At 61.4% G+C, this 111,830-nt stretch carries 108 protein-coding genes and 1 pseudogene; 50 read left to right on the forward strand and 59 right to left on the reverse strand.

The features are described 5' to 3' along the window. The 5 genes and pseudogenes from VJS46_RS12350 to tatC form a co-directional block, all read left to right on the forward strand. Nucleotides 1-202 (forward strand): annotated as a pseudogene (locus VJS46_RS12350) (segregation/condensation protein A); the annotation flags it as partial. Beyond that, nucleotides 199-789 (forward strand): SMC-Scp complex subunit ScpB, encoded by a 591-nt coding sequence (gene scpB, locus VJS46_RS12355; protein ID WP_324060362.1) that lies wholly within the window; start codon nt 199-201, stop codon nt 787-789. The pseudogene VJS46_RS12350 and the gene scpB, both read left to right, overlap by 4 nt. 29 nt (nt 790-818) lie before the next feature. Next, nucleotides 819-1,055, forward strand: coding sequence for a twin-arginine translocase TatA/TatE family subunit (locus VJS46_RS12360; protein ID WP_324060363.1), 237 nt, complete (start codon nt 819-821; stop codon nt 1,053-1,055). Between the two features lie 31 nt (nt 1,056-1,086). Further along, nucleotides 1,087-1,431 (forward strand): Sec-independent protein translocase protein TatB, encoded by a 345-nt coding sequence (gene tatB / locus VJS46_RS12365; protein WP_324060364.1) that lies wholly within the window; start codon nt 1,087-1,089, stop codon nt 1,429-1,431. Further along, nucleotides 1,428-2,204 carry a twin-arginine translocase subunit TatC gene (tatC, locus tag VJS46_RS12370; RefSeq protein ID WP_324060365.1) on the forward strand — a complete coding sequence of 259 codons (777 nt, stop codon included), beginning with the start codon at nt 1,428-1,430 and terminating at the stop codon, nt 2,202-2,204. The genes tatB and tatC overlap by 4 nt, the downstream gene beginning before the upstream one ends. Before the next feature lie 15 nt (nt 2,205-2,219). Here tatC and VJS46_RS12375 read toward each other — a convergent pair whose 3' ends face one another. After that, nucleotides 2,220-2,645, reverse strand: coding sequence for a hypothetical protein (locus VJS46_RS12375; RefSeq protein ID WP_324060366.1), 426 nt, complete (start codon nt 2,643-2,645; stop codon nt 2,220-2,222). Nucleotides 2,646-2,857: 212 nt separating this feature from the next. Between VJS46_RS12375 and VJS46_RS12380 the strand changes: the two genes are divergently transcribed. The 3 genes from VJS46_RS12380 (at nt 2,858) to VJS46_RS12390 (ending at nt 4,894) form a co-directional block, all read left to right on the forward strand. Beyond that, nucleotides 2,858-3,313, forward strand: a complete 456-nt coding sequence (locus VJS46_RS12380; protein WP_324060367.1) for a hypothetical protein — start codon at nt 2,858-2,860, stop codon at nt 3,311-3,313. Then, a complete protein-coding gene (locus VJS46_RS12385) occupies nt 3,313-4,155 on the forward strand; it encodes a ferredoxin--NADP reductase (RefSeq protein ID WP_324060463.1) in 843 nt (280 codons plus the stop codon). Before VJS46_RS12380 ends, VJS46_RS12385 begins: the two co-directional genes overlap by 1 nt. A 70-nt stretch (nt 4,156-4,225) precedes the next feature. Beyond that, the gene (locus VJS46_RS12390; RefSeq protein WP_324060368.1) at nt 4,226-4,894 is read left to right on the forward strand and encodes a TetR/AcrR family transcriptional regulator; all 669 of its coding nucleotides are present in this window, start codon (nt 4,226-4,228) and stop codon (nt 4,892-4,894) included. Here the strand turns inward: VJS46_RS12390 and VJS46_RS12395 are convergent. Beyond that, on the reverse strand, nt 4,835-5,839 hold the full coding sequence (locus tag VJS46_RS12395) for an adenosine deaminase (protein ID WP_324060369.1): 1,005 nt from the start codon (nt 5,837-5,839) through the stop codon (nt 4,835-4,837). The two genes, VJS46_RS12390 and VJS46_RS12395, sit on opposite strands and share 60 nt — an antisense overlap. An 11-nt stretch (nt 5,840-5,850) precedes the next feature. Next, nucleotides 5,851-6,147, reverse strand: a complete 297-nt coding sequence (locus VJS46_RS12400) for a 4a-hydroxytetrahydrobiopterin dehydratase (protein WP_324060370.1) — start codon at nt 6,145-6,147, stop codon at nt 5,851-5,853. Between the two features lie 49 nt (nt 6,148-6,196). On the opposite strand from VJS46_RS12400, the gene ccmA reads away from it, so the two are divergent. Together ccmA and VJS46_RS12410 are read left to right on the forward strand one after the other, a co-directional pair. Next, a complete protein-coding gene (ccmA, locus tag VJS46_RS12405; RefSeq protein ID WP_414708018.1) occupies nt 6,197-6,814 on the forward strand; it encodes a heme ABC exporter ATP-binding protein CcmA in 618 nt (205 codons plus the stop codon). Between the two features lie 11 nt (nt 6,815-6,825). After that, entirely contained in the window at nt 6,826-7,461 is a 636-nt protein-coding gene (locus tag VJS46_RS12410; RefSeq protein WP_324060465.1) for a heme exporter protein CcmB, read from the forward strand. 248 nt (nt 7,462-7,709) lie between these two features. On the opposite strand, the gene VJS46_RS12415 is transcribed toward VJS46_RS12410, so the two are convergent. The 14 genes from VJS46_RS12415 to rimP form a co-directional block, all read right to left on the reverse strand. Further along, nucleotides 7,710-8,351, reverse strand: a complete 642-nt coding sequence (locus VJS46_RS12415) for a PilZ domain-containing protein (protein ID WP_324060371.1) — start codon at nt 8,349-8,351, stop codon at nt 7,710-7,712. A 149-nt stretch (nt 8,352-8,500) separates the two neighbouring features. Continuing rightward, complete coding sequence (ligA, locus tag VJS46_RS12420; protein ID WP_324060372.1) at nt 8,501-10,564, reverse strand: NAD-dependent DNA ligase LigA; 2,064 nt, start codon at nt 10,562-10,564, stop codon at nt 8,501-8,503. A 22-nt stretch (nt 10,565-10,586) separates the two neighbouring features. Further along, entirely contained in the window at nt 10,587-12,251 is a 1,665-nt protein-coding gene (gene recN, locus VJS46_RS12425) for a DNA repair protein RecN (RefSeq protein ID WP_324060373.1), read from the reverse strand. 158 nt (nt 12,252-12,409) lie between these two features. After that, nucleotides 12,410-13,183 carry an outer membrane protein assembly factor BamD gene (locus tag VJS46_RS12430; RefSeq protein WP_324060374.1) on the reverse strand — a complete coding sequence of 258 codons (774 nt, stop codon included), beginning with the start codon at nt 13,181-13,183 and terminating at the stop codon, nt 12,410-12,412. Nucleotides 13,184-13,510: 327 nt separating this feature from the next. Beyond that, a complete protein-coding gene (locus VJS46_RS12435) occupies nt 13,511-14,224 on the reverse strand; it encodes a LuxR family transcriptional regulator (RefSeq protein ID WP_324060375.1) in 714 nt (237 codons plus the stop codon). A 165-nt stretch (nt 14,225-14,389) separates the two neighbouring features. Then, a complete protein-coding gene (gene pnp / locus VJS46_RS12440; protein WP_324060376.1) occupies nt 14,390-16,684 on the reverse strand; it encodes a polyribonucleotide nucleotidyltransferase in 2,295 nt (764 codons plus the stop codon). A gap of 224 nt (nt 16,685-16,908) precedes the next feature. Then, a complete protein-coding gene (gene rpsO / locus VJS46_RS12445) occupies nt 16,909-17,178 on the reverse strand; it encodes a 30S ribosomal protein S15 (protein ID WP_324060377.1) in 270 nt (89 codons plus the stop codon). A gap of 16 nt (nt 17,179-17,194) precedes the next feature. Then, nucleotides 17,195-18,151, reverse strand: a complete 957-nt coding sequence (gene truB / locus VJS46_RS12450; protein ID WP_324060378.1) for a tRNA pseudouridine(55) synthase TruB — start codon at nt 18,149-18,151, stop codon at nt 17,195-17,197. Between the two features lie 8 nt (nt 18,152-18,159). Continuing rightward, the gene (locus tag VJS46_RS12455; protein ID WP_324060379.1) at nt 18,160-18,570 is read right to left on the reverse strand and encodes a DUF6491 family protein; all 411 of its coding nucleotides are present in this window, start codon (nt 18,568-18,570) and stop codon (nt 18,160-18,162) included. A 185-nt stretch (nt 18,571-18,755) separates the two neighbouring features. Continuing rightward, on the reverse strand, nt 18,756-19,151 hold the full coding sequence (gene rbfA / locus VJS46_RS12460; protein ID WP_324060380.1) for a 30S ribosome-binding factor RbfA: 396 nt from the start codon (nt 19,149-19,151) through the stop codon (nt 18,756-18,758). 116 nt (nt 19,152-19,267) lie between these two features. Further along, on the reverse strand, nt 19,268-21,817 hold the full coding sequence (gene infB, locus VJS46_RS12465; RefSeq protein WP_324060381.1) for a translation initiation factor IF-2: 2,550 nt from the start codon (nt 21,815-21,817) through the stop codon (nt 19,268-19,270). A gap of 71 nt (nt 21,818-21,888) precedes the next feature. Continuing rightward, nucleotides 21,889-22,551, reverse strand: coding sequence for a DUF448 domain-containing protein (locus tag VJS46_RS12470; RefSeq protein ID WP_324060382.1), 663 nt, complete (start codon nt 22,549-22,551; stop codon nt 21,889-21,891). A gap of 153 nt (nt 22,552-22,704) precedes the next feature. After that, nucleotides 22,705-24,306: a transcription termination factor NusA gene (gene nusA / locus VJS46_RS12475; protein WP_324060383.1), complete on the reverse strand. Its 1,602-nt coding sequence runs from the start codon at nt 24,304-24,306 to the stop codon at nt 22,705-22,707. Between the two features lie 11 nt (nt 24,307-24,317). Beyond that, nucleotides 24,318-24,839, reverse strand: coding sequence for a ribosome maturation protein RimP (gene rimP / locus VJS46_RS12480; RefSeq protein ID WP_324060384.1), 522 nt, complete (start codon nt 24,837-24,839; stop codon nt 24,318-24,320). A 239-nt stretch (nt 24,840-25,078) separates the two neighbouring features. Between rimP and VJS46_RS12485 the strand changes: the two genes are divergently transcribed. Further along, nucleotides 25,079-26,209, forward strand: coding sequence for a PQQ-dependent sugar dehydrogenase (locus VJS46_RS12485; protein WP_324060385.1), 1,131 nt, complete (start codon nt 25,079-25,081; stop codon nt 26,207-26,209). An 11-nt stretch (nt 26,210-26,220) separates the two neighbouring features. On the opposite strand, the gene VJS46_RS12490 is transcribed toward VJS46_RS12485, so the two are convergent. The 4 genes from VJS46_RS12490 to VJS46_RS12505 all read right to left on the reverse strand — a co-directional run bounded on the left by VJS46_RS12490 (nt 26,221) and on the right by VJS46_RS12505 (nt 33,284). After that, nucleotides 26,221-28,263 carry a tetratricopeptide repeat protein gene (locus tag VJS46_RS12490; RefSeq protein WP_324060386.1) on the reverse strand — a complete coding sequence of 681 codons (2,043 nt, stop codon included), beginning with the start codon at nt 28,261-28,263 and terminating at the stop codon, nt 26,221-26,223. A 151-nt stretch (nt 28,264-28,414) separates the two neighbouring features. Further along, nucleotides 28,415-29,791: a PEP-CTERM-box response regulator transcription factor gene (gene prsR, locus VJS46_RS12495; RefSeq protein WP_324060387.1), complete on the reverse strand. Its 1,377-nt coding sequence runs from the start codon at nt 29,789-29,791 to the stop codon at nt 28,415-28,417. Beyond that, nucleotides 29,791-31,893 (reverse strand): XrtA/PEP-CTERM system histidine kinase PrsK, encoded by a 2,103-nt coding sequence (gene prsK, locus VJS46_RS12500; protein ID WP_324060466.1) that lies wholly within the window; start codon nt 31,891-31,893, stop codon nt 29,791-29,793. The genes prsR and prsK overlap by 1 nt, the downstream gene beginning before the upstream one ends. A gap of 2 nt (nt 31,894-31,895) precedes the next feature. Further along, the gene (locus VJS46_RS12505) at nt 31,896-33,284 is read right to left on the reverse strand and encodes a TIGR03013 family XrtA/PEP-CTERM system glycosyltransferase (protein WP_324060388.1); all 1,389 of its coding nucleotides are present in this window, start codon (nt 33,282-33,284) and stop codon (nt 31,896-31,898) included. A 203-nt stretch (nt 33,285-33,487) separates the two neighbouring features. Here VJS46_RS12505 and VJS46_RS12510 point away from each other — a divergent pair, with 203 nt between their 5' ends. Further along, nucleotides 33,488-33,910: a YciI family protein gene (locus VJS46_RS12510; protein WP_324060389.1), complete on the forward strand. Its 423-nt coding sequence runs from the start codon at nt 33,488-33,490 to the stop codon at nt 33,908-33,910. Between the two features lie 298 nt (nt 33,911-34,208). After that, nucleotides 34,209-34,850 carry a YqaA family protein gene (locus VJS46_RS12515; RefSeq protein WP_324060390.1) on the forward strand — a complete coding sequence of 214 codons (642 nt, stop codon included), beginning with the start codon at nt 34,209-34,211 and terminating at the stop codon, nt 34,848-34,850. Nucleotides 34,851-34,994: 144 nt separating this feature from the next. On the opposite strand, the gene ada is transcribed toward VJS46_RS12515, so the two are convergent. After that, the gene (gene ada, locus VJS46_RS12520) at nt 34,995-36,065 is read right to left on the reverse strand and encodes a bifunctional DNA-binding transcriptional regulator/O6-methylguanine-DNA methyltransferase Ada (RefSeq protein WP_324060391.1); all 1,071 of its coding nucleotides are present in this window, start codon (nt 36,063-36,065) and stop codon (nt 34,995-34,997) included. A gap of 116 nt (nt 36,066-36,181) precedes the next feature. On the opposite strand from ada, the gene VJS46_RS12525 reads away from it, so the two are divergent. The 10 genes from VJS46_RS12525 (at nt 36,182) to VJS46_RS12570 (ending at nt 47,524) form a co-directional block, all read left to right on the forward strand. Continuing rightward, nucleotides 36,182-37,738: a trypsin-like peptidase domain-containing protein gene (locus tag VJS46_RS12525; protein WP_324060392.1), complete on the forward strand. Its 1,557-nt coding sequence runs from the start codon at nt 36,182-36,184 to the stop codon at nt 37,736-37,738. 159 nt (nt 37,739-37,897) lie between these two features. Then, entirely contained in the window at nt 37,898-38,452 is a 555-nt protein-coding gene (locus VJS46_RS12530) for a F0F1 ATP synthase subunit delta (protein ID WP_324060393.1), read from the forward strand. A gap of 2 nt (nt 38,453-38,454) precedes the next feature. Then, entirely contained in the window at nt 38,455-39,984 is a 1,530-nt protein-coding gene (gene atpA, locus VJS46_RS12535; protein ID WP_324060394.1) for a F0F1 ATP synthase subunit alpha, read from the forward strand. Further along, nucleotides 39,984-40,277, forward strand: coding sequence for a putative quinol monooxygenase (locus VJS46_RS12540; protein WP_324060395.1), 294 nt, complete (start codon nt 39,984-39,986; stop codon nt 40,275-40,277). The genes atpA and VJS46_RS12540 overlap by 1 nt, the downstream gene beginning before the upstream one ends. A 1-nt stretch (nt 40,278) precedes the next feature. Further along, entirely contained in the window at nt 40,279-41,154 is an 876-nt protein-coding gene (locus tag VJS46_RS12545; protein WP_324060396.1) for a F0F1 ATP synthase subunit gamma, read from the forward strand. 24 nt (nt 41,155-41,178) lie between these two features. Further along, nucleotides 41,179-42,720: a F0F1 ATP synthase subunit beta gene (atpD, locus tag VJS46_RS12550; RefSeq protein ID WP_324060397.1), complete on the forward strand. Its 1,542-nt coding sequence runs from the start codon at nt 41,179-41,181 to the stop codon at nt 42,718-42,720. 115 nt (nt 42,721-42,835) lie between these two features. Continuing rightward, nucleotides 42,836-43,093 carry an ATP synthase F1 subunit epsilon gene (locus VJS46_RS12555; protein ID WP_324060398.1) on the forward strand — a complete coding sequence of 86 codons (258 nt, stop codon included), beginning with the start codon at nt 42,836-42,838 and terminating at the stop codon, nt 43,091-43,093. Nucleotides 43,094-43,403: 310 nt separating this feature from the next. Beyond that, entirely contained in the window at nt 43,404-44,561 is a 1,158-nt protein-coding gene (locus VJS46_RS12560) for a phosphoserine transaminase (protein WP_324060399.1), read from the forward strand. Between the two features lie 125 nt (nt 44,562-44,686). Further along, nucleotides 44,687-46,267: a phosphoglycerate dehydrogenase gene (gene serA, locus VJS46_RS12565; protein WP_324060400.1), complete on the forward strand. Its 1,581-nt coding sequence runs from the start codon at nt 44,687-44,689 to the stop codon at nt 46,265-46,267. 126 nt (nt 46,268-46,393) lie between these two features. Continuing rightward, the gene (locus tag VJS46_RS12570; RefSeq protein ID WP_324060401.1) at nt 46,394-47,524 is read left to right on the forward strand and encodes an ATP phosphoribosyltransferase regulatory subunit; all 1,131 of its coding nucleotides are present in this window, start codon (nt 46,394-46,396) and stop codon (nt 47,522-47,524) included. Between the two features lie 4 nt (nt 47,525-47,528). Here VJS46_RS12570 and VJS46_RS12575 read toward each other — a convergent pair whose 3' ends face one another. Then, nucleotides 47,529-48,368, reverse strand: a complete 840-nt coding sequence (locus tag VJS46_RS12575) for an alpha/beta hydrolase (RefSeq protein ID WP_324060402.1) — start codon at nt 48,366-48,368, stop codon at nt 47,529-47,531. A gap of 113 nt (nt 48,369-48,481) precedes the next feature. Here VJS46_RS12575 and VJS46_RS12580 point away from each other — a divergent pair, with 113 nt between their 5' ends. Beyond that, nucleotides 48,482-49,771 carry an adenylosuccinate synthase gene (locus tag VJS46_RS12580; protein WP_324060403.1) on the forward strand — a complete coding sequence of 430 codons (1,290 nt, stop codon included), beginning with the start codon at nt 48,482-48,484 and terminating at the stop codon, nt 49,769-49,771. Between the two features lie 56 nt (nt 49,772-49,827). Beyond that, the gene (locus VJS46_RS12585; RefSeq protein ID WP_324060404.1) at nt 49,828-50,574 is read left to right on the forward strand and encodes a class I SAM-dependent methyltransferase; all 747 of its coding nucleotides are present in this window, start codon (nt 49,828-49,830) and stop codon (nt 50,572-50,574) included. Nucleotides 50,575-50,735: 161 nt separating this feature from the next. Here VJS46_RS12585 and VJS46_RS12590 read toward each other — a convergent pair whose 3' ends face one another. The 5 genes from VJS46_RS12590 to VJS46_RS12610 form a co-directional block, all read right to left on the reverse strand. Continuing rightward, entirely contained in the window at nt 50,736-52,079 is a 1,344-nt protein-coding gene (locus tag VJS46_RS12590) for a dicarboxylate/amino acid:cation symporter (protein ID WP_324060405.1), read from the reverse strand. A gap of 139 nt (nt 52,080-52,218) precedes the next feature. Beyond that, the gene (aroC, locus tag VJS46_RS12595; RefSeq protein WP_324060406.1) at nt 52,219-53,286 is read right to left on the reverse strand and encodes a chorismate synthase; all 1,068 of its coding nucleotides are present in this window, start codon (nt 53,284-53,286) and stop codon (nt 52,219-52,221) included. A gap of 74 nt (nt 53,287-53,360) precedes the next feature. Beyond that, nucleotides 53,361-54,170 carry an enoyl-ACP reductase FabI gene (gene fabI, locus VJS46_RS12600; protein WP_324060407.1) on the reverse strand — a complete coding sequence of 270 codons (810 nt, stop codon included), beginning with the start codon at nt 54,168-54,170 and terminating at the stop codon, nt 53,361-53,363. Then, the gene (locus tag VJS46_RS12605; RefSeq protein WP_324060408.1) at nt 54,167-55,138 is read right to left on the reverse strand and encodes a YihY/virulence factor BrkB family protein; all 972 of its coding nucleotides are present in this window, start codon (nt 55,136-55,138) and stop codon (nt 54,167-54,169) included. Before VJS46_RS12605 ends, fabI begins: the two co-directional genes overlap by 4 nt. A 51-nt stretch (nt 55,139-55,189) precedes the next feature. Further along, nucleotides 55,190-56,119 (reverse strand): J domain-containing protein, encoded by a 930-nt coding sequence (locus VJS46_RS12610; RefSeq protein WP_324060409.1) that lies wholly within the window; start codon nt 56,117-56,119, stop codon nt 55,190-55,192. A gap of 202 nt (nt 56,120-56,321) precedes the next feature. Between VJS46_RS12610 and pdxH the strand changes: the two genes are divergently transcribed. Together pdxH and VJS46_RS12620 are read left to right on the forward strand one after the other, a co-directional pair. Continuing rightward, on the forward strand, nt 56,322-56,900 hold the full coding sequence (pdxH, locus tag VJS46_RS12615; protein WP_324060410.1) for a pyridoxamine 5'-phosphate oxidase: 579 nt from the start codon (nt 56,322-56,324) through the stop codon (nt 56,898-56,900). Continuing rightward, entirely contained in the window at nt 56,897-57,883 is a 987-nt protein-coding gene (locus tag VJS46_RS12620) for a cation diffusion facilitator family transporter (protein ID WP_324060411.1), read from the forward strand. Before pdxH ends, VJS46_RS12620 begins: the two co-directional genes overlap by 4 nt. A gap of 179 nt (nt 57,884-58,062) precedes the next feature. Here VJS46_RS12620 and VJS46_RS12625 read toward each other — a convergent pair whose 3' ends face one another. The 11 genes from VJS46_RS12625 to VJS46_RS12675 all read right to left on the reverse strand — a co-directional run bounded on the left by VJS46_RS12625 (nt 58,063) and on the right by VJS46_RS12675 (nt 71,019). Continuing rightward, nucleotides 58,063-58,971, reverse strand: a complete 909-nt coding sequence (locus tag VJS46_RS12625) for an Hsp33 family molecular chaperone HslO (RefSeq protein WP_414708016.1) — start codon at nt 58,969-58,971, stop codon at nt 58,063-58,065. Between the two features lie 102 nt (nt 58,972-59,073). Further along, nucleotides 59,074-60,003, reverse strand: coding sequence for an ornithine carbamoyltransferase (gene argF / locus VJS46_RS12630; RefSeq protein WP_324060412.1), 930 nt, complete (start codon nt 60,001-60,003; stop codon nt 59,074-59,076). A gap of 99 nt (nt 60,004-60,102) precedes the next feature. Then, nucleotides 60,103-61,290 (reverse strand): aspartate aminotransferase family protein, encoded by a 1,188-nt coding sequence (locus tag VJS46_RS12635; protein ID WP_324060413.1) that lies wholly within the window; start codon nt 61,288-61,290, stop codon nt 60,103-60,105. Nucleotides 61,291-61,570: 280 nt separating this feature from the next. After that, on the reverse strand, nt 61,571-62,101 hold the full coding sequence (locus tag VJS46_RS12640; RefSeq protein ID WP_324060414.1) for a phosphoribosyltransferase: 531 nt from the start codon (nt 62,099-62,101) through the stop codon (nt 61,571-61,573). Nucleotides 62,102-62,222: 121 nt separating this feature from the next. Next, on the reverse strand, nt 62,223-64,346 hold the full coding sequence (locus tag VJS46_RS12645; protein ID WP_324060415.1) for a sodium-translocating pyrophosphatase: 2,124 nt from the start codon (nt 64,344-64,346) through the stop codon (nt 62,223-62,225). Nucleotides 64,347-64,473: 127 nt separating this feature from the next. Then, nucleotides 64,474-65,397, reverse strand: coding sequence for a thiamine-phosphate kinase (gene thiL, locus VJS46_RS12650; protein WP_324060416.1), 924 nt, complete (start codon nt 65,395-65,397; stop codon nt 64,474-64,476). A gap of 380 nt (nt 65,398-65,777) precedes the next feature. Next, a complete protein-coding gene (nusB, locus tag VJS46_RS12655) occupies nt 65,778-66,224 on the reverse strand; it encodes a transcription antitermination factor NusB (RefSeq protein ID WP_324060417.1) in 447 nt (148 codons plus the stop codon). A gap of 84 nt (nt 66,225-66,308) precedes the next feature. Then, on the reverse strand, nt 66,309-67,598 hold the full coding sequence (hisD, locus tag VJS46_RS12660) for a histidinol dehydrogenase (protein ID WP_324060418.1): 1,290 nt from the start codon (nt 67,596-67,598) through the stop codon (nt 66,309-66,311). A 90-nt stretch (nt 67,599-67,688) separates the two neighbouring features. Next, nucleotides 67,689-68,351: an ATP phosphoribosyltransferase gene (gene hisG, locus VJS46_RS12665; RefSeq protein ID WP_324060419.1), complete on the reverse strand. Its 663-nt coding sequence runs from the start codon at nt 68,349-68,351 to the stop codon at nt 67,689-67,691. Between the two features lie 56 nt (nt 68,352-68,407). Beyond that, complete coding sequence (locus VJS46_RS12670; RefSeq protein ID WP_324060420.1) at nt 68,408-69,223, reverse strand: ATP-binding protein; 816 nt, start codon at nt 69,221-69,223, stop codon at nt 68,408-68,410. A 56-nt stretch (nt 69,224-69,279) separates the two neighbouring features. Beyond that, on the reverse strand, nt 69,280-71,019 hold the full coding sequence (locus tag VJS46_RS12675) for an acyl-CoA dehydrogenase (protein ID WP_324060421.1): 1,740 nt from the start codon (nt 71,017-71,019) through the stop codon (nt 69,280-69,282). Between the two features lie 65 nt (nt 71,020-71,084). Between VJS46_RS12675 and VJS46_RS12680 the strand changes: the two genes are divergently transcribed. Then, nucleotides 71,085-72,038 (forward strand): L-threonylcarbamoyladenylate synthase, encoded by a 954-nt coding sequence (locus VJS46_RS12680; protein WP_324060422.1) that lies wholly within the window; start codon nt 71,085-71,087, stop codon nt 72,036-72,038. Nucleotides 72,039-72,124: 86 nt separating this feature from the next. Here VJS46_RS12680 and VJS46_RS12685 read toward each other — a convergent pair whose 3' ends face one another. Continuing rightward, complete coding sequence (locus tag VJS46_RS12685; protein WP_324060423.1) at nt 72,125-72,706, reverse strand: TlpA disulfide reductase family protein; 582 nt, start codon at nt 72,704-72,706, stop codon at nt 72,125-72,127. Between the two features lie 19 nt (nt 72,707-72,725). Between VJS46_RS12685 and argH the strand changes: the two genes are divergently transcribed. The 5 genes from argH to VJS46_RS12710 are packed head-to-tail and all read left to right on the forward strand — an operon-like array spanning nt 72,726 to nt 77,095. Next, nucleotides 72,726-74,102: an argininosuccinate lyase gene (gene argH / locus VJS46_RS12690; protein ID WP_324060424.1), complete on the forward strand. Its 1,377-nt coding sequence runs from the start codon at nt 72,726-72,728 to the stop codon at nt 74,100-74,102. Next, nucleotides 74,099-74,440 (forward strand): hypothetical protein, encoded by a 342-nt coding sequence (locus tag VJS46_RS12695; RefSeq protein WP_324060425.1) that lies wholly within the window; start codon nt 74,099-74,101, stop codon nt 74,438-74,440. The genes argH and VJS46_RS12695 overlap by 4 nt, the downstream gene beginning before the upstream one ends. Before the next feature lie 27 nt (nt 74,441-74,467). Next, complete coding sequence (gene lysA / locus VJS46_RS12700) at nt 74,468-75,730, forward strand: diaminopimelate decarboxylase (protein WP_324060426.1); 1,263 nt, start codon at nt 74,468-74,470, stop codon at nt 75,728-75,730. Between the two features lies 1 nt (nt 75,731). Then, nucleotides 75,732-76,526 (forward strand): precorrin-2 dehydrogenase/sirohydrochlorin ferrochelatase family protein, encoded by a 795-nt coding sequence (locus tag VJS46_RS12705; RefSeq protein ID WP_324060427.1) that lies wholly within the window; start codon nt 75,732-75,734, stop codon nt 76,524-76,526. Further along, a complete protein-coding gene (locus VJS46_RS12710; protein ID WP_324060428.1) occupies nt 76,526-77,095 on the forward strand; it encodes a TMEM165/GDT1 family protein in 570 nt (189 codons plus the stop codon). The genes VJS46_RS12705 and VJS46_RS12710 overlap by 1 nt, the downstream gene beginning before the upstream one ends. Here VJS46_RS12710 and VJS46_RS12715 read toward each other — a convergent pair. Together VJS46_RS12715 and VJS46_RS12720 are read right to left on the reverse strand one after the other, a co-directional pair. Next, nucleotides 77,092-77,562, reverse strand: coding sequence for a CYTH domain-containing protein (locus VJS46_RS12715; RefSeq protein ID WP_324060429.1), 471 nt, complete (start codon nt 77,560-77,562; stop codon nt 77,092-77,094). The two genes, VJS46_RS12710 and VJS46_RS12715, sit on opposite strands and share 4 nt — an antisense overlap. A 3-nt stretch (nt 77,563-77,565) precedes the next feature. After that, entirely contained in the window at nt 77,566-78,465 is a 900-nt protein-coding gene (locus VJS46_RS12720; RefSeq protein ID WP_324060430.1) for a CHAD domain-containing protein, read from the reverse strand. Between the two features lie 204 nt (nt 78,466-78,669). Between VJS46_RS12720 and VJS46_RS12725 the strand changes: the two genes are divergently transcribed. After that, on the forward strand, nt 78,670-79,092 hold the full coding sequence (locus VJS46_RS12725; protein ID WP_324060431.1) for a response regulator: 423 nt from the start codon (nt 78,670-78,672) through the stop codon (nt 79,090-79,092). A gap of 25 nt (nt 79,093-79,117) precedes the next feature. Here the strand turns inward: VJS46_RS12725 and VJS46_RS12730 are convergent, their stop codons facing one another. After that, nucleotides 79,118-80,062, reverse strand: coding sequence for an isopenicillin N synthase family dioxygenase (locus VJS46_RS12730; RefSeq protein WP_324060432.1), 945 nt, complete (start codon nt 80,060-80,062; stop codon nt 79,118-79,120). 81 nt (nt 80,063-80,143) lie between these two features. Between VJS46_RS12730 and VJS46_RS12735 the strand changes: the two genes are divergently transcribed. After that, nucleotides 80,144-80,563 (forward strand): EVE domain-containing protein, encoded by a 420-nt coding sequence (locus VJS46_RS12735; RefSeq protein ID WP_324060433.1) that lies wholly within the window; start codon nt 80,144-80,146, stop codon nt 80,561-80,563. 201 nt (nt 80,564-80,764) lie between these two features. Here VJS46_RS12735 and VJS46_RS12740 read toward each other — a convergent pair whose 3' ends face one another. Further along, nucleotides 80,765-81,817 (reverse strand): sigma-54 dependent transcriptional regulator, encoded by a 1,053-nt coding sequence (locus VJS46_RS12740; RefSeq protein ID WP_324060434.1) that lies wholly within the window; start codon nt 81,815-81,817, stop codon nt 80,765-80,767. A 300-nt stretch (nt 81,818-82,117) separates the two neighbouring features. Between VJS46_RS12740 and VJS46_RS12745 the strand changes: the two genes are divergently transcribed. The 7 genes from VJS46_RS12745 to VJS46_RS12775 all read left to right on the forward strand — a co-directional run bounded on the left by VJS46_RS12745 (nt 82,118) and on the right by VJS46_RS12775 (nt 87,747). Beyond that, nucleotides 82,118-83,950 (forward strand): methyl-accepting chemotaxis protein, encoded by a 1,833-nt coding sequence (locus tag VJS46_RS12745; protein WP_324060435.1) that lies wholly within the window; start codon nt 82,118-82,120, stop codon nt 83,948-83,950. A 109-nt stretch (nt 83,951-84,059) separates the two neighbouring features. Then, entirely contained in the window at nt 84,060-84,407 is a 348-nt protein-coding gene (locus tag VJS46_RS12750; RefSeq protein WP_324060436.1) for an energy transducer TonB, read from the forward strand. A gap of 145 nt (nt 84,408-84,552) precedes the next feature. After that, the gene (gene argB / locus VJS46_RS12755; RefSeq protein ID WP_324060437.1) at nt 84,553-85,455 is read left to right on the forward strand and encodes an acetylglutamate kinase; all 903 of its coding nucleotides are present in this window, start codon (nt 84,553-84,555) and stop codon (nt 85,453-85,455) included. 54 nt (nt 85,456-85,509) lie between these two features. Further along, nucleotides 85,510-85,803 carry a YggT family protein gene (locus VJS46_RS12760; RefSeq protein WP_324060438.1) on the forward strand — a complete coding sequence of 98 codons (294 nt, stop codon included), beginning with the start codon at nt 85,510-85,512 and terminating at the stop codon, nt 85,801-85,803. A 3-nt stretch (nt 85,804-85,806) separates the two neighbouring features. Beyond that, nucleotides 85,807-86,124 (forward strand): DUF167 family protein, encoded by a 318-nt coding sequence (locus VJS46_RS12765; RefSeq protein WP_324060439.1) that lies wholly within the window; start codon nt 85,807-85,809, stop codon nt 86,122-86,124. After that, nucleotides 86,121-87,014, forward strand: coding sequence for a bifunctional methylenetetrahydrofolate dehydrogenase/methenyltetrahydrofolate cyclohydrolase FolD (gene folD / locus VJS46_RS12770; RefSeq protein WP_324060440.1), 894 nt, complete (start codon nt 86,121-86,123; stop codon nt 87,012-87,014). The genes VJS46_RS12765 and folD overlap by 4 nt, the downstream gene beginning before the upstream one ends. Nucleotides 87,015-87,123: 109 nt before the next feature. Then, nucleotides 87,124-87,747, forward strand: a complete 624-nt coding sequence (locus tag VJS46_RS12775) for a MarC family protein (RefSeq protein WP_324060468.1) — start codon at nt 87,124-87,126, stop codon at nt 87,745-87,747. 69 nt (nt 87,748-87,816) lie between these two features. Here the strand turns inward: VJS46_RS12775 and VJS46_RS12780 are convergent, their stop codons facing one another. After that, entirely contained in the window at nt 87,817-88,500 is a 684-nt protein-coding gene (locus VJS46_RS12780; RefSeq protein WP_324060441.1) for an OmpA family protein, read from the reverse strand. 143 nt (nt 88,501-88,643) lie between these two features. Between VJS46_RS12780 and VJS46_RS12785 the strand changes: the two genes are divergently transcribed. Further along, nucleotides 88,644-89,936 carry a hemolysin family protein gene (locus VJS46_RS12785; protein WP_324060442.1) on the forward strand — a complete coding sequence of 431 codons (1,293 nt, stop codon included), beginning with the start codon at nt 88,644-88,646 and terminating at the stop codon, nt 89,934-89,936. Between the two features lie 187 nt (nt 89,937-90,123). Here VJS46_RS12785 and rsfS read toward each other — a convergent pair whose 3' ends face one another. From rsfS to VJS46_RS12815, 6 genes are all read right to left on the reverse strand, one after another. Then, entirely contained in the window at nt 90,124-90,516 is a 393-nt protein-coding gene (gene rsfS, locus VJS46_RS12790; RefSeq protein WP_324060443.1) for a ribosome silencing factor, read from the reverse strand. Then, nucleotides 90,501-91,163 carry a nicotinate-nucleotide adenylyltransferase gene (locus VJS46_RS12795; protein WP_324060444.1) on the reverse strand — a complete coding sequence of 221 codons (663 nt, stop codon included), beginning with the start codon at nt 91,161-91,163 and terminating at the stop codon, nt 90,501-90,503. Before VJS46_RS12795 ends, rsfS begins: the two co-directional genes overlap by 16 nt. A gap of 84 nt (nt 91,164-91,247) precedes the next feature. Next, on the reverse strand, nt 91,248-92,060 hold the full coding sequence (locus VJS46_RS12800) for a DUF2189 domain-containing protein (RefSeq protein WP_324060445.1): 813 nt from the start codon (nt 92,058-92,060) through the stop codon (nt 91,248-91,250). A gap of 204 nt (nt 92,061-92,264) precedes the next feature. Then, complete coding sequence (locus VJS46_RS12805) at nt 92,265-93,773, reverse strand: replicative DNA helicase (protein WP_324060446.1); 1,509 nt, start codon at nt 93,771-93,773, stop codon at nt 92,265-92,267. A gap of 115 nt (nt 93,774-93,888) precedes the next feature. Then, nucleotides 93,889-95,940: a glucans biosynthesis glucosyltransferase MdoH gene (mdoH, locus tag VJS46_RS12810; RefSeq protein ID WP_324060447.1), complete on the reverse strand. Its 2,052-nt coding sequence runs from the start codon at nt 95,938-95,940 to the stop codon at nt 93,889-93,891. Beyond that, complete coding sequence (locus VJS46_RS12815; RefSeq protein ID WP_324060448.1) at nt 95,921-97,435, reverse strand: glucan biosynthesis protein; 1,515 nt, start codon at nt 97,433-97,435, stop codon at nt 95,921-95,923. Before VJS46_RS12815 ends, mdoH begins: the two co-directional genes overlap by 20 nt. A 193-nt stretch (nt 97,436-97,628) precedes the next feature. Between VJS46_RS12815 and VJS46_RS12820 the strand changes: the two genes are divergently transcribed. The 5 genes from VJS46_RS12820 to VJS46_RS12840 are packed head-to-tail and all read left to right on the forward strand — an operon-like array spanning nt 97,629 to nt 100,623. Next, nucleotides 97,629-98,111, forward strand: coding sequence for a UPF0262 family protein (locus tag VJS46_RS12820; RefSeq protein ID WP_324060449.1), 483 nt, complete (start codon nt 97,629-97,631; stop codon nt 98,109-98,111). A gap of 39 nt (nt 98,112-98,150) precedes the next feature. After that, nucleotides 98,151-98,807, forward strand: coding sequence for a GH25 family lysozyme (locus VJS46_RS12825; protein WP_324060450.1), 657 nt, complete (start codon nt 98,151-98,153; stop codon nt 98,805-98,807). Continuing rightward, nucleotides 98,804-99,235, forward strand: coding sequence for a cytidine deaminase (gene cdd / locus VJS46_RS12830; protein ID WP_324060451.1), 432 nt, complete (start codon nt 98,804-98,806; stop codon nt 99,233-99,235). Before VJS46_RS12825 ends, cdd begins: the two co-directional genes overlap by 4 nt. Further along, nucleotides 99,236-99,790: a dCTP deaminase gene (gene dcd, locus VJS46_RS12835; RefSeq protein ID WP_324060452.1), complete on the forward strand. Its 555-nt coding sequence runs from the start codon at nt 99,236-99,238 to the stop codon at nt 99,788-99,790. 14 nt (nt 99,791-99,804) lie between these two features. Beyond that, a complete protein-coding gene (locus VJS46_RS12840) occupies nt 99,805-100,623 on the forward strand; it encodes a metallophosphoesterase (RefSeq protein ID WP_324060453.1) in 819 nt (272 codons plus the stop codon). A gap of 354 nt (nt 100,624-100,977) precedes the next feature. On the opposite strand, the gene xth is transcribed toward VJS46_RS12840, so the two are convergent. The 8 genes from xth to VJS46_RS12880 all read right to left on the reverse strand — a co-directional run bounded on the left by xth (nt 100,978) and on the right by VJS46_RS12880 (nt 109,305). Beyond that, the gene (gene xth, locus VJS46_RS12845; protein ID WP_324060454.1) at nt 100,978-101,748 is read right to left on the reverse strand and encodes an exodeoxyribonuclease III; all 771 of its coding nucleotides are present in this window, start codon (nt 101,746-101,748) and stop codon (nt 100,978-100,980) included. A 54-nt stretch (nt 101,749-101,802) separates the two neighbouring features. Beyond that, nucleotides 101,803-102,129 carry an iron-sulfur cluster insertion protein ErpA gene (gene erpA / locus VJS46_RS12850; protein ID WP_324060455.1) on the reverse strand — a complete coding sequence of 109 codons (327 nt, stop codon included), beginning with the start codon at nt 102,127-102,129 and terminating at the stop codon, nt 101,803-101,805. Nucleotides 102,130-102,375: 246 nt separating this feature from the next. Further along, nucleotides 102,376-103,104 carry a M23 family metallopeptidase gene (locus tag VJS46_RS12855; protein ID WP_414708017.1) on the reverse strand — a complete coding sequence of 243 codons (729 nt, stop codon included), beginning with the start codon at nt 103,102-103,104 and terminating at the stop codon, nt 102,376-102,378. A gap of 123 nt (nt 103,105-103,227) precedes the next feature. Further along, nucleotides 103,228-104,034, reverse strand: coding sequence for a ferritin-like domain-containing protein (locus tag VJS46_RS12860; protein WP_324060456.1), 807 nt, complete (start codon nt 104,032-104,034; stop codon nt 103,228-103,230). Beyond that, nucleotides 104,027-104,491: a thioredoxin-dependent thiol peroxidase gene (bcp, locus tag VJS46_RS12865; protein WP_324060457.1), complete on the reverse strand. Its 465-nt coding sequence runs from the start codon at nt 104,489-104,491 to the stop codon at nt 104,027-104,029. The genes VJS46_RS12860 and bcp overlap by 8 nt, the downstream gene beginning before the upstream one ends. Beyond that, nucleotides 104,481-107,180 carry a bifunctional [glutamine synthetase] adenylyltransferase/[glutamine synthetase]-adenylyl-L-tyrosine phosphorylase gene (locus tag VJS46_RS12870; RefSeq protein ID WP_324060458.1) on the reverse strand — a complete coding sequence of 900 codons (2,700 nt, stop codon included), beginning with the start codon at nt 107,178-107,180 and terminating at the stop codon, nt 104,481-104,483. The genes bcp and VJS46_RS12870 overlap by 11 nt, the downstream gene beginning before the upstream one ends. A 337-nt stretch (nt 107,181-107,517) precedes the next feature. Continuing rightward, on the reverse strand, nt 107,518-108,168 hold the full coding sequence (locus tag VJS46_RS12875) for a sigma-70 family RNA polymerase sigma factor (protein ID WP_324060459.1): 651 nt from the start codon (nt 108,166-108,168) through the stop codon (nt 107,518-107,520). 339 nt (nt 108,169-108,507) lie between these two features. Continuing rightward, entirely contained in the window at nt 108,508-109,305 is a 798-nt protein-coding gene (locus VJS46_RS12880) for a response regulator (RefSeq protein WP_324060460.1), read from the reverse strand. 321 nt (nt 109,306-109,626) lie between these two features. On the opposite strand from VJS46_RS12880, the gene VJS46_RS12885 reads away from it, so the two are divergent. Then, nucleotides 109,627-109,827 carry a NepR family anti-sigma factor gene (locus VJS46_RS12885; protein ID WP_324060461.1) on the forward strand — a complete coding sequence of 67 codons (201 nt, stop codon included), beginning with the start codon at nt 109,627-109,629 and terminating at the stop codon, nt 109,825-109,827. A 52-nt stretch (nt 109,828-109,879) separates the two neighbouring features. After that, the gene (locus VJS46_RS12890) at nt 109,880-111,442 is read left to right on the forward strand and encodes a sensor histidine kinase (RefSeq protein WP_324060462.1); all 1,563 of its coding nucleotides are present in this window, start codon (nt 109,880-109,882) and stop codon (nt 111,440-111,442) included. The last annotated feature ends 388 nt before the right edge of the window (nt 111,443-111,830 follow it).

Here is a 111,830-nt window from a genome sequence, read left to right on the forward strand (position 1 = left end):
GATCGGCGTGCAACTTGATTGGGCAAGCCTCGAAAGCTTCCTGCCGGACGGCGCGAGCCCGGCGCTGCGGCGCTCCGCCCTCGCCAGCAGTTTCGTCGCGGCCCTGGAGCTTGCACGGCAGGGAAAGCTCGACATTCGCCAGGAGGGCATATTCCAACCGATTTTCCTGCGAACGGCCAGCGCACCGGGTATAGCACCATGACCCCGCCCGATGATTTCGTCCGCGCCGTGGAGGCCACTCTCTTTGCCTCCGACAAGCCGCTGACGGTTGGCGAGATCAGGCAATATGTGGGACAGGAAGGCAATGTTTCCGCAGCGCTGGACCGGCTGGCATTCGACTATGCGGAGCGCGGCTTCCAACTGGTGGAACGGGGCGGTCGCTGGCATTTCCAGACCGCGCCCGACCTTGCCCATATCCTCCGCCGGGAAAAGGAGGAAGCGCGCAAGCTTTCCCGCGCAGGTATGGAAACGCTGGCGATCATCGCCTATCATGAACCGGTCAGCCGCGCCGAGATAGAGGCCATACGCGGCGTGCAGGTGGCCAAGGGTACGCTTGACGTATTGATGGAGGCCGGCTGGATTCGTCCAGCGGGGCGGCGCGAGGTGCCGGGCCGACCGCTGATTTATGCGACCACGAGCGAATTTCTGTCACATTTCGGCCTTAGCAGCCGCCGTGACCTTCCGGGCATCGACGATTTGAGAGCGGCCGGTTTGCTCGACCCCATCGATCTGGCGATCGAGGGGTTGGCCGGGCAATCGCCGCTGGAAAAGGACGAGGAAGACGCCTAGATAGGTGGCTCATACTAGGAGAATTTGAAATGGGTGGCCTTAGCATCTGGCATTGGCTGGTTGTTGGTATCGTGATCTTGCTGCTGTTCGGAAAGGGCCGCTTTTCCGATATGATGGGTGACGTCGCAAAGGGTCTGAAGAGCTTCAAAAAGGGCTTGGCGGACGATGAGGACAGCAACTCGGCCAAGCCGGCGAGCCGCATCGAATCCCAGCCGGCCGCTGAAAAGCAGGCGCAGCAGGTCGCTGAAGAGCAGAAGCACGGCTAACGCCCAGCTCTGACCCGGACAACAGCACCAGATGTTCGATATCGGCTCAACCGAGCTTTTGCTTATCGCAATCGTGGCCATCGTCGTCATCGGCCCGAAGGATTTGCCGCGCGCGCTCTACAAGGTTGGTCAGGTCGTCGGCAAGGCGCGCGGTATGGCCCGTCATTTCCGCACAGGCATCGACGCCATGATTCGCGAGGCGGAGATGGAGGAGCTTGAAAAGAAATGGGCCGCCGAGAATGAGCGGATCATGAAGCAGTTTCCATCAGCGGATCTGGCGGACGAACCGGCCAAGCCACTGCCCGCCGCAGCCTCCGCCAATGCGAGTGAAACCGGCTCGCCGGCTGCGCCAGCCAAGGACAGCAGCGCCGCATGAAAGACATAGACGACACGCGCGCGCCGTTGCTCGAACATTTACTGGAACTGCGGCGGCGGCTGATGTGGTGCATCGGCGCGCTGATTGTTTCCTTTGGCGTCTGCTTCTATTTTTCCGAACAGATTTTCGGCTTTCTGGTCCGTCCCCTGTCTGAAGCCTTTGGCCAAGGTCATGGACGCCTTGTCTACACGAAGCTCTATGAGGCCTTTTTCGTACAGGTGAAGGTGGCTCTCTTCGCCGCGTTTTTCGTTTCCTTTCCCATCATTGCCAATCAGCTTTGGGCCTTTGTAGCGCCGGGGCTGTATGCGAAGGAGAAAAAGGCGTTCCTGCCCTTCCTTGTTGCAACGCCCGTCCTGTTCACCATGGGCGCAGCGCTTGCCTATTATGTGGTGATGCCGACAGCCTTTCATTTCTTCCTCAGCTTTGAAGGCCAAAGTGGCGGGCTGGACGTCGAAGCACTGCCGAGCACTGACAGCTATTTGTCGCTGGTGATGCAGTTCATCCTGGCCTTCGGGATCAGCTTCCTGATGCCTGTTCTGCTCATGCTGCTGAACCGTGCCGGCATTGTTACGCGGCAGCAGCTATTGGGGGTCCGCCGCTATATGATCGTGCTGGCGTTCGTTGCTGCAGCCGTGCTGACGCCGCCTGACGTGGTATCGCAGCTCATGCTCGCGATCCCGCTGATCCTGCTTTACGAGATCACCTTGGTCACCATCTGGTTCACCGATCGCCGGGAGCAGAAGAAGGGCGAAGACATCGCGGTGCCCGAATAGCGCCCCGCAATACATTCACCCTCCACCTTCAGCGACGCGCTGGACATAGCTGCCGATGAAGGCATTGCCCGCAGTGTAGATTCGATCCCGCGCTTCGGCGGGCAGCATATCGCGCAGCAGATCGTCGAATGTCTGCCGATCATCCTGGCCGCAGGCCGTCAGGAGATCCAGAACCATCATTTCGTCATAGCTCAGCTTCGGACAGCAGGGCGAATTGACATAGACCGGCTCCGGCCAGCTTGCCCCAACTTCCTCCACCAAAGCCAAAAAATGCCGGGCCGCGCCCTCGGATCCCAGCCGGTTGGCAAGCTCCGCACGCGGATCCCGCCCGAGCTTGCTGAAAACCACTGCGATGCGAGTGGCAAATGTGATCCGGGCTTGGGCCGCAGGCATGCAGCGGATGTCGGGGGTTTGTGCCATCAGGTCCAGATTGAACGGCATGCGTTACTCCTTTGTCCTCCCATTTTTGGAAAGGACACCGCCGGCCGGAGGAACCGGCGGTGCCAGTCATCACGTGCATCCGGGAGGAGTGCGGGACCGGGTAGATGCACGCTGCTTGACGATCCCGTGGGATCAGCTATGTTAGCTATTGATAATTACTCGCAATATCAAGCTAAAATTCTACAGTTCAAGAGAATCAGGAGAACCGCTCGATGTATAATCTCCTCGACCGGCCGGTGAGCATATTACCGGAAGGCAGCCGCTTCCTGCTTTGGGCCATGCGCGCCTGGGTCACCGTCCGGCGCAAAGGAGCCTGCCCGCCCGCCGGGCTTGCCCCGGCCTTCCTAAAAATGTCGGCCATTGACGCCCTGCCGCATTTCCACATTGTGATGAGCACGCTTAGCTGCGACGCCCGCGAGGAGCTGGACTTCCACTGCCTGCACAATCACACGATCAATGAGACGGAAGCCGTGTTGCTGCGCCTGTGGAGCGACATGGCGGCAGGCGACGAGTGCGCCGCGATTGCGGTCATCGAAATGCTGCTGAAGGATGAGGCAGTAACAGCCTTTTTCTCGGCCACCCGCGCCGCCTTGCACGGACTTTCGGGAGCGGGCCTGACGCCGCTTGTGCCAGCATTCCCTCAATCCATCGCGAGAGGACAAGCATGATGAGCAACCGCAATCTTGCCGCAAGGATCGCTCCCAATGCGGCCTATCATATCGAGCGTGTCAATTGGGTGCGGCATTGGAACGAGCATCTGTTCAGCTTTGCCCTCACAAGGCCCCCTTCGCTTCGGTTCCGGTCGGGAGAATTTGTGATGCTGGGGCTGCCCACCATGATCTCAAGCCAAATGGAATCAAACAAGGATTCCGGCAGGCCGCTTCTTCGCGCCTATTCGATAGCGAGCCCTGCCTATGCCGATGAGGTGGAGTTCCTGTCCATCAAGGTTCCGCAAGGACCGCTTACGTCCAGGCTGCAGCAAATTCGACCCGGCGATGAGGTCTATCTGGCGCGCAAGACAACCGGAACGCTGGTCACCGATGCTCTGACGCCGGGGAAACGGCTGTTCCTGCTTGCCACCGGAACCGGGCTTGCCCCCTTCCTGTCGATCATCCGCGATCCTGACGTTTACGACCGCTTCGCGCAAGTGGTGGTGGTCCACAGCGTGCGCCGGGTAAGCGACCTTGCTTATCGCGACGAACTGACTGGCTTGCTGGCCGGCGACCCTTTGGTGCAGGATCAGGCTTTGGTGCAACTCAGCTATATCCCCACCGTCACCCGGGAGCCCTTCCCCACCCAGAAGAGGATCACCGCGCTGATGCAGGAGCCTGAAATGTTCCGCACGACTGCCGGAGAGAAGCGGCTCAATCCTTCCCATGACCGCGTCATGCTCTGCGGCAGCATGCACATGATAAGGGATTGCCAGACCATATTGGAGCGGCTGGGCTTCCAGGAGGGATCAAACGCAAAGCCGGGCGACTATGTGATTGAGAAGGCTTTTGCCGGCTGAAGAGTCAGGAGTCCCCCAAGTCCAGCATTCCCTGTCCACAAAGGCCGCATTATGCAATATGATCATGGAAATGAGCAGAAGAGAAGCGCGGAAATATGAGCGGCGGGCCTGCATCCTGGAAGTGGCCCGCCAATCTTTTTTCGAGCGCGGCTATGCGGCAACGACGATGTCGGACATCGCCGCCACATTGGGCGGGTCCAAGGGAACATTGTGGAGCTATTTCCCGTCAAAGCAGGATCTGTTCTCGGCAGTGCTGGAGGACGCCACCGCCAAGTTCAAGCAGGAACTCCTCGAAGTCCTGGAATTGCACGAAGATGTGCATTCGACGCTCGCCCGCCTTTGCCTGCAATTCGTCCGAAAGCTCAGCGACCCTTCTGCGATTCAATTGCATCGCCTGATCAACGGTGAAGGCGGACGTTTCCCGGAACTTGGCCGGATTTTTTTCGAACGCCTGAAGGCCGTCAAATGCCTGATCGCCGACTATCTGGACCAATGCGTGGAAGAAGGATCGATCCGGAGAGTCGAAACGAGCATTGCGGCGGATCATCTCATGGGCCTCTGCATGACCGGATGCCATCAAAAGCTTCTTCTAAATGTCATCGGGCTGCCGACACCGGAAGAAACGGCGGCTGAAGCGGCCTACGCAGTGGACGCTTTCATACGGGCCTATGGCCGCGCTTCAGTCAACAGCATCGACAGCAGCCAGATGCCGGACAATCTCCTCCTGGGGAAGGAATGAGCCAAGAAAGCTGTTGCGGGCCAAAGTCTGGAAATCCCGGCGGCCCAACTTCCCCGTCTCTGCCAGGGCACGGAAATTGTCATTCACATAGCCGCCGAAATAGGCCGGATCATCGGAATTGACCGTGGCGCGAAGACCGAGTTCCAACATCCTGCCGATCGGATGTTTGCCGATGTCGTCCACGACGCAAAGCTTCAGATTGGATAGCGGACATACGGTCAGGGTCATCGCTTGCCGCGCCAGCCGAGCCACCAGCAGCGGATCTTCAAGTGAACGGTTGCCATGATCGAGCCGGTCGATGTTCAGCAGATCAAGCGCCTCCCAAATATATTCGGGCGGCCCTTCTTCCCCTGCATGCGCGACGCGCAGCAATCCGGCATCGCCCGCCGCCTCGAAGACACGCGCAAATTTCCGGGGCGGATGGCCGACCTCGGATGAATCCAGTCCCACGGCCGCGATTCGGCCGAAATAGGGCTCGGCTTCGCGAAACGTAGCAAAGGCGTCCTCTTCGTCCAGATGACGAAGAAAGCAGAGGATCAGTTTGGAGGTGAGACCATATTTCGCCTCTGCCCGATCCATTGCATCGAGCAGCCCGTCCGCCACGACGCCGAAGGGGATACCCCTCGCCGTGTGCGTCTGCGGATCGAAGAAGATTTCCGCATGAACGACATTGTCCGCTGCCGCCCGCTCAAAATAGGCAAGCGCCAGGTCACGGAAATCTTCCTCCGTCCGCAGGACATTGGCCCCCTGATAATAGATATCCAGGAAGTCCTGAAGATTGGAGAAGCTGTAGGCCGCCCGGACTTCCTCCACGCTTGCAAAGGGAATGTCGACCTTGTTTCGCCGGGCAAGTTCAAACATCTGCTCCGGTTCCAGACTGCCCTCGATGTGCAGGTGCAGTTCGGCCTTGGGCAAGGCAAGCGCGAAGGCAGTCAGATCGTCCATAATGCTAATCCTTATGCTCGGCTGACCAGCGCATCAATCTTGCGCGCAAGGTCGAAATCCCGCTGGGACAGCCCCCCGGCATCATGTGTGGTGAGCAAAATGTCGACCCGATTATAGACGTTGAACCATTCGGGATGATGATCCGCCTTTTCCGCGAGCAGCGCCACCTTCGCCATGAAACCGAACGCAGCCGTGAAATCATCGAAGCGGAAGCTGCGCTTGATCCCGTCGCGGTCGAGATCATGGGTCCAATCCGGCAGGGCCACCAGCGCTGCGTCCCGTTCTTCATCCGTCAGCTTTGTCACCATGAGCCGTCTCCCTTCTGGACATTTAATGCCGCGCGCTTATGGCTTTGGCATGACGCGGACCGGGGCAGATGTGGGCATGATGGGCAAGGGTGCAAGCCTTTGTTTCAATACCGTCACTTGCCTGCGCGGCGAACGGCTGCTGTTCGAAGGCATGAGCTTCACGCTTGCTCCCGGAGAGGCTGCCCTTGTCGCGGGACCGAACGGCACTGGCAAGTCCAGCCTGATTCGGCTGGCTGCCGGATTGCTGCAGCCCGCCGCCGGCCGCATCGAGCGGGCTGGGCGCATGGCCATGAGCGATGAAAATCTGGCCCTCGACATGCACAAGCCATTGGGGCGGGCCCTTTCCTTCTGGGCGCGCGTCGACGGCAATGACGGCGCTGCGGTGGATGAGGCCCTGGCCGCCTTGTCACTGGGGCATTTGGCGCAGGTCCCGGTGCGGATGCTTTCCACCGGTCAGCGCAAGCGGGCGATGCTGGCGCGGGTGCTTGCCAGCAAGGCACCCATCTGGCTGTTGGATGAGCCCGCAAATGGCCTGGATACCGCTTCCCAGGAATTGCTGGGCGCAGTCATGCAGATTCACCTTGCGGCGGGCGGCACGATATTGGCTGCTTCCCATCAGCCCCTGCCACTCCTTTTCACTCAGCATATAGCCTTGGGGGCAGAGTGAACGGACCCTTCATGATCCTCCTCATGCGGGATACCGGCTTTGCCTATCGCAGTGGCGGCGCCTGGCTGCCAGTGGCATTCCTCCTGCTGGTCGCCACACTTTTCCCGTTTGCCGTGGGCCCCGATGCCGCCCTACTGGCGCGCACTGGGGGCGGAGTGGTCTGGATCGCGGCGCTGCTGGCGGCCTTATTGCCCGTGGACCGGCTGATTCTGCCAGACCGCGACAGTGGGCTGCTGGATCAGTTGGTGCTCCGCGGCCTTGCGGATGAAGTCATTGCCATAGCCAAGCTGCTCGCGCATTGGCTCAGCTTCGGCCCCCCGCTCATGCTCGCTGCCTTGCCCGCCGCTGCCCTTCTCAACATGGAGGGTTCAACGCTTTTGCGGCTGGAAATTGGCCTGGCGCTCGGCACCCCTGCGCTTGCCGCGCTCGGTCTAATGGTCTGCGCTCTTACCGCCGGGTTGCGGAGCAGCGGCGCTCTGGCGGGCCTGCTGGCGCTGCCGCTTGCCGTGCCGCTGTTGATTTTCGGAGCCGGATCGCTCGAAGCGGGAAGCGGTGCGGCCATCAAGTTCCTGGCCGCAACGTCCCTGCTGCTGGTCGGGATGGCTCCCATTGCCGCCGGCGCTGCGTTGAGGGCAAGCCGGGAATAGCGAGGCCAATCTCGGCTAGAGCGGCGAGCGTAGGATCTCCGTTCAGGCGGAGCTTGTTGAAGCCCTTCAAAGGAATTGCCTCTAAGGCAGCGGGGTCCCCGTAATCCCCAGGGCACTGGTCGTCCCTGCGCAGGCAGGGACCCCGCTGCCCTGGAGCGAGGGCCTTGACCCGGCGGGTACACCGCCAGTGGCATCGCTCAGCAACCGTGTTGCAGATTTAGGACTCTTCGCTCCAACTCCGACGCACTTCAGAACACATTTGCCGCACCATCGGCATTGAGCTGCGCGCTCAGCCATTCGACCAGCAGGTCAAAGGAAATCGGCCTGACAAAGGACAGTCCCGCCCGCCCATTCTTCTGCCAGCGAATCAGGCTCTTGCGATCCTCCAGCCCACCGATGGAAACGACCACCTCGTTACCCGCCGCGATGGGTTCGGGCAGCGTGACTTTCACGCCGCCCTGGGAAAGATCGCAAAGGTCGACCGAATAGGTCCGGTCGCCGATCTTGATATTGGCCTGGCCATAAACCTCGATACGCGGCGGGCGGGTGCGCAAACCATTCCGGTCCACGGAGGCTGACTTCAGCATTTCATCGACGTTGACGGACTCGAGGAAACGTATGCCGACGCAGCCGTCCCGCATCCAGACGATCTCGCCCTGGAGCTGCTGGCCTGATCTTATTTCCAGGCTGATCTGCTCGCCCACCTCATGCGTGGAATAGATGTTCGCCATCACGCCGCCGGTTGATATATTCCGGATCAGGCAGAGCTCCTGTCCCTTTTCCCCGGTCATTTTCGCGACCCAACGGACGGTCACCACCTGCCTGTCGGACCGGCGATGCTCTTCGCTCGTATCCGAGTCTTGCAGAGTCTGGTGGTTTATCATTGACATTTTGGTCCGTACCTCACTGTGAAGGCATGCGCCCCTTTTTTTGGCCCCACAGTGCTACACATGGCCGAAAACCGTAAAATATGAGTAAAATTTCAACTAGATACGCGCCCCGGAACGGATCGCTCCCTTCCCAAAGGGCATGAACCGATCTAAAGAGACGATTCCGAAACGATTTTCCCCCATTCAGCCTCGTCAATGACGGGAATTCCAAGCTCCGCCGCCTTCTTGAGCTTGGAACCGGCCCCCGGTCCTGCGACGACCAGATCCGTATTGGCGGACACGGATCCCGCGGCCTTTGCCCCCAAAGCCTCGGCCTGGGCTTTGGCTTCATCGCGGCTCATGGTTTCGAGCTTGCCGGTGAACACCACCGTCTTGCCGGTAAGAGCTGACTCCCGCACATTGGAAATATAAGGCTGCGGGCGGATTTCGTGCAGCAGGTCATCCCAGACCGCCCGGTTATGCGGCTCATGGAAGAAATCAGCCAGCGCCTCTGCCACAGCCAGGCCGATGCCGTCGATGCACGTGATCTCGTTCCGGGCGCCTTCGTTGTCATGCGCCGCCATTGCCACCTCAGCCAGCCGTGCCACCGTGCCGAAGGTCTTCATCAGGTCGCGAGCCGTCACCGATCCCACATGACGGATACCGAGCCCAAAGAGGAACCGCGCAGCGTCAGGTTCTCTTCGGGCTTCAATTGCCGACAGCAGATTATCCACTGACTTCTGTTGCCAGCCTTCTCGGCCGAGCAAGGCGTCCCGCCGCCCGTGCAGGCGGAATATGTCGGCGGGACTTTCCAGCCAGCCCAGTTCGAAAAACTCCTGGATGCTCTTTTCCCCCAGCCCATCAATGTCCATCGCTGAACGGCTGACAAAATGAATGAGCCGCTGCACCCGCTGCGCCCGGCAGATAAGGCCCCCGGTACAGCGATAATCGACTTCGCCCTCTTCCCGGACGGCTTCCGATCCGCAATCGGGGCAATGACCGCCAAAGCGCCATGTCCCGCCCGGTTCGCCCCGGGTGAGATTGTCCACCACCTGCGGAATCACATCGCCGGCCCGCTGGACAACAATCCTGTCGCCCTCACGCAAACCCAGGCGTTCGATCTCGTCCATATTGTGCAGGGTCACATTGGATACCACGACGCCGCCCACGGTAACGGGCTGCAGCCGCCCGATCGGTGTTATCTTGCCGGTGCGGCCTGTGTTGGTGTCGATCCGAAGCAGCGTGGTTTGCGCCTTTTCGGCGGGAAATTTGTGCGCCAGCGCCCAGCGCGGCGCCTTGGCGACAAAGCCCAGCCGCGCCTGCCAGTCCAGCCGGTCGACCTTGTAAACCACGCCATCAATGTCGTAGGGCAGGTCCGCGCGCAGCCTTTCGATGGCGCGATAATGGTCCAGCAATGCTTCCAATGTTTCGAAGCGCTGAAGATGTTCGGACACCGGCACACCCCAGCTTTCTATGGTGCGCATGACTTCGGTCTGCGTCGCGCCCGGAACCTGACTGGCAACGCCCCAGCCATGGGCCAGAAAGCGGAGCGGCCTTGCAGCCGTGACGGCGGCATCCAATTGCCTGAGAGAGCCGGCGGCGGCATTGCGCGGATTGGCAAAGACCTTGCCGCCGCTTGCCGCCTGCCGCTCGTTCAATGCAACGAAGTCGGCCTTGGCCATATAGACCTCGCCCCGCACCTCGAACAGCTCCGGTGCGGTGGGAGGCAGTTCTTGCGGGATGTCGCTGATGGTGCGCGCATTGGCCGTCACATCCTCGCCCACCAGCCCGTCGCCCCTTGTCGCGGCGCGCACAAGCTTTCGTCCCTCATAACGGATGGAGAGGGAGAGGCCGTCAATCTTGTCCTCCGCCGTCATCGCCACCGGCGATCCTTCCGGCAGGTTCAGATAGCGCCTGATGCGCCCTGTGAACTCCGCAATATCCTCATCTGAAAAGCCGTTATCGAGCGAATAGAGCCGCTGCTCATGCATTACCTTGCTGAGCGGGGAGCTTTCGACCATTGCGCCCACCTGGCGCGACGGACTATCCTCCCTGACGAGGTGCGGAAACTGGGCCTCCAGTTCAGCGTTGCGGCGGACGAGCGCATCATAGTCGGCATCGCTGATCTCAGGCGAATCCTCAGTGTGATAAAGCCGGTTATGCCGTGCAATGGCCTTGGCAAGGCGCATCAGTTCATTGGCGGCGGCGGCTTCGGTGATGGGCCCGGAGGTCATGCGTTATGTCGTCCAATCATCATCACACCCCCTCCAGCAACCGGTCCGCCTGCGCTCTCGCCTCTTCCGTAATGGCAGCGCCGGAAAGCATGCGGGCGATCTCCTCGCGCCTGTCCCCATCGCCCAGCGCATGAACGCCCGTACGGGTGACGGCGCCGTCGCTGGCCTTTGCGATCAGCATATGGGTACGGCCGCGTGCCGCCACCTGCGGCGAGTGAGTGACGACCAGAAGCTGGTTCTTCTGCGACAGCCGTGCCAGGCGTTCGCCAATGGCAGAGGCCACGGCCCCGCCGACACCACGGTCGATCTCATCGAAGATCATCGTGTCTGCCCCGCCCTCTTCGGCGAGCGCGACCTTGAGCGCCAGGATGAAGCGCGAAAGCTCTCCGCCAGACGCGATCTTGATGAGCGGCGCAAAGGGCGCTCCGGGATTGGTGGAGATTTCAAATTCCACGCGGTCCGCACCCCCGCTCCCCCACTGTCCTTCGGGAAGCGGCTCCACGACCGTGCGGAAACGGGCTGCATCCAGCTTGAGCGGCGCAAGTTCCGCTGCGACCGCATGGTCAAGCCTGGCCGCAGCCTCCCGCCGCTCTGCGCTCAACTTTTCCGCCGCCGCCTTGTAAGCCGAAGCCTTGGCGGCAAGCTCTGCTTCAAGCTGATGCAAACCTTCCGCGCCCGCGTCCATGCGGGCGAGCTTACCGGCCATTTCCTTGTAGAGCGCGCCCAATTGGTCCGGCTCCACCCGATGCTTGCGCGCCAGAGCGCGCAAGTCAAACAGGCGCGTTTCGATCGCTTCCAGCCGGTCTGGATCGTAGCTCAGAGCCTCGCCTGCCGCAGCAAGCTTTTCTTCAGCCTCGCTCGCTTCGATGACCGCGCGGTCGAGGCTCGCGAGCGCCTCAGCAAGCAGGTCATGCTCCCCGGCCATTCTGTCGAGCCGCCGCGCCGCCTGCCTCAGTTGCGCAAGTCCGCCTTCGGAGCCCAGCAGCAATTCGCCAACGGTTGTTAACTCGTCGGCAAGCCGGGCGCCCTTCTGCATGTCGGATCGCTCGGTGGCGAGCGCCTCCTCCTCGCCCTCCTGCGGATCGAATGCCGCCAATTCGGCGATGCTGTGCTGCAGATAGTCACGGTCGCGCGCAGCGTTCTCCACCTCTTCGCGGGCCTTGGCCAAGGCGGCTTCGGCGGTCCGCCATACCTCATGAGCGGCTGCCACAGCGCCGCTGTCGCATCTGCCAAATGCATCGAGCAGGGCCCGGTGACCACGCGGATTTAGCAGTCCGCGATCATCATGCTGGCCGTGGATTTCAATAAGACAGCCGCCAATTTCCCTCAGCAGTCCGGCTGAGCATGGCTGGTCATTGATAAAGCCCCGGCTCCCGCCATCCGCGCGCAGCGTGCGCCGAATGATAAGCGGTTCGCCAGGCACAAGCTCAATGCCATTTTCGGCAACTATGCTTCGAAGTGGATGGCCGGCATCGGGCTCGGCGAAGGTGGCGGTAACGCTTGCCCTCTCCTCCCCCTGCCGCACCAGTCCCGTGTCGGCCCGCGCGCCCAATGCAAGTCCCAGCGAGTCCAGAAGGATGGATTTGCCCGCTCCGGTCTCTCCGGTCAGCACGCCCAGACCAGGGCCGAATTCAAGATCCAGCGCCTCGATGAGCACGACATTGCGGATGGAAAGGGCGGTCAGCATGGAAGCGCTCTTATCCCTCAATTGTCATTCCCGCGAAAGCGGGAACCCAACCCGGCTCGATCACCAAGGTAGAGCCAAGAGAAAAAATGGGTTCCCGCTTTCGCGGGAATGACGATCGGGAAACACCGCTATAAGGCGTCGCCACCAAGCAGCGGGCATCAGGCTCCGCGCGCATGTTCCTGGATAAGGTCATAGGCGCGCCTGTACCATTTGCTGCCCGGATAATTGGCGCCGAGTACCGCCGCCGCCTTCTTGGCTTCTGCGGGAATGCCGAGGGCCAGATAGCTTTCGGTAAGACGCATCAGGGCTTCTGGCGTATGCGTCGTGGTCTGATATTTGTCGATCACCGTACGGAACCGGATCGTGGCCGCCAGCCATTGGGCGCGGCGTTCATAGAAGCGGCCGATCTCCATTTCCTTGCCCGCAAGATGATCGTTCACCAGATCGACCTTCAGCCGCGCATCGGCGGCATAGCGGCTGGTGGGATAACGGCGGATGAGTTCGCCAAGGGCGCCCAGCGCCTGCTCGGTGATCTTCTGGTCGCGGGTGACGTCGGCGATCTGCTCATAATAGCAAAGGCCGATCAGATAATAAGCGTAGGGCGCGTCCTTGTTGCCTGGGTGGATGGACAGGAAGCGCTGAGCCGACTGGATCGACTGCGTATAGTCCCGGCCCATATAATAGCTGAACGCGCTCATAAGCTGCGCCCGCCGTGCCCAGGGCGAATAGGGATGCTGCCGCTCCACTTCATCGAACAGGGCGGCGGCCATTTTGAATTGCCCCCTGTCCAGCCGGTATTTGGCCGCATTGTAAAGGGTGCTGACGTCGCGGGCGACATAGTTGGTGTCGGCCTTGTTCTTGCTGGTGGCGCATCCGGCGAGAAGGGCGAGGGTCAGACCGGCGACGAGCGGCTTAACGAGAGTCTTGTGCATGGGGACGGGTCATAGCCCACCGTTTCGCCCCCGCCAAGCAATTGTGTAAGCACCGCGAAACAGGGTGCCTCCATGATGTTGGGGAGCCCGGACCTGCCGGAAATACAAATGCGGGACAGTCCTCCTCTTTGGATGAACCGCCCCGCACTCGTGCGACCCGAAAGCTCTTGCCGGCAATAATGCGCCGGGTGTGGTAGTCCCCTGCTATGCAGTGAAACGCCCTCTTCCGGTCATCTTGGGCCCCATTCAGATGGCGCCTCAGACGATTGAGAGCCTGTCTAGCGTGAACTATGTTTCATGTACATGTAACGTAATTGGGTGATGCAGCTAATCCAGCGTGATCATGCCCTTGCTGATCCCGGCAAGCGCTGCCGACACGCGATCGCAGACATTCAGCTTGTGATATATCCTGCGCAAATGGGTATCCACCGTGTTGGCGCTTACGCCCAGAATTTCGGCAATAACGCTATTGCTCTTGCCACGCGCAACCCATCTTAGCACCTCCTTTTCCCTTTTTGAGAGCGGGACGGATGACGTCTCCTCCGGCGGCACTAATTCGCAAGAGCGCTGATGCAAATATTGGCAGACCACGCGATATTCGGCGAGTTGGACGGCAGGAAGGTCCAGCCCACCGTCAGGGCGCGCAAAGGCAACATAGCCGTTCCTGTTTCCATATCCGAACACCGGAACGATCAGGCCGTCCAGGGGAACGCCATGACGTTCGATTTCCGCCTTGAAGGCCTTTTCCTCGGGCGAAAGGTTGCGCCTTTCCTCTATATCCCGCCAGCGGAAGGGCGCTGGCAGAAAAGCCGCCATGGACCGGACCGGATCCGCCTCCCACAGGCCCGCTTCATATCGTTCCAGCCAATCGTCGGGAAAAGTTGGCAGCACGCCCCATATTCGGCCGGGAGCAACGCTTCCGGCAGCGAATTGCACATAGGTAATCAGAAAAATACCATGCGCCTTCATGTGCCGAACGAAGGCATCCCATAGGTCGGCCGCGCTCGCGGCGATTGTAGCGTCCTTCAGGAACTGCTCCATTCAGCAATCCATCCTCTCCTCGCGTGTAGACATATTGCAGCAGTATAGCATGGGGCTCTGCGATTTGAATCAAACCTGGCCACGACGTAACGTCCAATTTGTATCGGGGCGGCACAAAAAAGGGGCTCCGGAGAGCCCCTTTTCCGTGCTGCAGGCGTCGCCCGCTCAATCCTCCTGGGTGATGAAGCTGGGCAGTCCGGCGTCGCCGCCATCATCGCCCTTGCCGCCTCTTTCACCCCGGTCACGACGAGGCCCGCGGCTACGGTCGCCACGTCCACCTTCGCGTCCGCCGCGATCACCGCGAGGACCACGATCGCCCCGCTCCCCGCGCTCGCGCGGTTCGCGAGCCGGACGGGTGTCCTCCAGCTCTTCGCCCGTTTCCTGGTCGACGACGCGCATCGACAGGCGGACCTTGCCGCGATTGTCGATCTCGAGCACCTTGACCTTGACCTCCTGCCCTTCGGACAGGACATCGGCCACCTTCTCGACGCGCTCGTTCCTGATCTCGGAAACGTGGACGAGGCCGTCCTTGCCGCCCATGAAATTCACGAAGGCGCCGAAGTCGACGAGGTTCACGACCTTGCCATTATAGATCTTGCCGACTTCCGGCTCCTCGACAATGCCAAGGATCCATGCTTTTGCGGCTTCGATCTGCTTCAGGTCGGACGAGCTGATCTTGATGACGCCGTCATCGTCGATATCGACCTTGGCGCCGGTCTCCGCGACGATCTCGCGAATGACCTTGCCGCCGGTGCCGATGACGTCGCGGATCTTCGACTTGTCGATCTGCATCGTCTCGATCCGGGGCGCATGGGCCGACAGTTCGGTGCGGACCTCGCCCAGAGCCTTGGCCATTTCGCCCAGGATGTGCGCACGGCCATCCTTCGCCTGCGCCAGCGCCTGGCGCATGATGCCTTCAGTGATGCCGGCCACCTTGATGTCCATCTGAAGGCTGGTGATGCCCTCGCTGGTGCCGGCCACCTTGAAGTCCATGTCGCCAAGGTGATCCTCATCGCCCAGGATATCCGAAAGGACGGTGAACTCATCGCCTTCCAGGATAAGGCCCATGGCGATGCCCGACACCGGACGCTTCAGCGGAACGCCCGCGTCCATCATGGACAGGCAGCCTCCGCAGACCGTCGCCATCGACGACGAGCCATTGGATTCGGTGATGTCGGACAGCACGCGAATGGTGTAGGGGAACTCGTCATGCGTCGGCAGCACAGGGTGCAGCGCGCGCCATGCAAGCTTGCCATGCCCCACCTCGCGGCGGCCGGGAGCGCCGAAACGTCCAACTTCGCCAACCGAATAGGGCGGGAAGTTGTAATGCAGCATGAAGCGCTCATAGGAGAGCCCCGTCAAACCATCGATCATCTGCTCGGCGTCCTTGGTGCCGAGCGTGGTGGTGCAGATCGCCTGCGTCTCGCCACGAGTGAAAAGCGCCGAACCATGGGTGCGCGGCAGGAAGCCGACCATGGATTCGATCGGCCGGATCTGCGTCGTCGACCGGCCGTCGATGCGCTGACCCTCCTTCAGGATGGCGTGGCGCACGATTTCGGACTCAAGCTTCTTCATGAGCTTGATCGCGACCATCTGCGTCTGCGGATCCTGGTCGGCGAAAGCGGCCTTGGCCTTTTCGCGGGCCGCGTTCAGCGCTTCCGAACGGGCCGACTTGCTGGTCAGCTTATAGGCTGCCGCAATATCCGCACCGATCAAATCCTTGAGCTTCGCCTTCATATCGGCGGCGTCATCCTGAACCGACAGTTCCCAAGGTTCCTTCGCGGCCTTTTCGGCGAGCTTGATGATCGCGTCGATGACCTTCCGGGATTCGGCGTGAGCGAACATGACGGCGCCCAGCATGACCTCTTCCGAAAGCTCCTTGGCTTCGGATTCGACCATCATCACCGCATTTTGTGTACCGGCAACGACCAGGTCGAGTTCGCCAGTGGCCACCTCGTCCAGCGACGGATTGAGCTGATATTCGCCATCCTTGTAACCAACGCGGGCGGCGCCGATCGGGCCCATGAAGGGAACGCCCGAAAGGGTGAGCGCAGCGGAAGCCGCAACCATGGCAACAATGTCGGGCTCGGTTTCACCATCGAAGGAAAGAACCTGCGCGATGACATTGATTTCGTTATAGAAACCTTCCGGGAACAGCGGACGAACCGGACGGTCGATCAGGCGGGAAACCAGCGTTTCCTTTTCCGTCGCGCCCCGTTCGCGCTTGAAGAAGCCGCCCGGAATGCGTCCGGCGGCCGAGAATTTTTCCTGATAGTGAACGGTAAGGGGGAAGAAGTCCTGCCCTTCCTTCACCGACTTGGCAGCGGTAACTGCGCACAGCACCACGGTTTCGCCATAGGTGGCCAGCACAGCGCCGTCCGCCTGACGGGCAATACGACCCGTTTCGAGTGTAAGGGTTTTTCCGCCCCACTCGATTTCTACTTTCTTTACATCAAACATGGATTTTCCTTCCTACCGCCTGCCCTATGCAGACGGTGGCCTATGATTGGACCTTCTGGTCCTTTGCGGGGAGAAGCTCCCCTTTTCCGTTCGGGCTGAGCCGGTCGAGGCGACAAGCTCGGGACGAACGGTCATTGGGGACATTCCCCAATCGCGCCGACGTGCCGGATTGCCCGACAGCGCGTCCATTCAAAAAGAAACGGCCCCGTGCAGGGGCCGTCCCGTTACTTGCGAAGACCCAGCTTCGCGATCAGTTCTGCGTAGCGGCTCTCGTCCTTCTTGCGAAGATAGTCGAGAAGGCTGCGGCGCTTGTTCACCAGCATCAGCAGGCCACGGCGGCTATGATTGTCCTTGTGGTGATCCTTGAAATGCCCGGTCAGGTTGTTGATCCGTTCAGTGAGGATCGCAACCTGCACTTCGGGCGAACCGGTGTCGCCATTGGCGCGGGCATGTTCGTTGATCAGTTCCTGCTTGCGCTCTGCGGTAATCGACATCGTCTTCCTTTCAAAATTAGAGGTTGAACCCGCGAACGACCCGGACGTTTCCGTCCGAAACCTCCACCAGCGCGACCGGATTCTCGCCCAGCCTTGCACAATGAAGTCCGTCATTAGCGGCTATCCCGCCCAAGACCTGACCCTGACGGATCAGCCTTGCCTGGTCGGGGGAGAGATCAAGAGCCGGGATGTCGTCCAGCCCTGCCTCAAGCGGCAAGATTATGTCTTCAAGGGAGCGGCCTTTAGAGCATTCCCGCATTTTGTCCAGTGAAATCGCCTGATTGAGCGCAAAGGGCCCTGCCTTGGTGCGGCGCAGCATCGTCACATGGCCGACCGTGCCAAGCGCAAGCGCAATGTCGCGGGCAAGCGAGCGGATATAGGTACCCTTTGACACATGGGCGGTAAGCGTGACCTCTCCCACTCCGTCGTCCCTACGAAGGCAGGGATCCAGCTTTTCTTCATCCGGCGTCCAAGCAGCGGGGTCCCTGCCTCCGCAGGGACGACCACCAAGGGTAAGGCTATGAACAACCACCGCCCGCACCTTCATCTCGACCTCTGCCCCCGCCCGCGCAAGGTCATAGGCACGCTGCCCATCCACCTTGATGGCCGAAAAGGCAGGGGGGACTTGCTCGATTGGGCCGGTAAAGCGCTGCAGCACCGCTTCCACCTCGCCGATCGAAGGCCGATGAGCGGACGTCGCCATCACCACGCCCTCCGCGTCCAGCGTATCGGTCTGCTCGCCAAATCGGATGGTGAATTCATAAATTTTCGACGCGTCGAGCATGCGGCCGCACAATTTGGTCGCTTCGCCCAGCGCAATCGGAAGGACGCCCGTCGCCAGCGGATCAAGCGTGCCGCCATGGCCGACCTTCACCTTGCCAAAACCGCCATCCCGCAGCGCACGTTTCACCGCTGCGACAGCCTGCGTCGATCCAAGCGCCAGCGGCTTGTCCAATATGATCCACCCGTTCACGGGCGGGGTCAGTAGCCCGAACGGCCCGGCTTGTCAGCGTTTTGTTTTGCCCGCTTCGCCTTCGCCGGAGGCGCGCCGCTCTTCACCATCGTCTGAATGGGGCAAGGCCGGCCGCGAACGATGACCGTCCCGAAATGATCAAGCGTGTCCAGACCCTGCGTTTTGAAACCGATCGTCTCGACATAGGGTAAATCGGTGCAGGAGGACATCAGCTTGGCATGATACCATTGCCCATGCACATCCTGGATATAGAGATCGCGGGTGCCGATGGCACGCCAATCACGGATCGAACCTGAATTTACGAAGGGTATCGATGCTTCCTGGGCGGGTGGCTGCGGCGGCGGAGCGCCTCGGCTTTCACCTGCGAATATGGCTGCGGCAACAACGATGCCGGCGGCTATCGCTTCCTTGTAGGACATCTTCCGGCTCCTGTCCTTTGCAGAGCCCCTGTCGAAAATGAATGTGGGAACGGACAGCGGCGGATCAATGGCCGCTACACTTTGTTACAATTTTGGCCGGCTGCTGGAGTGAGGCGGGACATAAGCTTCCTCCCCGGCACGGGGAGGAACTTCATGTCAGCAAAGACCCAGAACAAACCCCAATACTATTCCCCACTCCCAAGGTCCCGCGCCACCTTCGGATCGCGCAGCAACCGGTCGATATGTCCGCCCTCCTCGAAGCTCTCATCGATCAGGAATTTGAGCTTCGCAGCATATTTCATCTTCACCCGTCGCGCGACTTCGCGCTGAAGATAGGCGGTATTGGTCCGCAGTGCCTTCAGCACCGCCTCCTCATCGGTCCCGAGCAGCGGCTTCACAAAGGCAGTGGCGTGGCGAAGATCGGGCGACATGCGCACCTCGGTGACAGAGACCATGTGCTTTGCCAGCACATCATCATGCACTTCGCCGCGCATCAGGATTTCGGAAAGGACGTGGCGCACCTGTTCGCCCACGCGCAGCACGCGGACGGAGGGGCCATCGATGGATTTGGCTGGAGACATATTCTCCCTCTCCCCTTCAGGGGAGAGGGTCGGGGAGAGGGGCAGTATTCCTAGTCCCGCTCTTCCCCATCCCCCTCTCCCTAACCCTCTCCCCTGAAGGAGAGAGGGGATTTTGCTCAAAGCGTCCGCGCGCGTTCCTCGACTTCGAACGTCTCCAGATAATCGCCCGGCTTGATGTCGGTGTGTCCCAGGAAGGTCACGCCGCATTCAAGACCCGCGCGCACCTCGGCCACATCGTCCTTGAACCGCCGCAGCGATGCGATTTCGCCATTGTAGATGATGACGTCGTCGCGGGTGATGCGGGCCTTGAGCGCCTTGCGGATGAAGCCTTCGGTGACGAGCAGACCCGCCGCCTTGCCATGCTTGCCAGCCGAAAACACTTCCTTGACCTCGGCGCGGCCGACCACGGTTTCGATGCGTTCGGGCGCCAGTTCGCCCGCCATCTCGCCCTTGATCTCCTCAAGCAGGTCATAGATGACGTCGAAATATTTCAAGCGAACCTTGTCCCGCTCGGCGAGAGTCCGGGCCTTCGCATTGGGCCGCACATTAAAGCCGATCAGCGGCGCATTCGACGCAGCCGCCAGCGTGACGTCGGACTCCGTGATCGCGCCCACGCCGCTATGCAGCACGCGCACCTTGATCTCGTCGGTCGACGCCTTGGTCAATGAACTGACGATCGCTTCCACCGAACCCTGCACGTCGCCCTTCACGACGATGGGATATTCGATGACCTTGTCGTTCAATGCCGAGAACATATGCTCGAAGCTCGTCGGGGCAGCCGTCGTCCGCTTGCGGTTGATCTGCTCCTGGCGATAGGCCGCAACCTCACGGGCGCGCGCTTCATTCTCGACGACGGTCAGCGTGTCGCCGGCCTGGGGAACGCCGGACAGGCCAAGCACCTCGACGGGCACCGAAGGCCCTGCGTCCTTCACATTCTTGCCTTTGTCGTCGATCATCGCGCGGACCTTGCCGCTCTCCGCGCCGACGACGAAGATGTCGCCGACATTGAGCTTGCCGCGCCTCACCAGGATCGTCGCCACAGGACCACGGCCCTTGTCGAGCTTTGCCTCGATGACCGTACCTTCGGCGGCACGGTCGGGATTGGCCTTCAGCTCCATGATCTCGGCCTGCAGCATGATCTTTTCGATAAGGTCATCAAGGCCGATCTTCTTGAGCGCGGACACCTCCACGTCCTGAACCTCGCCGCCCATATCCTCGACGATGATCTCATGCTCCAGCAGGCGCTCGCGCACCTTCTGGGGATTGGCATTGTCCTTGTCGACCTTGTTGATCGCCACGATCATCGGCACGCCTGCAGCCTTGGTATGATTGATGGCCTCGATCGTCTGGGGCATCAGCCCGTCATCGGCCGCCACCACCAGAACCACGATGTCGGTGACATTCGCGCCGCGCGCACGCATTTCGGTAAAGGCCTCATGGCCCGGCGTATCAAGGAAGGTGATGACATGGCCATCCTTGGTCTTCACCTGATAGGCACCAATATGCTGCGTGATGCCGCCTGCTTCGCCAGCCACCACGTCCGTGCCGCGCAGCGCGTCGAGCAGAGAGGTCTTGCCATGGTCCACATGGCCCATGATGGTGACGACGGGAGGACGGTCCTTCAGCGACTCTGCGGCGTCGACGTCGGTCGCCGTGTCGATATCGACGTCGGATTCGGACACACGCTGGATGCGGTGGCCGAATTCCTCCACCAGCAGCTCGGCCGTATCCTGGTCGATCGTCTGATTGACGGTCACCATGGTGCCCATCTTGAACAGGGCCTTCACCAGATCGGCGCCCTTTTCCGCCATTCGGTTGGCGAGTTCCTGCACCGTGATCGCCTCGGGCACCACCACGTCGCGGACCTGCTTCGCCTGGGGCTCGCGCATGCCGCCCATCATGTGGCGCTTTTCCTTTTCGCGGGCGCGCTTCAGCGCCGCAAGGGAACGTGCGCGAGCACCGCCGTCGCCATCATTGAGCGCGCGGTTGACCGTCAGCTTGCCTGACTGGCGGCGATCATGATCACCCTTCGTGCGGGCGGGCTTTGGTTCGGGCCGCTTGATCGGGGCCACAGGAGTGAATTTCCGCGGCGGCGGCGGACGGTCGCCCGCCTCTTCGGCCTTGGCCGCAGCCTCCGGCTCCGCCTTTTCGGGCGCCGCCTGCTGAGGAGCCGGTTCCTCGACCTTCTCGACCGGAGCCGCGGCCTTTGCGGTCTGTGCCTCGGCCGCCTTGCGCGCAGCTTCTTCCTCGGCAAGGCGCTTTTCCTCGGCCTTGCGGCGTTCTTCCTCGCTGGCCTGCTGCTTGGCGGCTTCCTCGCGGCGGCGGGCTTCCTCAAGCGCCGTCATGCGGGCTTCTTCCGCCTCGCGCAGCAGCTTCGCCTGCAGCTCCTGGCGGGTCATAAGGCTGTCGGGCGCCGAAGGACGCGGGGGCGGAGGCGCTGGCCGCGGCGCGGGAGCAGGAGCCTGCTGCACGGGCGCAGGAGCAGGTGCGGGCGCCGCTTCAGCTTCGCCAGGCTTGCCGATGAGACGGCGACGCTTCACCTCGACCACAACCGTATTCTTGCGGCCATGGCTGAAGCTCTGCTGCACCTGTCCCGCCTCGACCGTCCGCTTCAGGCCCAAAGGCTTGCGGCCCAGTTTCGGCTTGTCCGTATCGCTTTCACTCATCGACTAAACCAGTTCCTTCGATCAATATTTCTTGGCACGGAGCAAATCCCCGCGCCCATTTCTTCGCTCACTCAATCCACTGCAATATCGGGCGCCGCCTGAGTCACAGGCACTGCGATTTGCGTCCCGTTAGCGCATCCCAGGAAGACTTGCCAGCGGCCAAGTATTTCGCCGACGCGATCCGCCGCCTTTTTGTCGGTGATGGCGATGTGGACTACATTCTCCCGGCCCAATGCCATAGATAGGGGCGCGCGGTCCACAGGCAAGACTATGCCGGAATGGTCGGTTCCTTCCAGGCCTTCTCCGACACGCCAGGCCTGGTCGAGTTTCCGTTTGCCGTCCGCACCCGCGTCCGCGGCATGGAGCAGCATGCGGACTTGCCCCCGCCGGGCGGCTACGTCGATCTTTTCCGATCCTGTCAGTACCATGCTCGCCCGCGCCTCAAGCCCCAGCCGGTCGAGCGCCGCCTGCTGCAGGGCGTCCTCAATCCGGCCGGCAAGATCGGACGGAATGGCAAAATCGGACGTCTTGAAGGCGCGCGCCAACGCACCCTTCAGCTTGCCCTTTTCAAGCGCCTTCTGAAATGCCGCCCGGTCAACGCCGATCCAGGCGCCCCTGCCGGGCGCACGTGCGCGAACGTCGGGCGCGACCTGCCCGTCAGGCCCGAGCGCCAGCCGGATCAGCCCTTCCCGGGCTTCGCGTTCGCCTGAAAGGATGCAGCGGCGAGTGTTCATGAGCCCCTCCGTTTCACGGGAGGAGTTTGGGGGTGCGGGCCATTGCTGCCAAGCCATGGCTGGCAAAGCCGATAAGTGGGCGTTACAAGCCCCACCCCAACCCCTCCCCTGAAGGAGAGGGGCTTTGCAGCGCTTACCTCAACGCCTGCCGACTCATTGGGAAGTATCCGCAACCGCGTCCTCCCCATTGCCTTCATCGTCGAACCAGTGAGCGCGAGCGGCCATGATGACCTCGTTCCCCTGTTCCTCGGAAAGGCCATATTCGGCCAGGATTCCACCCTTGTCCTCGCTGCCCTCCTTGCCGCGGCGGCGGTTGTCGGCCCGCTTCTTGGCGATCAGCTCGTCAGTGGCAAGGTCCGCCAGGTCATCAAGCGTCTTGATCCCTGCCTTGCCCAGCGTGACCAGCATCGCTTCGGTAAGATGGGGTATTTCGGCCAGGGCATCCTCGACGCCCAGCCCGCGGCGCTCTTCACGAGCGGCAGCCTCGCGGCGTTCCAGCGCCTCGAGCGCGCGGCTCTGAAGCTCTTCCGCCAGTTCCTCGTCAAAGCCCTCAATGGAGGCCAGTTCCTCGGGGCCGACATAGGCAACTTCTTCAAGCTCGGAGAAACCTTCGGCCACCAGCAACTGCGAAAGGGTCTCGTCCACGTCCAGTTCGTTCTGGAACATTTCGGACCGTTCGACGAATTCCTTCTGCCGCTTCTCGCTGGCATCGGCCTCGGTCATGATGTCGATGGCCTTGCCGGTGAGCTGGCTCGCAAGACGGACATTCTGCCCACGGCGGCCGATGGCGAGCGAAAGCTGATCGTCGGGCACCACCACTTCGATGCGGCCTTCATCCTCGTCGATAACGACGCGGCTGACGGTCGCGGGCTGCAGTGCGTTCACGACAAAGGTTGCCGTATCCTCGCTCCAGGGAATGATGTCGATCTTCTCGCCCTGCATTTCCTGAACGACGGCCTGAACGCGGCTGCCCTTCATGCCGACGCAGGCACCGACCGGATCGATGCTGCTGTCATGGCTGATGACGCCTATCTTGGCGCGGCTGCCCGGATCGCGCGCTGCCGCCTTGATCTCGATGATGCCGTCATAGATTTCGGGCACCTCCTGCGCGAACAGCTTCTTCATGAACTCGGGATGGGCGCGAGACAGGAAGATCTGCGGCCCGCGGTTCTCCCGGCGGACATTGAGGATGATGGAGCGCACCCGGTCGCCGACGCGCACGACCTCGCGGGGAATCTGCTGGTCGCGGCGGATGACGCCTTCGGCGCGGCCGAGGTTCACGACGATATGGCCGAACTCAACGCTTTTCACCACGCCAGTGATGATCTCGCCGACCCGGTCCTTGAACTCCTCATGTTGCCGCTCACGCTCGGCATCGCGAACCTTTTGGAAGATCACCTGCTTTGCCGACTGGGCGTCGATACGGCCCAGGTCGATGGGGGGCAGCGGATCGACGATGAAGTCGCCGACCTTCGCGCCCGCCTGAAGCTTTTGCGCGGCCTTCACATCGACCTGCTTGAAATAATCCTCCACCCGCTCAACGACTTCCACGACGCGCCACAACCGAAGGTCGCCGCTGTCGGGGTCCAGCTTGGCGCGGATGTCGTTCTCGGCGCCATAGCGGGCGCGGGCGGCGCGCTGAATGGCGTCCTCCATCGCCTCGATGACGATCGCCTTGTCGATCATCTTTTCCGACGCGACGCTGTTGGCGATGGCGAGCAGCTCGGCCTTGTTGGCGGAAATGGCGGTGGCCATGGCTGTAGTCCTTATCCTTCCGTTTGAATGTCGTCCGCGCCTTCCGTGGAAAGCGGCATTGTAGCATTTATGAGCGCATCGGTCAGCACGAGCTTGGCGCTATGGATATTGGCAAAATCCAACACCACCCGGCCAAGCTTCGGATCATCCAGCAGCACCGCCGGACCTTCGGTCCCGGCGAGCTTCGCCTTGAACTGCTTGCGCCCTTCGACGGATTCGGTGACATTCACCCGTGCCTCATGCCCAGCCCAGTCGGCAAAGTCGGGCAGCCGGGTCAACGGCCGGTCGATGCCGGGCGAACTCACCTCCAACCGGTATGCCTCCTCTATGGGGTCGGTTTCATCCAGGCGGTCCGACAGGCGCCGCGACAGGGCCGCGCAATCGTCGATGGTAAGCTGCCGCGTATCCGGCCGCTCGGCCATCACCTGGAGCGTCAGGTCATCTCCGCCGAACAGCTTCACCCGCACGAGCGCGAATCCCAGGGCCTTAACCTCCGGTTCGATCAGCTCGGTCAACGCGGCGATATCCGCCATTCCTGCTCCAGTTCAACACATGCGCCTTTTCCGCCGGCCCCTTCCGGCGCCAGCCCCAACATGTTTGACGATGTCGAGAGATGTTGTGGCCTATAGCCTTAACTTCAACATACCGCAAGTCTTGTGCAGCACCATGATGGGCGAAGCTTGCAACAAAGTGGGGGCTTTTCGATTATTGCAAAAAAACGGCAGCCGAAACTCAACACCGGCCATTTGCAAACATCTGGAATCATGATCGCATGCCAAAATCTCCCCTCCTGCTTACCCTTCCCCTGATCCTCCTCGCCTGCAGCAACGGCGCGGAGGAAAGAAGGAGCACAAGCAACCCGCAGCACCCCTTTGCGATGGAAAGCTTCGGGACGTTTGACGAACCCTGGGCGATGAGCTTCTTGCCCGACGGGCGGCTGCTGGTCACGGAAAAGAGGGGGGCGCTGAAGATCTTCTCGCCCTCCAGCGGCGCCACCGTCGACGTTGCTGGCGTTCCAGAAGTGGTGGATCAGGGGCAAGGGGGCTTTGGGGACGTGGTCCTTGGCCCCGGCTATGTTAGCGACAGGACGATTTATCTCAGTTGGGTGGAAGCGGGAGACAATGGCACTTCAGGCGCGGTCGTGGCGCGGGCGAAGCTGATGGAGGCTCAAGGGAAAGCCCGGCTGGACGGCCTTCAGGTCGTCTGGCGGCAGAGACCCAAAGTCCAAGGCGACGGCCATTTCTCGCAGCGCATCGTCTTTTCGCCCGACGGCCAATATATGTTCATCGGGTCAGGCGAACGGCAGCAATTCACCCCCGCGCAGGACATGAAGGCCAATCTAGGCAAGATCGTCCGCCTGCGGCCCGACGGCTCGGTGCCACCGGACAATCCCTTTGCCGCAAGGGGCGGCGTTACGGCACAGATATGGTCCCTTGGGCACCGCAACATATTGGGTCTTGCCTTCGACGCGGATGGCCGCTTGTGGGAACAGGAAATGGGGCCCAGAGGCGGGGACGAGGTCAACCTTGTCAAAAAGGGCGCCAATTACGGCTATCCCATTGTCTCCAATGGAGATCATTATAGCGGCAAGCCCATACCCGATCACCCGGCCCGCCCGGAATTTGAAGCACCGAAGGTCTGGTGGAATCCCGCCATCTCTCCGGCCGGCCTGATGATTTATTCGGGCAACCTCTTTCCGCAATGGAAAGGATCGCTCTTTCTCGGCGCGCTATCCGGCGAGGCGCTTGTCCGTGTGGCGCTGGATGGCGAGAAGGCCCGCAAGGCCGATCAATGGCAAATGGACAACCGGATCAGGGAAGTCGAACAAGGCCCCGACGGAGCCATTTGGCTGCTCGAAGACGGCTCCGGCGGCCGGTTGCTGAAACTGACGCCGGGAGAGTGAGGTTACCGCCTTCACAACCCCCTCAACAACGCCTTCGCCCGGCCACTCTGCGAAAACTCCTCCGTTCCCGCCGCAATCAGCAGCGCTCTTCGCGCCTGGCCTTTCATCCCCGCACGGGCATAAACTTGGCCCAGATGCAGGTTCAGCAAGGGATGCTGCGGCGAGATCGCCACTGCCTTTTCAAGCAGGTCGATGCTGGCGCGGCTCGGCCCCTCCATCTTGAAGCGCACCCAGCCATAGACGTCGCTTGTGACGGGGCTCGACGGCTGCAGGGCATAGGCCCGCCGCGCGAGCGACAGGGCCATGGCCTTCTGCCCTTTTTCCAGTCTGGCCCAGGCAAGAGTGGCCAGCAGCAACGGATCCTCGTTGCCGATCCGGCGCCGCAGCGCTTCGAGCAGCGTGATGGCTTCGTCCCAATTTCCGGCCTCCAGATGCGCCGAAGCCGCAATCCGGTTGGCGTCTATGCTGAGCGGGTTCTGGCTGAGATAGAGGTTGAGCACCTCCGTCGCCCCCTGCGTCTTGCCCGCACGCTGATAGGCATCGACCAGACGCAGGGCGGTGGGCTCATCGAAAACCAGATTGGCGGCTTTTCGATAGGCTCCGATCGCCTCATCATATTTTCCCGCAGCGGACAAGGCGTCGCCCTGGAGCAAATAGGCAGCCGGGACATTTGCGTTGGTTTCCGCGAGCTTCGCGGCGCTGGCAATGGCGGTCTCTGCCTCTCCAGCCTCCAGCAGCGCACGAATATAAGGGATGACGGCAGGCCCGGAACCGGGCGCCCTCATTGCTTCTCCCGCCCTCAGTACCGGGTTGCCAGCCCCGGCAAAGACCTTTGCATCGCCCCTGACAGGAAGCGCCGCCCGATCGAGCAGTTCCACCGCCAGCGCCTTATCGCCCAGCGCCTCATTAACCCTGGCGGCAAGCGTCAGGCTGTAGCTGTCGGCGTCGCCCCGTTCGATCAGGGGCTGCATTGTCTGGGCCGCGGCGACATAGGCTCCGGCGCGATATTGGGCAGCCCCCAGCAATTGCCGCGCGGTCATATTGAACGGCTGGCGTTCGATCAGCCGCTCGAAGCGCTGAGCCGCCAGCATATGATTGCCATTCTCGAATTGCAGCACGCCGGACAGCAGCATGACGGCGGGAATATCATCGAGCGCCCCTTGCGTCCGCTGCAACAGCTTGCGCGCAAGGGCATAATTCCCCGCCCGCGCCGCCATCGCCGCCTGCATATAATAGGCCCTTGGATTGCCGGGCTCCAGCGACAGCGCCTTGCGGGTCAGCGCCAGCATCCGCTTCGCCCGCCCAAGCTCAGCCACCGTGGCCGCATATTCGAGCAGAACCGGCACATTATTGGGATCGAGCGCGAGCGCCTTGCGGAACCAGGGAATGGCAGCGCGCAGTCCATATTGGTCCCGCACCAGCGTGCCTCTCAGCAGGATCGCATCGGCATTGCGGGGATTGAACCGCGCCGCCTTGTCAGCGGCCACAAGCGCGCCGCCCCTGTCGCCCAGCGCCAGACGGAAACGCGCAAAGTCGGCCCAGCCCCGGCTTCCCCCCGGCGCCAGCTTCAGCATCCGCCCGAATGCCTCACCCGCCAGGTCCATTTCACCCAAGGCCTGATAAGCGCGCCCCTTCACGCGCTCGGTCTCTGCCCGGTAACGCGGATCGGCATCGCCAGCCTGGGCTTCGTGCAAGGCCTCTTCGGCCCGCCCCTGCAGCAGCAGCGCCTGCGCCATCAGATGCCGGGTGAGCGGCATCGCCACGCCCAATTCCCGGGCGCGCCCGATCTCCGCCCCCGCCGTCAGTCCGTCGCCCAGCGCCAGCGCCGCCTGAGCCTGCATCAGCCTGGCGCTGCCCCATTGCGGATCGGCCTTCACCGCATTCAAAAAATCGATCCGCGCCGTCCGCGCATCGCCCCTCCGAAGCGCCGCAGCACCCCTGTCATAGGCCGAACGCGCATCCTCCTTGCCGCCAGCCAGCAAGGCATAGGCCGGAAGGCTGAGCGAAAGGCACAGGAGAATGCCGGAAATCCAATATTTCGGGCGAAGGTTCATTGAATGAAAACGCCGCTTTGAACGCCTGCACGTGAACAAAACCCGTCATCCCCGCGAAGGCCGGGATCCATCTCCCGACCCACCCTTTTGAATTGAGGCAGGGAGGTGGATTCCCGCCGTCGCGGGAATGACGGAAACTGGCGAACGCCCTTCACCCCTGCATCTCATACTGCTTCAACAGGTCATACAGCGTTGGCCGGCTGATCCCCAGCATCTTGGCCGCGCCTGAAATATTGCCCTGCGTGCGTGCAATCGCCCGGCGGATGGCTTTGCGGTCCGCCATCTCCCGCACGGTCTTCAGATTGATAACGTCCGGCTCGTCCTTCCCCATGCCGTCAAGGTCAAGGTCGCCCGCCGTTACCAGCTTGCCCTCCGACATGATGACGGCGCGCTTCATCCGGTTCTCCAGCTCGCGCACATTACCGGGCCAGGCCCAGGCATCGATCGCCGCCAGCGCGTCGGGCGCAAGTCCCTTCACCTGCGGGTTCATGTCATTGGCAAAGCGCGTCAGGAAATGCCTGGCCAGCAGCACCGCGTCTCCCGGCCGCTCGGCCAATGCAGGAATGCGGATCACGATCTCCGCCAACCGGTAATAAAGGTCCTCGCGGAAACTGCCATTGGCGATCATCGCCTCCAGATTCTGGTGCGTTGCGCACACGACGCGCGTATCCACCGGTATGGGCCGCCGCCCGCCGACCCGCTCGATCACCCGCTCCTGCAGGAACCGCAGCAGCTTCACTTGCAGCGGCAGCGGTATGTCGCCCACCTCGTCCAGGAACAGCGTGCCGCCATTTGCCTGCTCGATCTTGCCTTCCGTCGTCTTCACCGCCCCGGTAAAGGCGCCCTTCTCATGACCGAACAGTTCCGATTCCAGCAGCGTTTCGGGAATCGCCGCGCAGTTGATCGCGATAAAGGCGCCATTCCTGCGGCTCGAGCTGTCATGCACGCCCCGCGCCAGCAGCTCCTTGCCGGTGCCGCTCGCGCCCAGCAGCATCACCGACACATCGGCATTGGCGACGCGCTCTATGGTTCGCGCCACCTTCAGCATTTCCGGGGCCCCCGTTATCATCCGCCCCAGCACACGATTATCGTCAGAGGCCGTCTCGGCAAGCCGGGCATTCTCCTTCTCCAGCGCGTGCACATGAAAGGCGCGTGATACGATGAGGCCCAGCTCATCTATGTCCACCGGCTTCTGGTAGAAATCATAGGCCCCGCCCGCGATTGCCCGCAGCGCGCTTTCCCGTGCCCCATGGCCCGTCGCGACAATGACCTTGGTGTCGGGTTTCAGCGCCAATATCTCGCCAAGCGTCGCGAAGCCCTCGCTGGTCCCATCAGGATCTGGCGGCAGGCCGAGGTCCAGCGTCACCACGTCCGGCTCCTCGGCGCGCAGCAGGTCGATGGCCTCGGCGCGGCTGCCCGCCCCCAGCACCTCATAATCCTCATAGGCCCAGCGAAGCTGCCGCTGCAGCCCCAGATCATCCTCGACGATCAGCAATTTGGGCAATGTCTTCTGACGGCTATCGCTCATCAGGCGACCCTTTCTTTCCTGTCGGTTTCAACTTCTGCGTCCTGCATCGCGACGGACAGGATCAGCGTAAAACGGCTGCCCTCCCCTTCGCGGCTTTCCACTTCGATCCGCCCGTTCATGGCGGCAGCAAGCGTCCGCGCTTCATAGGCGCCGATGCCAAAGCCCCCCTCCTTGCTGGAGGAAAATGGCTTGAAGAGCTGGGTGCGAATGAACTCCGCGCTCATCCCGCATCCCCGGTCAATGATCTCGATTTCAACATGCACGCCCCTTTGGCTGAGGCGCACGATCACCGGCTCATCCGCGGGGCTGGCATCAATGGCGTTCTGGACGAGATGGCCCAATATCTGCTCCAGCCGCACGGGGTCGGCAAAGGCGCAAGCCGTGACTTCTCCGGTTAAAATCACGGGATGCTGGCGGCACTTGGCCGTAGTCACCGCCTGCACGAGCGGCCGGAGCGCCACCGCCCTCGACTCCTCATGACGGGCCCGGTTATGCTGCGACAGGCGGGCCAGCATGTCGTTCATCTTGCCCACCGAATCCTGCAGTGTCGCGATCATGTCCGCCCGGAATTGGGGATTATCGGCATGACGCTGCGCATTGCGGGCGACAAGGCTAAGCTGGCTCACCAGATTCTTGATGTCATGCATGATGAAGGCGAAGCGGCGGTTGAACTCCTCGAACCGCTGCGCTTCCGACAGCGCCTCCTGCCCCTGTGCCTCGGAAATATAGCTCGCCACCTGCCGCCCCACGACGCGGAGCATGTCGAGGTCTTCCCAATCGAGGTGCCGGTCGACCAGCGGCCGGGCCAGCAGCACCGCGCCGGCCAGCCGTTCGAAATGGATAAGCGGCACCAGCGCCCAGGCCCGGCTTTCCGCGACCATCCAGGGCGGCAGGGACACATGCTCCTTGGAAACGCCCGTCCGCTCCTGATCGAGCTCGATGATCCAGCCGCTTTCCTCCAGCTCCGTCACCTGGGCAGCGCTCATGGCCAGGGCCGGCACTTCGGCATCCCGCCAGTTCCATCGCGCCTGCACGCTGAAACCCCCGCTCTCGCAGGGCAATAGCAACAGCCCCGCCGGAGACTCGGTGATGTCCGCGATCGCCTTCACCGCCCTTTCATAAAATGGAGCAGCGCCTTTCCCCGGACGGCCGATCGTATTGGTGAACCGCATCCATTCGTTGCGATAGTCATAGCGGTGCTGGAAGAAATGCTTGGCGATCTTCACCTTGAACCAGGCGCGAAACTGGCTGGAAGGCAATAGCACCAGTGCCGCCACGGACATGCCGAATACGAAGCTGATCTGCATCAGCCGCGCATATTCCCCGCCAAAGATCTGGGCCATGGTGACGATCAGCACCATGGAGATCAAATAGGCTCCAATTGCGACCAGCGAGAGCGACTGGAAAGTAATCGTGCGCGATAGCCGCAGCTTCCAGTCCGCATTGCGATGTGCGCCCAGCGCAAAGACCGGCGCAAGCAGGGCCATCGCGACACCGCGCATCGCGTAAAGCTCGCCCGCATCGCCCCGGGTCAGGTAGGAAAAGGTGTAGAGATTAAGGTCATAGGTCCACATGGCGGCCAGTGCCGCCAGCGGCAGCCTTATGCCCCATCGCGCTTCCGGCGCGGACATGAGGTAGAGGTTGTGGACAAGCACGAGCGAGCCCACGGCCGCCATCATGCGCAGCGCCTGTGACACGAAGAATATGCCCTGCAGCACCTGCGGGCTTGTCTCGGGCGCAACGATGCGCGTCAGGACCTCGATGGCCCATTGGACGGCGAGCACGCCGCCCAGCACGATATAGATTGCCGTTACGGCGGCCGAATGTTCGCTTTTCCGGCCTTCACCCCGGCGCAAAAGAATGAACATGAACAACAGCCAGCCCATGTTCCGCAACGTCTCGGCCATGGAGGTAAGCACGCTCACCAGGCCGGTCATTGATGCCGCTAGCGCCCAGAATACCGTCAGCACCAGCGCCATGACCATCAGATGCTGCTGCAAGGCCGGGTCCTTGCGGCGCGACTCCCAAATGGAAAGCGCGGCGAACAGCGCCGCCGCCACCGCATGGCCCCATTGTGCAAGGAAGGCGAGCAGCGGCCCCATGGTCAGCGCGCGCCCTCCGGCCACAGCACCACGCGCAGCGTCTGCAACAGGATCAGAAGGTCAAGGAAAGGCGTGTAATTCTTTGCGTAATATAGGTCATATTCCAGCTTGTGCCGGGCATCCTCGATCGATGCGCCATAGGGATAGTTGATCTGCGCCCAGCCAGTGATCCCCGGCTTCACCATATGCCGTTCGGCATAATAGGGCATGTGCTTTTCCAGATCCTCGACAAATTGCCTCCGCTCGGGGCGCGGACCCACAAAGCTCATCTCGCCTTTGAGGACGCTCCAGGCCTGCGGCAGCTCGTCGATGCGCAGCTTGCGAAGGATATGGCCAACGCGTGTGACGCGCGGATCATTCTCCGCCGCCCATATGGCTTTGCCGCCCGATTCGGCGTCCTGCCGCATCGAGCGGAGCTTGATGATCTCGAACTCCTCGCCGTAAAGACCAACGCGCTTCTGCCGGAAAAAGGCGGGCCCCTTGCTCTCCAGCTTCACCATGATCGCGGCGAGCAGGACGACCGGCGCGGTCAGCACCAGCAGCAGGAAGCTCGCAGCAATGTCGAACAGCCGCTTGGCGATGCTGGAAAGCCGCCGGCCAGCAGAAAAGCCGTCCGAAAAGATGAACCAACTGGGATTGACGCTGTCGAGATCGACCCGCCCCGTCTCCCGCTCCAGAAAGCTGGACAGGTCGTTGACGTGCACGCCGGTGGTCTTGATCCGTAACAGGTCGTTGAGGGGCAGCGCATTGCGCCGCTCCTCCAGAGCCAGCACCACTTCGCTCGCGCCGAGACGGACCACGAAATCCGCAAGATTATGAATCGCGCTGCGGTAGATCGCCTCTTGAATGACCTTCTCGCCGTCCTTCATCGCGATATAGCCGACGACCGAGAAACCGCTGCCGCGCCGCTCGGCCAGTTGCCTGATCCGGTCAGCCCGGCTGCCGGCGCCGAGGACAATCAGCCGGCGTTTGAACGCCTGGCCGCCGATCATCTGTCCAATGAGTATTCGCATGCCGATCAGCAGCAGAAAGGAAAAGACCATGGCGTAAAGCGAATTGGACCGCCAAAGCGTCATCCCCGGCTGCACAAAGGCCAGCACGGAGAGAAAAATAACGCCCAGCGAAATCGCCACGAGCAGCCGCGCCGTCGCAAAACGCAGCGATTGCAGCGCCTCTGTCCCATAGACGCCTACGGCAATCATTGCGGTCTGCAATGCCAGGGCGAAGCTCAGCAACGGCACATGGCGGCTCGCCATGGGCTCGACCTCCATGCCGATCTGCTGCGCCCGATACACCCAGCCGAGTTCCGCCGCACTGAGCAGCAGCAGAAAGTCCAGCACGCCGAGCAGCAGCACCGCATGTGCTATATAATGTTTGAACAATCGGATCATGCGCGAGCCGTTTCCAGCATTTCCCCCTTCACAACCCGAACGGCTTACAGAGAAAGTGTAAACAAATTCGACAACAGCCATTGTCGCCCATATTGACAAAGAATATCTGGACGGACCGGCATCCGCTTTTTGATGCGGCCACTCGCCATCGGTCCTATGAATGCAGAAGCGGGAGCGGCGCTCGAATCAGAGGAGACTGAACGATGCGCGTTATGGTTCTGGTCAAGGCGACAAAAGACAGCGAAGCGGGCACCATGCCTTCGGCCGAGCTGCTTGAGGCCATGGGAAAATTCAACGAGGAGCTGGCGGATGCCGGCATCATGATCCTCGGCGAGGGCCTGCATCCCTCCTCAAAGGGCAAGCGTGTAGCCTTTGACGGTCCCAATCGTACCGTCATCGACGGCCCTTTCTCGCAGACCAATGAGTTGGTCGCCGGCTTCTGGATCTGGCAGGTCAAAGACTTGGCAGAAGCCGTCGAATGGGCAAAACGCTGTCCCAATCCCATGCCGGGCCCAAGCGAACTCGAAATCCGTCCGATCTTTGAAGCCGAGGATTTTGGCGACCTCATGACACCGGACCTTTTGGCGCAGGAAGAGCGGATCAGGGACAAGACCGCGGGGAATTGAAGCAATTGCGCCAATGCCACTTTGGCGTGACTTTGCGTAAATATTTCCGCGTCGTCCCTGCCCTTCGACTGCCCGCAGGGCGGGCGCTCAGGTCAGGGACCCCGCTTCCCCGCCCCTGCTAAAGAAAAGCTGGATCCCTACCTGCGCAGGGATGACGGGCGGGGAATGGACTCTATGAAAGGTTCGCCTCCGGGGAAGCACTGCTCAGCGTGAACGGCTTCACCTTAACAATCCCAAACAGACAAACACCGCCGCCGCCGCTTGTCCCACCCCCAATTAACCTCTAAGTCCGCACCCCATGCTGAGACGCCTATACGACTGGACCCTTGAGAAGGCAGGCCACAGGCACGCCGAACGCTGGCTTTTCGGGGTCAGCTTTGTGGAAAGCAGCTTTTTCCCCATTCCGCCCCATCCGCTGCTCGGCCTCATGTGCCTTGCCCAGCCGGACAAGGCGCTCCGCTTCGGCATCATCTGCACGCTGGCGTCGGTGCTGGGGGGGCTCTTCGGCTATGCCATCGGCTATCTGCTCTACGATACCGTCGGACAGGCCATGCTGACAGCTCTCGGCCTTGCCAAGGATTTCCCCAAGGCCGCCTGTTATCTGCGCGAATATGGCGCGGAGATCATCCTGATCAAAGGCGCGACGCCCATCCCATTCAAGCTCATCACCATCACCGCAGGCTTTATCGGGCTCAGCCTGTTCACCTTCATCTGGGCGAGCACCGTCTCCCGCGCCGCGCAATTCCTGCTCGTCGGCTTCCTGTTCTGGAAATATGGCAGGCCGATCAAGGCATTCCTTGAAAAATATCTGACGCTGATGAGCGCGGCCTTCCTGGTCCTCGTGGTCGGCGGTTTTTTCCTCGCCAGCGCCCTCAGCAACGGCCATTCCGACAGCGACCAGTGCAGCAAGGCGACCACCGTGGCCCGGCCTATCGCTTGAACCGGATTGTATTAGGTCGAGATTAGACGTCCTACCTGGCTTTATTTCCGTCGTCCCTGCGCAGGTAGGGACCCCGCTTCTCTTTAGCATGGCCAAAGAACAGCGGGGCCAATTTCAGGAAAATATCCTTAAAAATCAAATTCATTAAGTGTCAGCCTTGTCAAGTTGACCGTCCACCATTTCCCGGCTGAGCAGCGCCCTCTTCCGCTCCGTCCCATAAGCATATCCGCCAAGTCCGCCATCGCTGCGAACCGCCCTGTGGCAGGGGATGACGACGGCAATCTGGTTGTCCCCACAAGCGGAACCCGCCGCCCGGACAGCGCCCGGTCTGCCGGTCGCCGCGGCGATCTCGGCATAGGTTCGCGTTTCACCGGGCGGAATCGAACGGAGCGCCTGCCAGACCGCCTGTTGAAAGGCCGTTCCCCGCACGTCCACGGGCAGGCTGTCGGCCGGTCCGCCCTCATCGACGAGCGCCACTACGCATCTGGCAAGTTCGGTGAACGCTGGATCGGCCTCGCGAATGTCGGCCCTGGGAAAGCGGTTGCGCAAGGCAGCTTCATCTTCATCGAAGCTCACCCGGCAGAGCCCCTTGCCGGTCGCCGCGATCAGCATCGGGCCAAGGCGGCTTTCCGCCACCGTCCAACGGATGATTGTCCCTTCGCCGCCCTTCCTCCAGGCCGAGGGCGTCATCCCCAGCCGCTCGGCAGCATCCGCATAGGCGCGGCTCGGCGCAGCATAGCCGGCATCATAGATCGCATCCGTGACGCGCCCGCCGTCGGCCAGCGCCTGTTCCAACCGCTCAATCCGCAGCCGTCGCGCATAGGCGGCAGGGGTCACGCCCGTTTCCCGCTTGAACAGCCGGTGGAAATGATGGGGCGCATAGCCCACCTCTGCAGCGAGCGCTTCCAATGGCAGCACTTCTTCCGCCGAACCGATCAATTCCAGCGCCCGTCCTACCGCCCGCCGGTCCCGCCCCACTTCGTCGGGACGGCAGCGCAGGCAAGGCCGGTAACCTGCTGCCCGCGCAGCCTCCCCATCGGCAAAGAACTCGACATTCTCCCGCATGGGATGGCGCGCCGGGCAGCTCGGCTTGCAATAGATGCCCGTCGTCCTAACGGCGCCCACAAAGCGGCCGTCAAAGCTGCGGTCGCGCTGCTCAAAGGCCTTCCAGGCCCGCTCCGGATCAAGCCGGTCGATGATGGATAGATCGTTCATGATCTTGCTTTTAAGGCTTTAGCACTGATCCGCCTTCCCGTCTCTTGCGTTCAAAAGCCGGACAAGCCGCGATTGTCCGTTTACATCTTGCAACGAACGCATATTTTGCGCCGCATATGACGAAACTGCTCCGCCTTTTGTGCGCCATTGCCGGTCTTGTAGCGATGCCTTCGCTTCCGGCCCTGGCGGATACCCAGGATGTTGCCGCCGCAGCGCGCGGCGTGGTCCGGGTCATCCTGGTCGCTACCGATGGCGACAGCGCCTATTTTGTCGGCCATGGCAGCGGCGTAGCCGTGGCGCCGGACAAGATCCTGACCAACGCCCATGTCGTCGAACTCACCCGGGAAGAAAAATCGATCGTCATCGGCGTTATCCCTTCGGAGGGCCGCCGCAGCTATGGCGGCCGCGTGATCGCCTTTTCACCGGGCAATGACCTTGCACTCATTCAGCTCGATAATGGCCGCATCCCGCCCAACACCTTCTATTCGGGCGCGGTTTCCGACGGGCAGCCGGTGGTGGCGATCGGCTATCCGGGGACCGTCGACCGTGCCCAGGGCCTCAACCTCCAGGACATGATCGAGCCGCTGAGCCCGGTCAAATCCAGCGGCACCGTGTCAGGCGGCAGGAGCTCGCGGCAGTTCGATACGATCCTCCATACCGCACCCATGGCCAGCGGCAACAGCGGCGGCCCGTTGATCGATCTGTGCGGCCGGGTGCTTGGTATCAACAGCTTCGGCTCGCTCTCAGAAGGCACTGACGCGGAGTTCGGTTTTGCCATATCCAATCGGGAGGTCGCCTCTTTCCTTCGTCAGGCGGGGGTTCCCTTCGCCCGCACCAACGTCCCCTGCAAGTCGCCGGAACAGGCTCAGGAAGAGGAAAGCCGCCGGATTGCCGAGGAACAGGCCAGGCTGGCGTCGGAGCAGCGCGCCGCTGAGGACGCTGAACGGTCAGCCATGCTCTCGGCCCGTGACAAGGCCGAGCAACAAATCATCAGCGAGCGCGAAAATTACATGGCCATCGCCGCGATGCTGCTAGCACTGGCGGTGCTCGGCGCGGGCGGCTCAGTGCTCAAGCTCAATCAAGGCAAGCGCAGGCCAGGCGTGATTCTGGGCTCGGGCGCAGCTATCCTGCTCCTCGGCGCGATCGTGATCTTCATCGCCCGCCCCAGCTTCAGCAGCATTGACGACCGGGCAAAGCTCCTGTTGCCCGCCAACCACCACCGCAACGCCGATGCCTACCGCGCGGTCGGCAACAATATCTGCCGAATCGATGAGTCTCGCAGCCGCATAACCGTTTCGGACGTCAGCGACGTCAGCTTCAACTGGAGCGCCAATGGCTGCGTCAACCGCCGCACGCAGTTCGGCCAATATGGCACGAAATGGAGCCGGAGCTTCGTCGTTGAGGGCGACGCGACCGTTGATCTGCGCAGCTTTGACCCGGCAACCGGCACCTACACCGTCGAACGCTATCTTCCCGATGCCGCCACGCTGGAAAAGGCGCAGGAAATCCGCGGCCGCATTACCGCTGATCAGTGCACGCGCGATCCTTCGGTCTTGACGGGACTCGCCACCATGGAAAATGAAATGCGCGCCATTCTGCCGGGCCGCCCCAATGAACGGCTGGTCTATCACTGCCGCAAGGCCCCCGCCCCTCCGGCCACCGGATCGCCCTGACATTTTGCTCAATTTTGGCGGCGATCAAATCCTTGCCAAATGTTTGCCCAGCCCATCTTGCATAGCTGGCACTCCCCTGCTAACCGGCGCCCACATCAAATGGGGGGCGCCTCACCGCCTCCCCTTCTGTCATGACCGGCACTGGAGGATTTAGGGCGCGTGGACATTTCCGGCGGTATTCAGGCAAGCCTGGCGGGACGCTATGCACTCGCTCTGTTTGAGCTTGCCCGCGACAGCAAGCAGCTCGATTCGGTGGGGCAAAGCCTTGCCAAGGTAAAGGCGGCGCTTGAACAGTCCGAGGACTTCCGGGCGCTCACGACGAGCCCGCTCGTCAACCGCGATGCCGCAGCCGCCGCGATCAAGGCGGTGGGCGAATCGCTCATGGTCGATCCGCTGACGCAGAATTTCCTGGGCGTGCTCGCCGATAATCGCCGTTTGGCCCAGATCGGCGGCATCATCCGGGCGTTCACGCTGCTCGTCTCGAATCACAAGGGCGAGACGACGGCGGAAGTTACCTCCGCACACCCGCTCAATGACGATCAGGTGGCCGCTCTGGCCGCCCAGCTCAGAACCCGCGTCGGCCGCGACGTTGCCATCGAACTCAAGGTCGATCCCGAAATTCTCGGTGGCCTCAAGGTCAAGCTTGGCAGCCAACTGATCGACTCCTCCATCCGCACAAGACTCAACACCCTCGCGCAGGCGATGAAAGGCTGAACATGGATATCCGCGCCGCAGAAATCTCGAAGGTCATCAAGGACCAGATCGCCAATTTCGGTACTCAGGCCCAGGTTTCGGAAATCGGAACCGTGCTCAACGTCGGTGACGGTATTGCCCGCATCCACGGCCTCGACAATGTGCAGGCCGGTGAGATGGTGGAGTTCGCCAATGGCGTGCAGGGCATGGCGCTCAACCTTGAAGCCGACAATGTCGGCGTCGTGATCTTCGGCTCGGACGCTGAGATCAAGGAAGGCGACACCGTCAAGCGCACCGGCACCATCGTGGACGTTCCGGTCGGCAAGGGCCTGCTCGGCCGCGTGGTTGACGGCCTTGGCAACCCGATCGACGGCAAAGGCCCGATCCAGTACACCGAGCGCAAGCGCGTGGAAGTCAAGGCTCCGGGCATCATCCCCCGGAAGTCGGTGCATGAGCCGGTGCAGACCGGGCTCAAGGCCATCGACGCCCTGGTTCCGATCGGCCGTGGCCAGCGCGAGCTGATCATCGGCGACCGTCAGACCGGCAAGACCGCCGTCGCCATCGACACCTTCATCAACCAGAAGACCGTCAACCAGGGTTCGGACGAGAGCAAGAAGCTCTACTGCATCTATGTCGCCGTCGGCCAGAAGCGCTCGACCGTCGCGCAGATCGTCCGCCAACTCGAGGAAAATGGCGCGATGGAATATTCCATCGTCGTCGCCGCGACCGCTTCGGAGCCTGCTCCGCTGCAGTATCTGGCGCCCTATACCGGCGTCACCATGGGCGAATTCTTCCGCGACAACGGCATGCACGCCGTGATCGTTTATGACGATCTTTCCAAGCAGGCCGTGGCCTATCGCCAGATGTCGCTCCTGCTCCGCCGTCCTCCGGGCCGCGAAGCCTATCCCGGCGACGTGTTCTATCTTCACAGCCGCCTCCTCGAGCGCGCGGCGAAGATGAACGACTCCAATGGCGCCGGTTCGCTCACCGCCCTGCCGATCATCGAAACCCAGGCGGGCGACGTGTCGGCTTATATTCCGACCAACGTGATTTCGATCACCGACGGCCAAATCTTCCTTGAAACCGACCTGTTCTTCGCGGGCATCCGTCCGGCGATCAACGTCGGCCTGTCGGTGAGCCGCGTGGGTTCCGCCGCGCAGACCAAGGCGATGAAGAAGGTGTCCGGCTCGATCAAGCTGGAACTGGCACAGTACCGCGAAATGGCGGCTTTCGCCCAGTTCGGTTCGGATCTCGACGCTTCGACGCAGAAGCTGCTCAATCGTGGTGCCCGCCTTACTGAGCTGCTGAAGCAGGCCCAGTTCTCGCCGATGCCTTTCGAAGAGCAGACCGCGTCTATCTTCGCCGGCACCAACGGCTATCTGGACGGCATCCCGGTCGGCGACGTCACCCGCTATGAAGCACAGATGTTGAGCTATCTGCGCAGCGATCATGCGGGCGTGCTGACCGCGATCCGCGACGCCAAGGACCTGACCGACGACGCCAAGAAGGGCCTGGTCGCCGCTCTGGACGCGTTCGGAAAGACGTTTGCGTAATGAGCTATACGGTGTTCGCCACTATTCCGGTTAAGCCCGAACATCTGGACGATGCTCGGGAAGCCGTTGCGGCCATCGTGGCGCAAACGCGCGCGGAGCCGGGTTGCGAGCATTTCGAGCCCTATCGGGCGGCTGACGGATCGTCGAATCTATACATCTTCGAACGTTGGGCAAACCGCTCTGCGTTCGATTTCCACCATGCGCAGGATTACACTCAAGCTGTGTTCGAAAAATACAAAGTCTGGCTTCGCGAAGCCCCTGCGTTGGTAGAAGTGACGGAACTGAAGGACTGACATGGCTAGCCTCAAGGAACTCAAGGGCCGGATCGGGTCGGTGAAATCGACCCAGAAGATCACCAAGGCCAAGCAGATGGTCGCAGCGGCCAAGCTGCGCAAGGCGCAGGCGGCGGCGGAATCCGCGCGGCCCTATGCCTCACGGCTTGAGGCGGTGATGGCGAGCCTCGCCTCCAAAGTAACGGTGAGCGCGTCGAGCCCGAAGCTGCTCGCGGGAACCGGCAGCGATCAGGTCCACCTGCTCGTCGTCTGCAACTCCGATCGCGGCCTTGCCGGCGCGTTCAACTCCAACATCGTCAAGGCTGCCCGCATCAAGGCCGAAGAGCTGATCGCGGAAGGCAAGACGGTCAAATTCTTCCTGGTCGGCCGCAAGGGCCGCGCGGTCATCAACCGTCTCTTCCCCAAGCAGACCATTGCGCAGTTCGACACCACCGGCATCCGCGATGTCGGCTATGACGAAGCGCAGGAAATCGCTGCTCAGGTGATGGAGCTGTTCGAGAAGGGCAAGTTCGACGTCGCCCATCTCTTCTACTCGAAGTTCCGCTCCGCGCTGCTGCAGGAACCGACGGTTCGCCAGATCATCCCGGTCGCCATCCCCGCCGCCGCGGGCGAAGCCAGCTCGGCCGCGGTCGAATATGAGCCGGACGAAGAGGAAATCCTCTCGGCCCTGCTGCCGCGCAACGTCACCATCCAGATCTTCGGCGCACTGCTGGAAAATGCGGCGTCTGAACAGGGCGCTTCGATGACCGCCATGGACAATGCGACGCGCAATGCGGGCGACCTCATCAACAAGCTCACCATCCAGTATAACCGCTCGCGTCAGGCGGCGATCACCACCGAACTCGTTGAAATCATTTCAGGCGCGGAAGCGCTTTAAGGAATCGTAGGCAAGGAAACGAACATGGCAACCGAAGCACCCAAGGCGAAAGCACCCAGGAAGCCGGCCGCGAAGAAGGCCGTTGCGGAAGCCGCAGCGCCCGCAGCGACGCTGACCGCCTCCACCGGCACCAACAATGTCGGCCAGATCAGCCAGGTTATCGGCGCCGTCGTCGACGTGACCTTCCCGGATCGCCTGCCCTCCATTCTGGCCGCGCTGGAAACCAGCAATAACGGCCAGCGTCTTGTGCTCGAGGTTGCGCAGCATCTGGGTGAAAACACCGTCCGCACCATCGCCATGGACTCGACCGACGGCCTGACCCGTGGCCAGGAAGTCGTCGACACCGGCGCGCAGATCTCCGTGCCCGTCGGTCCCAAGACGCTCGGCCGCATCCTGAACGTCGTCGGTGAGCCGATCGACGAGCGTGGCCCCGTCGGCACCGAACTTCGCGCGCCGATCCACGCCAAGGCTCCCGAGTTCGTCGACCAGTCGACCGAAGCCAGCATCCTCGTCACCGGCATCAAGGTCATCGACCTTCTCGCCCCCTATGCAAAGGGCGGCAAGATCGGCCTGTTCGGCGGTGCGGGCGTGGGCAAGACCGTGCTCATCCAGGAACTCATCAACAACATCGCGAAGGGCCATGGCGGCACCTCCGTGTTCGCGGGCGTGGGTGAGCGGACCCGTGAGGGCAACGACCTTTACCACGAATTCCTCGACGCCGGCGTTATCGCCAAGGACGCCGACGGCAACGCGATCTCCGAAGGCTCCAAGGTGGCCCTGGTCTATGGCCAGATGAACGAACCGCCGGGCGCCCGCGCTCGCGTTGCTCTGTCGGGCCTCACCATCGCCGAATATTTCCGCGACCAGGAAGGCCAGGACGTGCTCTTCTTCGTGGACAACATCTTCCGTTTCACTCAGGCAGGTTCGGAAGTGTCCGCGCTTCTCGGCCGTATTCCTTCGGCCGTGGGCTATCAGCCGACGCTTGCCACCGACATGGGTGCGCTGCAGGAGCGCATCACCTCCACCAACAAGGGCTCGATCACCTCGGTGCAGGCGATTTACGTGCCTGCTGACGACTTGACCGACCCGGCGCCGGCCACGTCCTTCGCGCACCTTGACGCCACGACCGTGCTTAACCGCGCCATTTCCGAGCTGGGCATCTATCCGGCGGTTGACCCGCTCGACTCGACCAGCCGCGTTCTGGAGCCGCGGGTCGTTGGCCAGGAGCATTATGAAACCGCCCGTGCGGTGCAGTCGACGCTGCAGAAGTACAAGTCGCTGCAGGACATCATCGCCATTCTGGGCATGGACGAGCTTTCCGAAGAGGACAAGCTGACCGTCGCCCGCGCGCGCAAGATCCAGCGCTTCCTGTCGCAGCCCTTCCACGTCGCCGAAGTCTTCACCGGCATCCCCGGCAAGTTCGTGGCTGTCGAGGACACCATCAAGTCGTTCAAGGCCGTGGTCGAGGGCGAATATGACCATCTGCCCGAAGCAGCCTTCTACATGGTCGGCGGCATCAACGAAGCGATCGAAAAGGCCGCAAAGCTGGCTGCCGAAGCGGCGTAATCACCCTCCCCCTCCCCTTCAGGGGAGGGGGCCGGGGGGTGGGGCCTATCAGAACGGCCGCGCCCTCCCCCACCCCAACCCCTCCCCTGAAGGGGAGGGGCTAGGAAATAGTAAAATGGCCCTGCATTTCGAACTCGTAACCCCGGCAAAACTCGTCCGCTCAGACGAAGTCTATATGGTCGTCGTCCCCGGCGCAGAGGGCGACTTCGGCGTGCTGGAGGGCCATGCTCCCTTCATGTCCACGATCCGCGACGGCGCGGTCCAGGTCTTCGCGAGCGCCAACGCCGCGCCGGAGACGATCATGATCGAAGGCGGCTTTGCGGAAGTGAACGAAAAGGGCCTGACGGTCCTCGCCGAAAAAATCGACGAGTAAGAGTCGTCACGCCCTCTCCAGAGGGAGAGGGATACGCAGACTTGGGCCGACGCAGTCGGTCCTAGTCGAAGTTGGGAGAGGGGTTCCGCGCCCCTTGTTAAGGCACAACCCCTCACCAACTCCGGCTAGGCTGCACGCAGCCAAGCCTTCTTATCCTCTCCCCATGGGAGAGGGAAATTGGCCACTCCTTTCGCCATATCGATCATAGCCCCCACCACCCCGCTTGACTTTCCCCTGCCCGCCTTTATGAGCGTCAGCGGGCCACGCTGCCCCAACGCAGCGCGTGCTCTCTGTGAGGAGAGATACAGATATGACTGACGTTACCCGCGCCGCGGAAGCCGCTTTGCTTCCCGCAAAACCCACCACAAAGCCTGCCCGCCCGTTTTTCTCGTCGGGTCCGTGCGCCAAGCCTCCGGGCTGGTCCGCCGAAAAGCTCGCCAGCGAATCGCTGGGCCGTTCGCACCGTTCGAAGCTCGGCAAGACTCGGCTGCAATATTGCATCGACCTGATGCGCGAGTTGCTCCGCCTGCCCGAAACGCACCGCATCGGCATCGTGCCGGGCTCCGACACGGGCGCCTTTGAAATGGCGATGTGGACGATGCTGGGCGCCCGCCCGGTCACCACGCTCGCATGGGAAAGCTTTGGCGAAGGCTGGGTGACGGACGTCGCCAAGCAGCTCAAGCTCGATCCCACCGTCATTCGTGCCGACTATGGCCAGCTTCCCGACCTGAACGCGGTGGATTGGTCGAACGACGTGCTGTTCACTTGGAACGGCACCACATCGGGCGTGCGCGTGCCCAATGCCGACTGGATTCCCGACAATCGCGAGGGCCTGTCCTTCGCCGACGCGACCAGCGCGGTGTTCGCCTATGAGATCGACTGGACCAAGATCGACGTCGCCACTTTCTCCTGGCAGAAAGTGCTGGGCGGCGAAGGTGCGCATGGCGTGCTGATCCTTGGCCCTCGCGCAGTCGAACGGCTGGAAACCTATACGCCCGCATGGCCGCTTCCAAAGGTGTTCCGCCTCATCTCCAAGGGCAAGCTCGCCGAGGGCGTGTTCAAGGGCGAGACCATCAACACTCCGTCGATGTTGGCCGTAGAGGACGCGATTTTCGCCCTTGAGTGGGGCAAGTCACTTGGTGGCCCCGATGGCCTCATCGCCCGCAGCGACGCCAATGCAGCCGCACTGGACAAGATCGTTGCCGAGCGCGACTGGCTCGGCCATCTCGCCACGGATCCCGCCACGCGGTCGAAGACCAGCGTCTGCCTGACGGTTCAGGGCGCTGACGAAGCCTTTATTAAGAGCTTCGCCGCGCTGCTGGAGAAGGAAGGCGCAGCTTATGACATCGCGGGCTATCGCGATGCCCCTGCTGGCCTGCGCATCTGGTGCGGCGCGACGGTTGATGCAGCCGACATCGAGGCGCTCGGCCCCTGGCTCGACTGGGCCTGGGCGGCGTCACGCGGCTAATAGCCCTCTCCCCTTCAAGGGAGAGGGTTGGGAGAGGGGCCTGTAAGCCGGTTCCTGCCCGACCCTCCTTCCCCTCTCCCCGGCCCTCTCCCCTGAAGGGGAGAGGGAGAGATAAGGAAACTTAAATGCCCAAAGTTCTCATTTCCGACCAGATGGATCCCAAGGCCGCCGAAATCTTTCGTGCGCGCGGAGTCGAGGTTGACGAAATTACCGGTCTTTCCAAGGACGAGCTGATCAAGATCATCGGCCAATATGACGGCCTCGCCATCCGTTCGGCGACCAAGGTCACCAAGGAAGTGCTCGATGCCGCGACCAATCTGAAGGTCGTTGGCCGGGCAGGCATTGGCGTCGACAATGTCGACATTCCCTATGCCTCGTCCAAGGGCGTCGTTGTCATGAACACGCCCTTTGGGAACTCTATCACCACTGCCGAACATGCCATTGCGCTGATGTTCGCCCTCGCCCGCCAGCTACCCGAAGCCGACGCCTCCACACAGGCGGGCAAATGGGAAAAGAACCGCTTCATGGGCGTGGAACTCACCTCCAAGACCTTGGGCCTGATCGGCGCCGGCAATATCGGTTCGATCGTCGCCGACCGCGCGCTTGGCCTGAAGATGAAGGTCGTCGCCTACGACCCCTTCCTGACGCCCGAGCGCGCGATCGAAATGGGCGTGGAGAAGGTGACGCTGGACGAACTGCTCGCCCGGGCCGATTTCATCACGCTTCACACGCCGCTGACCGAACAGACCCGCAATATTCTGTCGCGCGAAAATCTTGCCAAGACCAAGGAGGGCGTGCGGATCATCAACTGCGCGCGCGGCGGTCTGATCGATGAAGCCGCACTCAAGGAAGGGCTCGACAGCGGCCATATTGCAGGCGCGGCGCTTGACGTGTTCGTGACCGAGCCCGCCAAGGAAAGCCCGCTCTTCGGCACCTCCAATTTCGTCTCCACCCCCCATCTTGGTGCGTCGACAAGCGAGGCGCAGGTCAATGTGGCGATCCAGGTGGCCGAACAACTCGCCGACTATCTGGTCTCCGGCGGCGTCACGAACGCGCTCAACATGCCGAGCCTGTCAGCCGAGGAAGCCCCGAAGCTGCGCCCCTATATGGAACTTGCGGAAAAGCTTGGCGCGCTGGTAGGCCAGCTTGAAGGCGAGGACATCAAGGGCCTTTCCATCGAAACCGAAGGCCATGCCGCTGAACTCAACCAGAAGCCGATCGTGGCGGCGGTACTGGCCGGGCTGATGCGCGTCTATTCCGACACCGTGAACATGGTGAACGCTCCCTATCTCGCCAAGGAGCGTGGCCTTGACGTGCGCGAAGTCCGTCATGACCGCGAAGGCGACTATCAGACGCTGCTCCGCGTCACCGTTACCACCGCCAAGGGCGAGCATTCGGTGGCCGGAACGCTCTTCGGCCACAAGGCGCCGCGCCTCGTTGAACTGTTCGGCATCAAGGTGGAAGCTGATCTTAAAGGCACGATGCTCTACATCGTCAATGAGGACGTGCCGGGCTTCATCGGCCGTGTCGGCACGACGCTCGGAACGGCGCAGGTCAATATCGGCACCTTCCACCTTGGCCGCCGCAACATGGGCGGAGAAGCGATCCTGTTGCTGTCGGTCGATCAGGATGTGCCGGAACCCGTCATGTGGGAAATCTGCCGTCTGGAAGGCGTGAAGACGGTAAAGCAGCTCCGATTCCTCTGAACCAGGAAAAGGCGATATTGTCGTCATTCCCGCGAACGCAGGAATGACGGACTTGCAAGCAGCCGAAATGCCGGTCCGCTAATCCGCACTGGATTGGCGGACCGTTTTCGCTAAAGGGAGGGAGACATGACCAAGATTCCACCAGGCTTGCTCCCTGAAGGGCTGAGCGACCGTCTGCCTCCCGAGGCGGAGGCGGCGGCGCAGCTTGTGCGGCATGTGCTCGATACCGTTTCGAGCCATGGCTATCAGCGGGTCATGCCGCCACTCGCGGAGTTCGAGCAGAACCTGGTCTCCCGCCTGCAATCCGCCCGCGCGCAGGATCTTTTGCGCGTGGTCGATCCGCTTTCGCAGCGGATGATGGCGCTCCGCCCCGACATGACCGCGCAAGTCGGCCGCATCGCCGCCACCCGCCTCGCCAATGCAGCCCGGCCGCTGCGGCTCTGCTATGGTGGTCCGGTCATCAAGCTCCGTGCCAACCAGCTCCGGCCGGAACGGGAAATGATGCAGGTCGGCGCAGAGCTGATCGGCACGGACAGCGTGGCGGCAGCCGTCGAGATCGTCACCGTCGCCATCGAGGCTCTGCAGGTGGCGGGCCTTTCGGGCATAACCGTCGACTTCACCCTGCCCGACCTGATCGACACATTGGCGGCTCAGGAATTCCCGCTGACGGCGGATGAAATCCCCGCCGTCCGCGCCGCCCTGGACGCAAAGGATGCGGGCGCGCTTGTGGGCCTGGGCTCCGGTCCCGCCACCTATCTTCCCCTCATCGAGGCGACGGGCCCCTTTCACGCCGCGATGGACAAGCTGGACGCTCTGGACGCGGTCGGCGCGCTCAAGAGCCGGACGGAAGCCCTGCGCGCCATCGCCAAGCCGATCAGCTGGGACATCACTCTGACGCTGGACCCGACTGAGCGCCACGGCTTCGAATATCAGACCTGGTTCGGCTTCTCCCTGTTCGCCGAGGGCTTTGTCGGGGAAGTCGGCCGCGGCGGGACCTATATGATCACGCACCCCGACGGCCAGGAAGAACCCGCCATCGGCTTTTCGCTCTATCCCGATCCCTTGATCGACGCCGGCTTTGCCCGCGAGGAAAGCATGCGGCTGTTCCTGCCGCTTGGCCATGACGCGTCCAAGGCGGCTGAATTGCGCAGGGAAGGATGGCGGACCGTCGCTGCCCTTTCGGCCAGTGACAACGGCGCCGCGCTGGGCTGTACCCATGTCCTTCAGGGTCAGCGGCCGGTACCGCTCAAGGGCTGAAACCCTACGGCACCGCCGTGGCCAGGAATTGATCCACCAGTTCCGTCGCCCTGTCCCCCTCATCGCCCAAATGGCGGTTGAGCCGCATATGATCGCTGTTCGGGATCATGTCGATCGTCACCTTGGTCCCGGCCTTTCGCAGCAGCGCCGCCAATCCCCTGGATTGTGCGATGGTGCTCGGATTGTTCACATGCAGGAGGAGGAAAGGCCCGGCATTGGGCCTGGCCGCGTGACTCACCGGCGAAAGCCGCATCTGCCTTGCCACATCCCCGCCAAAGGCAATGCTCCGCAAACGCTGCATGTCCGCATTGCCGACACCAAGCTGGGAAGGCACATGATAGGCGGCACCGTCCAGAAGCACGACGCCAGCAATCGCCTTCATCGATAGCCCTGCATTCTTCAGATAAACAGGATCAGTAGCGACCAGCGCCGCCAGATGCGCACCCGCACTATGACCCATCAGGATGATCCTGCCCTTGTTTATACCAAGCGGGCGGGACTGAGCGCGCAGCCATGCGATCGCGCTTGCCACATCAGCCACCTGCTGCTCCACCGTGGCCTGCGGAACCAGGCGATAGTTCATCGAGGCAAAGGCATAGCCCATCTGTCCATAATGCGCGGCCTTCTGAAGCGCATCATGCTCCTTGTCACCCTGGGACCAGCCCCCGCCATGGATATAGAGAATGACCGGCGCGCTTTTGCCCCGTCCTCGCCAGAGGTCCAGCTTTTGACTGGCGTCCGCGCCATATTCATATTCCTGGGCCGGCGGCTCCTTCTCCTCCCATGCCGCGGGCACTGCCGCCGCCAGGGAAAAGATGATCGGAGCGAGGAGTCGCACGGGCATGGCTCCATTTTCAGGCCTGAAACCTTATTTAGCAAAGGCAAACTGAACGGTGGCTTGCCTCCCGGAGCGAAGACGCTAAAGACGGCCCTGTTTGCCGCAAAGGATTCCTGAAATTGGCCAATGTTACGGTTATCGGCGCCCAGTGGGGCGATGAGGGCAAGGGCAAGATTGTCGACTGGCTGGCGGAACGCGCCGACTGCGTCGTTCGCTTCCAGGGTGGCCATAATGCCGGGCACACGCTGGTGGTCGGCAACAACACCTATAAGCTGGCGCTGCTGCCATCCGGCGTGGTGCGTGGCACCCTTTCGGTCATCGGCAACGGGGTCGTATTCGATCCCTGGCATTTCCGTGACGAAGTGCAGAAGATCGCCGGCCAGGGAATCACGATTACACCGGAGGTTCTGCATGTCGCCGAGACCGCGCCACTGATCCTGCCGATCCACCGCGATCTGGACGCGATGCGGGAGGATGCGAGCGGCGCTGGCAAGATCGGGACGACCCGCCGGGGCATCGGTCCCGCTTATGAGGACAAGGTCGGCCGTCGCGCGATCCGCATCTGCGACCTTGCTCATCTCCAAGACCTCGGACCGCAACTGGATCGTCTGTGCGCGCACCATGATGCCCTGCGCGCCGGGTTCGGCGAACCGCCGGTCGACCGCGAAGCGCTGATGGAACAGCTCAAGGACATTGCCGATTTCGTCCTGCCCTATGCCAAGCCGGTCTGGGTGACCCTCAATGAGGCGCGCAAGCGGGGCGACCGTATCCTGTTCGAAGGCGCCCAGGGCGTCCTGCTGGATGTCGATCACGGCACCTATCCGTTCGTGACCTCCTCCAACACGGTGGCGGGCACCGCATCCTCGGGCTCCGGGCTTGGACCGCGCGGCGTGGGTTTCGTGCTCGGCATCGTCAAAGCCTATACCACGCGCGTCGGATCGGGCCCTTTCCCGACCGAACAGGACAATGAGATTGGGGAACTGCTCGGCACGCGGGGCCATGAATTTGGGGTCAACACAGGCCGCAAGCGCCGGTGCGGCTGGTTCGATGCCGTTCTGGTGCGCCAGTCGGCGGCAGTCAGCGGCATCACTGGCATCGCCCTTACCAAGCTCGATATCCTGGACGGGATGAAGGAGATCAAGATCTGCACCGGCTACAAGCTGGACGGAAAGGTCTATGACTATCTGCCCCCGCATCCCAATGATCAGGCACGGGTGGAACCGATTTACGAAAGCATCGAAGGCTGGAACGAAACCACCGCGGGCGCGCGGAGCTGGGCGGAACTTCCCGCGCAGGCGATAAAATATATCCGCCGCATCGAGGAACTGATCCAGTGTCCGGTGACTTTGGTGTCCACTTCTCCGCAGCGGGACGACACCATATTGGTACATGATCCGTTCGCCGATTAAGGTAAGTTGCTGGATTTCTTCTTGCCCGAAATGGAGTTTCATCCCATCTCTGGCGCATGACATCCAGAGAAGCCACCAGCCTATTACCGCGCAACATGGTGGAGGAAGCCAACCCTATTCCGAGAGCGGTGGCGGACTGGCTTCATGTCCTGGCCTTCGGAGCAATAGGATGGCCGTGGCTTTTGCGCAGCCTGTCGGGGGGACGGAAAAAGGACAAGGCCGCCCTGCTGGAACGGCTGGACCTGCCAAAGGACGCATTGCCGCACCTTGGTAGCTGGAAGGCCGACACGGCGCTGCTGCGGCTGATCGTTGACGTTATCGAAACCCGTCAGCCCAGGAATGTAGTCGAGCTCGGTTCGGGAGCATCCAGTCTGGTAACCGCCCGCGCCCTGCAACTTTTCGGCGGCGGCTCCTTGCATAGCTATGACCAGCATGGGGATTTCGTCGAAGCGACGAAAGACTGGCTTGGCGAGCACAGCCTCACCGCCGATATGCATCATGCGCCGCTCGTCCCCTCCCCCGGCGATTGGCCGGGCTATTGGTATCAGCTCTCGGCTCTGCCGGAAGCCATCGACATGCTGATCATCGACGGTCCGCCCTGGTCGGTTCACCCCTTTGTCCGCGGCGCCGCGGAAGTCCTGTTCTACCGGATCGCGCCCGGCGGCGTCATCCTGCTGGACGATGCAGCCCGCCCCGGCGAGCGGGTGGTGGCCCGGCGCTGGCGGCGTAAATGGCCCAATTTCTCCTTCGATCTGGTGAAAGACGGGACCAAGGGCACGTTGGTCGGCCGCCGTCTTTATTAATGATTATCGCAAAAATGCGCTAAGATTTTCGTCATTCCCACGAAGCCGGCAATCCATTTTCCGGCGTAAAATCAAGCGGACGGCCCAGGAGATGGATCCCCGCCTGCGCGGGGATGACGGTAAAAGGTCTTTCGCAACGGCCTCTTTGACGTCACCGTACCCTAAACCTCCGGCAGCCGCGCCATCCTTTCTCCATCAGAAATGGGCGGTGCGGGATGTTCGTCCTTTTCCCCCGCCGCGATCACCGTGGCAGCCACAAGGTCACCAGTGACGTTCAGCGTCGTGCGGCACATGTCCAGGAAACGGTCCACACCCAGCACCAGCCCGATCCCCTCTGGCGGGACGCCAACCATGCCCAGGATCAGCGCCACCACGGGCAATGATCCTGCAGGCACGCCCGCTGTGCCGATCCCGCCCAAAATGCAGACCAGCATCACCATCAGTTGCTGGCCCGCCGTCAGATCGACACCAAAGAACTGCGCCAGAAAGATGACGGTGACGCCCTCGAACATGGCCGTGCCGTTCTGATTGGCGGTAGCGCCAATGGTCAGCACAAAGCGCGACACTTTCGGGGGCAGCTTCAACTGCGTGTCAGCGACGCGGAGCGAAGTCGGAAGGGTGGCATTGGACGAGGCCGTGGCAAAGGCCATGACAACTGCCTCCTGCACCTCCTTGAAGAAAGCCAGGGGCGATTTCTTCGCCAGCACCACCAGCAAGGCCGAGAACACCAGAAACATCTGGATGCCAAGCGCCAGCAGCACGACGCCCACATAGGCCGAAAGCCGCACCAGCAGGTCCCAGCCGAACAGCGCGGCCAGATTGAACATGAAACAGGCGATGGCGAGCGGCGCCATGCGGATGACGATCCCGATCAGCCGCATCGCAATTTCAAAGACGCCCTCGATCATATCCTTGAGCGCACGGCTGTTGGGCGTCTGCACCAGCACCAGCCCGATCCCGAAGAAAAGAGCGAAGAACATGACCGCCAATATGTCATTGGCACTCATAGCCGCGACGACATTGGACGGCACGATGTTGACCAGCGCCTCGATGCCGGTCGGGCTTTCTCCCGAACGCTCAAGGATCGCCTTTGCGCCGTCCCCCGCATTGGCGAGCAGTTGCCGCGCTATAGCCGGATCGACGCCCTGGCCCGGCTGCAGAAGATTGACGGCGAGCAGGCTGACCGCCACGGCGATGCTGGACACGACCAGGGTGTAGATCAGTGTCCGGATGCCCACTCGCCGCAAGGACCGGATTTCTCCCATCTCCGCTATCCCGATCACCAGCGCGGAAAAGAGCAGCGGGATCACAAGCATGAACAGCAGGCGCAGGAAGATCTGGCCAATAGGTTCAGTCACATAGGTGGTGACCGTGCCAACCCATTCTGCATCCCTGGCGCCTATATGGACGATCAGTCCCAGGACCAGCCCGGTAAGGAAACCGATCAGCATTTGCCATTGCAGGGAAATGCCCTTTTTGTCTGTTGCTGAGGTGCTGGCGGCCATCAACGCATCTCCCCTTCATCCGCCACGCTCCTGCGGAAGCAGGACCTTCGTGAAGCTTCCAGAATATCGTCATCCCCGCTTTCGCGGGAATGACCTTTCCACTTATGCAAAGATGCCTCGAGGGCAGCAGCGCCACTCCTTACCCGCACTGTGCCCGGTGGAGCAGCTTCTGATCGGCCAACACAAGCGCCATCATGGCTTCGACAACCGGCACGCCGCGTATCCCGACACAGGGGTCATGACGGCCCTTCGTCCTGATCTCGCTTTCCTGCCCTTCGCGGCTGATGGTTTCGACTGGAATGAGGATCGAGCTGGTGGGCTTGAACGCCACCCGCACTTTGACGGGCTGGCCCGTGGAAATACCCCCGGCGATTCCCCCCGCATGGTTGGCGGCAAAGACCGGTCCATTTTCGCCCGGCCTCATCGGATCGGCATTTTCCTCGCCCCGCAGACGCGCCGCGGCAAAGCCATCGCCAATCTCAACGCCTTTTACGGCGTTGATGCTCATGCAGGCAGCGGCAAGTTCGCTGTCCAGCTTGGCATAAAGCGGGGCGCCCCAGCCTGCGGGCACGCCGGTCGCCATACATTCCACGACTGCGCCCAGCGACGAACCATCCTTCCGCGCCGCATCGACCAGCTTTTCCCAGCGGGCGGCGGCCTTCGCGTCCGGGCAGAAAAAGGGATTGTTCCCGATCTCTGCCTCATCGAAATTCGCAAAATCAATGGGATCGCCGCCAATCTCGGTAACATAGCCGAGGATCTGCACTTCCGGGATCACCAGCCGCGCCACGGCACCTGCGGCCACGCGGCTTGCGGTTTCCCGCGCGCTTGAACGGCCGCCGCCGCGATAGTCGCGGAAACCATATTTGGCGTCATAGGCATAATCGGCATGGCCGGGGCGATAGGCTTTGGCGACTTCGGAATAGTCCTTGGAGCGCTGGTCCACATTCTCAATCATCAGGCTGATCGGCGTTCCGGTGGTCTTCCCTTCGAATACCCCCGAAAGGATACGCACCTGATCCGGCTCCTGCCGCTGCGTGGTGAAGCGCGATGTGCCGGGCCGGCGCTTGTCGAGCCAGGGCTGAATGTCGGTTTCGCTCAGCGCCAGACCCGGAGGGCAGCCGTCCACGACCGCGCCGATGGCGGGGCCATGGCTCTCTCCCCAGGTGGAAAAGCGAAAAACGCGGCCGAAGATGTTAAAGGACATTCATTATCCCGTTCGTGTCGAGCGAAGTCGAGACACGTCCCTCGACTATGCTAGGGACGAACGGACTTCGGATTTCATTTTTCCAGCGCGATGTCCGGTGCATCCTCTGCCTTCATGCCGACGACATTGTAGCCCGCATCGACATGGTGGATCTCACCCGTAACGCCGCTTGCGAGGTCGGACAGCAGGTAGAGCCCGGCGCCCCCAACATCCTCAATGGTGACATTGCGGCGCAGCGGGGAATTATACTCGTTCCATTTCATGATGTAGCGGAAATCGCCGATGCCCGATGCCGCCAGCGTCTTGATGGGGCCCGCTGAAACGGCGTTCACCCTTATCTTCTCCGGCCCAAGGTCCACCGCGAGATATTTGACGGAGGTTTCCAGTGCGGCCTTGGCGACGCCCATCACATTATAGTGAGGAATGACTTTTTCAGCGCCATAATAGCTCAAGGTCAGCAGGCTTCCGCCCTCCGGCATCATTGCCCTTGCCCGCTTCGCCACAGCGACGAAGCTGTAGGCGGAGATGTTCATGGTCAGCAGGAAATTTTCGAGGCTGGTGTCCACATATTTGCCGCGCAGCTCGTTCTTGTCGGAAAAGCCGATGGCGTGCACCACGAAATCGATCGTCGGCCAGCGCTCGGCAATCGTGTCGAAAGCGCGATCCAGCGCCCCCATGTCGGATACATCGCATTCCACCAGGAAATCGTCGGACCCGAGTTCGGCGGCCAGCGGACGCACGCGCTTTTCCAATGCCTCCCCCTGGTAGGAGAAAGCGAGCTGCGCGCCTTGCGCGGCCAATTGCCGCGAAATTCCCCAGGCCAGCGACTTGTCATTGGCCAAGCCCATGATCAGACCGCGCTTACCCGCCATCAAGCCCGTCATTCCGTCGAAACCTCCCGATCTTTCGCCTGTGCCATCGCTGCTTCTGCCTCCGCCTCCTCCTGCGGAAATTCGGCAAGGGCCGCGTTTAGCTCCGCGCCAATTACCACGCCCAGCCCAATGACAAAGAAAAAAATGAGCACAATCATCACGCCCGCAAGACTGCCATAGGTGAGGTCATAACCGCCAAGCAGCGAAAGCGTTGGCGGCAGCAGCATTGTCGTCCCATACCACCAGACTGCGGTCAGCACGGCTCCGGGCCATTTCGGGAACTGCTTGGGTTTGTACGCCCGCGGAGTGAGCGAGAGGAACAGGAAATAGAGCGCCCCGCCCACCACCAGCATGGGGAGCAGCTTGGTCGCCGTGACGATCGCAATGGCCTGGTCCGCGAAGGGGAACAGTGTCCGCATGATTTGTTCGACACCGACCAGCATCACTTGAATGCTGAAGGCGAACATGACCGCGAACACGGAAAGCACAGTGATGCCGATGGCCCCCAGACGGTATTCCCAAAATGCCCGGCCGCCTTTGGTGCCATAGGCCCGCCGCAATATGTCGCGCAGCGTTTCGATCAGGCTGCCCGTCGTCCACAGGCCGACAATGGCGCCGAACCAGAGGAGATTGCCGGTGCGGGCCGTCAGCGCTTCGATGATCGGGGGACGCAGCACATCAGCGACGCTCGGCGGGACGGTTTGCAGGAAGGCGCCGACGCTGGCCATACCGTCCGCCGTCCGGCCGAATATCTTGGCGATCGCGACGGCGACTATGAAAAAGGGAAATACCGTCATCAAGGAAAGGTAGGCGAGGTTTCCGGCATGAATGAAGCCGTCATTATAGACGCCGACCGCCACCCGTTTCAGCACTTCGAAGGGATAGGAGCCGGGTCTGGGAATGGCCTTCCTCACCCGCATCCGCACTTCTTGCAACCGCTTCCGGCGGGCTTCGGGCGATTGCGGGGAGGAATTGGCCATCAGGATGTCCCGCCTAAAGCTATCATTTTCCTGCAAAAGCAGGAGCGAGGTTCAAACCCCCAAACTCGCGCGCACGTTGCGCGGGTCCCTCCAGCCTTCAAGAAAAGTTTTGAGCCGCGCATCGTCGGCGGGCACATCCACGATCAGCGTGACAAGCTGGTCGCCGCGGACACCTTGACGATCATGAAACCCCTTGCCCTTCAGGCGCAGCGTCTTTCCTGACGAACTGCCGCCCGGAACGCCCAGCATCACGGGGCCGTCCACCGTTGGCACCTTCACCTTGCCGCCATGAACCGCCTCATCCAGCGTGATCGGCAGGTCAAGCCGCACATTATGGCCTTCCCGCTTGAAGAAGGGGTGTGGCCGCACCTCAATGGTGATGATCGCATCACCCGCGCCTGCTGGGCCCGGCTGTCCCTTGCCCGACAGCCGCATCTGTGTGCCGTCCTCCACTCCGTTGGGGAGCTTCAGATCAATGGTCTTGCCGTCCTGCAGGGTGATGCGCTGCGGAGCGAGCTTTGCCGCATCGACGAAATCCACGGCCAGCCGATAAGCTACATTGGCACCCTTCTGTGGCGGAGCCTGCCGCCCGAAGCCGGCAAAGCCGCCACCCCCGCGGCGGCCACCGCCGAAAAGACCCTCAAAGATGTCGCCGAAGTCCGCGCCATCCGTATTGAACTCGAAATTGCCTCCGCCCGGACCGGACGAAGACCGGAAGCCGCCGCCGCGCCCGCCGCCAAAGCCGAAGGGTGCAGTGGGATTGCCATCCGCGTCGATCTCTCCCCGATCGAACTGGGCCCGCTTGTCCTTGTCGGTCAGCAGGTCATAGGCATGGGTGACAGAGGCGAATTTCTCCGCAGCGTTGGGGTTGTCCGCGTTGCGATCGGGATGCAGCTCCTTGGCGAGCTTGCGATAGGCCTTCTTGATATCGGCCTCGCTCGCATTCCGCGCCACCCCCAATGTCGTGTATGGATCAGCCATTTATTGCCTTTATGCGTAGGAATATTTCGTTCGGGAACCATTTGGCAATCTGGACGCCTCCCTTCAACCCGTTCCGGCTGAGCCTGTCCAAGCCCGCTTCTCCTTTGCATCAGCATAGGAACAAAAAAAGCCCTTCGACAAGCCAAGGGCAAAGAGTCTAGAGAGATTATGCCTTTTTCTTCAGCATTCTTATATAGAGACGATGACGAACGACCCCTTCGCCCTTTTCGATAGCTGGTATGACGAAGCTCGCCTGAGCGAGATAAACGACAGCAACGCCATGGCGCTTGCCACAGCGGATGCGCAAGGGCGGTCATCCGTGCGCATGGTGCTCCTGAAGGGACACGGCCCCGCCGGCTTTGTCTTCTATACCAATTATGAGGGGCGCAAGGCCGCCGACCTCTTCGCCAATCCTTATGCGGCCCTGCTGTTCCACTGGAAATCGTTGCGGCGGCAGGTCCGTATCGAAGGGCCGGTGGAAACGGTGAGCCCGGAGGAAGGCGACGCCTATTTCGCCACGCGCAGCCGGGATTCGCAGTTGGGGGCCTGGGCCTCCGATCAGTCACGCCCGTTGGAGAGCCGCGAAACCTTCGAGCGGCGCTATGAAGAAGTGCGGGCGCGTTTTGAAGGCCGGGCCGTCCCTCGCCCGCCCCACTGGTCCGGTTTCCGCGTCATCCCGGAACGAATCGAATTCTGGCGCGATCGCGAACATCGCCTTCATGAGCGGCATCTTTTCGTCCGCGAGGGAGATGGCTGGGTGGAAAGCCTGCTTTATCCATGACCGCGCCGGAGGCAGTCGCGCCGCATGATCCGCACGCCCTGCACGGCGGCCTCACGTCACGGGCAGCGCTCGCCAGCGTAGCCGTTGCCCTGTTTCTACTTTCGCTGAAAGGCTATGCTGCCTGGTCGACGGGATCAGTGGCAATGCTGGGTTCGCTGGCCGACACGGGCCTTGATCTGGTGGCCAGCCTGATCACTCTGTTCGGAGTCCGTTTCGCTGCCCAGCCCGCCGACCGGCTGCATCGCTTCGGCCATGGCAAGGCAGAGGCTCTGGTCGCTCTCTTTCAGGTCACGCTGATCATCGTCGCCGCCTTTGGCATAGCTCTTCGCGCGGTCGAGCGTCTTGGCGGCGGTGAAGCCACGGTCAATGCGGAATATGGCATCGGCGTATCGCTGATCGCCATTGCGGCGACGCTCGGCCTCCTCGCCTATCAGCGCCATGTGATCCGCCAGACCCATTCAGTCGCGATCGGCACGGATCATCTCCACTACCAGTCGGACCTGTTTCTCAATCTTTCAGTGATCGCCGCGCTGGCCATGGACCAGTATCTCGGCCTAACTGGTGCCGACGCGCTCTTCGGCATTGGCATCGCATTATGGCTCGCCTGGAGCGCCTTCCGCGCGTCCAATACTGCCGTCGATCAACTGATGGACAAGGAATGGCCATTGGAGCGGCGCCAGCGCTTCATTCAGGTGGCGGGCCGCCATCCTTTGGTGGTGGGCATCCACGATCTTCGCACCCGCACCAGCGGCATGCACGACTTCGCTCAATTTCATATCTGGGTAAGTCCTTCCATGACCATTCGTGAGGCTCATCGCGTCATGGACGAAATAGAGGCACGGCTCCGCCCTGAATTTCCCGGCGTGGAGATACTGATCCACCCTGATCCTGAAGGGCATATCGATGGCCGGGGCGACCCCTTGCAGGCGAAAGATGCCGCCATCCTGGTCCAGCAGGAACAAAGGGCGGAACAGGGGAAGTGAGGCGCCGATAGAGTGATTTCGAAGCAGGTGGAATCACCTGCTGACTCGGAAATCACGAAAAACAAGGTTTCTCCAGAAACCCGCTCGTCCCGAGCGCAGTCGAGGGACGCTGGACCAGCGCAAGCGTGTCTCGACTTCGCTCGACAGGAACGGAATGATTCAGGTGGGAAGCGCTCCGCTCAATTCCGCAAGCTGTGCGCGTTCACCTCGAAAATCCGCGAACAAAAAGCGCAGTCCACATTGATCATGCCACCCTCATCCGCCATTTCCCCGCGCTGATCGGCGGGGAACCGTCCGATCACGTCGCGGATATGCTCGATGTTGCAGCGGCAGCCCCGCTGCAACGATACAGGTGTCAGCACACGAACCTCATCCTCCTCATGGAAGAGGCGCCAGACAAGATCTTCCAGCGGCAAGCCGCCATCGGTCAGTTCATCGTCGCTGACAGTTGCCGCCAGGGCATGGACATGCTCCCATTCGGGGTGATCCATGCGCACATGCAGGCGCTCCCTGCCCTCTTCGCCCTCCGGCAGATGCTGGAGAAGAAGGCCGGCCGCAATGCACCCTTCGCCCGGATCGTGCCGCACGGCGATGCGCACGAAACTCGGTATCTGCTCGGACTGGCTGAAATAATGCTCCGCCGCCGCCGCAAGCGAAGCCCCTTCCAGCGGAACGATCCCCTGATAACGTTCCCCGGACACCGCCTGATCGAAAGTAATGGCCAGATAGCCTTTGCCGAACAGGGCGAACAGCGTCGGATCGGACGGCTGCTCGGCAAGGCGGTCCTCGTCGAACTTCACATAGCCGCGAAGTTCGCCTGCCTTATAGTCGCAGACAAGAAGCTCGACGACGCCATTTTCGGTCTGGGCCTGAATGGTAAGCTGCCCGCCCGCATCCTTGAGCGTGGTGCCAAGCAGCGCTGTGAGCGCCAGCGCCTCGCCAAGCAATCTTTCAATCACTGGTGGATAGGCATGCGCCGAGAGCACCTGGTCCATCACCGGGCCCAGCCTCACAAGCCGTCCCCGCGCATGGCGGGATGTGATGGTGAAGCCAAGGGCGCGGTCAAGATCGGGGGATAACAAGTTCAACTCCGTTCGTCCCGAGCGCAGCCAGGGACGTCAATGCAGGACAGCGTGTCGTGTCTTCGTTCAACGCGAATGGGGATGGAGATAGGGTGCGTCAGCGAAATCTCAACCAAGCTGTCCCATCGCCCAGAGCAGAACGGACTTCTGCGCATGCAGGCGATTTTCCGCTTCGTCCCAGATCACCGACTGCGGGCCGTCGATCACGGCATCCGTTACCTCTTCCCCACGATGAGCGGGCAGGCAATGGAGGAATTTTGCGTCGGGCTTGGCGAGCGCCATCAATTCTTCGGTCACCTGATAGGGCATCATGGCCTTCAGCTTTTCCTCGGCATGTGCCTGCCCCATCGAAATCCAGGTGTCCGTAACCACGATATCGGCGCCGCGCACCGCCTCTTGCGGGTCCTGGATCATATGCACATTGGCCCCCATCTTCACGGCCTCAGCAGCGAAGAAGGGATTGGGCTCATAGCCTTCGGGACAGGCGACGCGAACATTGAACCTCATCAGTCCCGCCGCCTCGATGACCGAGTGGAGGACGTTGTTGCCGTCCCCAAGCCATGCCCATTCCGACCCCGGCAGCGCCTTGCCATGTTCAATGACGGTCAGAAGATCGGCCATGATCTGACAGGGATGCGACAGGTCGGTGAGGCCATTGATGACCGGGACAGAAGCGTGCTGCGCCAATTCCTCGATCTTCTGATGATCGTCCGTGCGGATCATGATGGCATCGACATAGCGGGATAGGACGCGCGCCGTATCTGCGATGGTCTCGCCCCGCCCCAACTGCATGGAGCCGCCCTCCATGACAATGCTGGTGCCGCCGAGTTGCCGGATCGCCATGTCGAAGGAGACACGGGTGCGCGTCGAGTTCTTCTCGAAGATCATGCCCAGCACATGTCCGGCGAGCGGCTCATCGGCGTCCGCTGCGCCCTTTGGCCAATCCTTGCGCTTTGCCTTCCGGTCCAGCGCATCGTTCAGCATGGCGGCAATGGCGTCGCCGCCCGCGTCGGAAAGATTCAGGAAATGTCTTGTCATCTGCGATTTCCTACCGGCCGTTCGAGCCGGACCAGTCGAAGCCCTTGTCTTCTGGAGAAGAGACATGCTTCGACCGGCCCGGCATGAACGGATGGACAATCAAGAGGCCGGAACCTCAAAATCCTTCGCCCCCGCCGAAAGCTTCTCGATGCATTCGGCGATATGGCTCTCATCAATGATCAGCGGCGGCAGGATGCGCACGACATTGTCGCCGCCCGCCACCGTCAGCAGACCGTGCTTGTCACGCAAATGAGCGACGAAGGCGCGGCTGTCGGTTTTCATCCTGATGCCAAGCATCAGGCCCATTCCCCGCACGCTTTCGAACAGCTCGTCATGATTGGGGATCAGTTGCTCCAGGCTGGCGCGCAGGCGCTCGCCCATTTTCTGCACATGTTCCTTGAAGCTAGGCTCCAGGATCACATCAAGCACCGTGTTTCCCACCGCCATGGCGAGCGGGTTGCCGCCATAGGTGGAACCATGGGTGCCAAAGACCATGCCCTTGGCGGCATTCTCCGTGGCAAGGCATGCGCCGAGCGGAAAGCCGCCGCCGATGCCCTTGGCGATGGCCATGATATCGGGCAGCACGCCATATTGCTCATAAGCGAAGAAGGTGCCGGTGCGCATGACACCGCATTGCACCTCGTCGAAAATGAGCAGCAGGTCCTTTTCATCGCAAACCTGGCGCAATCCCTTGAGGAAGTCGGTCGTGGCCGGCAGGATCCCGCCTTCGCCCTGCACCGGTTCCAGCAGGAAGCCCGCAGTCTGGCCGTCCACAGCAGCCAGCGCGGCTTCGAGATCGTTGAACTTCACCACCTGAAAGCCGGGCAAAAGCGGCTCAAAGCCGTCGCGCATCTTGGGCTGATCGGTCGCCGAAATGGTGCCGAGCGTCCGCCCGTGAAAGGCGTTGGAGAAGGTGATGAGCTTGTACTTCTGCGGATTGCCGCTCGCATAATGGTAGCGGCGCGCGGTCTTGATCGCGCATTCCAGCGCCTCCGCCCCGCTGTTCGTGAAGAACACCGTGTCGGCGAAGGTGGTGTCCACCAGCCGCTGCGCGAGCTTTTCCCCTAATGGCATGCCATAGAGATTGGAGGTGTGCATCAGCGTCGCCGCCTGGTCCTGAATGGTTTTCACCAGTTGCGGATGACCATGGCCCAAAATGTTGACCGCAATGCCGCTGGCAAAATCCAGATAGCGCTCGCCGCGCTCGCCGATCAGATGGCAGCCCTCGCCTCGCACCGGACGCACATCGCACCGGGGGTAAACAGGCATGAGCGGCGTGATCGACATGAGCCTTCCCTTTCTTGGGGCTGAGCGTTTGAAACAAAGCAAAAAAGGCGGTCCCGCGAGGACCGCCCATGTTGCGCCGCTCATATACAGGGATGGCGGGAGGGGGTCAATTAGGACTATCCCCCCTGCCCCCTGCGGAAGGGGGCCGCGAACGGCCTAGCTGTTGGAGCGATTGCTGCCGTTCAATAAACCGCCCGTTGTCCCTCCGCAAAACCGTCCGTCGTCCCTGCGCAGGCAGGGACCCCGCTTCTCTTTTTGGCGCAATGGGAATTATCGCACCTCAAGCCAACCGCTCGGGCACCTCATTGGCTTCGCCGATCAGCGTTTCCGCTGCGGCCATGGCTTCCCAGGGAAAAACGAACCAGCGTTTGTCACTGCCGCGATCGATTTCCCGCGACCAATAATCCACCTTCGCGCGCGAGCGGCTGTTGTTGATGAGCACGGCATAGCGGATGCTGCCGGCGTCCGCGCCAAATCCTTCGAGCATGTTCCGGATGTAAAGCAGCGTCGATCCGCTGTCGTTGATATCGTCCACGAAGAGCAGCCGGTTGCCATTGGTGGCGAGACGCGCCAGCCTTTCCAGCAGTTCATCGGCAAAGTCCGCGACCTTGGCGCTATGGTCGACCGACAGCATCGGCACCTTCATGCCATGGGAGATGAAGACCGCGGGGGCCAGGCCGCCCCGGCCTATCCCGACCACGAAACCGGGCTGCCAGCGATCATCGCGCACCGCCGCAATGATCCCGTGAACGTCGTTCAGGAAATCCTCATAGCTGATGTAGCTGAGGTCGGGATGCAGGCTCTGGGTCAACTCGGTTCTCCCAAGCGTGCGAGACGGACGGGGAACTATTTAGCCTGTGTGACGGCCTGCCGCAATGGATGGAGAACGTGCCCAGTGCAGGGCCCAGGCCCCGCACCGGGCGGAAGTTCATTCACATGGTCCCATGGGCGAGCGCCGCGAGCAGGAGCAGCGCCACGATATTGGTGATTTTGATCATCGGATTGACCGCCGGACCCGCGGTGTCCTTGTAGGGATCGCCCACAGTGTCGCCGGTGACAGCGGCCTTATGGGCGTCCGATCCCTTGCCGCCGTGATTGCCATCCTCAATGAATTTCTTCGCATTGTCCCATGCCCCGCCGCCGCTGGTCATGGAGATGGCGACAAACAGGCCGGAGACGATCACCCCCAGGAGCAGTGCGCCAAGGGCGGCGAAGCCATTGGCCGGTCCCGCCACTGCGGCGATCACGAAATAAACCACGATAGGGGTGAATACCGGCAGCAACGACGGCAGGATCATCTCCCGGATTGCGGCCTTGGTGACCAGGTCGACCGTGCGGCCATAATTGGGGCGGCTGGTGCCTGCCATGATCCCCGGATTGTCGCGGAACTGCGAGCGGACTTCCTCCACCACCGCTCCGGCAGCGCGGCCGACCGCCGTCATGCCGAGCGCGCCGAACAGATAGGGCAGCAACGCCCCGAGAAGCAGGCCAACGATGACGAACGGATTCGACAGGCTGAAATCAACCGGCTCGGTAAGACCCAGATCAGTGCTGAAGAATTGCAGGTCCTCCGTATAGGCGCCGAAAAGCACCAGCGCAGCAAGCCCGGCCGAGCCGATGGCATAGCCCTTGGTGACCGCCTTCGTCGTGTTGCCTACTGCATCCAGCGCATCGGTACGGGTGCGGACATCATCCTCCAGCCCCGCCATTTCTGCGATGCCGCCTGCATTGTCAGTGACCGGACCATAGGCGTCCAGCGCCACCACCATGCCAGCGAGCGCCAGCATCGCCGTTGCAGCAAATGCAATGCCGATGAGGCCGGCGAGCGAATAGCTGATGACGATCCCGACGCAGATGACGAGTGTCGGGAGCGCCGTGGATTCGAGCGAAACCGCGAGGCCCTGGATCACATTCGTGCCATGGCCGGTCACCGAAGCCTGAGCGATGGACCGCACGGGCCGGAAATTGGTGCCCGTATAATATTCCGTGATCCAGACGATAAGGCCGGTGACACCCAGGCCCACCATCATCGACCAGAACAGGTCCATGCCGGTAAAGCCGCCCTCGCCGCCCAGATCGCTGCCGATCGGCGCATCAAGATCACCCAGCGTGCGCCAGGTGACATAATAAAGCGCCGGAATGGAAAGGATCGCTGTCGTCAGAAAGCCCTTGTAAAGCGCGCCCATGATCGACTGGCTCGAGCCCAGCCGCACGAAATAGGTGCCGATGATCGAGGTGATGATACACACGCCGCCCACCACCAGCGGCAGGCTCATAAGCTGGGTCAGCTCGGCAACGCCGGTGTCGACCAGCAGCGCCGTCAGCACCATAGTAGCGCCAACCGTCACCACATAGGTTTCAAAAAGGTCGGCGGCCATGCCGGCGCAATCGCCGACATTGTCGCCAACATTGTCCGCAATCACTGCGGGATTGCGGGGATCGTCCTCGGGAATACCGGCTTCCACCTTGCCGACCAGGTCAGCGCCCACGTCCGCCGCCTTGGTGAAGATGCCGCCGCCAAGCCGGGCGAAGATCGAAATCAGCGATCCGCCAAAGGCCAGAGCCACAAGCGCATCGATGACCGTGCGATCCTTGACCGTAAGGCCAGCCGGGCCGATCAGATACCAGAAGAAGACCGAAATCGCGAGCAAGGCGAGCCCGGCGACCAGCAGCCCCGTGACCGCGCCAGCCCGGAAAGCGACCGTCAGACCGCTTTGCAGTGTCACCCGTGCGGCCTCCGCCGTGCGCACATTGGCGCGAACCGAAATGTTCATGCCGATATAGCCCGCCGCGCCTGAAAGGACCGCGCCTATGACAAAGCCCAGGGCCGATACCGCCCCAAGAAAGTAAAAGATGGCGATTGCAACCACCACGCCGACAATGGCGATCGTCCTGTATTGACGCCCCAGATAGGCCTTTGCCCCTTCCTGAATGGCGCCTGCTATTTCCTGCATTTTTTCATTGCCCGGCGAGGCGTTCAGCACTTGCCGGCTGGTAAAAAGCCCGTAGAGCACGGCCAGCAGGCCGCACCCTATGGCGATTGTCGCAATCGTCATATCAGTTCCCTCTCCCTGTTGTTACGATCCGGAACGCCGGGAAAACGCCCGGAATGACAGCGGGGAACGTATAGGTCAGGGGAATAAGGTCAAGCTGCTAATAATATTGCTGCAATTTATGCAAGCGTCAGCCGTGCAGATAGCCAAGCCGCGATGGCAGCGGAACCAAAGTCCTGCCATTCAAAAGACTTAGCCCCTGCCCTTCCGCAAATCGGCCTATAATGGTCACGGGCAGCGGCAGGGGGGTTCCAGGCGGGACCGCTAAAAGAAGCTGATAATCATCGCCCGCGGTGGCCGCCGCGGTGCGAAGCTGCAGATCATCCTGACCACTGGACAGAAGCGCTTGAGAGAGCGGCAGCCGGTCCAGCGATATCTCGACAGCCACGGCACTGGCGGCGGCCATGCGAGCCGCGTCTATCAGCACGCCGTCCGAGACATCCATCATTGCACGTACCAGCGGCGCCAATAGCTGCCCCTCCTGCACCAGCGGCTGCGGCCGGCGATAGGCCCGCAGACAATTGGGTGGGCTCTTTTCGCCGCGTTTTGCGAGTTCCAGCCCAAGACCGGCGTCCCCGACCGTGCCGGTTACGCACAGGATATCGCCCGCCTTCGCGCCGCTGCGCGACGGAACGCCGCAGTCAGGCCCCTTGCCGATTGCCGTCAGGGTAAAGACGCCGGGCGCTCCCTCCGGCATCGCGACCGTATCCCCCCCGATGAGGGGCATGCCATAAAGGTCGAGCGCTTCCTTCAGGCCCAGGAGAAAGCGCCGGTCCCAGTCGTCATCGCCGGTAAGTGCATAGTTCATGAGGCAGGCGAGCGGCTGCGCGCCTTTGGCGGCGAGATCGGAAAGATTGACGGCCGCCAGCTTCCAGCCAATGTCCTCCGGCGGATCGGCGGGAAGGAAATGAACGCCCGCGACAATGGTATCGCTCGTAAGAACGAGAGCAGCGCCGCCAATCTCAAGAACCGCAGCGTCGTCCTGAAGGCCCCGGGCGGCATCATGCGTCGCAAGGGCGCGGAGAGCTTCGATGAAGACGGTTTCAGTGGTCATGCAATCTGCCTAGCACGGGCAATGCCGTGGCGGCTATCGGTCCTTCGAGAGAGAGAGAGAGAGAGAATAGCCGTCGTCCCTGCGCAGGCAGGGACCCCGCTTTCTTCAACAACGCTGCCAAAAAGCAGCGGGGTCCCTGCCTGCGGCCGAAAGCCGCAGTTTATCCTGAGCGCCCCGCCCTGCGGGCAGTCGAAGGGCAGGGACGACGGAAAAAATGGCACAATTGCTCACCAGCCCCATGGCGTGTTGAGATTCAGGTCAGGCCGAGGCGAAAATGATGGATTTCGAGAACCGGCGCGCAGCGTACTTCAGTAGGTGAGCACCGGAAGCGCAGAAAGCCGCCATTTGCAGCCCGGCATCACCTGAATCTCAACACGCCCTCAGCGTCTTACCTCTTTCGCGATCGCGTCCAGCAACCCATTCACAAAGCCGCTTTCCCGCTTGTCGTAGAAGGCCTTGGCGACATCGACATATTCGCTGATGACGGTGCCGGTAGGCACATCGATCCGCGACATCAGCTCGTAGGTGCCAGCCCGCAATATCTGGAGCATCGGCTTATCCAGGCGCGCCATGGCCCAGTCCTTGGAAAGCCGCCCCTCTATGAGGGTATCGATCTCCCCCCGGCGCTTGTCGACACCGGCGACGACGTCGTCAAAGAAACTGCGCTCGGCGTCCACATAGGTCACATCCTCAATGGTCTTGCCCAGGCGGTGCTGGTGGAATTCGTGCAGCAGGACGGGCAGCGGCGTGCCCTCCATATCCTTTTGGTAAAGCGCCTGCACGGCTGCCAGCCTGGCTGCAGAGCGGGATTTGGAGCGTTCTTTCATCGGTGATTCATTGTCCGTTGGGGCCGAGCCTGTCGAAGCCCTTGTTCAATAGATAAGCACTTTGGCAAGCACAGTGCGAACGGGTTATTTCAATCTTTTCGCCACCGAAGACGCGTGGGCCGGAAGCCCCTCCGCCTTCGCCAGCGCGACAGCGGCAGGTCCGATGACTTCGATCGCCGCTTCGTCCAACGCCAGGAAGCTGGTCCGCTTCATGAAGTCCAGCACTGAAAGCCCGGAGGAAAAGCGCGCACGGCGGCCCGTCGGCAACACATGGTTGGGGCCCGCAACATAGTCCCCCACCGCTTCAGGCGTCATGCGGCCCATGAACACGGAGCCCGCGTGCCGCACCTGGTCGAAGAGCGGCTCGGGGTCGTCAACCGCCAGTTCCAGATGCTCCGGCGCCAGGCGATCCACCAGAGGAAGAGCCTCTTCCAGATCCTTCACCAATATGATGGCGCCATTCGCGTCCCAGCTTGCACGGGCCACAGCGCTGGTCGAAAGCTGCGGAATCTGCCGCTCGACCGCCGCCGCCACTGCATCGGCGAAGGCCGCATCATCAGTGAACAGGATGGATTGGCTGGTGGGATCATGTTCCGACTGGCTGAGCAGATCGGCAGCGGTCCATTCGGGATCGTTCTTCCCATCGGCCACCACGACGATTTCGGAAGGACCAGCGACCATGTCGATGCCAACAACACCATAGAGCTGGCGCTTGGCTTCAGCCACCCAGGCATTGCCTGGACCGGTAATGACATCGACCGGCCTGATACGGCCAGTGCCATAGGCAAGGGCAGCCACCGCCTGCGCCCCGCCCACACGCCAGATTTCCTCGATCCCGGCAATCTCGGCAGCGGCCAGGACGAGCGGATTGACCTCGCCCCGGGGCGTCGGCGTCACCATTGCGATACGCTCGACCCCCGCAACCTTGGCGGGGATGGCGTTCATCAGCAGCGAACTCGGATAAGCCGCGCGGCCACCCGGCACATAAAGGCCCGCCGCATCGACGGCCCGCCAGCGGGCGCCCAGGCGAACCCCTGCCCCATCGGTGCTGTCGCTATCCTGCGGCTTCTGCTTCTCATGATAGGCGGCGATACGCTCGGCCGCGAGTTCCAGAGCGGTGCGGAGCTCGCTGGAAAGTCCTGCAAGCGCAGTCTTCCGTTCAGCCGCCGTCACGGCCCAGCCGGTAACATTCAGGTCGTGGTGGTCGAACCGGTGGGTATAATCGGCGAGCGCGGCGTCCCCCTCGTCACGAACACGCCTCAAAATGGCCGAGACGTCGCGCGAAACATCCTCGTCAGCTTCGCGCCGGGCATTGACCAGCACGGTGAAGGCTTCGGCAAAACCCGCGTCGCGGGTGGACAGGCGGAGGGTCATATGTTCGCCCTCCCCCTCTTCGGTCGTCCCTGCGCAGGCAGGGACGACCGAAGAGAAGGGAACTGGCTTCCGCAGGAGCGCGCTTCCGCATCAAGCCGCATCGCGCGTCTCCACAGCCTTGCGGAAAGCCTCCACCAGCGGCACCAGTTCGCCCGAGCGCATCTTGAAGGCGGCGCGGTTGACGACAAGACGGGCCGAAATCTGCATGATGATGCTCGTTTCCACCAGGCCATTGGCCTTGAGCGTCGCGCCAGACGAGACAAGATCGACAATGCGCCGCGAAAGTCCGAGCGAAGGGGCAAGCTCCATCGCGCCGTTCAGCTTCACGCATTCCGCCTGAATGCCCTGCCGTTCGAAATGGCGGCGGGTGAGGCTGGGATATTTGGTGGCGACGCGCACATGGCTCATGGCGCGTTCGTCCTCGGCTGCCAGATCCTTGGGTTCGGCGACCGACAGCCGGCAATGGCCGATATCCAGGTCGACGGGGGCATAAAGCTCGGAATAGTTGAACTCCTCCACCACATCGGAGCCCACTATCCCGATCTGGGCCGCCCCATGGGCGACAAAGGTCGCCACATCGAAGGCGCGCACGCGGATGATGGAGATATTCTTTTGATTGGTGGCGAATTGGAGCGCGCGGCTATGCTTGTTGTGAAAGTCCGCCTCCGGCTCAATCCCGACACGCGCGAGCAGGGGCAACGCCTCGTCGAGGATGCGCCCCTTGGGGATGGCAATGATCAGCGGCTTTGTCATGATGGTGGCGCTTTACTTGCGGGCGGGGAAAAGGGCAACAAGCTGCATCGCCCTCCCTAAATTCGGAGTCCTGCCCTTCCGGCAAGCTCCACCACATATTGCCAGGCGACACGCCCGGAACGGCTGCCCCGCACCGTCGCCCACTGAACCGCCTCCTGCGCGTCGAACGGCAGGCCATAATACGCCGCATAGCCGGAAACGATCGCGAGATAGGCGTCCTGATCGATATTGTGGAAACCAAGGCTGAGGCCAAAGCGGTCGGACAGCGCCATCTTGTCGTCGACCACGTCCCGCTTGTTGATGGGATCGTCCTGCTCGCCCATGTTGCGGGGGACGATATGGCGGCGGTTGGACGTGACATACAGCCGTACATTGTCGAGCCGGGCCGTCGCCGAACCTTGCAGCAGCGAGCGGAAAGCGCGCGCGTCGCCACCCACATCATCAAAGCCAAGATCGTCGATAAACAGGATAAACGGCCGCGACGTTCCCCTGAGGATCGAAAACAGGTCAGGCAGGCTCTTGAGCCGGTCGGTCGCGAACTGGACAAGCGCGATGTCCTGTCCTTCCGCCTGCAACTTGCCGACGACGGAAGACACGCTCGCCGACTTGCCCGTCCCGCGAGCGCCCCAGAGCAGTACGTCATGGGCGGCATGGCCCAACGCGAGCCGGCGGCTGTTTTCCAGCAATTGCACCTTTTGCGCGTCGATGCCGGTCAGCAGATCATAGGCTATGGGGGCAAAGGCCGGAACCGGCTGAATGAGGCTTCCATCCCACAGATAAGCGGGAAAAGCCGAAAGGTCGGCGGGCGCAGGTAACGGAGGCGCAAGGCGATCCAGCGCTTCGGCAATGCGGGAAAGAAGCTTGTCGGTCATGGATGGCGGTTTAGCAGATGGCAAAGCTGATGCTAGAGGGCCAGGCGCCGCACAGGTCAGCGCGACGCCAACTCCTCGCCGCTCAGCTCGTAAAGCAGTCCGGCCCCCGCCATGGCCTGCGCCTTCAGCCCCAGCGCCTCGGGCACGATCTGCTCCCCATAATAGCGGGCCGTCACCTGCTTGGCCTTCAGGAACCCTGGATCACCCTCCCCCCGCGCCAGCATGCCAGCAGCAATCCTCCCCTGCCGTTCCATCAGCCAGCCGCAGACCGCAACCGAAACCATTGTAAGGAACGGATAGCTCCCCGCGAGCCGGTCGTTGACCGGCGCATTCAGCATCCAGCCCGCCACATCCTTGATCGCATCGCAAAGCGCCAACAGACCTTCCCCAGCGCTCTCGCCGCGAATGTCGGCAAGCAGGCTATTCAATGCCTCTCCGCCGTCGCCCGTCAGCTTGCGTCCAACAAGGTCCGCCGCCTGAATGCCGTTGGTGCCTTCATAGATGGGAGCGATCCGTACATCCCGGTAATGCTGAGCCGCTCCCGTTTCTTCGATAAAGCCCATGCCGCCGTGGACCTGCACGCCAAGCGACGCCACTTCGCAGCCAAGATCGGTGCCATGAGCTTTCGCCAGCGGCGTGATCAGGTCCAGGCGTTTTCTCGCTCCGGCCGCCCCAAGATGCGCCCGGTCCACTTGCCCGGCCGCATAATAAACCAGCGCCCGGGCCGCCTGCGTTTGGGCCTTCATCCGCAGCAGCATGCGCCTGACGTCTGGATGCTCAATGATGGCGGCGGGACCTGCGGAACTCCCGTCTGCCAGCGCCGACTGGATTCGCTCGGCGGCATAGGCCAGCGCCTGTTGCGTCGCGCGCTCGGCGATCTGGACACCTTGATTCCCGACATTGAGGCGAGCCTGGTTCATCATCGTGAACATCGCCTTCATGCCCCTCATTTCTTCCCCTACCAGTTCGCCGATGCAATCGTCATGATCGCCATAGGACATGACGCAGGTGGGAGAGGCATGGATGCCCATCTTATGTTCAATGGAGGCGCAATGGAGATCATTGAGCGCCCCAAGGCTGCCATCGTCCTTCACACGATATTTGGGGACCAGGAAGAGCGAAATGCCCTTGGTGCCTACTGGCGCTCCGGGGGTTCGGGCGAGCACCAGATGGACAATATTGTCCGTCAGGTCATGTTCGCCGAAGGTGATGAAGATCTTCTGCCCCTTTATCCGATAAGTGCCATCGCCAAGCGGCGTCGCCATGGTTCGGAGCGCCCCCACATCCGATCCCGCCTGCGCCTCAGTGAGGTTCATCGTACCCGTCCATTCGCCGCTCACCAGCTTTGGCAGCCATTTGGCCTGCTGCTGCGCCGAACCATGCGCCATCAGCGCCTCGATCGCGCCGGGTGTCAGCATGTTGACCAGCGAAAAGGCCAGGTTTGCGCTGCCCAGATCCTCCATCACCAGCGAAAATAGCGAGAATGGCAGCCCCTGCCCGCCAAAGGCCTCCGGCCCATTGATGCTGCCCCAGCCATTGGCGACAAAGGCGCGATAGGCTTCGCGAAATCCGGCGGGCAGGGCAACCTTCCCGTCCCTCCATTTGGCGCCTTCCTGGTCGCCAATGCGATTCAAGGGAGCATATTCGCCTTCCGCGAACTGCGCGATCCCTTCGACGATGGCGTCCACCATCTCCGGGGTGGCGGCGGCGAACGCATTGTGGCTGGCAAGCTCTGCGATACCGGTCACATGATCAAGGACGAAACACTGCTCAGGGATAGGGGCCTTATAGTCCATGGCTGGTGTCCTCTTGATGCTTTTGCGCTTTCACGCTTGATTCCAGACAGCTATAGCGCCGGGCTGTGAGCAGCGCAAAACCGCCCTTCCAGACCAAAATCCTCCTCCATGGCAGGGCCGCGCTCGAACAAGCTGCAGCGTTGATCCGGGAGGGGCAGGCAGTGGCCGTGCCCACCGAAACGGTTTACGGACTGGCCGCAGACGCCACCAGCCCTGAAGCGGTTGCCCGCATTTATGCGGCGAAGGGAAGGCCGAGCTTCAATCCCCTGATCGTTCATATCGCGAGCATGGACATGGCCCGGCGGATCGCCCGCTTCTCACCACTAGCGGAGGAATTGGCCGGACGCTTCTGGCCGGGCCCCCTTACGCTCGTGCTGCCCTTGCAGGAAGAGAGCGGGATCGCCTCGCTGGTGACCGCAGGTCTTCCGACCATCGCCCTGCGTTATCCGCACCATGGAGCGATGCAGGCGCTGATTCGGGAAAGCGGCCGCCCCCTTGCCGCGCCTTCGGCCAATGCCAGCGGTGCGATCAGCCCGAGGCGCGCGGAACATGTGATGGCGAGCCTTGGCGGGCGGATTCCCCTGATATTGGATGCAGGTCCAACCGAGCATGGCCTGGAATCGACCATTGTCGCGCCGGAGACGGATTTGATCAGGCTCCTAAGGCCAGGCCCTGTAACAGCGGAGATGCTGACCCGGATAATGAAGTGCCCGGTGATTGGCCCCCAAGGGGACAAGATAGAAGCGCCAGGCCAGCTTCTCAGCCATTACGCTCCTTCAAAGCGGGTGCGGCTCAATGCAAAAACGGCGCGCAAGGGCGAGTATCTGATCGGCTTTGGCGACATGCCATGCGACTATAATCTCAGTGAAACGGGCAAGCTGGAAGAGGCGGCAGCGCGGCTCTTCGACGCCTTGCATCTGGCGGACGCCAGCACGGCCAAGGCCATTGCCGTGGCCCCGGTACCGGAAGAAGGATTGGGCGTGGCGATCAACGATCGGCTGAAACGGGCTGCGGCTTAAGGTCCATCAATTCTCCGTCGTCGCTGCGCAGGCAGGGACGACGGGTAAATATCAAAACCAAAAGACCTGTTCTGACGCCCGCCCCCCTACATCGCCCCGGCAATCAGCCCAGCCGCTTCCTTGCCGCGCCAGTCCATGGCGCCCAGCACCCGTACCACTTCCTTGCCCTCCGCATCGTAAATCACCGTCGTCGGCAGCAGGCCGGACCCATAATGGAAACCGAACTGATTTTCCGGGTCGAGATAGGGCTGCAATGCAGTGAATTTGCGCTGTTTGAAGAAGGGATCGACCTTTTCCCGGCCGGTGGTGTCCTGTGAGATCACGACCACCTGCAACTTCCCGTTGCGCTCCACCGCCAGCGCATCGAGGGCGGGCATTTCGATGACGCAAGGTCCGCACCAAGTCGCCCAGAGATTGACCAGCAAGGGCTTGCCCGCAAAGTCCGCCAGCGTCACATCCTGGCCATCCGGTCCCTCAAAGCTGAAGCCTGGCGCTGCCTCCCCCGCATGACTTTTGTCGATCCTGAAATTGAAGCCCGGTTCAGTCCCCTGTCCCTTTTCGCCGATTTGAGCGGCATTCTCTTGCTCCTTGCCGCCCGATTGCCTATCGCAGGCCACGAGCGCGAAGGACAGGGTCGAAAGCAGGAGACAGGCAATTACGGATCGCACGACGGCAGGCTCCAACAGCATGTGGGGCGGGCGCTTCGCTGAGGGCCCGGCTTCGGTGATGCGCGAGATAAATGCCTCCATCCCATTCGACAAGCGTTTGTGGCGTCAGGATATCGCCGGATCGAAGGCGCATGTCGCCATGCTCGGCAAACAGGGCATTGTCTCGACGGAGGATGCCGCGACCATCACCAAGGGTCTCGACCAGATCGCCGTCGAATATGAGGCGGACGGCGTTCCCGAGAATCTGGACCTTGAAGACATCCATATGCATGTCGAATCCCGGCTGGCCGAGATCATCGGCCCTGTGGCGGGACGGCTGCATACCGCACGCTCGCGCAATGATCAGGTAGCGACCGATTTCCGCCTTTGGGTGCGCGATGCCATGGATATGGTCGATGCTGGCCTCAAGGCGCTGCAAGTTGCACTGGTCACCCGCGCCGAGCAGGAAAGTGCGAGCGTCATGCCGGGCTTCACCCATCTTCAGTCCGCCCAGCCAGTGACGCTCGGCCATCATCTGATGGCTTATTACGAGATGATCGGCCGCGACAGGTCCCGCTTCGCCGACGCGCGGGCGCGGATGAATCGCTGCCCCCTGGGTAGCGCGGCGCTGGCCGGAACGGGCTTTCCGCTGGACCGGCATGCGACAGCGGCGGCGCTTGGCTTTGACGGCCCGACGGACAACAGCCTGGACAGCGTATCCGACCGTGATTTCGCGCTCGATTACCTCATGGCCGCCACTCAATGCAGCCTTCACCTTTCGCGTCTTGCTGAAGAGTTCATCATCTGGGCAAGCCAGCCCTTTGGCTTTGTCTCGCTGCCCGACGCTTATTCGACGGGCAGTTCGATCATGCCCCAGAAACGCAACCCCGACGCCGCGGAACTGGTGCGCGGCCATGCGGGGCGGATTGCCGGCTGCATGAACGCCCTCGTCATCACGATGAAGGGCTTGCCGCTTGCCTATTCCAAGGACATGCAGGACGACAAGCCACCGCTGTTCGAGGCGCACGACCTGCTCGGCCTTTCCATAGCGGCCATGACGGGCATGGTGGAAAAGGTGACTTTCCGCACAGACCGGATGCGGGCGCTTGCCGAAAGCGGTTTTGCCACCGCCACCGACCTTGCCGATTGGCTGGTGCGGGAGGGCGGCATACCCTTTCGCGAGGCGCACCATATTACCGGACGCGCCGTCAAATTGGCCGAAGCCGAGGGCAAGCCGCTGGCCGAGCTTCCGCTCGAAAAGCTGCGGGCCATTGATGCGCGTATCGATGCGCGGATATTCGATGTGCTGACCGTTGATGCATCCGTGGCGAGCCGCCGCAGCCATGGCGGCACCTCGCCCGAGCGCGTGGCTGAACAGGTGGCCGCTGCGAGGGCGGCATTGGGGACAGGGAAATGAACAATCGTCATTATCCGTTCGCCCTGAGCCTGTCGAAGGGCTTCATTGCTCTTTTTGAGAGGAGGAACGGGCTTCGACAAGCTCAGCCCAAACGGAAACTGAGCTGGTTGCCTATCCCATTGCTGGCCCTCGCCCTCGCCGCCTGCGGCAGCCGCACTGCCCTCACTCCGCCGGAGGGCAAGAGCCTGCCGCCCAAGCCGCTGGCTGCGCAGGAAACGCCCACGCCGGAGGAACTGATGACGTCTTCGCCCCAGTCCCGGCCGGGACGAAGCGATGAGCTATTGAAGCAATCGAAGAAACGCGAGCAGGACGAATTCGACCTGCCGCCGCCGGGCTGATCCGGCGCTATTTTCACTGGAATCCCGATGGACCATTTTCAATATCAAGACGGCCTGATGCATGTCGAGCAGGTGCCGATGTCCGCCATTGCCGAGGCGGTCGGCACGCCTGTCTATATCTATTCCACGGCGACGCTCGAACGGCATGTTTGCGTATTCCGGGAAGCCCTGGATCCCCTGCCGGATCCGCTGGTGGCCTTTGCTGTAAAGGCCAATCCCAATGGCGCGGTCTTGGCTACGCTGGCGCGGCTCGGCCTCGGCGCCGACGTGGTTTCGGGAGGCGAATTGCGCCGGGCCGTGGCCGCAGGCATGAACCCGGCCAAGGTGGTTTTTTCGGGTGTCGGCAAGACCGCCGAGGAAATGCGTCTGGCTCTGGAGCTTGGTATTTTCCAGTTCAATCTGGAAAGCGAACCGGAGGCAGAGATGCTCTCCGAAATAGCTCTGTCCATGGGCAAGGTGGCGCCCGTCGCCTACCGGATCAACCCGGATGTGGACGCAGGGACGCACGAGAAAATCTCCACGGGCAAGTCGGAGAACAAGTTCGGCATTCCCTATGACCGGGCGATCGCCAGCTATGACCGGGCAGCGCAACTGGCGGGGCTCGATGTGCAGGGCGTGGCGGTCCATATCGGCAGCCAGTTGACCGATCTCGACCCGCTCGAGGCCGCTTTCAAAAAGGTGGGCGCGCTGATCGAGGCGCTGCGCGATGAGGGGCACAATGTCCGCACGGCGGATCTGGGCGGCGGTCTCGGCGTACCCTATGATCCTGCCCTTCCCATTCCTCCCAGCCCCGCGGCCTATGGCGAAATGGTCAAGCGGGTGACGGCGGCCTGGAATGTGCGCCTCGTCTTCGAACCTGGCCGGGTCATCGTCGGCAATGCAGGCGCGCTGCTCTCGCAAGTCATCCGCATAAAGCAGGGTGCAACCCAGCCCTTCGTCATTGTGGACGCTGCCATGAACGATCTGCTCCGGCCCAGCTTGTATGATGCCTGGCATGACATCCGGGCGGTAAAGCCCCGCGGCAAGCGTGCGGAGGCGACGGTGGTGGGGCCTGTCTGCGAAACCGGCGACACATTCGCGCGAAACCGTGACATGGACTCAGTCCAGGCCGGAGACCTTGTCGCCTTCATGACCGCCGGAGCCTATGGCGCAACGATGGCGAACACCTATAACAGCCGCGCACTGACACCTGAAGTGCTGGTCTCCGGCGACAAATGGGCAGTGGTCAGGAAGCGCCCTCCGATCGAAGCGCTGATCGAGGGCGACGACATTCCCGATTGGGCGAAATGATATGCACAGCCTTCCGCTGTTCCTTCGCCTCAAGGACCGGCCCGTCATCCTGCTGGGCGAAGGCGAAACAGCGAAGGCCAAGGCCCGCCTCCTGAAACGTGCGGGCGCGCGGATCGTTGGCGAGGCAAGCGAAGCGCAACTGGCCATTGTGGCAATCAGCGACGAGGTTGAAGCGCTGGCGGCAATTCACAGGCTCAAGGCGCGCGGCATGCTCGTCAATGCCGTCGACCGTCCGGACCAGTGCGACTTCATTCTGCCCGCCATCGTCGACCGCGATCCCGTGCTGATCGCCATTGGCACTGGCGGCGCTTCAGCGGGCCTTGCGAAGACCATCCGGCAGCGGCTGGAAGCCTTGCTGCCGCCGGGGCTCGGTTCATTGGCCCAGGGGCTCGCAAAGGCGCGCGCTGCCATGAAAACGCGCTGGCCCGATGCAGCGCAAAGGCGCCGCGCTATCGATTTTGCGCTAAGCGAAGGCGGACCGCTCGATCCATTGGCGCCAAGCGAACTGGATGCCGTGGAACGATGGCTCAACCAGGAGCAGCCAGATACTACCGATCAGTTGATTGAGATCGAACTCTCCTCACCCGATCCCGACGATCTCACATTACGCGCCGCCAGACTCCTCGGCATGGCCGATACGATTTACCACTTGCCCGGCACCCCGGCCGTCATTCTTGACCGGGCACGCGCCGACGCCGCCCGGATCGAGGTGACGGCCCCGCCCTCTCATTCGCCCCCCGGCCTGTCGCTTTTTCTGATCTGGCGGAATTGCGAGGCGAGCGCTAACGGGCGCTGATGGACGCATTCCTTACTTCCACCTTCATTGTCGCGCTTGCCGAAATGGGCGACAAGACTCAGCTTCTCGCGATCCTGCTGGCCAGTCGCTTCCGCAAGCCCATGCCCATCGCTCTTGGCATCCTGGCCGCGACGCTCGCCAATCATTTCCTGGCGGCGCTGGCGGGGCAGCAGATTGCCAGCCTGCTGGATAGCCCTGCGTTCCGCTATGCTGTCGCTGCGGGCTTCATCGCCATGGCCGCCTGGACGCTGATCCCTGACAAGATGGACGATTATAAGGCAAAACCTGCCCGCTTCGGCGCCTTTCTGACAACGCTGATCGCCTTCTTTCTTGTCGAGATCGGCGACAAGACACAGATCGCCACCATAGCCCTTGGCGCCCAGTTCGGTACTGTGGGCTGGGTCACCATCGGCACGACTTTGGGCATGATGATCGCCAATGTTCCGGCGGTGCTTCTGGGCGAAGCATTGGTGAAGCGCGTGCCGATGCGTGCGATGCACCTTGCCGCCGCCGCGCTGTTTCTGGGACTGGGCCTCTGGATGATCGCGGAGCTTCAGGGCTGGGTTTAAGGCTGATCGCTCAGGCCGTTTAGCGCAAGCGTGACATTGTAATAGTCGGAATCGCCAGTAACCTCCCGGCCCACCCAATCGGGGAGCGGTACCTGGTCATCCGCGCCTTTGAGTTCCACTTCCGCCAGCACCAGACCGGCAAGCCCGCCGCCAAAGCAGTCCACTTCCCAGACCAGATCGCCGCACCGTATCTTCTTCCGGGTCTTTTCGATCAGATTTCCGGTTCGAAGGTCCAACATGGCCCGCGCATCACCCGCCGGGATCGCATATTCATATTCCTGCCGTTCGACGCATGTGCTGCGATCCTTGACCGTCAGCAGCGCCGATTTGCCGTCGATGATCCGGACACGCACCTGCGCCATTTCGCCAATGGCGATATAACCTTGGACGATCTGCTTTTCTTCCCCAGGCTCATCGCGCCAGCCGTCGCCGCTTAGCAGAAATTTTCTTTCAACTTCCTGTCCCACGGGTCATTCTTCCCCGCGCCATAATTGCCAATAATTTTCCCAGCGCCGCGCCAGTGCTTTCGGCCGCTCCGCAAGCAGCCGGGCACCGCTATGGAAAGACGCATCCGCAATATTCTCCTGAAGCTCGTGCGCCAGCCCGGAAATATGGCGGACAGCTTCGGCACCGCCATAATCGTGAGGGCGCTCCGCCAGCCGATGCTGCAACACCGCCATGTCGTGATGTTCCCCCAGAAGGTCGGCAAGCTCGGACAGGGCGGAGATGTGCACTTGCATCATCTCGGGCCAGATTTCGCGGAACAGCCGCGCTTGATAGGCATGATATTTAACGCGCTTGCGCCACTCATGCATGGCGTCCGGTGTAGGGTCGCGCCGGGCTTGCGCCATGGCGCCACGGGCGCGCTTCAGCATTTGGCAAAGGCCACCGGCAAAAGCCGCAAAGCCGTCGCCCTCAATGATCCACATCTGCGCCCGCTCCCGGGCCTGAACCATGCCGTTCCGGAAATCGGCGAGCCTGCCATCAAGGCCGCTGGACGTCCGCTCTTCCTTGTCCACGACCAGCCGTTCACGCAGGCCAAGCATGATGTCCGGGTCTGCATCCTTGCCGAAATGCTGGGCGATCCTGTCACAGCTATGGATCAGCACATCCTGGTCGCGAACACCGCTCAACATGCGGGCCAGGTCGCGAAAAGCGGCATTTTCCCGTGCATGATTGGACAGGCCCGGCCGCACCAGTTGGATAAGCGCCCGCAACTTCTTGCAGCGTTTCCTCACCTGGTGGACGATCTGCTCCGGCGTCAGTTCTTTGCCGTCAATCTCCGCCAGGGCAGCGTCGATCTGGCCGAGCGCCACCCGCCGGACCGCTACTTGCGCGGTCTTGTCACTTTTCTTGAAGTGAAAGGACATATCCGTCCTGTGGCCGTCCATCGCTCGTACCCCACGCCGATGCTGGTCGGGCCGCGACCATAGCATTGCAAATCGCCATTGGGGAGTCGCATTGGATGGGCTGCTTTCGAGGGCTTTGAAGACCGAATTAAAACAAACCCGCTCTTCGCCGTTTGCATGGAGAGACAGCATGCCCCGTCTGGGGTGGACCACGAAGAGGCTGACATGAAACGCACACGCATACTGGTAGTGGATGATTCCGTGACCATCCGGGCGATGATCGAAAGCGTCCTTGAGCAGGATCACCGGTTTGAAATTGTAGGCATCGCATCCAACGCCGAAAGAGCTGAACGGCTGATTGCCATCACCAATCCCGACGTCATCACGCTCGACATCAAGATGCCGGGAATGGACGGGCTGCAACTGCTTGACCGGATCATGGCGAGGAAACGCCGCCCGGTCATCATGCTGTCCAGCCTGACCGTGCGCGGCGAAAGGATCCGGGCCGAATGCCTGGAAAGAGGCGCTGCCGCATGCTTCAACAAGTCCCATATCTTCAGCGACGCCAAGGGCCTGATCCGCATGATCCATCTGGCCGCAACGGGCAGAGCTATTCGTGAGGAAGTGGCGGAACCGGCACTCGTCTGACCGGCGGAACGCAAGCACGGATCGTCTATTGGAGAAGGCCGATTTCCCGGAGCCGCTCCATAAGATAGGCATCAGCCATAATGGGTTCGGGATAGCGGTTCGGATGCGCCTCATCGACGCAATCCGGGAGCGTCCCGATCAGGAAATCCGGCCTTAAATGCAGGAAGAAGGGCATTGAATAGCGCGAATGGCCGCGCCTTTCCGGCGGCGGGTTGCAAACCCGGTGCGTAGTGGACGGCAAGCGGTGATTGGTCAGGCGCTGCAGCATGTCGCCAACATTTACCACCAGCGCCCCCTCCGGCGGATTGACGGGGAGCCAACGCCCTTCCCGGTCGAGCAATTCGAGGCCCGCCTCCTCTGCTCCCAGAAGCAGGGTGATCAAATTGATATCCTCATGCGCGCCCGCCCGGATTCCCGGCGCGTCCGCCGGCACTGGCGGATAATGAAGCAGCCGCAAAATGCTGTTGCCGTCCCGCACGGCATCGTCGAACCAGTCGCCCGGCAATCCCAGGTGAAGGGCGATCGCCGAAAGCAACATGCCGCCGACGCGGTCGAACTCGGCAAAAAGCCTTTGGAAGCATGGCTTGAAAGGCGCAATTTCGGCGGGCCACACATTTGCCGGCATCCGATCCGCAAAGGGATGGTCTTCCGGCAGGTCCCGCCCGACATGCCAAAACTCCTTCAGGTCATTTTCGGCCGCGTCTTTCGCTATTTCGGTGCGGTAAGGCGTATAGCCGCGCTGTCCCGCGCCACCCTGAATATGGTACTGGCGCTTGACGGCTTCTGGCAGCGCGAAGAAAGCCTTCGCCAGCGCCCAGCCCTGCTCCACCAGGCCCGAATCCAAGCCATGATCTTGCACCATGGCAAAGCCGAATCGCTCGAACGAGCTACCCAGCGCCTGCGCAAAGGCAGGGCTGCTTCCCCCGGACATGGACAGCACTGGGACCTGTTCGAGAATCGTGGACGGCATATGGGCTCCCTTTGCCAACCCCTATCCTGTTAAACGATAAGCCGATAGATTGTCGCCGCCATCGAAAAGGAGACAAGCGCCATGAGCGGACGGCAATATTGGCTGATGAAATCCGAACCCGATTGCTTTTCCTGGGAAGACCTTGTCGCGCAGGGCAAGGCGGAATGGGATGGCGTCCGGAATTTTCAGGCGGCCAGCAATATGAAGGCCATGAAAAGGGGCGATCTAGCTCTTTTCTACCATAGCCAGACCGGGCTCGAAGCCGTCGGCATCATGGAGGTGGTGGAGGAAGCCAAGCCCGACAGCACCGATGAAAGCGGACGCTGGGTGGCGGTGCATGTCGCTCCGAAAAAGAAACTCGCGCGCGGTGTTTCGCTCAAGGAAATGAAGGCAGATCCTGCCCTCGCCGAAATGAAAATGCTGCGGCAGGGCCGGCTCTCCGTCGCTCCGCTGACCCCTGACGAATATGACCGCATCGTGGAGATGTCGGAGGGGGGTTGAGCTGGGGCTTGGCGACCTCGAAAATCTGGAAATGCCAATTTCGGAGTGATTGATGGAAGAAAAACATAGCCGTCGTCCCTGCGAGGCAGGAGCCCCGGTGTTCTTCAGCATGGTAAGGAATAGCGGGTCCCTGCCTTCGCAGGGACGACGGCGATCCGTTCAGAGGAGATGCCCTTTTCCAACCCGAACCGCTCGCCGCAGTCAGGCCGCCCGCAACTCCTTCTGCACCTCCAGCCGCTTCATCTTCTCGATGAAGGTGGTCCGCTGCATGGAGAGCAAACGGGCCGCATCGGCGATCACGCCCTCTGCCTTGGCGAGCGCCGCCTCGATATATCGCCTTTCAATCTCGGCCAGATGCTGCTTCAGGTCAAAACCGGCCTCGCCGATTTCACAAGAGACAGTCGCCGCGCCACTGCGTGACGGCTCCGTCACCGCCTGTGTCGTGGGTGCATTGCTGTTGCGCCTGCGGAAGAGCGTATCGACTTGATCCGCGTTGATCTGCATATTGGGAAACAGGACGATCGCCCGCTCCACCACATTGCGGAGTTCCCGGACATTGCCCCGCCATTCATGCGTCAAGAGGCGCGCCATGGCCCCTGGAGTGAAGCCCAGAACCGTGTCGGCCGCGCACATCTTGCGCAGGAAGAATTTGATCAGTGGCGCAATATCTTCGGGGCGCTCCTTCAACGGCGGGAGCTGGATAGGGAAGACGCCAAGCCGGTAAAACAAATCCTCCCGGAACTGTCCCCGTTCGATCTGTTCTTCCAGATTTTGGTGCGTAGCCGAAATAATTCTGGCGTCCACATCAATCGGGCCTGAGCCGCCCACCCGCTCAATCTGGCGCGTTTCCAGGACACGAAGCAGCTTGACCTGCATGTCGGCAGGCATGTCACCGATCTCGTCAAGGAAGAGCGTACCCCTGTGAGCATCCTCGAACCGGCCCCGCCGCTGCGCAATGGCGCCGGTGAAGCTGCCCTTTTCATGACCAAAAAGCTCGGATTCCAGCAAATCGCGCGGAATGGCGCCACAATTGACAGCGACGAACCGCTGCTTGTGCCGCTGGCTTTCATGATGAAGCGCGGTAGCGACAATTTCCTTGCCGCTGCCCGAAGGCCCCGTGATCATAACCGACACATCGGAGGATGCCACTTGCCTGATCAGTTCCCTGATCCTGCAAATTGCTTCACTTTCACCGATCACAATATGATCCAGTGGCGCGCCTGCCACTGCATCCAGTTTCCAAGCTATTGTCATGCGAAGATTTGTTGCCCCCCGAATATTCGCATTGAATACCACCCCACGCGAATATTCATCGCGTAAGTTCCCAAAAAAATCCCTAATTGCAATAACTTTCTCGGCGTTCACCTTTTTGAACGAAAGAAAAGTGTGCTTCAAAGCTCATTGACTTTGGTTATTAGTATATTCGAAAATGATGATCTACCGATCTGATAACGATCGGCCGGACCGCTCAGCCTCGACCGCTTTTTATCATTTAATTCCCGTCGCCTCCGTCCGTTCTACCGCCAGGAGAAAAGGGCAAGAGGGGCTTTCCCAATGAAAAATCTAAGCATATCCGCCAAGATGATACTGGCCTTTGCCGGTCTTCTGGCGATGATCGCCGGAACAGGCGTTTTCGCGGTCATCAAGATAGCGGAAGTGAATGAGTTGTCGGCGCAGATGCGCACCCGTTGGCTTCCGGCCACGCAACTCATCGGCGATCTGCATGCCTATACGTCCCAATATCGCATTGCGCAGAGCGGCGTTGTGATGGCCAGCGATCCGGGCAGCATGCGCAAGGCGGAGATTCAGCTGAAGAACGCCAGCACTGCCATTTCGGGCCTGCTCACTGATTACAAGCCGCATGTGGCGACGCCTGAGCAAAAGGCTCTCTATGCCAATCTGAACGTCAACTGGGCTGAATATAGCAAGCTTACCGACCGGATGCTCGCCATGTCCAACAGCGGAGACGCCGTGGGTGCCACCGGCCTGTTCAAGGGCGAGGCGCTCGACATGTTTTACATGGTGGAGGACGATATCCTCCAGTTGGTCGACCTCAATGTGAAGGGCGGCGACGCTAATTCGGCGGAAAGCGACACAATCTTCAAAAAGTCACGGACCATGATTCTTGCTTCGCTGGGCGGGGCGTTGATTCTTTCATTCCTGCTCAGCATGCTGATGATGCGCGTGATTGCGCAGCCGCTGAAGCGGATGAGCCAGGTGATCTCTCGCGTCGTCGACGGCGATCTGAATGTCGACGTTCCAGGTAGGGAGCGGAGCGATGAGATCGGCCAGCTTGCAAAGGCGCTGGACAGCTTCAAGGCCCTGTTCGCGGCCGACAAGGAGCGCGCTGAAGCCGAGCAGGAGCGCAACCGCCAGACCCAGGCAACCATCGACGCAATCGGCGCCGGCCTCTCGGCCTTGGCCCAGGGCGACCTTACGTGCCAGGTCTCCGACGATGCCACAGGTCCGCTTGCCAAGCTCCATGTGGACTTCAACGAGGCTGTAAGCCACCTGCTCGCAACGCTGAGCGAAATTGTCGAGGGCTGCAACACCATCCGCATCGGCACCAATGAGATTGCCCAGGCGTCCGACGACCTCTCTCGCCGTACCGAGCGTCAGGCTGAATCCCTCGCCCGCACCTCGACGACGCTGGAACAGTTCACCGCCTCGGTCAAGCTCGCCGCCGACAATGCCCGGCTGACCAGCGAACGCGTGGCTAATGCCCGCAAGTCCGCTGAACAGGTGGACGCAACGGCCAAGCATGCCATCGAGGCCATGCGCCATATCGAAGCGTCCAGCAACGAAATGAACGCCATCATTTCCACGATCGACGCCCTGGCCTTCCAGACCAACCTGCTGGCGCTCAATGCAGGGGTCGAGGCTGCCAGGGCGGGCGACGCAGGCGCGGGCTTCGGCGTGGTCGCTGCGGAGGTCCGGCTGCTGGCACAAGGCTCTGCAGAGGCTGCGGCGAAAATCCGGGAGCTGGTCGCCACCTCCGGCGCCCAGGTCGCCAACGGCGTGGCGCTCGTCGAAAATTCCGGCGAAGCGCTGAAGCAGATTGTTGCGGAAGTGACACATGTCTCCGGCCTGATGGAGGAGATCGCGACGGCTGCCGAGCAGCAGGCGAGCGGCCTTCATGAGATCAGCGCCACCGTCGCTTCGATGGATACGGTGACGCAGCAAAATGCCGCGATGGTGGAGGAAAGCACCGCCGGCGCCCGCAACCTGTCCGCCGAGACCGAACGGTTGTTCGAGCAGCTTTCCTTCTTCGAACTGGGCCGCTCATCCGAGCAGCCTCAGCCAAAACCGGCGGCGAGAGCAGCCATGCCGGTGCAACATGGAAACCTGGCGCTCAAGACGCAGGAAGACGAATGGGAGGATTTCTGAAGAACCAAGCCGGATTAACCAACGTCACATAACCCATCTTAATTACACGAAAACTAGAGCTCTCCGTCAAAGGGAAACGGGGACATCAAAAAGGAAGACGAGGTCACGAATGTCCAAGAAAATCTTTGCCAGCCTGATTGCTGCCGCCGGAATTGCCGCCATTTCCACCCCCGCATTTGCGCAGAGCGCCGATTGGCAGCGCACCGTTGCCAAGCTCGTGGCTTCCAAGCAGACTTATCCTCGCGCTGCCCAGATGCGCGGTGATGAAGGCACGGCGAAGGTCAAGCTGACCGTCAGCGCTGACGGATCGGTCGCCAATGTCGAACTGGTCGCGCCCTCGGGCTCCTCGGTTCTGGACCGCGAGGCGCTGGCGCTCCCCGCAAAGGTCGGCAAATTCCCCGCTCCTGCCGGCGGTCCCGCGTCGGTCGTACTGCCGCTGACCTGGAAACTGATGTAAGTTTTTCCGCTTCCGACGGAACATGGAAACGCGCCCTGGAAACGGGGCGCGTTTTCCTTTTTGCTGAACGCACCCGATTACCTGCTCCGAGAGCGTAGCAAACATCCCCACTTGCCATTGGGCGTGACCACGATAGGGAGGCGAAATGACCCAGAAACATGCACCAGACTCTGCCCTGCTTGCGAAGGCGGAAACGCTGACCGAGGCGCTGCCCTATATGCAGCGCTATGCCGGCAAGACCTTCGTGGTCAAATATGGCGGCCATGCCATGGGAGACCCGGAACTGGCGCGCGACTTTGCCGAAGATGTCGTGCTGCTTAAGGCGGTGGGGATCAATCCGGTCGTCGTCCATGGCGGCGGACCGCAGATCGGCGCGATGCTGAAGCAACTCGATGTCGAATCGGAATTCATCGACGGCCTGCGCGTGACCGATCGCGAGACCGCACGGGTGGCGGAAATGGTGCTCTCGGGCGCCATCAACAAGGAACTGGTCAGCTGGATCGGTCAGGCCGGCGGCCGTGCGGTGGGCATTTCCGGCAAGGATGGAGGTTTTGTCACCGCTACCAAGGTCCGCAGGACGCAGAAGGACCCGGACAGCAATATCGAACGAATTGTCGACCTGGGCTTCGTGGGCGAGCCGAGCCATGTCGATCGCAGCCTGCTCGACACAATCAGCTCGGCGGGCATGATCCCGGTGGTCGCGCCGATCGGGATTGGCGAGGACGGACACACGTACAACATCAACGCCGACACCATGGCGGGGGCGGTGGCCGCAGCGATGGGCGCATCCCGCCTCTTCCTTCTGACCGATGTGCCAGGCGTTCTCGACAAGAAGGGCAATCTTCTGACGGATCTTTGCCCCAGCGATATTGGCGCGCTTCGCGAGGACGGCACCATCTCGGGCGGCATGATCCCCAAGCTTGAAACCTGCGTGCAAGCGGTGGAGAGCGGCGTCGACGCGGCAGTGATCCTGGACGGACGCGTTCCCCATGCAATGCTGCTGGAAGTCTTCACCAGGCGCGGCGCAGGTACGCTGGTGCGCGTTTGACAACCGCCTTACCCGTACAATACAGCCGGTCCAGGCCCTGAAGCGGAGAAATCGATGCTGGTCGCGATAATTCAGATCATAAATATCCTGCTCAACGTCATCTGGTGGATCATCATCATTCAGGCCATTCTGTCCTGGCTGATCGCGTTCAACGTCATCAATACCTATAATGATTTCGTCCGGAACGTGCTCTATGCCCTCGACAAGATAACAGCGCCCATCTACCGCCCCATCCGGCGGATCATGCCCGATCTGGGCGCGCTCGATCTTTCACCATTGGTGGTCCTGCTTGCGATCTACATTCTTCAGCAGGTCATATTGCCGCAAATCTACTATTCCGTGGCTTGAGCCTTGTCCGTCCCCTGGCGGCGTGATGGCGCGGACCTGATTCTGTCGATCCGGTTGACGCCGCGTTCCTCCAGGGATGGGATGGGCGGCGTCTGGCAAGACGCACGGGGCGCCGCCTGGCTAAGCGCGAATGTCCGGGCGGTTCCGGAGAAAGGAAAGGCCAATGCCGCCCTCCTCAAGCTGCTTGCAAAAGAATTGAACCTTCCGGTGTCGGCGATTTCGCTGGAAACGGGCGACACATCACGGCTAAAGCGGGTCCGCATCGCGGTCGAGGTCGATCCGCTTATAGCCAGACTCCAGCATTTGACAGGTGGAACATGAAAGTGGGACGCATCATTGACGGAAAGGCTTTTGCCGCGCGCTTGCGGGAAAAGGTCGCAACTGGCGTGGAAAGCTTCGCGAGGCAAACGGGCCGCAAGCCCGGCCTTGCCGTGGTCCTGGTCGGTGAAGATCCAGCGAGCAGCGTATATGTCCGCAGCAAGGGCAAGGCGACCGCAGCCGCGGGGATGGAAAGCTTCGAATTCAAGCGCCCCGCCACGATCAGCCAGGACGAACTGCTCGAGCTCGTGGACGAGTTGAACGGCGACGATCGCGTCGACGGGATATTGGTGCAATTGCCCTTGCCGGGGCATATCGACGACAAGGCCGTCATTGCGGCCATTGATCCCGCCAAGGATGTGGACGGCTTCCATGTCGTCAATTCCGGGAAGCTGGCCATTGGTGAAGAGGCACTCGTCCCCTGCACGCCGCTCGGCTGCCTCATGTTGCTGAAGGATGAACTTGGCGACCTTGACGGTTTGGAGGCTGTGGTGGTCGGCCGCTCCAATATCGTGGGAAAGCCCATGGCGCAGCTCCTGCTCAAGGAAAACTGCACGGTCACCCTGGCGCACAGCCGCACCCGCGACCTCGCTTCGGTGGTCCACCGCGCCGACATCGTGGTGGCGGCCGTTGGCCGGCCGGAGATGATCAAAGGCGACTGGATCAAGCCCGACGCGGTTGTCATTGACGTCGGCATCAATCGGGTCACCGACCCAGAAGAAGGAAAAACCAGCCTTGTCGGCGATGTCGCCACATCCGAGGCCCTAAGCCATGTTCGCGCCATCACCCCCGTCCCTGGCGGCGTGGGCCCGATGACGATTGCCGTCCTTTTGCGCAATACATTGGTCGCGGCCTCGCAGCGCGCAGGGCTGCCGGCGCCTGAAGGGGTGTGAAGGGATATTGGGAAGGGTGAAGTTCCTCCGCCCCTGCCAAGGCAGGAGCGACGACCATCTTTCTTGCCCTTTTTACCAACACGACCACTCCGCATGAGGAGAAATCAAGCTGCTTGAGCTCTTCATCTCTGCCTTCGTCACCTTCTTCGTAGTGATCGACCCGCCGGGCTGCGCGCCCATTTATGCCAGCCTGACGAGCGGTGCGTCACCGGCTCAGCGCCGGACAATGGCCTTGCGTGCCGCGGGCATCGCCACAGTCATTTTGCTCGCCTTCGCGCTCATTGGCGAAGACCTGCTCCGGACGTTGGGGATAAGTCTCAACAGCTTCCGGATCGCTGGTGGCGTCATGCTGTTCCTGATCGCCCTCGATATGGTGTTCGAGAAACGCACCCAGCGAAGGGAAGATCGCGCGCAGAGGATCATCGACACGCCCGAGGTGGAGGATGTTTCCATCTTTCCCATGGCCATGCCGATGATTGCGGGTCCGGGCTCCATCGCCAGCGTGATGCTGATGATGGCGCGCAGCGAGGGCATTCAGGAAACATTGGTGGTGCTGGCCGCGATGGCCTGCGTGCTGCTCCTGATGCTTTTGTCCCTCCTGGCGGCCGGGCCGCTGATGCGTGTCCTGGGACAGAAGATCGAAGCAGTGATCACCCGGCTGCTGGGCGTACTGCTCGCAGCGCTTGCCACCCAGTTCGTGATCGACGGCGTGAAGGTGAGCTTTGGCTTGTAGCGCCGCCAATTGCCTATGGTTCTGTAAGGGTTTTCCCCCTCCCCGCCAAAGGGGAGGGAGAAAAGAGGTTCAGGAAGCCGCGACGTCGCCTTGCGTCACTGGCACGATCTTTATCTCGACACGGCGGTTCTGGGCCTTGCCATCGGCTGTCGCGTTGCTGGCGATCGGCTGGACCTCACCAAAGCCGCGCGTCGCCATGCGTGCCGACTGGACACCCTGCAGGCCAAGATAATTTGCCACCGATTGGGCACGGCGCTCGCTAAGGCCCTGATTATAGGTATCCGATCCATCGCTGTCAGTGTGGCCATATACGTCGATATAGGTGCTGGGATAATCTTTCAGCACCTTCGCGACATCGTTCAGCACTGGCTGGAACTGCGGCTGGACGTCGGCACGGTCATAGGCAAAGGTGATGCCTGACGGCATGCGCAGCATGAGATTATCGCCTTCACGGATCACGTCCACGCCGGTTCCAGCCGTTTCCTCGCGCAATTTCTTTTCCTGCGCATCCATATAAGCGCCAATGCCCGCGCCAGCGACGGCGCCAATGCCGGCGCCCACGATCTTTTCGGTACGATCCCGCTTGCCGCCAATCAGATCGCCCAGGAAATAACCGCCGACAGCGCCAGCGACCCCGCCGATTGCGGCACGGGAAATGCGCTTGTTGCCGGTCTCCGGATTGGTGGTGCAGGCACCAGTCAGCACTATCGCGCCGAGGGCCGCCGCACCTAAGATCTTGTGACGAATAAGCATTCTATGCTCCTTTTTCAGCGTTCCCTTTTTTGGAGGGACGTGCAGGCAACGGTCCTGCAAAGCCGTTAGTTCCACATCCGAATTGAATGGAGGATGAGAGGCTTGTTGTGAAATTGAAAGAAAATCGCCAATAAGGCCCGATCATGACCCCATTTCCGTGGATCGACGTTGCGATCATCCTGGCGCTGATCGCGCTCAACGGCCTCTTCGCCATGTCGGAGCTTGCCATCGTATCGGCCCGCAGGCCACGGCTTCAGTCGCTGGAGAAAACAGGGAAAAGGGGCGCAAGGACAGCACTGGATCTCGCCGCCGATCCGGGCAGGTTCCTTTCCACCGTGCAGATCGGCATCACCCTCATCGGCATCCTCGCCGGTGCCTATTCCGGCGCCAGCCTTGGCCGTCCGGTCGCCGAACGCCTAGCATTGCTAGGCCTCGAACCCGACACCGCCCAGACCGTAGGCTTTGCGCTGGTCATCACGCTTGTCACCTATTTCTCGCTCATCGTCGGCGAGCTCGTGCCAAAGCAGTTCGCGCTCCGTGCGCCTGAACGGATCGCCGTGGTCATGGCCGCTCCCATGCTTTGGCTCGCACGGATCACCGCCCCGCTGGTGTGGATTCTGGACGGCAGCAGCGCACTCATTTTCCGCCTGCTTGGCATGAACCGCGAATCACGAAGCCATGTGACGGCGGAGGAACTTCACCTCATCGTAGCCGAGGCGAGCAAGGTCGGTGTCATCGAGGAAAGCGAGCGAGCGATTATTTCCGGCGTGGTTCGTCTCGCCGACCGGCCAGTCCGCGAAGTCATGACTCCGCGTACCGAAGTCGACTGGATAGACGCCGATGCCGACGCCCAGGCAATCCGCTCAAGGCTGCTGGAAAGCCCTCATACCAGGCTTCCGGTCGCAGAAGGTTCGGTAGAGGATATCATCGGCGTGGTGCAAGCCCGCGACATCGTCTCCGCGCAATTCCGTGGGGAGAATCTCGACCTGCGGCAATTGATGCGCCGCGCAGAGGTGGTACCGGACCAGCTCGACGCAATGGACGCGCTCGATCATCTTCGGAAGGCCGAGGTGCCGATGCTGCTGGTCCATGACGAATATGGTCATTTTGAGGGGATCGTAACACCCACCGATCTCCTCACCGCGATCGCGGGCGAATTCGCATCCGATCAGGATATCGGTTCTGACCCTGCGTTGGTGGAACGGGAGGACGGCAGCATGCTGGTCTCAGGCCAGATGCCCGCTGACGCCCTTGCCGAGCGCCTCGGCATCACCCTGCCTGAGCATCGGGACTATGCAACCGTCGCGGGCCATGCCCTGTGGGTGCTCAAACATTTGCCGCAGGTCGGAGAATATTTCCACGATCAGGGCTGGCGCTTCGAGATTGTCGACATGGACGGCCGCAAGATCGACAAACTGTTGGTGAGCGAGGAATAACCGTTCCTGGTGAACGGGGAATACCCGTCGTCCCTGCGAAAGCAGGGACCCCGATTCTTCAACCGGCGCAGTCCCCAAGGATAGCGGTTCCCGCCTGCGCAGGAACGACAGAGAGCGCACAAACGCCACTCTCCCCCAAAAAGCCTGCGACCAAGCGCTCCCGCCCCAGGCGGGAGCACCCTTGAACTTACCGTGCCTCAACCAGGGCGGGCGTATCCGAAAACCCCCACATGCGCTCCAGATTATAAAAGCTGCGCACTTCCGGGCGGAAGAGGTGGACAATCACGTCGCCCGCGTCGATCAGCACCCAGTCAGCCGCCGGCAAGCCCTCGATACGGACATTGCGGCCAGCTTGATGCTTGATGCGCTCGGCGAGCTTTTGCGCCATGGAGGCAACCTGACGGGTCGAACGGCCCGATGCGATCACCATATGGTCGGCGATGCTGCTCTTGCCTTGAAGCGGGATGGATACGGTTTCCTGCGCCTGATCGTCGTCAAGCGACTGGAGCACCAACTGGTGCAGGGCTTCAACAGAAGCGGCATCACTGGCCGCGTCGTTGGCTGCTAAGGGTTTTGGCAATTTACCTCCTTTGCCTTTACCAGGAAACGCGTCACGCGGTCGCGCTGCACGCGGCCGTTCATGTCGAGATGCCAATTTGGGTTAGCCTGCCGCAGCAGGGTTGCCGATCTTGGATCTGGGCGAAAGCGCAAAAGCACAAGCGCCGGCGGTCTCCAATCCGTCCATCGAGTCTTGTGGCTGGCGGGCCGGACGAAGCGCCGCAGCCAGCCCATTGCGACAGCCGCATGGGCAGCGTGATCATAACCCGGACGGGCAATGACTGCAATCGGGATCGTCCGCGATATGTCCCGCCAGCGCCTCCATTGATGGAATTGCAACAGATTGTCCGCCCCCATGATCCAGATAAAGCGCCGCTTGGGGTAGCGGCGCACTAGCTTTTTCACCGTATCGGCGGTGTAGCGGGTGCCAAGCCGCTGCTCTATGGCGGTAGGCCTGATACGGCTGCGCCTCGCCTGACGCTCGGCCGAAGCCAGCCGCGCGGAAAGCGGCGCCATTCCGCTTTCGCCCTTCAGCGGGTTGCCCGGCGATACAAGCCACCACATCTCATCGAGGCCAAGCGCCTTCATCGCAAAAAGCGAAATGGCCCGATGCCCTGCATGCGCGGGATTGAAGGAGCCACCGAGAAGGCCGGTTGTGGAACTCTGCATGCAACCGTCTATCGCGGTTGAAGCCCTTGGTTACAATAATGATTAATGTCCGGACGCGCAGGGAAGCGCGCCCGGACCAACGCCTCACCGCTCGACAGCGCGCGTATAGAGGTGCCATGTGGCATAGCCCAAGACCGGCAGCACCACCGCAAGGCCGATGAAGAAGGGAAGCGAGCCCAGCACCAGCAGAAAGGCGACGATAAAGCCCCAGGCGAGGATCACTCCGGGATTGTGCAAGGTGACGCGGACGGACGTCCGCACCGCCTCTGGCACATCCGCCTTGCGGTCGATCAGCATCGGGAAAGACACGACGCTGATCGCCAGCACGACGACGGCGAACATGAAGCCGACCAAATTACCGACGATGATCATCGCCCATCCTTCCGGCGTCGTGAACACATTGCTCAGGAACTGCCCCAAAGAATCGGGAAAGATCGTCCAGGCTGCGGGTTGAACCGGCCCAAGAGTGGCCGCATAGACGGCCCAGGCGGCCGCAAGCCAGAGGACATAGATACCGAACTGCACCGCAGTCAGCGCCGCTATGGACGGCATCGCCGGGCTCTTGAATTCAAGGAAGAAATGCCGCCAACTGGCGTTCATATGCCGCTCACGCCGCCGCGCCAGTTCGTAGAAGCCGCTGGCAACCGCCGGTCCCATCAGCGTAAGGCCCGCAACCAGCGGAAAGATGATCGGCAAAAGCGCCCAGTTCCGCGCAATCGCAATCGCAAAGAAACCGACGATCGGATAGATGAAGCCGACAAAGACCAGATCGCCTCGCTTGTCGAGGAAGTCTTCCCAACCCTGCCGAAGCGAGATCCGCAAATCATCGAAGGTCAATTTTCGTATCCGGGTTTCCGGAATGCCCCTGTCCATATGCGCATGATGGGTACTGATCATATGTCACCTCTCGCATGCTGAGTGCGGCCCATTCACAGACCGCCTGCAAGCCGGCGTGCCATATCCGCGCCCTTCGCCTTTGGCGGGCGTCTTATCCGAACCATTACCCATGAACAGCCGGCGCGGGCATCCTACGCCCGGCAAGTCGATGGGGCAATGGGGTTGCTGGAGATATGCGGCGGCTGGAAAAAAGGCGACTCCCCGTCAATCATAGCTCAGCGCGCCATAGCCTTCTTCCACATGGTCGCTGAACTTGGTGATCTTCGCGTCGAAGCGCAGCTTGACCTTGCCGGTGGCGCCGTGACGCTGTTTGGCGACGATGAGCTCCGCGAGACCAAAGACCCGCTCCATCTCCATCGCCCATTTTGCGTGGTCGTCGAAAATCTTGGCATCATCCCCGTCCATCGGCCTGCGCGGTTCGCGGGCGGCGACATAATAATCTTCGCGAAAGACGAACAGCACCATGTCGGCGTCCTGCTCGATCGAGCCTGACTCGCGGAGGTCCGAAAGTTGCGGCTTCTTGTCCTCGCGCTGCTCGACCGCGCGGCTGAGCTGCGATAGCGCCAATACAGGAACATTCAGCTCCTTCGCCAGCGTCTTCAATCCGCGGCTGATTTCGGAGATTTCCTGCACACGATTATCGCCGCCGCGCGAAGAGCCCTGCAGCAGTTGCAGATAGTCAACCACGATGAAACCGACATTGTGCCGGCGCTTCAGCCGCCTCGCACGGGTGCGGAGCGCAGCGATGGTGAGGCCCGGCGTATCGTCGATGTACAGCGGCAGGTTCTGCAGTTCGCGCGCGGCGCGCGAAAGATTCTGGAAATCCGCCCTGCTGATCTTGCCCATGCGCAGCGCTTCGCCGCTGATCCCAGACTGTTCGGCAAGAATACGGGTGGCGAGCTGATCGGCCGACATTTCCAGGCTGAAGAAAGCAACCGGCGCTCCCATATTCTTGGCGTCGTCGATTCCGTCCTCCTTGTCGCGGACGTAACGGATGGCGGCATTATAGGCGATGTTAGTGGCAAGCGAGGTCTTGCCCATGCCCGGCCGGCCCGCGAGAATCATGAGATCGCTATTATGAAGGCCGCCGATCTTCTCGTTGAGGCCGGTAAGCCCGGTGGTGATACCCGACAGGTGCCCCCCGCTTGAGAAGGCGCGTTCGGCCACTTGCACCGCCATTGTACTGGCCTGAAGGAAGCTTTTGACGCTGCCCCCCTCCCCTTCGCCTTCAGACACGCGGTAAAGTGCTACCTCCGCCGCCTCGATCTGCCCCAGCGGGTCCACATCTTCGCTGGTGTCGAGCGCCTTCTCCACAAGATCGCGCCCAACGCCGACAAGTTCGCGAAGCAACGCCAGATCATAGATCTGGGTCGCAAAATCCCTTGCCCCGATCAGCGCCGCGCCATTGCCGGTAAGCTGCGCCAGATAGGCCGGACCGCCCAACTCCTTCAGCGCCTCGTCCGCTTCCAGCAGGGGCTTCAGCGTGACCGGATTGGCCACCATATTCCTGTCGAGCAATTTCAATATGGCGTCGTAAACGCGCCCATGGACCGGCTCGAAAAAATGCTCCGAACGCAGCTTCAACTGCACGTCTTCGGCGATTCGGTTGTCGATCATCAGCGCGCCGAGCAGCGCTGCTTCTGCCTCGACATTGCGCGGCAGGCTCTTTTCCCCCGCATCGGGCGGTGCAACCAGTCTTATGTTCTCGGCCATGCCCCCTCATCTACCCATATTTCCGGGTAGACAAGAGGGCCGAATTTTTCGCTGTGGGCTAGCCTGTGGAAAACCGGTGGACGGTTTGTTGATGACGTCCAGCCAATACGCTGTGTCAGGTAAACGCACATTTCCCGAGACTTAGGGCCGCGGGCCGCACCGGCGAGTAAGGCTGCTGCTGCCGTCGCTCTCCGTCCAGGGGAGGCAGCCGCTCTTCATCCTCCGGCATGCGGAAGATGCCTCGCCTCGCCAGCCATTCGCCTACGTCGCAACGCGACGTGGCGGCTACGATGAATGGGGTCAGCAGCAGGCTGACCGCAACGGGAAGCAGCCAGATCATCACGCCCGGTCCAACCATGATTCCGGCAATGAACGGAACGGCCAGGAAAAGATGCGCCCGGTAATCCTCAACGGCCTGGTGGAGCGGGATCCCATCGGCTTCGCGCCGCTGCGGATTCCAGGCGCTTGGGCGGCCGCGCAGAATACCAATCACAGCGATGGTCTGCGCAAGCATTGTGACCGGTGCGATCAGGATGGACAGGGGAATTTCCACAGCCATCGTCCGCGCAACGCGCCCCAGGCCGCCCAGCGCAAATTGCCGCCTGCGGTCCATGCACAGCCAGGCAAAGGACATCAGCTTGGGTCCCACCAGCAGCAGCACGGTCAGTCCGACGAGCCAGGTCGACGGTGGCGAACCAAGCGGCGAGTTGGCGAAAATGAGCGGATGCAGCAGCGTCGCCGCCATCAGCACCAGCCAGAGCGGTGAGGCAAGATAGGCCGAGGCGCCCATCAGCATCTGAAAGCGGCTGACCCAGTGCAGCCCGGCCCCGTTCAACAGGCGCACATGCTGCAGATTGCCCTGGCACCAGCGCCTGTCGCGGATGGCGAAATCGGTGAGCGTGGGCGGAAATTCTTCATGGCTGCCTTCGGGCAGTTCCACCATATGCACCGCCCAGCCCCGCCGCCGCAGCAGCGCCGCTTCGACAATGTCGTGACTAAGGATGTGGCCGCCAAAGGGCTCGCGTCCTGAAAGCTCCGGCAAGCCGCAGCTTTCTGCGAAAGCCTGAACACGGATGATCGCATTATGGCCCCAGAAGGTTCCTTCCGAACCCGACCACCAGGCAAGGCCGGCCCCTGCAACTGGGCCATAAGCGGCGCCGCAAAATTGCTGCCAGCGAGCGAACAGCGTACGGGCATTGATCACCGTCGGGACCGTCTGGATAAGACCGACGGACGGCGCACGATCCATGGCGCTGGCGAGCTGCACCAGCGCCTTGCCGCTCATCAGGCTGTCGGCGTCCAGCACGATCATATATTCATAGGCCCCGCCGAAGCGGCCCAGCCATTCGGCGATGTTGCCGGGTTTGCGAGCCAGGTTCTTGGGACGGCGGCGGTAATAGATGGGAACAGTGCTCCCGCTCTTCGCCTGGCGGAAGGCGGCATATTCCCGAGCCTCCATTTCGGCGCGAGAATCGCTCAGCACGAAGAAATCGAAAAATCCGGTGGCTCCGACCTCTTCCACCATCCTGGTCATTTTCGACACACGGGCGAAAATCTGGTCCACATCTTCATTGTAGATCGGAATGAGCACTGCCGTCCGCTTGCGCGGCATGCGCAGTTCCGGCTCTTCGAGCAGCATCGTCGTGCGGCTGCCCGCCAGCACGCAGAAACCAGCAAGCGCGCTCAGGAAGCCAAAGGCAACCCAGCAGAAGAGGCTGAAATACAGTAAAAAAAGCCCCGCATCGATGAGCGAGGTTCCGTCTTCACGCAGCGGGCTTGCCAAGTCGCTGGCAGCCAGGAGGCCGACGGCAAGGCTACCCAGCACAAGCAGCAGGCGCCGCTCCGTCATTCCGGTAGGAGACGTCACAACCTGACGTTTTACCTCTGGAGCTTCCTCGAATGATTGCACGGGCATGACGAGGGGAGCCTCCGGCGGGAGATCTCCTTCCCCATGCTGCAATTTGGCGATGTCATCCGCGCACGCGGCCTGCAACAATGATGTCGCGGTAAATCTGTTCAGCAATACAGTGCCCAGTCTGTTGTCGTCGGCATTTCCATGCCAGCGGCATTCTCCCAAACACGGCTCTCTTGAGCCGGTGCCCCGATCGCCGAAAAGCCGAGACGTTCCGCGACGGACTGCGGGGTTGTTAATAAAGCTGGTAAACAAATGTTTCCGTCAGTGCCTCTCTATTCAGACTCAGGAAAGCGCGGATATCGGTCGGTTCGTCGTTCCCGCGTTCAATATCGAGGATAAGCCGCCAGCGGTTGCGTGTGCCATCCACCGGATAGGTTCCAGAATTGAGCAGTTTTCCATTACGCACCGAAACGACCGGCTTGACCGGATTTTTGTAGGTGAGACCCTCGAATCTCTCGCCCGCGAAATCGGCAACGATCTTCGTCACCCCTTCGCTTGGCGGCTGTCCGGGCTGTCCCCCCTGCCCGGTCCAGCAGTCCACGGTCCGCGCGACCGCCATGGCCTCGGGTTCATTGCCGATCCAGTGCATCCGATAGTCAAAGGAATAGCGCGCGCCTGCCGTGGCGGCCGCAGCGGGTGTCCAGAAGGCGACTATATTGTCTTCATATTCGCTGGTCGTCGGAATCTCGTACAACATGACGGCACCAGCACCCCACTCTCCCAAGGGCTCGATCCAGAGGTTGGGCCGCTTTTCATAGAAGACCGCATCATCCTGATAGTGATCGAAAGCGCGGTCGCGCTGCAGCAGGCCAAAGCCCTTGGGTCCATTGTCCGCAAAACTGTTCATCTGCGCCCTTGGCGGGTTATTGAGCGGCCGCCAGATGCGTTCGCCGGTGCCGGTTCGGATGGCGAGCCCGTCGGAGTCGTGGATTTCCGGCCGCCAGTCACGGGCCTTTGCCCTGTGCCCCTCATCATACCAGAACATGCTGGTCAGAGGCGCGATCCCGAGCCGTTCCACGCTTTTGCGGAGATGCAGGGTCATGCTCACATCCTGGAGCATCTGATCGGGAAGAAGCCTGTTCACCAGACGGTGGGCGCCAGTGACTGATGGCCCGTCGAGCAGGGCATAGACCGTCACCCCCGCGTCGCTATGTTCCAGCCAGAAATGGGTGAACTCGGGAAACTCCTCTGGTTCCGGCAGACCGGTGTTGATGGCCAGCCCCCGCGCCGAGAGGCCATATTGGTGCAGTGGCCCCGCCGAGCGGAAATAGGATGCTCCCTGAAAGGCCAGCCAGTCGCCCCGCCCGCCCTTGTTCATGAATCGGAAACCTGAAAATCCGCCGTTCTTGCCGAGTGCGCCCATGGCATGACGCGCCGGGAAGCGATAGAGCGAGGGGCTATAGGCAAAGGGACGCGCCATGCCGTTTTCGACTATGCTGATCGACACCGCGCGCCTCGCCATGCCTGTCAGCGGGAAAAAGCGCACGCCAAAGGCGTCATCGCGCTCGCCCCACAGGGTCTTTTCGGGCCGGTACTCAACCTGCTGCATGGCGTCATAGGTCAGCCGGTCGAGAGCGGGAGAAGGCTTGGGCGGCGCTCGCCATGATTGGCGTGAAAGCGCCAGCGCCTGATCCTGCAGCCAAGCCCAGGAAAAGGGCTTTTCGTCCTTCGTCTTCGCCAAGGCCAAATCCGGATAAAGCGCCCATAGCCCTGCCAGCCCGAAAATCGCTTCGCGCCGTGTCGTCATTCCCATCCTCTTCGTCTGGCCCCCACATGGGCAGAAGGTTCATAACTATTACAAGAGCGAAAGGGTCCATCAATCGGAATGGCTGTCAAGGACAACATCAATCCCGCTCGGGCTGCGCCTGTCGAAGCCGTCACCCTCTTTACGCTTTTATCCGTTGATCTTACCCCCGCGCGCCTCGTAGTGGAGGAAGCGCATGGCCGATCCTCGCATCATAGACATATCGCTCGACGAGCAGACCATCATATGGCGCAATGCCGATGTCGAGCAGGAGCGGCGGATCGCGATTTTCGACATATTGGAGGAAAATCATTTCGCCCCGCAGCGGGAGCATACTGACGGCTATAATGGCCCCTATCGCGTGTGCCTGCGCGTGGAGGAGGGCCGGCTGGCCATCGACATCTCGCGGGAAAATGGCGATTATCTGGAATCGGTGATCCTTGGCCTTGGCCGCTTCCGCCGGCCCATCAAGGACTATTTCGCCATTTGCGACAGTTATTACCAAGCCATTCGCCAGGCAACGCCACAGCAGATCGAGACCGTCGACATGGCGCGCCGCGGCATTCACAATCAGGCGGCCGAAGTGCTGATGGAGCGGCTCGAGGGCAAGATCGACGTTGATTTCGACACGGCACGGCGGCTGTTCACGCTCATCTGCGTGCTGCACATCAAGGGCTGACCCATGGCGCGCAGGACATGGAAAAGACGGTTGATCTTCATGGCCCTTTGGCTGGCGCTGATCAGCGCCGCGGCCTGGGGAGCGATACGTTATGCCCAGGGCTGGACCCCCTCGCGCGAAGCCTATCCGGTGCAGGGCATTACGGTTGCCGCCACCAACGGCCCGGCAGAATGGCGGACGCTTCGCGCGGAAGGCGCAGATTTCACTTATCTTCGCGCATCCTCCGGCGCGTCGGCCCGTGACATGGCATTTGAAACCAATCTGGCGGGCGCGCGGGAAGCTGGCCTTCGCTACGGCGCCCTGCATCATTATAGCCTGTGCGCCCCGGCAAGCGAGCAGGCGACTTTGTTCATCGCCACGGTTCCCCGCGATCCCGCCATGCTCCCTCCGGCGGTGGACCTCGACCTAACGCCGAACTGCGGCAAGCGGCCAGGCCGGGCTACGGTATTGAGTGAGCTTAACACCTTCCTCAATCTGATCGAGGCGCATTCAGGGAAGCCCGCGCTGATCCGGGTGAGCCCCGAGTTCGAGGACCTCTACAAGGTAGCCGAAGGGGTCAACCGGACATTATGGCTTGAAGGCAATTTCATCTCGCCTGACTATGCGGGCCGGCCCTGGGTCGTTTGGACCGCCTCCAATATCCGGCGGATCGACGGCCTCGATACAGGTGTCGAATGGAATGTGGTGCGCTCATGAAGGGGCTCGACAAGGAACTTCTTGCCGCCGCCCGAGGGGCGATGAAGCACGCCTATGCCCCTTATAGCCGCTTTGCCGTGGGCGCAGCGCTGCGCCTTTCCGATGGCCAGGTCATTACCGGTAGCAATTTCGAGAATGCAAGCTATGGGTTATCCCTTTGCGCCGAAACGGTTGCCCTCGCCACCGCCAACGCGCAAGGCCGCCTTGCCGATGTCGAGGCAATCGCCGTCGCGGGGCCGGAAATGGCAATCCCCTGCGGCCGGTGCCGTCAGATATTGAGCGAAGCCGAACAGGTGGCGGGCCGGGCGATTTCCATCTATTGCACTTCTGCCGATGGTGACCGTGTGCTGCAATACAGCCTTGCGGAGCTCCTGCCCCACGCTTTCACCCTGGCCAATGTTGAACGAAATGACGCGAAAGATGCTTGAATGGCGATAATGGCCGATAAGTGGATCCGTGCGCAGGCGCAGGAACATGGCATGATCGAACCCTTTGTCGAGGCGCAGAAGCGGGAGGGCTGCATCAGCTATGGCCTCTCCTCCTATGGCTATGACGCGCGCGTGTCCGACGAGTTCAAGATCTTCACCAATGTCGACAGCGCGACCGTGGATCCCAAGGATTTCGCGTCCAACAGCTTCGTCGACCGAAAGACCGATTGCTGCATCATTCCGCCCAATAGTTTCGCGCTCGCCCGGACGGTCGAATATTTCCGCATCCCCCGCGACGTGCTCGTCATTTGCCTGGGCAAGAGCACATATGCGCGCTGCGGCATCATCGTGAATGTGACCCCGCTTGAACCAGGTTGGGAGGGGCATGTGACCCTGGAATTTTCCAACACGACCCCCCTGCCCGCCAAAATCTATGCCAATGAAGGCGCATGCCAGTTCCTGTTCCTGCAGGGCAATGAGCCATGCGAGATCAGCTACGCGGACCGGTCCGGAAAATATATGGGTCAGAGGGGCGTGACGCTGCCGCGCCTGTGATATAGTGGCCCCGCATGTTGGGGAAATTGTTACGCAAGAAGAAGGTGGCTGAAGCCCATGCCCTGCCCTCGGTGGGCGAAGGGCAGCGCTATTATGCCATAGGCGACATCCATGGCCGCCTTGATCTGCTCGACCTGCTGCTCGACCGAATCCTGAAGGACAGCCAAAACAGGGGTGACGCCGTTTCCCACCTCATCTTTCTTGGCGACCTGGTGGACCGCGGCCCCGATTCGGCTGGGGTGGTTCAGCGCGCCATCGAATTGGCGGCGGCAAGTAATGAAAGCGAACGCGGCGCCGTTCGTTTCCTGAAAGGGAATCACGAGGAGGTCTTCATCGCCGCCGCGCGCGGTGACGTTCAGTCCACACGCTTTCTCACTCGCTTCGGCGGGCGGGAAACAATGATGAGCTACGGCCTCAGCCCGGACGATTTCGAAACAATGGATTCAGCGCAGCTCACCGACTGGATGTTGAACAACGTCCCGCGCGCCCATGTCGATTTCCTAGATTCCTTTGAGGATATGATTGAGATCGAGGACTATGTCTTCGTCCATGCGGGCATCCGCCCGGGCGTCCCGCTGAAGGATCAGGATCCGGGCGACCTGCGGTGGATCAGGGACGAGTTCCTGTCATGGCGCCAGCCGCATGACAAAATCGTCGTGCATGGCCATACGATCATGCTGGAGGTCGATGAACATCCGAATCGGATCGGCATCGATACAGGCGCGTATCATAGCGGGCGACTGACTGCGATCGGCCTTGAAGGCACGAGACGCTGGTATCTTTCGACCACTGACGATGTGGGCATTCCGCTGAAACGGCCACAGCCGCTATAGGCCCGACAAGGCACCTCGCCGGATTTACTGCATCGGGCGTTCAATTGAAAAGAACGGCTATGCCAAGCTCATGATGACGAGCCCTGCCGTTCAAGCGGAATTACGCGAAGCCCATGCCAGAAATTGCGCTACGGAAAACAGGCAGCGGCACTCTTTATCGGAATGACCGCGCAGCGCATTGGCTTTGGGCTTCCCCCTATCGGATCGAGGACGCCACAAGACGCCCAGCCGCATTACCGCTGTACTCATTGTCTCTCACCCCTTCATGACGGCTCGAGCCGTCTGTTCCTTTCGGCCGAGTCTAGGGAAGAAGGGTGAAACGCCCGTGTCTCGGGGATGACTCTTTGATGAATATCAGCGTAACTCCACCCATACAGGCGCATGGTCGCTGGCTTTTTCCCGGCCACGATATTCCTTGTCGACCTGGGCATCCCTCATCCGGTCTGCGGCCATCGGGCTCAGCAGGAAATGGTCGATGCGGAAGCCGGCATCGCGCTGCCAGCAGCCCGCCTGATAATCCCAGAAGGTCCAGACGCCGCCAGCAGGATAGCGCGTTGCCAGGGCATCGGTCCACCCGTCGCCAAGCATCCGTCGATATGCCGCCCGGCTCTCCGGCTGCATCAACGCGTCATTCTGCATGGCGCGGACGGAGAAAACATCCCGGTCGTGCGGAATGACATTATAGTCTCCCGCCAGGACCGCTGGAATTTCCTCCGCCAATATATCCGCGGCCCGGCGGCGAAGCCGTTCCATCCAGCGGAGCTTGTAATCGAATTTCGGCCCGGGCTGAGGATTTCCGTTGGGAAGATAGATGCTGGCAACGCGCAGGCCGTTCACGTCGGCCTCTATATAGCGGCTATGCTCGTCCTCCGGCTCGCCTTCTAGGCCGCGCTTCACCTCGATCGGGTCGGTGCCGCGCGCCAGGATCGCGACCCCGTTAAAGCCTTTTTGGCCATGCCAGATGCTGCCATAGCCTGCCTCACGGATTTCCTTTTCTGGAAAGCCTTCATCCGCCGTCTTGATTTCCTGAAGGCAGGCGATGTCCGGCTGCGTCTCGGCCAGCCATTCCAGCAGCCGTGGCAGGCGGGCCTTTATGCCATTGATGTTGAAGGTCGCGATACGCATCAGAAATTGCCCCGATCTTGTATTCTGCCGGAATACAACAATCTGGGCGTTCTTCTACACCGAAAAGCTGGAACCGCAGCCGCAGCCGGAGGCTGCATTGGGATTGGTGACCTTGAAGGCCGAGCCGCCCAGATCCTCAACATAATCAACGGCAGAGCCCCGCACCAGATCGAGACTGACCGCATCCACCACCAGCTTCACGCCGTCCTGCTCAACCTGAAGATCGTCGCTTTCCACCTCATCGGCCAAGCCAAAGCGATATTGGAAGCCGGAACATCCGCCGCCCTCCACCGCCAGGCGAAGAATTGCGGGTTTGCCCTGCCGGGCAGCGATAGCGGCCACCCGCGCCGCCGCCGAAGGGGTAAGGATCACATCAGACATGGGCGGAAGATAGGGGTTTCGTGGTGACGGGGCAAGGAGTCGGCTGTTTTGGGAAGGGCTGTCGGGTTATCCCCTCTCCTGTCGGGAGAGGATATGGAGGCTTGGCTGCTTACAGTAGCCGGAGTTGGTGAGGGGTTGTGCCCTACCAGCCGACTGTATCGGCCTAAGCCTGCGTATCCCTCTCCCATTGGAGAGGGGATAAAGAACATCCGCAATGATGTTAAACCGCGACGTTCAAGCCGCGGCTTATTCCTTTTCAGGACCGCCCATCGCGACGACCGGGGGTTTGCCGTTCAGGGCCAGCAGGTAATCGCTGGACTGGATGAAGGGCAGCGGGTTCACGGCATCGCCGTCGATCCGCACTTCATAGTGAAGGTGGCTGCCGGTGGAACGGCCGGTGGAACCCATGAGGCCAATCACCTGGCCACGGCGCACGCGCTGGTTAGGCTGCACGATCAGCTTCGACATATGGCCGTAGCGGGTTTCGATGCCATTGCCATGGCTGATCTCAACCAGATTGCCATAGCCGCTCACCCATTGCGAACGGCCGACAATGCCATCGGCGGTGGCATAGATCGGCGTACCGACCGGTCCTGGAATATCAATGCCCTTATGGGCGCGGCGATGACCGTTGAACGGATCCTCGCGGACACCGAAGCTGCTGGTCAGAACCAGATTGTCGACGGGACGCGACGATGGAATGGAGACAGTGGCCTGAAGGCCATTTTCCATCTTCTTCCACGAAGCGAAAATGGCACGGAAATCGGCATCCGCCTGACCGAGTCCGCTCTTGATCTCGGTGGCGTCATCCTCATGGCTGTCCATGGCCATATCGGCCATGGCGGGCGCGGCGGCCGATACGGCGGCACCGATCAGGATGATCTTCAATGCGGAGAAGAGGTTGGGAATGCGTTTGTCCGAAAGCGTACGGAACAAGCTTCCGCTAGCAACGTTGTTCGCCTTGATAGAGGACATGCACACCCCGACTACGCGCGGGGCGCAGCCCCTATTGCGACCAGTTGATTTTTTAGCTGAGCGGCCCTGGTTTCCCCAAACCAGGCCTCCCGGCCCCGTGCATCTTGTGTGCCTGCGCGAGTCCTATCCTGCAAGCGTTGTGTAATATTCTCGCGTTAAACCGGCTTGTCGACGCGCCGAGTCGTTGAACGGCGGTTTCAAACTGCCGCGAAAGTGGCGGATTACAAGGATTTGGTAATAATTTTCGGGCTGTAAACCATCTCGCTTCGCCGCCTCATTGAACCATTTTGTCCCCGCAGCGACATGGCGGATTTCATCCTGATAGATTCGCCGCAGCATTTTTGCGGTGGGCTCGTCTCCCACCTGAACGAAACGGTCGATTGTCTGAGGCGTGATGTCGAGCGCCCGCGCTTCCAGTACCATGGGGACAATCGCCAGCCGCGCCGCCACGTCATGGGCGGTTTCCTGTGCCGCTTCCCAGAGCCCGTCATGCGCCGGCAAAGCTCCGTAGAAGCTGCCATATTGACGTAATCGCCGTTCCAGCAGCGCGAAATGCATGGCCTCATCCGCGCCTACCCGCAGCCAGTCGCTAGTGAATTCAGGGCCAAATTCGTCCCCGAACCGGCCGACAAGATCGAACGCCAGGTCGATCGCCACAAATTCTATATGCGCCAACGCATGCAACATCGCGATCCGCGCCCGCTCCGATCCGCCCTTCCCGCGCTTTGGCATCTGTGCGGGCGGCATGAGTTCGGGCTTCTCCGGCCGCGCCGGCCGGTCGGGCATGGCCACCGGAAAACCATGCCGGAGCCGGCCCAGCCGCCAATCCCTCGCCGCCCTTCTCGCTGCCATGAGCTTGCAGTGCGGATCGGCGGTCTGCAGCACGGCGCGGGCCGCTTCGCCAACCGTTGAAACCCGAAGATCAACCAAGGGCCTTCACCGCCTCCAGCACTTCTTGCGCATGGCCGGCCACCTTGACCTTTGGCCACACGCGTACGACCCTTCCCTCGCCATCGATGAGAAAGGTCGCACGGATAATGCCCATATAGCTGCGTCCATACATGCTCTTTTCGGCCCAAATGCCAAAGGCTTCGCAGAAGCCGCCCTTTTCATCGGATGCCAGTTCGACCTGAAGATCGTATTTTTCAATGAAGCGGGCGAGCTTTTTCACCGAATCCTTGGAGACACCGAGAACCGCTGCGCCAGCCTTGCGGAATTCCTCGGCCAGTGCAGAAAAGTCCTTGGCCTCATTGGTGCAGCCGGGCGTATCCGCCTTCGGATAGAAATAAAGAACCAATGGCTTCCCCCGATGGCGCTCCAATGTAAAGCTTTCGCCATCGAGACCCTTCAGCGCTGCGTCTGGAACCTTGTCCCCTTCATTCACCATCTTCGCTGCCTCCATGTTCCGCGACGATTGCCTGCCAGCGGCCGCGCACGCATTGCCGCGCACTGTCGTAGCTTTCAAGCAGATCTTCCCAGCTCTCACAGCCGCAGGCGCGCGCGACCAGCGGCTTGGTGGCGTCCGCCGGCTGCAACGCCCCCGGCGCAGCAAGCCGCGAAACGATAAGGTAGCGGGTAAGCAGGTCATGTGCGCCGGCAAGCTCCGCAGGCAAATGCCCTTGCTCGATCAGCGCCGAGAGCGCGTCACCCAGCCGAGGCGCAAAACCAGTGCCGTTCAGGAATTGAGTGACATGGATCAAGAACTCAAGATCGATCAGACCGCCTTCAGCCAGCTTGGCATCAAGCGACCCGGAAGGCGGCTTATGCTTTGCAATATCTCCGCGCATCTTGATTGCGTCCCGCACGAAACGCGGCAAATCCCGCTTCATTTGCAGCACGCCGTCGATGATCCCCTGAAGCGCGTCCTTTGCTGCTGCCGATCCAAAGACCGGGCGCGCGCGTGTCAGGGCAAGATGCTCCCAGGTCCAGGCGGATTCCTTCTGATATCGCTCGAAGCTGTCGAAGGAGACCGAGAGCAAGCCCTGCGCACCTGATGGCCGCAACCGGGTGTCCACCTCGTAAAGCGGCCCGGACGCTGTCTGCACCGACAGCGCATTGCTGATACGCTGCACCAGCCGGTTATAATATTGGGTGGCTCCCAGCGGCCTTCGGCCATCGGACTCCGCCCGGAAATCGCCGCTGAAAAGATAAATAAGATCAAGATCGGAGGCATGGGTCAGTGCTCGTCCCCCAAGCCGTCCCAATGCGAGAACCGTCAATTCGCTGCCGGGCACACGGCCGTGCTGAACCTCGAATTCCTGAACGGTGGCATTCGCCAAGGTGACCAGCGCTGCCTCCGCAAGGCGGGCATAATCCGCCGCCACCTCGAGCGGATCGCGTGTACCCTCGATGATCTGCACGCCCAGGGCAAAGCGCCGGTCACCCACCTTCTGCCGCACCCGGTCGAGCAGCACCTGATAATCGTCCCCGGCCTCCAATGCGGAGAACAGCTTGATCAGCTTTTCCACCGGCGGCTGGGGATCAAAGGCGGTGGCGTCAATAAGGCCGTCGAGCAGTTCCGTCCGCCGCGCCAGCGCTTCCGCCAGCGTCGGAGCATGACTCAATATGTCTCCCAACATGGCTGCAAGCGCGGGTCGCGCTTCCAGAAGCTTGAAGAAGTTGATGGCGCTCGGCAACCGGCTGATCATATTGTCCAGCCGGTTGAGCGCGCCCATGGGATCAGGGGCCTTGGCGATCGCCGCCATCAGGCCAGGGAGCACTGCTTCCAGTGCCGACAAGGCCGCCTTGCTGCGCAGGGCCCGGACCGTTCCTCCGCGCCAATGGGCGATGCGGGATGCCGGCGGCCGGGGATCGGCAAAACCAAGCTCCGATAGCTGTTCGATCAACCGGGCCTCGTTAGCCGATAGTCCGTCGCCAGCGTCCGAGCCGGAAAGTCCATCGAAAATCCTGCCCGTGCTTTCGACATGCGGCCGAAGAAGGTCGAGCAGGTCATCAAGCTGTTCCAGACCATGAAGTCCTGCAACGCGCCGCAACTCTTCCTCGCTTTTGGGCAAGCTGTGCGTTTGGCGGTCATCGATCATCTGCAAGCGATGTTCGATCGTACGGAACAGCACATAGGCTGCATCGAGCCTCGCCGCCACATCGGCGTCAATGATCCCGCCTTTCCGTAGCACCGCCAGCGCGTCCCGCGTCGCGGGTGCCCGGAGTTCGGGGTGCCGGCCGCCATGGATCAACTGGTGCGCTTGAGCAAAGAATTCCACCTCCCGAATGCCCCCCCGCCCTCGCTTCAGATCATATCCGGGACCGAAAGCCTGCCCCTGCGCATAATGGCCGCGAATGCGCCGGGAGACGTCCGTGATCTGATCGATGGCGCCGAAATCCAGCGATCGCCGCCATATGAAGGGCCGGATTGCGCGCAGGAAATAGTCGCCCAATGCCTGATCGCCCGCCGCAACGCGTGATCGAATGAAAGCGGCCTGCTCCCAGCCAAGCGCCATTGTCTCATAATAGGAAATGGCCGCTTCCACAGGCAAAACGATAGGGGTGGCTTCAGGAGAAGGTCGAAGGCGAAGATCAACCCGGAACACATAGCCGTCGCCATCTCGGGCGCTCAGCAGTTCCACAACGCGCCGTCCGATCCGCTGCGCCGCTTCAATCGGCTCATCCCGTTCGCGGCGCGGCATGGTCTCTGGATCGAAAATCAAAATGGGATCTATGTCGGAACTATAGTTGAGCTCGCGGCTGCCATGTTTGCCAAGTGCTATCACGGCAAAGCCCTGCGGCTGCGCATCGGGAACGCGTTCGGCAAAAGCGGTGCGGATAGCGGCATCCAGCGCATAGTCCGCAAAATCGGACAATGTCGCTGTAACGCGCTGGAGATCCCAGGCGCCTGCAAGATCGGCAATAGCCGTAACCAGGGCCAGCGCATTGCGCTGCCGCCGCAATGCCTGACCAGGGCCTGATGCGTTCTGCCCGGCCTCACTGGAGAGCCTATGGGCGTCTTCGGTTTTACCCTGTGACAGTAAGTCCACAATGGCGGCGTTCTGGTCGGCCAGGCGCGCCAGGAAGCCGCTGTGCTGCCGCGCCCGGTCCAGGGCTGCTGAGAAATCTTTCATTTGCTCGAGTCTCGCTGAGTCGCCCTATTTTTTTGAAAACCGATACACCGCAATCCTGGACCGTTCCGGCGCAAAAAAAATATCAGAAACCTTTCCCGGACGTCTTCGTTGATAAGCCATGTCAAGAAGAAACGAAAGTTTGTCAGTGCGTAGGGGGGAGGATGGTACGCGCTATCTTACGGTGCATCGTCCTGCGGCGCACGAGGGTGTGGGCCGCGCGCTTCGCAGTGCGTTTCGTCAGCCTGAAAATGGCTTGCCTTCCGAATTGACCGAACTTCTGGGGAAACTGAACCAGTTTCGCGCCTAAGCCTTTTCCTACTGTACATCGGAGATAAGTTCAGCGGCCACGGCTCATGCGGTCGACATCATCCATGATTTCTTCCAGCGCCCCGCCATCGCTGCTCACCTGAGTGCGGCGGGAGGGGATGGCGCCGTCCTCCAATATCTGTTCCAGGGCTGCGCGGCCCCGTGCCACCCGGCTCTTGATTGTGCCAACGGCGACTTCGCAGATCTCCGCCGCCTCCTCATAGGCAAAACCGCCGGCACCTACGAGGATGAGAGCCTCGCGCTGCGATTGGGGCAATTGCATCAGCGCCCGCTGCATATCGGAAAGCTCCACCTGCTTGTCCTGCCCGGCCGGGGCGGCAAGGAGGCGGTCGGCCGCCAATTCATCCCACTCGCCCCGGAAGCGCGACCGGCGCATTTGCGATAGATAATAGTTGCGCAGAATGATGAAGGTCCAAGCGCGCATATTGGTGCCCGCCTGAAAGCGCTCCCGCGCGGCCCAGGCTTTCAGCAAGGTCTCCTGCACCAGGTCGTCCGCTACGTCGCGATTGCCGGACAGGGAGCGGCCGAACGCCCGCAAATGCGGAATCACTTCAGCAAGCTGCTTCTTGAACTCCGCATCCGAAAGGCTGGTGCGGTCCTTGGGATCATCGGCAATTTCCGGCACGTCCGCTCGCACGCCAGGGGATTGATCATCAACCATCAGGCATCCCCTCTTTCTCTGGCGGCCTCATTACACACCCCCCGGCTGGTCTTGTAAAGCAACTTCATCGCCTTCGTCAGTTCCCAATATTTACCAGCCTGCCCCAGCGGACAGGCGAGTGGATCAGGAGGGTCGCATCAGAAAATCAGGACAATGGCTAACAGGGCAAGTATCGCCAAAAGGAGTGAGATCATCAGAACATAACGCACCACATGCGGCGTGCTTCCGGACCTTGCTTCGGTCTTGCTGAGATGGGGACCGGGTTCCTGCAATGATAAATCTCCCGTTGCGTGTCCGTGACTAACGCGGTGCCAGCCCAACGGTTCCTGAACGGAGCAGTCAGGCCGGCGCCGTCGCTTCGTCAAAGAAAAGCGCCTGCGAAATCGCGGCCTTCACCGTGGAACGCTGAAACGGCTTGGTAATGAGGAAGGTGGGCTCTGGCCGCTCGCCAGTCAGCAGCCGTTCGGGAAAGGCAGTGATGAAGATCACCGGCACCGCGAAATTGGACAATATGTCCTTGACGGCGTCAATGCCGCTGCTGTCGTCGGCAAGCTGGATGTCGGCAAGGACCAGTCCGGGCCGCTCGGCCAGCGCTTCCCGCACAGCCTCTTCGCGTGTCACGGCGACTGCGGTCACTTCATGGCCCATATCCCGGACAATGGTTTCAAGGTCCATCGCGATAATGGGCTCATCCTCGATGATCAGCACCTTGGCGCGCGTCTGCGCCTCGATTTCGCGCAATGCGTCCTGCACAAGATCGTTCACTTCCGCCTCCGGCAATCCAATGAGATAAGCAGCATCTTCGGGGGTGAAACCCTCCATCGCCGTCAGCAGCAGTGCTTGGCGCGAGAGCGGCGTGATGCGGGCGAGCCGGGCCTGTGCCACTTGCTCGGGACCAGCTGCATCGTCCGGCAGATCGCCCTTTTCATCGACATTGGCAGACCCCCAAATCACCTGGAACATCCGATAGAGTCCCAGACGAGGGTCAATACCGCGAGGAAATTGATCCGGCGCGGCGACAATCGCCTCCAGCGTCGCACGGACATAGGCGTCGCCATGCGGCTGGCTCCCCGTCAGGGCGCGGCTGTACCGGCGAAGAAAAGGCAGATGAGGCTGAAGTTGCTGACCTAGCGACATGATATGACCGAACTCCACAATCCGAAAGGGACCCCGCCGGGCCGGACAAGGTGAAGCGCTATCAGAAACTTTGCAATCCCCGCCATCGCCCTGACCCCTTGTTGATCCCTGTCCCTAAATATAAAGCCGAAAAAACCGGATAATTGCGGAACAAATGAAACAGGGAAATGTTTCACAAGCGGTTTGGAAATTTCAATTTGCGCTGCGGCCGCGCTATCGGCAAGATCATGCGGGGACAGTAACAGACGCGCATATTGGCAGCACCAGATAAAGGGATGTGAATTGGCTTCTGTAAACCGAGGGCCGCGACAGGTTACAGAGATGGATGGCAAAGGCCGCACCAATGCCGGTGAGTCTTCTTCGGAGCGCACGCCACCGGGCAAATCCGCGCACGATGCGAACGCCAAGGACCCCGCCCTGGGGGATGGCAGCATCGGCAATGCACTTCGTTCCGTTTATCAGCAGACAATCGATGAAGACATTCCCCACGAGATGATAGATCTGCTCAAAAAGCTTTCCTGATTCGGAACCGGACGTGGCCACCCTCCACTCTGGCAGGACTCCGGTTTCTCCATTGACCGAACCGCGCCTGTCCACCGGGGTCAAAACCTTTCTCATTCTGACACTGGCCCTCCTTCCTTTGGGACTGATCGCGCTTTTCGCATCGCTTCAGGCAAGCCGCACTGCGGAACTTGAAAAGGCGGCGCTGCTCAATGTGGCAGCGAATGAAAGTGCGCGGCAACTGGCAGCGGATATAGCCGCCGACCGGTCGGCGCTCCGGCTCGTCGTCAATTCGCTGGTCGCCGACCGCCAGGGCATCGACATCTGCGCCCGTGCGGGGGAGATATTGCGCAACCGGGGCGGCACCCGGGTGGATTTTGTCATCTATGGCCGGCAGACCGGGGGGCCGCTCTGCTATTCAGGGCCCAGAACCAATATTTCCTTGCCGGAGGCAATCCGCTTCAACGCCGAACAGGCAGACATTCTGCCGATGCGCCACCAGTTGGTCATCCGTACGCCAAGCAATGAGGGCCAACTCGTCGCGATCGCCATCTATGGCATTCCCTTTCTTGAGCGCCGGACCAATCCCGAGACCGCCTTGCAAAGTTACCGGGTACTTCTCAAGAAAGGGCGGGAAACAATGGACATCGGCGGCACCCTGCCAAGGCGGGCCGCCGCCAATCTCGACCAGGTCTCCACCCCGCTTGGCGATACCGGCGTCCACTTGCTGTTGCGCGTGAAGGAACCGCCGGTCGACATCGCGCGCAGCCTTTCGGTTTTTCTGCCGCTACTCATGTGGTTCGCGGCGGCGGCGATCGGCTGGTTCGTCGTCAACCGGCTGCTGATCCATCCCCTGATTCAGCTCCGGCGGCTGGTCTCCGACTATCGCCCAGGCGAAGTGCTGGAGCCATTGCGCCGCATGCCGACCCCGGCGCAGGAGATTCGCGATCTGGGCCAGACTTTCCGCGCCATCACCCAGACCGTCGCGGACCACGAAGAAGAACTGGCGGCGGGGCTGGAACGGCAGCGCCGCCTTACCCGTGAAGTGCATCACCGGGTGAAGAACAACCTTCAGATCATCGCGAGCCTCATCAATCTTCATAGCCGCTCGGCCCCCACCCCGGAGGCGGGCGATGCCTATACCTCCATCCAGCGGCGGGTGGAGGCGCTATCTGTGGTGCATCGTAACCACTATGCTGAACTGGAGGAGCACCGCGGCGTCGGCATCCGTTCGCTGGTGGGCGAACTGTCGGTCTCGCTTCGTGCCAGCATGCCCGAAGATGCTCCCAACATGGCGATACAGGTGCATAGCGATCACCTTTACGTCAGTCAGGACGTGGCGGTCCCCGTCGCATTCCTGATTACTGAACTGGTCGAACTGGCGACGCTTGTCGATCCGATGACGAGCATCAAGATTTCTGTCCGTTCAGGCGAAGTGGTGCGCCAGCGCACCCACGGTCAGCGGGCCATCCTGCGTGTGCAGTCCGACGCCCTCAGGTCGTCCCCCCTGATCAGCCGCTACCTCGATGACCGCTTCGGCCGTATCCTTACCGGCCTTTCCCGCCAGCTTCGAGCGCCCCTGGAATATGACGCCAAGAAGGGCGAATATGCCATAGCGATCGGACTGGTGGATTGAGCATCTGAGCGTGAGATACTCGCCGGTTCCGGAAAGGTTGGGTGGCGGATATTGCAATTTGCGCCGTTCGGGCGAGCTTATCGCAGCTCTTCAAAAGGATGCCTATAAGGCAGCGGGGTCCCTGCCTTATAGCGAAGAACCTTGGCCGGGCGTGAACATGTCTCGACTTCAGCGAAAGCTGGAGCAGGTGCTTGTCTTATGACTTTTCCGTCCGTTTGGGCCAGGAAGATGTGCCACAGCGGGGGCGGCCGCCCCCGCTGTGGCGGAAGGGGACGGATCGCAAGCAGACCGGTCGTTGAGGGACCGGGTTAGAGTAGGATCGCCCCTTTCTTTTCCATCAGGCCTGAACGGATACCGGGGCTTTTCGGCCCGGATGACAAGCAAAGGA

Origin of the sequence: Rhizorhapis sp. (genome assembly GCF_035276005.1) — a bacterium.
GTDB lineage: Bacteria > Pseudomonadota > Alphaproteobacteria > Sphingomonadales > Sphingomonadaceae > Rhizorhapis.

Coding starts and splice junctions, on each gene's coding strand:
- scpB (WP_324060362.1), top strand. CDS start 199: ATGACCCCGCCCGATGATTTCGTCCGCGCCGTGGAGGCCACTCTCTTT.
- VJS46_RS12360 (WP_324060363.1), top strand. CDS start 819: ATGGGTGGCCTTAGCATCTGGCATTGGCTGGTTGTTGGTATCGTGATC.
- tatB (WP_324060364.1), top strand. CDS start 1,087: ATGTTCGATATCGGCTCAACCGAGCTTTTGCTTATCGCAATCGTGGCC.
- tatC (WP_324060365.1), top strand. CDS start 1,428: ATGAAAGACATAGACGACACGCGCGCGCCGTTGCTCGAACATTTACTG.
- VJS46_RS12375 (WP_324060366.1), bottom strand. CDS start 2,645: ATGCCGTTCAATCTGGACCTGATGGCACAAACCCCCGACATCCGCTGC.
- VJS46_RS12380 (WP_324060367.1), top strand. CDS start 2,858: ATGTATAATCTCCTCGACCGGCCGGTGAGCATATTACCGGAAGGCAGC.
- VJS46_RS12385 (WP_324060463.1), top strand. CDS start 3,313: ATGAGCAACCGCAATCTTGCCGCAAGGATCGCTCCCAATGCGGCCTAT.
- VJS46_RS12390 (WP_324060368.1), top strand. CDS start 4,226: ATGAGCAGAAGAGAAGCGCGGAAATATGAGCGGCGGGCCTGCATCCTG.
- VJS46_RS12395 (WP_324060369.1), bottom strand. CDS start 5,839: ATGGACGATCTGACTGCCTTCGCGCTTGCCTTGCCCAAGGCCGAACTG.
- VJS46_RS12400 (WP_324060370.1), bottom strand. CDS start 6,147: ATGGTGACAAAGCTGACGGATGAAGAACGGGACGCAGCGCTGGTGGCC.
- ccmA (WP_414708018.1), top strand. CDS start 6,197: ATGACGCGGACCGGGGCAGATGTGGGCATGATGGGCAAGGGTGCAAGC.
- VJS46_RS12410 (WP_324060465.1), top strand. CDS start 6,826: ATGATCCTCCTCATGCGGGATACCGGCTTTGCCTATCGCAGTGGCGGC.
- VJS46_RS12415 (WP_324060371.1), bottom strand. CDS start 8,351: ATGTCAATGATAAACCACCAGACTCTGCAAGACTCGGATACGAGCGAA.
- ligA (WP_324060372.1), bottom strand. CDS start 10,564: ATGACCTCCGGGCCCATCACCGAAGCCGCCGCCGCCAATGAACTGATG.
- recN (WP_324060373.1), bottom strand. CDS start 12,251: ATGCTGACCGCCCTTTCCATCCGCAATGTCGTGCTCATCGAGGCGCTG.
- VJS46_RS12430 (WP_324060374.1), bottom strand. CDS start 13,183: ATGCACAAGACTCTCGTTAAGCCGCTCGTCGCCGGTCTGACCCTCGCC.
- VJS46_RS12435 (WP_324060375.1), bottom strand. CDS start 14,224: ATGGAGCAGTTCCTGAAGGACGCTACAATCGCCGCGAGCGCGGCCGAC.
- pnp (WP_324060376.1), bottom strand. CDS start 16,684: ATGTTTGATGTAAAGAAAGTAGAAATCGAGTGGGGCGGAAAAACCCTT.
- rpsO (WP_324060377.1), bottom strand. CDS start 17,178: ATGTCGATTACCGCAGAGCGCAAGCAGGAACTGATCAACGAACATGCC.
- VJS46_RS12455 (WP_324060379.1), bottom strand. CDS start 18,570: ATGTCCTACAAGGAAGCGATAGCCGCCGGCATCGTTGTTGCCGCAGCC.
- rbfA (WP_324060380.1), bottom strand. CDS start 19,151: ATGTCTCCAGCCAAATCCATCGATGGCCCCTCCGTCCGCGTGCTGCGC.
- infB (WP_324060381.1), bottom strand. CDS start 21,817: ATGAGTGAAAGCGATACGGACAAGCCGAAACTGGGCCGCAAGCCTTTG.
- VJS46_RS12470 (WP_324060382.1), bottom strand. CDS start 22,551: ATGAACACTCGCCGCTGCATCCTTTCAGGCGAACGCGAAGCCCGGGAA.
- nusA (WP_324060383.1), bottom strand. CDS start 24,306: ATGGCCACCGCCATTTCCGCCAACAAGGCCGAGCTGCTCGCCATCGCC.
- rimP (WP_324060384.1), bottom strand. CDS start 24,839: ATGGCGGATATCGCCGCGTTGACCGAGCTGATCGAACCGGAGGTTAAG.
- VJS46_RS12485 (WP_324060385.1), top strand. CDS start 25,079: ATGCCAAAATCTCCCCTCCTGCTTACCCTTCCCCTGATCCTCCTCGCC.
- VJS46_RS12490 (WP_324060386.1), bottom strand. CDS start 28,263: ATGAACCTTCGCCCGAAATATTGGATTTCCGGCATTCTCCTGTGCCTT.
- prsR (WP_324060387.1), bottom strand. CDS start 29,791: ATGAGCGATAGCCGTCAGAAGACATTGCCCAAATTGCTGATCGTCGAG.
- prsK (WP_324060466.1), bottom strand. CDS start 31,893: ATGGGGCCGCTGCTCGCCTTCCTTGCACAATGGGGCCATGCGGTGGCG.
- VJS46_RS12505 (WP_324060388.1), bottom strand. CDS start 33,284: ATGATCCGATTGTTCAAACATTATATAGCACATGCGGTGCTGCTGCTC.
- VJS46_RS12510 (WP_324060389.1), top strand. CDS start 33,488: ATGCGCGTTATGGTTCTGGTCAAGGCGACAAAAGACAGCGAAGCGGGC.
- VJS46_RS12515 (WP_324060390.1), top strand. CDS start 34,209: ATGCTGAGACGCCTATACGACTGGACCCTTGAGAAGGCAGGCCACAGG.
- ada (WP_324060391.1), bottom strand. CDS start 36,065: ATGAACGATCTATCCATCATCGACCGGCTTGATCCGGAGCGGGCCTGG.
- VJS46_RS12525 (WP_324060392.1), top strand. CDS start 36,182: ATGACGAAACTGCTCCGCCTTTTGTGCGCCATTGCCGGTCTTGTAGCG.
- atpA (WP_324060394.1), top strand. CDS start 38,455: ATGGATATCCGCGCCGCAGAAATCTCGAAGGTCATCAAGGACCAGATC.
- VJS46_RS12540 (WP_324060395.1), top strand. CDS start 39,984: ATGAGCTATACGGTGTTCGCCACTATTCCGGTTAAGCCCGAACATCTG.
- VJS46_RS12545 (WP_324060396.1), top strand. CDS start 40,279: ATGGCTAGCCTCAAGGAACTCAAGGGCCGGATCGGGTCGGTGAAATCG.
- atpD (WP_324060397.1), top strand. CDS start 41,179: ATGGCAACCGAAGCACCCAAGGCGAAAGCACCCAGGAAGCCGGCCGCG.
- VJS46_RS12555 (WP_324060398.1), top strand. CDS start 42,836: ATGGCCCTGCATTTCGAACTCGTAACCCCGGCAAAACTCGTCCGCTCA.
- VJS46_RS12560 (WP_324060399.1), top strand. CDS start 43,404: ATGACTGACGTTACCCGCGCCGCGGAAGCCGCTTTGCTTCCCGCAAAA.
- serA (WP_324060400.1), top strand. CDS start 44,687: ATGCCCAAAGTTCTCATTTCCGACCAGATGGATCCCAAGGCCGCCGAA.
- VJS46_RS12570 (WP_324060401.1), top strand. CDS start 46,394: ATGACCAAGATTCCACCAGGCTTGCTCCCTGAAGGGCTGAGCGACCGT.
- VJS46_RS12575 (WP_324060402.1), bottom strand. CDS start 48,368: ATGCCCGTGCGACTCCTCGCTCCGATCATCTTTTCCCTGGCGGCGGCA.
- VJS46_RS12585 (WP_324060404.1), top strand. CDS start 49,828: ATGACATCCAGAGAAGCCACCAGCCTATTACCGCGCAACATGGTGGAG.
- VJS46_RS12590 (WP_324060405.1), bottom strand. CDS start 52,079: ATGGCCGCCAGCACCTCAGCAACAGACAAAAAGGGCATTTCCCTGCAA.
- aroC (WP_324060406.1), bottom strand. CDS start 53,286: ATGTCCTTTAACATCTTCGGCCGCGTTTTTCGCTTTTCCACCTGGGGA.
- fabI (WP_324060407.1), bottom strand. CDS start 54,170: ATGACGGGCTTGATGGCGGGTAAGCGCGGTCTGATCATGGGCTTGGCC.
- VJS46_RS12605 (WP_324060408.1), bottom strand. CDS start 55,138: ATGGCCAATTCCTCCCCGCAATCGCCCGAAGCCCGCCGGAAGCGGTTG.
- VJS46_RS12610 (WP_324060409.1), bottom strand. CDS start 56,119: ATGGCTGATCCATACACGACATTGGGGGTGGCGCGGAATGCGAGCGAG.
- pdxH (WP_324060410.1), top strand. CDS start 56,322: ATGACGAACGACCCCTTCGCCCTTTTCGATAGCTGGTATGACGAAGCT.
- VJS46_RS12620 (WP_324060411.1), top strand. CDS start 56,897: ATGACCGCGCCGGAGGCAGTCGCGCCGCATGATCCGCACGCCCTGCAC.
- argF (WP_324060412.1), bottom strand. CDS start 60,003: ATGACAAGACATTTCCTGAATCTTTCCGACGCGGGCGGCGACGCCATT.
- VJS46_RS12635 (WP_324060413.1), bottom strand. CDS start 61,290: ATGTCGATCACGCCGCTCATGCCTGTTTACCCCCGGTGCGATGTGCGT.
- VJS46_RS12645 (WP_324060415.1), bottom strand. CDS start 64,346: ATGACGATTGCGACAATCGCCATAGGGTGCGGCCTGCTGGCCGTGCTC.
- thiL (WP_324060416.1), bottom strand. CDS start 65,397: ATGACCACTGAAACCGTCTTCATCGAAGCTCTCCGCGCCCTTGCGACG.
- nusB (WP_324060417.1), bottom strand. CDS start 66,224: ATGAAAGAACGCTCCAAATCCCGCTCTGCAGCCAGGCTGGCAGCCGTG.
- hisD (WP_324060418.1), bottom strand. CDS start 67,598: ATGACCCTCCGCCTGTCCACCCGCGACGCGGGTTTTGCCGAAGCCTTC.
- hisG (WP_324060419.1), bottom strand. CDS start 68,351: ATGACAAAGCCGCTGATCATTGCCATCCCCAAGGGGCGCATCCTCGAC.
- VJS46_RS12670 (WP_324060420.1), bottom strand. CDS start 69,223: ATGACCGACAAGCTTCTTTCCCGCATTGCCGAAGCGCTGGATCGCCTT.
- VJS46_RS12675 (WP_324060421.1), bottom strand. CDS start 71,019: ATGGACTATAAGGCCCCTATCCCTGAGCAGTGTTTCGTCCTTGATCAT.
- argH (WP_324060424.1), top strand. CDS start 72,726: ATGTGGGGCGGGCGCTTCGCTGAGGGCCCGGCTTCGGTGATGCGCGAG.
- VJS46_RS12695 (WP_324060425.1), top strand. CDS start 74,099: ATGAACAATCGTCATTATCCGTTCGCCCTGAGCCTGTCGAAGGGCTTC.
- lysA (WP_324060426.1), top strand. CDS start 74,468: ATGGACCATTTTCAATATCAAGACGGCCTGATGCATGTCGAGCAGGTG.
- VJS46_RS12705 (WP_324060427.1), top strand. CDS start 75,732: ATGCACAGCCTTCCGCTGTTCCTTCGCCTCAAGGACCGGCCCGTCATC.
- VJS46_RS12710 (WP_324060428.1), top strand. CDS start 76,526: ATGGACGCATTCCTTACTTCCACCTTCATTGTCGCGCTTGCCGAAATG.
- VJS46_RS12720 (WP_324060430.1), bottom strand. CDS start 78,465: ATGTCCTTTCACTTCAAGAAAAGTGACAAGACCGCGCAAGTAGCGGTC.
- VJS46_RS12725 (WP_324060431.1), top strand. CDS start 78,670: ATGAAACGCACACGCATACTGGTAGTGGATGATTCCGTGACCATCCGG.
- VJS46_RS12730 (WP_324060432.1), bottom strand. CDS start 80,062: ATGCCGTCCACGATTCTCGAACAGGTCCCAGTGCTGTCCATGTCCGGG.
- VJS46_RS12735 (WP_324060433.1), top strand. CDS start 80,144: ATGAGCGGACGGCAATATTGGCTGATGAAATCCGAACCCGATTGCTTT.
- VJS46_RS12740 (WP_324060434.1), bottom strand. CDS start 81,817: ATGACAATAGCTTGGAAACTGGATGCAGTGGCAGGCGCGCCACTGGAT.
- VJS46_RS12745 (WP_324060435.1), top strand. CDS start 82,118: ATGAAAAATCTAAGCATATCCGCCAAGATGATACTGGCCTTTGCCGGT.
- VJS46_RS12750 (WP_324060436.1), top strand. CDS start 84,060: ATGTCCAAGAAAATCTTTGCCAGCCTGATTGCTGCCGCCGGAATTGCC.
- argB (WP_324060437.1), top strand. CDS start 84,553: ATGACCCAGAAACATGCACCAGACTCTGCCCTGCTTGCGAAGGCGGAA.
- VJS46_RS12760 (WP_324060438.1), top strand. CDS start 85,510: ATGCTGGTCGCGATAATTCAGATCATAAATATCCTGCTCAACGTCATC.
- folD (WP_324060440.1), top strand. CDS start 86,121: ATGAAAGTGGGACGCATCATTGACGGAAAGGCTTTTGCCGCGCGCTTG.
- VJS46_RS12780 (WP_324060441.1), bottom strand. CDS start 88,500: ATGCTTATTCGTCACAAGATCTTAGGTGCGGCGGCCCTCGGCGCGATA.
- VJS46_RS12785 (WP_324060442.1), top strand. CDS start 88,644: ATGACCCCATTTCCGTGGATCGACGTTGCGATCATCCTGGCGCTGATC.
- VJS46_RS12795 (WP_324060444.1), bottom strand. CDS start 91,163: ATGCAGAGTTCCACAACCGGCCTTCTCGGTGGCTCCTTCAATCCCGCG.
- VJS46_RS12800 (WP_324060445.1), bottom strand. CDS start 92,060: ATGATCAGTACCCATCATGCGCATATGGACAGGGGCATTCCGGAAACC.
- VJS46_RS12805 (WP_324060446.1), bottom strand. CDS start 93,773: ATGGCCGAGAACATAAGACTGGTTGCACCGCCCGATGCGGGGGAAAAG.
- VJS46_RS12815 (WP_324060448.1), bottom strand. CDS start 97,435: ATGACGACACGGCGCGAAGCGATTTTCGGGCTGGCAGGGCTATGGGCG.
- VJS46_RS12820 (WP_324060449.1), top strand. CDS start 97,629: ATGGCCGATCCTCGCATCATAGACATATCGCTCGACGAGCAGACCATC.
- VJS46_RS12825 (WP_324060450.1), top strand. CDS start 98,151: ATGGCCCTTTGGCTGGCGCTGATCAGCGCCGCGGCCTGGGGAGCGATA.
- cdd (WP_324060451.1), top strand. CDS start 98,804: ATGAAGGGGCTCGACAAGGAACTTCTTGCCGCCGCCCGAGGGGCGATG.
- dcd (WP_324060452.1), top strand. CDS start 99,236: ATGGCGATAATGGCCGATAAGTGGATCCGTGCGCAGGCGCAGGAACAT.
- VJS46_RS12840 (WP_324060453.1), top strand. CDS start 99,805: ATGTTGGGGAAATTGTTACGCAAGAAGAAGGTGGCTGAAGCCCATGCC.
- xth (WP_324060454.1), bottom strand. CDS start 101,748: ATGCGTATCGCGACCTTCAACATCAATGGCATAAAGGCCCGCCTGCCA.
- erpA (WP_324060455.1), bottom strand. CDS start 102,129: ATGTCTGATGTGATCCTTACCCCTTCGGCGGCGGCGCGGGTGGCCGCT.
- VJS46_RS12855 (WP_414708017.1), bottom strand. CDS start 103,104: ATGTCCTCTATCAAGGCGAACAACGTTGCTAGCGGAAGCTTGTTCCGT.
- bcp (WP_324060457.1), bottom strand. CDS start 104,491: ATGGTGAATGAAGGGGACAAGGTTCCAGACGCAGCGCTGAAGGGTCTC.
- VJS46_RS12870 (WP_324060458.1), bottom strand. CDS start 107,180: ATGAAAGATTTCTCAGCAGCCCTGGACCGGGCGCGGCAGCACAGCGGC.
- VJS46_RS12875 (WP_324060459.1), bottom strand. CDS start 108,168: ATGGTTGATGATCAATCCCCTGGCGTGCGAGCGGACGTGCCGGAAATT.
- VJS46_RS12880 (WP_324060460.1), bottom strand. CDS start 109,305: ATGTCGCTAGGTCAGCAACTTCAGCCTCATCTGCCTTTTCTTCGCCGG.
- VJS46_RS12885 (WP_324060461.1), top strand. CDS start 109,627: ATGGATGGCAAAGGCCGCACCAATGCCGGTGAGTCTTCTTCGGAGCGC.